At 39.7% G+C, this 115,343-nt stretch carries 87 protein-coding genes (2 of these 87 cut by a window edge); 40 read left to right on the forward strand and 47 right to left on the reverse strand.

Annotated features, from left to right (window positions below; translation table 11 throughout):
* Window positions 1-816: the 5' portion of a porin gene (locus CSC79_RS04450; RefSeq protein ID WP_099294478.1), read on the reverse strand. It extends 330 nt beyond the left edge of the window; the window shows 816 of its 1,146 coding nt (coding positions 1-816); its start codon is at window positions 814-816; its stop codon lies off the left edge, out of view.
* Window positions 817-1,115: 299 nt separating this feature from the next.
* On the opposite strand from CSC79_RS04450, the gene CSC79_RS04455 reads away from it, so the two are divergent.
* Window positions 1,116-3,338 carry a TonB-dependent receptor gene (locus tag CSC79_RS04455; RefSeq protein WP_099294480.1) on the forward strand — a complete coding sequence of 741 codons (2,223 nt, stop codon included), beginning with the start codon at window positions 1,116-1,118 and terminating at the stop codon, window positions 3,336-3,338.
* 88 nt (window positions 3,339-3,426) lie between these two features.
* Here the strand turns inward: CSC79_RS04455 and CSC79_RS04460 are convergent, their stop codons facing one another.
* Window positions 3,427-3,795 carry a hypothetical protein gene (locus tag CSC79_RS04460; RefSeq protein ID WP_099294482.1) on the reverse strand — a complete coding sequence of 123 codons (369 nt, stop codon included), beginning with the start codon at window positions 3,793-3,795 and terminating at the stop codon, window positions 3,427-3,429.
* Window positions 3,796-3,903: 108 nt separating this feature from the next.
* On the opposite strand from CSC79_RS04460, the gene CSC79_RS04465 reads away from it, so the two are divergent.
* A complete protein-coding gene (locus tag CSC79_RS04465; protein ID WP_099294484.1) occupies window positions 3,904-4,440 on the forward strand; it encodes a GNAT family N-acetyltransferase in 537 nt (178 codons plus the stop codon).
* A gap of 70 nt (window positions 4,441-4,510) precedes the next feature.
* Window positions 4,511-6,178 carry a gamma-glutamyltransferase gene (gene ggt / locus CSC79_RS04470; protein WP_099294486.1) on the forward strand — a complete coding sequence of 556 codons (1,668 nt, stop codon included), beginning with the start codon at window positions 4,511-4,513 and terminating at the stop codon, window positions 6,176-6,178.
* Window positions 6,179-6,249: 71 nt separating this feature from the next.
* On the opposite strand, the gene CSC79_RS04475 is transcribed toward ggt, so the two are convergent.
* Both CSC79_RS04475 and CSC79_RS04480 read right to left on the reverse strand, forming a co-directional pair.
* Window positions 6,250-6,846 carry a rhomboid family intramembrane serine protease gene (locus CSC79_RS04475; RefSeq protein ID WP_099294488.1) on the reverse strand — a complete coding sequence of 199 codons (597 nt, stop codon included), beginning with the start codon at window positions 6,844-6,846 and terminating at the stop codon, window positions 6,250-6,252.
* 95 nt (window positions 6,847-6,941) lie between these two features.
* Window positions 6,942-7,625: a type 1 glutamine amidotransferase domain-containing protein gene (locus tag CSC79_RS04480; protein ID WP_099294490.1), complete on the reverse strand. Its 684-nt coding sequence runs from the start codon at window positions 7,623-7,625 to the stop codon at window positions 6,942-6,944.
* Between the two features lie 178 nt (window positions 7,626-7,803).
* On the opposite strand from CSC79_RS04480, the gene CSC79_RS20165 reads away from it, so the two are divergent.
* Window positions 7,804-7,986, forward strand: coding sequence for a hypothetical protein (locus CSC79_RS20165; RefSeq protein ID WP_237113955.1), 183 nt, complete (start codon window positions 7,804-7,806; stop codon window positions 7,984-7,986).
* Window positions 7,987-8,025: 39 nt separating this feature from the next.
* A complete protein-coding gene (locus CSC79_RS04485) occupies window positions 8,026-8,949 on the forward strand; it encodes a LysR family transcriptional regulator (protein ID WP_099294492.1) in 924 nt (307 codons plus the stop codon).
* A 286-nt stretch (window positions 8,950-9,235) separates the two neighbouring features.
* Here the strand turns inward: CSC79_RS04485 and CSC79_RS04490 are convergent, their stop codons facing one another.
* The 4 genes from CSC79_RS04490 to CSC79_RS04505 form a co-directional block, all read right to left on the reverse strand.
* Entirely contained in the window at window positions 9,236-9,976 is a 741-nt protein-coding gene (locus CSC79_RS04490; RefSeq protein WP_099294494.1) for a dienelactone hydrolase family protein, read from the reverse strand.
* A 49-nt stretch (window positions 9,977-10,025) separates the two neighbouring features.
* Window positions 10,026-11,252, reverse strand: coding sequence for a glycerophosphodiester phosphodiesterase family protein (locus CSC79_RS04495; RefSeq protein WP_099294496.1), 1,227 nt, complete (start codon window positions 11,250-11,252; stop codon window positions 10,026-10,028).
* A gap of 28 nt (window positions 11,253-11,280) precedes the next feature.
* Window positions 11,281-12,141, reverse strand: coding sequence for a carboxylate/amino acid/amine transporter (locus CSC79_RS04500; RefSeq protein ID WP_099294498.1), 861 nt, complete (start codon window positions 12,139-12,141; stop codon window positions 11,281-11,283).
* 84 nt (window positions 12,142-12,225) lie between these two features.
* Window positions 12,226-14,358, reverse strand: coding sequence for a M3 family metallopeptidase (locus CSC79_RS04505; protein WP_099294500.1), 2,133 nt, complete (start codon window positions 14,356-14,358; stop codon window positions 12,226-12,228).
* A 464-nt stretch (window positions 14,359-14,822) separates the two neighbouring features.
* Between CSC79_RS04505 and CSC79_RS04510 the strand changes: the two genes are divergently transcribed.
* Together CSC79_RS04510 and CSC79_RS04515 are read left to right on the forward strand one after the other, a co-directional pair.
* On the forward strand, window positions 14,823-15,692 hold the full coding sequence (locus tag CSC79_RS04510; RefSeq protein ID WP_099294839.1) for a mechanosensitive ion channel domain-containing protein: 870 nt from the start codon (window positions 14,823-14,825) through the stop codon (window positions 15,690-15,692).
* A gap of 207 nt (window positions 15,693-15,899) precedes the next feature.
* Window positions 15,900-17,534, forward strand: coding sequence for a methyl-accepting chemotaxis protein (locus CSC79_RS04515; RefSeq protein WP_099294502.1), 1,635 nt, complete (start codon window positions 15,900-15,902; stop codon window positions 17,532-17,534).
* A 161-nt stretch (window positions 17,535-17,695) separates the two neighbouring features.
* Here CSC79_RS04515 and CSC79_RS04520 read toward each other — a convergent pair whose 3' ends face one another.
* Window positions 17,696-18,250 (reverse strand): DUF308 domain-containing protein, encoded by a 555-nt coding sequence (locus tag CSC79_RS04520; RefSeq protein WP_237113956.1) that lies wholly within the window; start codon window positions 18,248-18,250, stop codon window positions 17,696-17,698.
* A gap of 342 nt (window positions 18,251-18,592) precedes the next feature.
* Between CSC79_RS04520 and CSC79_RS04525 the strand changes: the two genes are divergently transcribed.
* From CSC79_RS04525 to yegD, 6 genes are all read left to right on the forward strand, one after another.
* Window positions 18,593-20,281 carry a mechanosensitive ion channel family protein gene (locus CSC79_RS04525; protein ID WP_099294506.1) on the forward strand — a complete coding sequence of 563 codons (1,689 nt, stop codon included), beginning with the start codon at window positions 18,593-18,595 and terminating at the stop codon, window positions 20,279-20,281.
* Between the two features lie 358 nt (window positions 20,282-20,639).
* Entirely contained in the window at window positions 20,640-22,919 is a 2,280-nt protein-coding gene (locus tag CSC79_RS04530) for a TonB-dependent receptor (RefSeq protein WP_099294508.1), read from the forward strand.
* 110 nt (window positions 22,920-23,029) lie between these two features.
* Window positions 23,030-23,329: a hypothetical protein gene (locus CSC79_RS04535; protein ID WP_099294510.1), complete on the forward strand. Its 300-nt coding sequence runs from the start codon at window positions 23,030-23,032 to the stop codon at window positions 23,327-23,329.
* Between the two features lie 143 nt (window positions 23,330-23,472).
* On the forward strand, window positions 23,473-24,129 hold the full coding sequence (locus tag CSC79_RS04540; RefSeq protein ID WP_099294512.1) for an HAD family phosphatase: 657 nt from the start codon (window positions 23,473-23,475) through the stop codon (window positions 24,127-24,129).
* A 30-nt stretch (window positions 24,130-24,159) separates the two neighbouring features.
* Window positions 24,160-25,026 (forward strand): DNA ligase, encoded by an 867-nt coding sequence (locus CSC79_RS04545; protein ID WP_099294514.1) that lies wholly within the window; start codon window positions 24,160-24,162, stop codon window positions 25,024-25,026.
* 64 nt (window positions 25,027-25,090) lie between these two features.
* Complete coding sequence (gene yegD / locus CSC79_RS04550) at window positions 25,091-26,458, forward strand: molecular chaperone (protein ID WP_099294516.1); 1,368 nt, start codon at window positions 25,091-25,093, stop codon at window positions 26,456-26,458.
* Window positions 26,459-26,469: 11 nt separating this feature from the next.
* Here the strand turns inward: yegD and CSC79_RS04555 are convergent, their stop codons facing one another.
* The 3 genes from CSC79_RS04555 to CSC79_RS04565 all read right to left on the reverse strand — a co-directional run bounded on the left by CSC79_RS04555 (window position 26,470) and on the right by CSC79_RS04565 (window position 28,862).
* The gene (locus CSC79_RS04555) at window positions 26,470-26,934 is read right to left on the reverse strand and encodes a methylglyoxal synthase (RefSeq protein ID WP_087532055.1); all 465 of its coding nucleotides are present in this window, start codon (window positions 26,932-26,934) and stop codon (window positions 26,470-26,472) included.
* A 17-nt stretch (window positions 26,935-26,951) separates the two neighbouring features.
* The gene (locus CSC79_RS04560) at window positions 26,952-27,587 is read right to left on the reverse strand and encodes a LysE family translocator (protein WP_099294518.1); all 636 of its coding nucleotides are present in this window, start codon (window positions 27,585-27,587) and stop codon (window positions 26,952-26,954) included.
* A gap of 105 nt (window positions 27,588-27,692) precedes the next feature.
* Window positions 27,693-28,862 carry a multidrug effflux MFS transporter gene (locus CSC79_RS04565; RefSeq protein ID WP_099294520.1) on the reverse strand — a complete coding sequence of 390 codons (1,170 nt, stop codon included), beginning with the start codon at window positions 28,860-28,862 and terminating at the stop codon, window positions 27,693-27,695.
* 504 nt (window positions 28,863-29,366) lie between these two features.
* Between CSC79_RS04565 and CSC79_RS04570 the strand changes: the two genes are divergently transcribed.
* Window positions 29,367-29,840, forward strand: a complete 474-nt coding sequence (locus CSC79_RS04570) for a hotdog fold domain-containing protein (RefSeq protein WP_099294840.1) — start codon at window positions 29,367-29,369, stop codon at window positions 29,838-29,840.
* On the opposite strand, the gene CSC79_RS04575 is transcribed toward CSC79_RS04570, so the two are convergent.
* From CSC79_RS04575 to bcsR, 12 genes are all read right to left on the reverse strand, one after another.
* On the reverse strand, window positions 29,841-30,332 hold the full coding sequence (locus CSC79_RS04575) for a polymer-forming cytoskeletal protein (RefSeq protein ID WP_058559868.1): 492 nt from the start codon (window positions 30,330-30,332) through the stop codon (window positions 29,841-29,843).
* Complete coding sequence (locus CSC79_RS04580) at window positions 30,322-31,470, reverse strand: M23 family metallopeptidase (protein WP_099294522.1); 1,149 nt, start codon at window positions 31,468-31,470, stop codon at window positions 30,322-30,324. Before CSC79_RS04580 ends, CSC79_RS04575 begins: the two co-directional genes overlap by 11 nt.
* Window positions 31,471-31,623: 153 nt before the next feature.
* The gene (fahA, locus tag CSC79_RS04585; protein ID WP_058559870.1) at window positions 31,624-32,937 is read right to left on the reverse strand and encodes a fumarylacetoacetase; all 1,314 of its coding nucleotides are present in this window, start codon (window positions 32,935-32,937) and stop codon (window positions 31,624-31,626) included.
* A gap of 152 nt (window positions 32,938-33,089) precedes the next feature.
* On the reverse strand, window positions 33,090-34,136 hold the full coding sequence (hppD, locus tag CSC79_RS04590; RefSeq protein ID WP_099294524.1) for a 4-hydroxyphenylpyruvate dioxygenase: 1,047 nt from the start codon (window positions 34,134-34,136) through the stop codon (window positions 33,090-33,092).
* Between the two features lie 299 nt (window positions 34,137-34,435).
* Window positions 34,436-37,168: a metallophosphoesterase gene (locus CSC79_RS04595; RefSeq protein WP_099294841.1), complete on the reverse strand. Its 2,733-nt coding sequence runs from the start codon at window positions 37,166-37,168 to the stop codon at window positions 34,436-34,438.
* Window positions 37,169-37,376: 208 nt separating this feature from the next.
* Window positions 37,377-38,870, reverse strand: coding sequence for a peptide MFS transporter (locus CSC79_RS04600; protein ID WP_099294526.1), 1,494 nt, complete (start codon window positions 38,868-38,870; stop codon window positions 37,377-37,379).
* A 257-nt stretch (window positions 38,871-39,127) separates the two neighbouring features.
* The gene (locus CSC79_RS04605; RefSeq protein WP_099294528.1) at window positions 39,128-42,964 is read right to left on the reverse strand and encodes a cellulose synthase subunit BcsC-related outer membrane protein; all 3,837 of its coding nucleotides are present in this window, start codon (window positions 42,962-42,964) and stop codon (window positions 39,128-39,130) included.
* On the reverse strand, window positions 42,955-44,088 hold the full coding sequence (bcsZ, locus tag CSC79_RS04610) for a cellulose synthase complex periplasmic endoglucanase BcsZ (RefSeq protein WP_099294530.1): 1,134 nt from the start codon (window positions 44,086-44,088) through the stop codon (window positions 42,955-42,957). The genes CSC79_RS04605 and bcsZ overlap by 10 nt, the downstream gene beginning before the upstream one ends.
* The gene (gene bcsB / locus CSC79_RS04615) at window positions 44,088-46,334 is read right to left on the reverse strand and encodes a cellulose biosynthesis cyclic di-GMP-binding regulatory protein BcsB (protein ID WP_099294532.1); all 2,247 of its coding nucleotides are present in this window, start codon (window positions 46,332-46,334) and stop codon (window positions 44,088-44,090) included. The genes bcsZ and bcsB overlap by 1 nt, the downstream gene beginning before the upstream one ends.
* Window positions 46,327-48,993 (reverse strand): UDP-forming cellulose synthase catalytic subunit, encoded by a 2,667-nt coding sequence (gene bcsA, locus CSC79_RS04620; RefSeq protein WP_099294534.1) that lies wholly within the window; start codon window positions 48,991-48,993, stop codon window positions 46,327-46,329. The genes bcsB and bcsA overlap by 8 nt, the downstream gene beginning before the upstream one ends.
* A complete protein-coding gene (gene bcsQ / locus CSC79_RS04625; protein ID WP_099294536.1) occupies window positions 48,986-49,705 on the reverse strand; it encodes a cellulose biosynthesis protein BcsQ in 720 nt (239 codons plus the stop codon). The genes bcsA and bcsQ overlap by 8 nt, the downstream gene beginning before the upstream one ends.
* 14 nt (window positions 49,706-49,719) lie before the next feature.
* Complete coding sequence (gene bcsR, locus CSC79_RS04630) at window positions 49,720-49,923, reverse strand: BcsR/BcsP family cellulose biosynthesis protein (RefSeq protein WP_099294538.1); 204 nt, start codon at window positions 49,921-49,923, stop codon at window positions 49,720-49,722.
* Window positions 49,924-50,039: 116 nt separating this feature from the next.
* On the opposite strand from bcsR, the gene bcsE reads away from it, so the two are divergent.
* Together bcsE and bcsG are read left to right on the forward strand one after the other, a co-directional pair.
* Window positions 50,040-51,659, forward strand: a complete 1,620-nt coding sequence (bcsE, locus tag CSC79_RS04635) for a cellulose biosynthesis protein BcsE (RefSeq protein ID WP_099294540.1) — start codon at window positions 50,040-50,042, stop codon at window positions 51,657-51,659.
* Window positions 51,660-51,828: 169 nt separating this feature from the next.
* Window positions 51,829-53,403, forward strand: coding sequence for a cellulose biosynthesis protein BcsG (bcsG, locus tag CSC79_RS04640; RefSeq protein ID WP_099294542.1), 1,575 nt, complete (start codon window positions 51,829-51,831; stop codon window positions 53,401-53,403).
* A 119-nt stretch (window positions 53,404-53,522) separates the two neighbouring features.
* Here the strand turns inward: bcsG and CSC79_RS04645 are convergent, their stop codons facing one another.
* The 8 genes from CSC79_RS04645 to CSC79_RS04680 all read right to left on the reverse strand — a co-directional run bounded on the left by CSC79_RS04645 (window position 53,523) and on the right by CSC79_RS04680 (window position 73,804).
* Window positions 53,523-54,737, reverse strand: a complete 1,215-nt coding sequence (locus CSC79_RS04645) for a DUF642 domain-containing protein (RefSeq protein WP_099294544.1) — start codon at window positions 54,735-54,737, stop codon at window positions 53,523-53,525.
* 319 nt (window positions 54,738-55,056) lie between these two features.
* Window positions 55,057-59,169: a poly-gamma-glutamate synthase PgsB gene (locus CSC79_RS04650; protein ID WP_237113957.1), complete on the reverse strand. Its 4,113-nt coding sequence runs from the start codon at window positions 59,167-59,169 to the stop codon at window positions 55,057-55,059.
* Between the two features lies 1 nt (window position 59,170).
* Window positions 59,171-63,472 (reverse strand): autotransporter outer membrane beta-barrel domain-containing protein, encoded by a 4,302-nt coding sequence (locus CSC79_RS04655; protein WP_099294546.1) that lies wholly within the window; start codon window positions 63,470-63,472, stop codon window positions 59,171-59,173.
* Window positions 63,457-64,221, reverse strand: a complete 765-nt coding sequence (locus CSC79_RS04660) for a hypothetical protein (protein WP_099294548.1) — start codon at window positions 64,219-64,221, stop codon at window positions 63,457-63,459. Before CSC79_RS04660 ends, CSC79_RS04655 begins: the two co-directional genes overlap by 16 nt.
* Entirely contained in the window at window positions 64,208-66,478 is a 2,271-nt protein-coding gene (locus CSC79_RS04665; protein ID WP_099294550.1) for a hypothetical protein, read from the reverse strand. The genes CSC79_RS04660 and CSC79_RS04665 overlap by 14 nt, the downstream gene beginning before the upstream one ends.
* Window positions 66,465-69,581 carry a poly-gamma-glutamate biosynthesis protein PgsC/CapC gene (locus CSC79_RS04670; RefSeq protein ID WP_099294552.1) on the reverse strand — a complete coding sequence of 1,039 codons (3,117 nt, stop codon included), beginning with the start codon at window positions 69,579-69,581 and terminating at the stop codon, window positions 66,465-66,467. The genes CSC79_RS04665 and CSC79_RS04670 overlap by 14 nt, the downstream gene beginning before the upstream one ends.
* Before the next feature lie 8 nt (window positions 69,582-69,589).
* Window positions 69,590-71,557 carry a hypothetical protein gene (locus CSC79_RS04675; protein WP_237113958.1) on the reverse strand — a complete coding sequence of 656 codons (1,968 nt, stop codon included), beginning with the start codon at window positions 71,555-71,557 and terminating at the stop codon, window positions 69,590-69,592.
* Between the two features lie 21 nt (window positions 71,558-71,578).
* The gene (locus CSC79_RS04680) at window positions 71,579-73,804 is read right to left on the reverse strand and encodes a CapA family protein (RefSeq protein ID WP_237113959.1); all 2,226 of its coding nucleotides are present in this window, start codon (window positions 73,802-73,804) and stop codon (window positions 71,579-71,581) included.
* Window positions 73,805-74,066: 262 nt separating this feature from the next.
* Here CSC79_RS04680 and tyrR point away from each other — a divergent pair, with 262 nt between their 5' ends.
* Complete coding sequence (gene tyrR, locus CSC79_RS04685) at window positions 74,067-75,623, forward strand: transcriptional regulator TyrR (protein WP_099294554.1); 1,557 nt, start codon at window positions 74,067-74,069, stop codon at window positions 75,621-75,623.
* A 14-nt stretch (window positions 75,624-75,637) separates the two neighbouring features.
* Here the strand turns inward: tyrR and CSC79_RS04690 are convergent, their stop codons facing one another.
* On the reverse strand, window positions 75,638-76,126 hold the full coding sequence (locus CSC79_RS04690; protein ID WP_099294556.1) for a hypothetical protein: 489 nt from the start codon (window positions 76,124-76,126) through the stop codon (window positions 75,638-75,640).
* 108 nt (window positions 76,127-76,234) lie between these two features.
* Here CSC79_RS04690 and CSC79_RS04695 point away from each other — a divergent pair, with 108 nt between their 5' ends.
* Window positions 76,235-76,771, forward strand: a complete 537-nt coding sequence (locus CSC79_RS04695) for a thioesterase family protein (RefSeq protein ID WP_099294558.1) — start codon at window positions 76,235-76,237, stop codon at window positions 76,769-76,771.
* Between the two features lie 46 nt (window positions 76,772-76,817).
* On the opposite strand, the gene CSC79_RS04700 is transcribed toward CSC79_RS04695, so the two are convergent.
* On the reverse strand, window positions 76,818-77,471 hold the full coding sequence (locus tag CSC79_RS04700) for an OmpW family outer membrane protein (protein WP_099294560.1): 654 nt from the start codon (window positions 77,469-77,471) through the stop codon (window positions 76,818-76,820).
* 234 nt (window positions 77,472-77,705) lie between these two features.
* On the opposite strand from CSC79_RS04700, the gene CSC79_RS04705 reads away from it, so the two are divergent.
* Complete coding sequence (locus CSC79_RS04705) at window positions 77,706-79,124, forward strand: MATE family efflux transporter (RefSeq protein WP_099294562.1); 1,419 nt, start codon at window positions 77,706-77,708, stop codon at window positions 79,122-79,124.
* Window positions 79,125-79,179: 55 nt separating this feature from the next.
* Entirely contained in the window at window positions 79,180-80,361 is a 1,182-nt protein-coding gene (gene dapE, locus CSC79_RS04710) for a succinyl-diaminopimelate desuccinylase (protein ID WP_099294564.1), read from the forward strand.
* A 598-nt stretch (window positions 80,362-80,959) separates the two neighbouring features.
* On the opposite strand, the gene CSC79_RS04720 is transcribed toward dapE, so the two are convergent.
* A complete protein-coding gene (locus CSC79_RS04720; protein ID WP_099294568.1) occupies window positions 80,960-82,678 on the reverse strand; it encodes a GNAT family N-acyltransferase in 1,719 nt (572 codons plus the stop codon).
* Window positions 82,679-82,831: 153 nt separating this feature from the next.
* Here CSC79_RS04720 and CSC79_RS04725 point away from each other — a divergent pair, with 153 nt between their 5' ends.
* Complete coding sequence (locus CSC79_RS04725; protein ID WP_099294570.1) at window positions 82,832-83,752, forward strand: glyoxylate/hydroxypyruvate reductase A; 921 nt, start codon at window positions 82,832-82,834, stop codon at window positions 83,750-83,752.
* A 98-nt stretch (window positions 83,753-83,850) separates the two neighbouring features.
* The gene (locus CSC79_RS20315) at window positions 83,851-83,982 is read left to right on the forward strand and encodes a hypothetical protein (RefSeq protein WP_256827023.1); all 132 of its coding nucleotides are present in this window, start codon (window positions 83,851-83,853) and stop codon (window positions 83,980-83,982) included.
* A gap of 19 nt (window positions 83,983-84,001) precedes the next feature.
* Here CSC79_RS20315 and smrA read toward each other — a convergent pair whose 3' ends face one another.
* From smrA to CSC79_RS04740, 3 genes are all read right to left on the reverse strand, one after another.
* Window positions 84,002-84,580, reverse strand: coding sequence for a DNA endonuclease SmrA (smrA, locus tag CSC79_RS04730; RefSeq protein ID WP_099294572.1), 579 nt, complete (start codon window positions 84,578-84,580; stop codon window positions 84,002-84,004).
* A gap of 127 nt (window positions 84,581-84,707) precedes the next feature.
* Entirely contained in the window at window positions 84,708-84,953 is a 246-nt protein-coding gene (locus CSC79_RS04735; RefSeq protein WP_058559944.1) for a hypothetical protein, read from the reverse strand.
* A gap of 99 nt (window positions 84,954-85,052) precedes the next feature.
* Window positions 85,053-85,499 carry a hypothetical protein gene (locus CSC79_RS04740; RefSeq protein WP_099294574.1) on the reverse strand — a complete coding sequence of 149 codons (447 nt, stop codon included), beginning with the start codon at window positions 85,497-85,499 and terminating at the stop codon, window positions 85,053-85,055.
* Window positions 85,500-85,607: 108 nt separating this feature from the next.
* Between CSC79_RS04740 and CSC79_RS04745 the strand changes: the two genes are divergently transcribed.
* The gene (locus CSC79_RS04745; RefSeq protein WP_099294576.1) at window positions 85,608-85,991 is read left to right on the forward strand and encodes a response regulator; all 384 of its coding nucleotides are present in this window, start codon (window positions 85,608-85,610) and stop codon (window positions 85,989-85,991) included.
* Between the two features lie 54 nt (window positions 85,992-86,045).
* On the opposite strand, the gene rpsT is transcribed toward CSC79_RS04745, so the two are convergent.
* On the reverse strand, window positions 86,046-86,306 hold the full coding sequence (gene rpsT, locus CSC79_RS04750) for a 30S ribosomal protein S20 (RefSeq protein WP_016708897.1): 261 nt from the start codon (window positions 86,304-86,306) through the stop codon (window positions 86,046-86,048).
* A 254-nt stretch (window positions 86,307-86,560) separates the two neighbouring features.
* Here rpsT and murJ point away from each other — a divergent pair, with 254 nt between their 5' ends.
* The 10 genes from murJ to CSC79_RS04805 all read left to right on the forward strand — a co-directional run bounded on the left by murJ (window position 86,561) and on the right by CSC79_RS04805 (window position 97,881).
* Entirely contained in the window at window positions 86,561-88,141 is a 1,581-nt protein-coding gene (murJ, locus tag CSC79_RS04755; protein WP_272897219.1) for a murein biosynthesis integral membrane protein MurJ, read from the forward strand.
* 73 nt (window positions 88,142-88,214) lie between these two features.
* Window positions 88,215-89,141: a bifunctional riboflavin kinase/FAD synthetase gene (gene ribF, locus CSC79_RS04760; protein ID WP_099294578.1), complete on the forward strand. Its 927-nt coding sequence runs from the start codon at window positions 88,215-88,217 to the stop codon at window positions 89,139-89,141.
* A 25-nt stretch (window positions 89,142-89,166) separates the two neighbouring features.
* The gene (ileS, locus tag CSC79_RS04765; RefSeq protein ID WP_099294580.1) at window positions 89,167-91,995 is read left to right on the forward strand and encodes an isoleucine--tRNA ligase; all 2,829 of its coding nucleotides are present in this window, start codon (window positions 89,167-89,169) and stop codon (window positions 91,993-91,995) included.
* Window positions 91,996-92,004: 9 nt separating this feature from the next.
* Window positions 92,005-92,505 carry a signal peptidase II gene (gene lspA / locus CSC79_RS04770; protein ID WP_099294582.1) on the forward strand — a complete coding sequence of 167 codons (501 nt, stop codon included), beginning with the start codon at window positions 92,005-92,007 and terminating at the stop codon, window positions 92,503-92,505.
* On the forward strand, window positions 92,502-92,960 hold the full coding sequence (fkpB, locus tag CSC79_RS04775) for an FKBP-type peptidyl-prolyl cis-trans isomerase (protein ID WP_099294584.1): 459 nt from the start codon (window positions 92,502-92,504) through the stop codon (window positions 92,958-92,960). The genes lspA and fkpB overlap by 4 nt, the downstream gene beginning before the upstream one ends.
* The gene (gene ispH, locus CSC79_RS04780; RefSeq protein WP_099294586.1) at window positions 92,960-93,889 is read left to right on the forward strand and encodes a 4-hydroxy-3-methylbut-2-enyl diphosphate reductase; all 930 of its coding nucleotides are present in this window, start codon (window positions 92,960-92,962) and stop codon (window positions 93,887-93,889) included. Before fkpB ends, ispH begins: the two co-directional genes overlap by 1 nt.
* A 29-nt stretch (window positions 93,890-93,918) precedes the next feature.
* Window positions 93,919-94,950 carry a histidine kinase gene (locus CSC79_RS04785; protein ID WP_099294588.1) on the forward strand — a complete coding sequence of 344 codons (1,032 nt, stop codon included), beginning with the start codon at window positions 93,919-93,921 and terminating at the stop codon, window positions 94,948-94,950.
* A complete protein-coding gene (locus tag CSC79_RS04790) occupies window positions 94,947-95,651 on the forward strand; it encodes a LytTR family DNA-binding domain-containing protein (RefSeq protein WP_099294590.1) in 705 nt (234 codons plus the stop codon). Before CSC79_RS04785 ends, CSC79_RS04790 begins: the two co-directional genes overlap by 4 nt.
* A 263-nt stretch (window positions 95,652-95,914) precedes the next feature.
* Window positions 95,915-96,610: a hypothetical protein gene (locus CSC79_RS04795; protein ID WP_099294592.1), complete on the forward strand. Its 696-nt coding sequence runs from the start codon at window positions 95,915-95,917 to the stop codon at window positions 96,608-96,610.
* A 194-nt stretch (window positions 96,611-96,804) separates the two neighbouring features.
* Complete coding sequence (locus tag CSC79_RS04805) at window positions 96,805-97,881, forward strand: hypothetical protein (RefSeq protein ID WP_099294596.1); 1,077 nt, start codon at window positions 96,805-96,807, stop codon at window positions 97,879-97,881.
* On the opposite strand, the gene CSC79_RS04810 is transcribed toward CSC79_RS04805, so the two are convergent.
* A complete protein-coding gene (locus CSC79_RS04810) occupies window positions 97,866-98,582 on the reverse strand; it encodes an SIMPL domain-containing protein (RefSeq protein ID WP_099294598.1) in 717 nt (238 codons plus the stop codon). The genes CSC79_RS04805 and CSC79_RS04810 overlap by 16 nt on opposite strands.
* Window positions 98,583-98,698: 116 nt before the next feature.
* On the opposite strand from CSC79_RS04810, the gene CSC79_RS04815 reads away from it, so the two are divergent.
* The 5 genes from CSC79_RS04815 to CSC79_RS04835 all read left to right on the forward strand — a co-directional run bounded on the left by CSC79_RS04815 (window position 98,699) and on the right by CSC79_RS04835 (window position 105,074).
* Window positions 98,699-101,365, forward strand: a complete 2,667-nt coding sequence (locus CSC79_RS04815) for a bifunctional acetate--CoA ligase family protein/GNAT family N-acetyltransferase (protein ID WP_099294600.1) — start codon at window positions 98,699-98,701, stop codon at window positions 101,363-101,365.
* A 10-nt stretch (window positions 101,366-101,375) separates the two neighbouring features.
* Window positions 101,376-102,308: a uroporphyrinogen decarboxylase family protein gene (locus tag CSC79_RS04820; protein WP_099294602.1), complete on the forward strand. Its 933-nt coding sequence runs from the start codon at window positions 101,376-101,378 to the stop codon at window positions 102,306-102,308.
* A 30-nt stretch (window positions 102,309-102,338) separates the two neighbouring features.
* On the forward strand, window positions 102,339-103,382 hold the full coding sequence (locus CSC79_RS04825) for a LicD family protein (protein ID WP_180270386.1): 1,044 nt from the start codon (window positions 102,339-102,341) through the stop codon (window positions 103,380-103,382).
* The gene (locus tag CSC79_RS04830; protein WP_099294606.1) at window positions 103,379-103,852 is read left to right on the forward strand and encodes an adenylyltransferase/cytidyltransferase family protein; all 474 of its coding nucleotides are present in this window, start codon (window positions 103,379-103,381) and stop codon (window positions 103,850-103,852) included. The genes CSC79_RS04825 and CSC79_RS04830 overlap by 4 nt, the downstream gene beginning before the upstream one ends.
* Window positions 103,853-104,126: 274 nt before the next feature.
* Window positions 104,127-105,074, forward strand: a complete 948-nt coding sequence (locus CSC79_RS04835; RefSeq protein WP_099294609.1) for an ion transporter — start codon at window positions 104,127-104,129, stop codon at window positions 105,072-105,074.
* Between the two features lie 115 nt (window positions 105,075-105,189).
* Here the strand turns inward: CSC79_RS04835 and CSC79_RS04840 are convergent, their stop codons facing one another.
* From CSC79_RS04840 to CSC79_RS04850, 3 genes are read right to left on the reverse strand one after another with little or no spacing between them, the layout of a single operon-like run.
* Window positions 105,190-109,644 carry an EAL domain-containing protein gene (locus CSC79_RS04840; protein ID WP_237113960.1) on the reverse strand — a complete coding sequence of 1,485 codons (4,455 nt, stop codon included), beginning with the start codon at window positions 109,642-109,644 and terminating at the stop codon, window positions 105,190-105,192.
* A gap of 57 nt (window positions 109,645-109,701) precedes the next feature.
* A complete protein-coding gene (locus tag CSC79_RS04845) occupies window positions 109,702-110,130 on the reverse strand; it encodes a GNAT family N-acetyltransferase (protein ID WP_099294613.1) in 429 nt (142 codons plus the stop codon).
* A gap of 2 nt (window positions 110,131-110,132) precedes the next feature.
* A complete protein-coding gene (locus CSC79_RS04850; RefSeq protein WP_099294615.1) occupies window positions 110,133-110,336 on the reverse strand; it encodes a DUF3283 family protein in 204 nt (67 codons plus the stop codon).
* A gap of 354 nt (window positions 110,337-110,690) precedes the next feature.
* Between CSC79_RS04850 and CSC79_RS04855 the strand changes: the two genes are divergently transcribed.
* Window positions 110,691-111,347 (forward strand): transporter substrate-binding domain-containing protein, encoded by a 657-nt coding sequence (locus CSC79_RS04855; RefSeq protein ID WP_099294846.1) that lies wholly within the window; start codon window positions 110,691-110,693, stop codon window positions 111,345-111,347.
* Here the strand turns inward: CSC79_RS04855 and CSC79_RS04860 are convergent.
* The 4 genes from CSC79_RS04860 to zntR all read right to left on the reverse strand — a co-directional run bounded on the left by CSC79_RS04860 (window position 111,344) and on the right by zntR (window position 114,529).
* On the reverse strand, window positions 111,344-111,586 hold the full coding sequence (locus CSC79_RS04860; RefSeq protein ID WP_099294617.1) for a DUF1289 domain-containing protein: 243 nt from the start codon (window positions 111,584-111,586) through the stop codon (window positions 111,344-111,346). The two genes, CSC79_RS04855 and CSC79_RS04860, sit on opposite strands and share 4 nt — an antisense overlap.
* A gap of 96 nt (window positions 111,587-111,682) precedes the next feature.
* Entirely contained in the window at window positions 111,683-112,816 is a 1,134-nt protein-coding gene (locus tag CSC79_RS04865) for a 1-acyl-sn-glycerol-3-phosphate acyltransferase (protein WP_099294619.1), read from the reverse strand.
* A gap of 161 nt (window positions 112,817-112,977) precedes the next feature.
* Window positions 112,978-114,132, reverse strand: coding sequence for an SO_0444 family Cu/Zn efflux transporter (locus CSC79_RS04870; RefSeq protein ID WP_099294621.1), 1,155 nt, complete (start codon window positions 114,130-114,132; stop codon window positions 112,978-112,980).
* Window positions 114,119-114,529 carry a Zn(2+)-responsive transcriptional regulator gene (zntR, locus tag CSC79_RS04875; RefSeq protein WP_180270389.1) on the reverse strand — a complete coding sequence of 137 codons (411 nt, stop codon included), beginning with the start codon at window positions 114,527-114,529 and terminating at the stop codon, window positions 114,119-114,121. The genes CSC79_RS04870 and zntR overlap by 14 nt, the downstream gene beginning before the upstream one ends.
* Window positions 114,530-114,890: 361 nt before the next feature.
* Between zntR and CSC79_RS04880 the strand changes: the two genes are divergently transcribed.
* Window positions 114,891-115,343: the beginning of a D-2-hydroxyacid dehydrogenase gene (locus CSC79_RS04880; protein ID WP_099294625.1), read on the forward strand. The gene runs 492 nt beyond the window's last position; only the first 453 of its 945 coding nucleotides appear in the window; it begins with the start codon at window positions 114,891-114,893; its stop codon lies off the right edge, out of view.

Here is a 115,343-nt window from a genome sequence, read left to right on the forward strand (position 1 = left end):
TTCAAACTCAGTGTATTCGGCATCAAATAAAATATCGTTATAATCAACAGAGAAACCAATCGCAAAGAATGAACCATTGTCTTCATCAATAGCAATATCATTTGCTTGCTCAGCGAAGCCAGCACCACGCAAGGTTTGCTCTAAATTATTAAGGGCAATGCCAGTATCAGTATCATTTTCAATAGCAATAGATGTATCTGCAACAAAGTATGCTGCGCGTGCACTGAACCAGTCATAACTTAGGGTCCAGTTGATACCAGCAATGTCGTTAAGTTCAGTATCACCATTAACAGATACAACTGCAATGGTGCCATCATAGCCACCATAAATAGCTTGTACGGTTGAATCCCAATCACCCAGAGTTGAGGTATGTAACAGACTTAAGCCTTCGTATGTTGAAAAAGGAATGTTATAAACAGACTGCGGTGGCCTTATCCAACGATAGGCGTAACCTACATCTAAGAAATCCGAATAACGATAAAAGGGCACGCGCATTTTACCTGCACTGAGTTGCAGCTCATCGGTAAATTCGTATGTTAAATAAGCCCATTCGAACTCAGCATCAAAGTCATTTTCGCCACGGGCGACAATTTGCGCTGTTGCGCTTAGTTTATCTTGTAAGTCAGCGGATAACTGAAGTGCAAATACGCTCTCATTTTTAAAGGAGATGTCATTATCATACCCATATAGGGTCGTATCATCATCCATTGTTTTACCACCAACAATTGAGGCAAAACCGTTGATGCGCACCTCCGCAAAAGAAGCTGCTGACGTAAGAGCACCACATAGTGCAATAGCAATAGGAAGTTTTTTCATTGTGTATCCTAAGTATTTAAAGATAGGTTGATTTCAAAGACATTTTAGTAGTAAAAGAGCAAGTTAGCGATGAAAAACCAAAAAGAAAGTTAAATGCCTCAAATAGGTAAGATATTTTGCTTATAAGAATTTTTTGATATAGGTTTTTAAATTAATTAAGCTTAGCTGCGTTAATTATACCATTTTTCACAAAAGTGAAATATAATACCCCTCCAGAGGTAAGATACTTAATTAAGTGTCTTTTTTTATGCCTGAAATTTACTAGGCACTTCCACACACGGTACCCTTTGGAGAATACATTGAAAATACGCCACCTATCTCAGTTAAGTATTGCCATGCTTACGGCTTTTGCTGCACCTAGTTACGCACAAGATGAAAAAACCACTGCAAAGCAGGATGCTTTTGAAAAAATAGAAGTCACAGCTCGTAAGCGCACAGAAAGCATTTTTGAGTCTCCAACAGCCGTTACATCAATCGGTGAAAATTTGATTGATAAAGCTAATATGAGCAACTTAGAAGATATTGGTAAATACGTACCCAATTTAAATATTACGCGCTATGGGGTAGGTAATGCTGCTCATGCATCGGTATTTATTCGCGGTATTGGTTTGCAAGATCACATCATCACTACTGATCCAGGTGTAGGTGTATACCTGGATGGCGTTTACTTAGGCCGTCAAATGGGCTCTAACTTGTCATTGCCAAATATTGAGCGTGTAGAAGTGTTACGTGGACCACAAGGGACATTGTATGGCCGTAATACACTTGGTGGGGCTGTTAACATTATAACTAAACAACCAGGTGATGAAGGCATTGCAACGACGACTGCTAAAGTAGGTTCTCGTGGACGTATAGCTGGCGATGTATACTTTAATAACTCGTTGACAGATGAGCTTAGTATGTCAGCTAGTGCATCTTACAAACAACGTGATGGCGTAGGTAAGGCGATTAACTTAGCTAATCCAGAAAAAGAAATTGGCGAAGAACAGGAAACCAGTGGTCGTGTTGCGATTAAATGGCAACCAACTACAGATTTTTCAATGGTAGTCTCATTAGATGCCGTTGATAATGAGTCAGGACAATCACCTTATACAATTGAGCTTACAACGCCGTTAGATGCTTCTAACCCTGGCAACGGTGATTTCCCACTTCTTACAGCTGATATGCTGCCAAAAGACCCTGATGATTTAGCTACGACTGTAGCAGGCATTGAATCTACTTCTTATTCTGGTTGGGGAACATCAGTCTCTGCGCAATGGGATATTAATAACGAGTACACAGCTAAATTTATTTCAAGCTACCGCACATCAGAATACGAAGGTGGGCTAGATGATGATGCTGTTGCACTTAATTTATCTGAATTCCCTGAAGAAGGTGGTGCAGATCAATATTCATTTGAAATCCAACTAAATGGCACATTTGCTGATATGGACTTCGTATCGGGTCTTTATTACTTTAATGAGGACGGGTTCACAAGCTCAGGCCCATTTGTATTTAGTCCATGGAACACACCTAATGGTTTGTTAAATGATGGTGTAACCCCTTCATTTGGTGACTATGGTTATTTTGATGTAAACCAAGAAACTAATTCATACGCAGCGTATATTAACGCCAGCTATGACCTTTCTGACGCGCTGAGCGTTGGTGGTGGTTTGCGCTACTCAAAAGATGAAAAAGAAGCCAATGCTTTATTCCCAAGTTTCCCTGAGCGTAAATTTGTCTCAGCTGACTTTGATGCCATAACATGGGATGTAAACGCATCTTACCGTTTAGATAATGGTTTGAATGTGTATGGTCAAGTTCAAAAAGGGTATCAAACGGGTGGTTTCCCACCACGCCCATTTGGTGGTCCTGATCAGTTTGTATCGTTTGATGAGACAAAAGCCATTAACTATGAGTTGGGCTTAAAAGGCCAAGTTCATGAAGATGTATCTATGATGCTAGCAGTATTTGTTACTGACTATACTGACTTGGCGTTACCGTTTTCTGACCCTACTGCCGGTGGTGGTTTTGTAACTATTGTTGAGAATGCAGGTCAATCTAAAGCACAAGGTATAGAGTTAGAGACTACTGTTGCAGTAACAGATGATTTTACAATTCGCAGTGCTGTGGGTTATTTAGACTCTGAAATCACTAAAGTAGATGAAGGTGTACAAGGTATTGGCAAAGGCGATTCGCCAGCACTTACACCGCGTTGGACTGTGATGGTTGCGCCTTCTTACTTTATTGACCTAGACAATGGCGCTACGGTTGCGTTAAACGCCAACTACTCTTATCGCAGTGATATGCAAGGCCAGTCAGTTTATAATCAAAGCGAGCAAATTGACTCGCGTGAACTGGTTGGGTTTAATATTTCATATTTGAATGCCTATGGCGATATGGAAGTAACCTTATACGGCGAAAATGTACTTAATGAAGTTTATGATGTAGGCCGTTTACAGCAATCTGGTTTCGTGGGTGTTATGCGTAGTAACGACCGCAGTGAGTTTGGTATTAAGTTTAAAAAAGATTTTGAGCTTTAATTAAGCGCCTTTAAATAAGAAGGGTAAGGTTTAAAGCCTTACCCTTCTTATTATCAAACAGTGCTTACAAAAAGTTGCTGGCTGGCAGCTAGTTGTTTTTTTCTTGCTCGCGTTTTTCACGCGCTTCTTTTAGTTCATCGGCAAGTTCTTGTGCCTTTTGTTTAGTCTTTTCAGTTAACTCGCCTGCGGCTTCTTTACTTTCTAGCCATGCATCGATGGCAATTTCTTTGCCGTCATCAAACATATCTAGGCCAAGCTTTTTACTTTCGTCGAGTAACTCATTCAATGAATCCCCTTTAAACTCATTGGTCGACTCTTTAACTTCATTCCAGGCATCATCAAGCGCTTTTTTCATTTCAGCTTTCGCTTCGGCAGCGTCTTCTTTAACTTCCTTAGCATCTTCACAACCAAACAGTAAAACTGAACTTACTAAAACTAAACTGGCTAATTTTTTCATATTTGTTCTCTATTAAATTATTTTGTTTCTATTAACTACATTGTTAAGTAAAGTCATTATAGTCAAAATAGGTAGTGTTAAAGTCAGTATTAATATACAGGGGATAATATGAATGTACCTCGAACAACAAGGCTAGATTTCAAATTAATGGATGAACATGATGCACCGCTATTATTTGAAATAGACAGCGACCCTCAAGTGATGAAGTATTTATCGCGCGGTAAAGTTACCTCCATGCAAACGATAAAGGACGTATTTATTCCCCGTATGCAAGCGTATCGTAATGTTGAGATGGGGTGGGGGTTATGGCAGGTTAATATTACACAACAAAATGAATTCATTGGCTGGGTGCTTGTAAGGCCGATGGACTTTTTTGCTGAATCGCCTAATTATAATGACATTGAAATTGGTTGGCGTTTTAAACGCTCGAGCTGGGGTAAGGGGTATGCTAGTGAAGCGGCTATTGCAATTGCTAACTTAATTGCTCTAAAACCCCAAGTGCATGCTATTAGTGCTACAGCGTTAAAAGACAATCTGGCTTCAATTAAAGTTATGGAAAAACTAGCAATGACATTTATTAAAGATTATACCCATGTTGATGAACAAGGTGAGTTACCGGCTGTGCTATATCAAAAAAGGGTTTAATTGTGGTTTGCCTAAAATTAGTGCAGCATGGATAAATAATAAAAACAGTAGTTAATAAAAGGAGTGACCTATGTTTGTGAGTGCCAAGTATCTAGTGCTTTTTAGTTTGATTGTAATACAACTTAATTTGACACTTTTCGCAGTAGAAAAAACGAACCAGGCTGCAGTTGCTATGCCTGATAGCTATAGCAGCGATGCTGCTCGAGCAATACTAGAGCAAGGTGGCAATGCCGTTGATGCTGCAATCGCCGCGCAGTTTGTGCTTGCGGTAACCTTACCCGAAGCCGGAAACATAGGTGGCGGTGGTTTTATGCTGATACATAAAGAGGGCTCAAGTGACTTTATTGATTATCGTGAAACAGCTCCAAGCGCAGCACATCGCGATATGTATCTAGATGAGCAAGGCAATGTTATTAAGAATCGTTCTGTGTATGGTATTCATGCCAGCGGTGTGCCTGGCAGTGTTGCAGGTATGTGGCTTGCTCATAAAAAACACGGCACACTTGATTGGCAAAGCTTAGTTGACCCCGCGGTTAAGTTGGCCGAGCAAGGCTTTATTGTCCATCCAAAGCTTGCCAGTAGTATTGAGCGCTACATTGCTCGTATGGCTAAAAAAGATGTCTCAATCAATTTTGCTGATTACTTTGCCAGCGCTAAAGCAAACAAAAACTTTAAACAACCAGAGCTCGCAGCTACCCTAAAGCGCATTCGCGATAAGGGTAAAGCCGGGTTTTATGAAGGTGAAACCGCTAAAATCATCGCCGATTTTATGGCACAACATGGCGGTATAATCACCCAAGCAGATTTAAAAGGCTATCAAGCAAAATCACGTACTCCTATTAAAGCCAGCTGGAATGGCTATGAAGTATTAACGTCTCCGCCGCCAAGCTCTGGTGGTATTGCAATTTTACAATGGTTAAAAATGTATGAGCTGACTAAGCCAGACATTGGTTTTGAGCATAATTCAACCGCATATATTCATTTACTGGCTGAAATAGGTAAACGTGTTTTTGCGGATAGAGCAGAGTACTTGGGTGATCCTGATTTTTTTGAAGTGCCAAAACGTGAACTAATAGCGACAAAGTACTTGAAAGCACGTGTTGGCACGATTGAGGCTAATAAAATATCAACCACTGAGAGCATTAAACCAGGCTTACATGAAAGCGAGCAAACGACTCATTTTTCAATCGTTGATAAGTTTGGCAATGCAGTGTCTAACACCACAACGATTAACTTAAGCTTTGGTAGTGGAGTAGTGGTTGCTGGTGCAGGCTTTTTACTTAACGATGAAATGGATGACTTTAGCGCCAAGCCTGGGGTGATGAATGTGTTTGGCGCGCTTGGAGGTAAAGCAAACGAAATCCAGCCACATAAACGTATGCTTAGCTCGATGACGCCAACAATCTTGCTTAAAAACAATAAAGTCAAAATGGTTACAGGCTCACCTGGCGGAACGACGATTATTAGCTCAGTGTATGAATCGATTTTAAATATGGTTGAATTTAATATGAGTGCTGATGATGTTGTAAACAGCCCTCGATTTCATCACCAGCTATGGCCTAAAAATGTGATTCGCCATCACAGTGGTTTAGCTAAAGATGTTATCAGCGCACTTGAAAAAATGGGTTACACATTAAATGAGCGCCGCTTTGGTGATATGCATGTTGTGATTGAGAAAGAGGGTAAGTTGCAGGCTGCTTCAGAGGCTTCAGGGCGTGGCAAAGCCATGGTATTTTAAATCAGCAGGGCGTGTGCAATAGTCATTTTTGGTAGCAGTATTGGCTGCTACCATTTTAGTTACTTAGAGCGTTAGCGTTTAAAGGTTAAAGACACTTTATCTTTTTTCGCTAAGTAGTAGCCGATTAACACACCTGCTATGGCACCAAAGAGGTGACTTTCGAACGAAACATGAGGACGTTGAGGCAGCACACCCCAGATAAATCCACTATACAAAAATACCACGACAACGCTAATAACAATTGCTTTGAAGGAGCGAAGCATAAGACCATAGCAAATTAAAAAGCCCCATAAGCCATACAATACGCCACTTAGCCCAACATGAATATTGCCACGTCCAAATAACCAAACCAGCAAACCACCGCCTAAGGCTGTAAAAATAAACACCAACCAAAATCGCTTAATACTGTATTGGCAAACTAACCAGCCAAGTACTGCAAAGGGAATTAAATTACTTATTAAGTGTGCCCAACCACCATGTAAGAAGGGGGCGAAAAAGATTCCAGTCAAACCACTAAGGCTGCGTGGGTATATACCTAAACCATTTAGGTTTATACCAGGCAAGCTATTAACAACTTGTAATACAGTACACAGTAAAATAATGCCGATGAGGGTAAAGCGCTTACTGCTCAGAGGGGGAATGCGAGATGAGTTGCTATTGCTTGGCATAGATAAACTTAATTAAAATAACATTTACCTGAGTATACCTAGCTTAAGGTTGTATTGAAAAGCCTTGCATTAGAGCAAGGCTTTAAAATGAATAGTTAACCTAATTTGGTTAATAGCTTCTTAGCGGCCAGCTCAGAACTTGCTGGGTTTTGACCTGTGATCACAAGGCCGTCTTCTAGTGCAAGTACACCCCAATCATCCGTTTTTTGATAATCGCCACCTTTTTTAATTAGCTCGTCTTCGACTAGAAATGGCACAATGTCAGTAAGTTGTACTGCTGCTTCTTCTGTATTACTAAAGCCTGTTACTTTTTTACCTGCAACTAATGCATTACCATCTGTATCTTTAATATTTAAAAATGCAGCGCTCGCATGGCAAACCGCGGCAACAGGTTTTTGCTGCTGAATAAAGTTCTCAATTAAGTTAATTGAGTCAGCGTTATCAACTAAATCCCATAGTGGGCCATGGCCGCCTGGGTAAAATGCTGCATCAAAATCGCTGGCGTTTACTTCGCTTAAAATTTGGGTGTTAGCCATCAATGTTTTTGCTGCACTGTCGTTGTCATAACGTTTAGTAGCATCCGTTTCAAAGTCGGCTAGTGTACTTGTCGGATCAATAGGTGGCTGACCACCTTCAGGTGATGCCAAGGTTACTTCTGCACCCGCATCGATAAAGGCATAATAAGGGGCTGCGAATTCTTCTACCCAAAACCCTGTTTTTTCACCTGTATTGCCTAAATCAGCATGTGAAGTAAGAACCATAAGTATTTTTTTAGCCATAACGATATTCCTTCTGATGAAATGAATTTTAATCTGTTAATTACTATATGCGCGAGGGTGAGCTTAAACAACGATGATAAATTTAACTTTATTGATTTAAAAATTGATACAGTATACCCAAACCACCTCAAGATGCAGAATTCAGCGTTTCACAGGGGCTTAATATCAAGGCGTTACTTTGCAAGAATGGCAGTCCCTTTTAAGAAGTAACAACGATGAGAGTAAGTCTCTGTGGAACGCCCAACGGGTTGGTTTAAAAGCGATTTATACTGCGTTATTGATTTTAACAATAGAACCACTATTACTTGCAATCAATGCCTTGCCTAAATCGCTTTTAATTCCAACGACGCTCGCATCTTGAGGTAGTTTGGGTATAAATGAGTTTGAAGTTGGAGTGACTATGAAAGTTTCGTTTGAACAATTAAAAAGTATGGTGGTTTTTGCACAAATTGTTGAGCAAGGCAGCTTAACGGCTGCGGCAAAACAGTTAGGTTTAACCCGCGCTGTGGCGAGCTATCATTTAAAAAAACTCGAAACTCAACTCGAAGTGAGTTTGCTAAATCGCTCGACACGGACCATGGCATTAACAGAAGCGGGGATTGCCTATTATGAGCGTTGCCGGGTTATTACAGAGCAAGCGAATGCTGCAAACTTACAAATAGAAAACATTAAAAATGAGCCTCAGGGGTTATTAAAAATAAGCTGCCCCGTAAATGTTGGCATGCAACTGATAGTACCGGCTATTAATGACTTTAAACGCCAATACCCAAAAATCGATATCGACTTACAGTTAAGCGATGAAGTTATTGATATTATTAAAGGTGGGTTTGATTTTGCTCTACGAGGGGTCGCTCTTGATGATTCAAACTTACAGGCAACCAAGCTGACTGTAATGAGCACGTGTATTTGTGGCTCGCCAGATTACTTTGCTCACTTTGGTAAGCCTAAAACGCCGGAGCAACTAAAAGCACATAAATGGGTGGTGTATCAGCTCGGGAGCAAAACACTGACATTACAAAAAGACGGCAAAAAATACAGTGTAATTATGCAAGGAGGGTTAAGCACCAATAATGCCGCAGCACGTACCGCGTTTGTTGAAGCTGGGCACGGCATTGGACGAATTCCTCTTTATGATGCTTGGCCTAAAGTACAAGCTGGTTTATTAGAGATAGTGTTAGATGATTATAAAAGCAAAGATATAGAGCTTTATGGCGTATTTCCGCCCGGCGGTGCAGGGTCTAAGAAGTTACGCCTCTTTATTGATTACCTTAAAAATTACTTTGTAAAAAAGCACACCGCTTTGGGTATGCTTAAAAGTAACTAACGCAGTAGCCAGCTGATTGCTTAAAATAAGTATACCCAAGCCACCTCAAGATGCAGAATTCAGCGTTTCACAGGGGCTTAATATCAAGGCGTTACTTTGCAAGAATGGCAGTCCCTTTTAAGAAGTAACAACGATGAGAGTAAGTCCCAGCGAAACGCCCTATGGGTTGGTTTAAAAGCAATTTAAACTGCGTTATAGATTTTAACAATAGAACCATTATTACTTGCAATCTATGCCTTGCCTAAATCGCTTTTAATCCCAACTGAAACTCGCATCTTGAGGTGGTTTAGGTATACAAAGTACGACTAAATAATGCCACCGCTTGCTGATACATCGCAATTGCAAGAGCAGGGTCGTAACGCGCCCCTTCGTCGCGCATAAAAGCGTGTTGTGCATTCACTTCTTGCCATTGATAGTTGATATTAGTAGCCACTGCTTGTTGGTAGATTTTATTGCGGCCTTCCTGTGGCACATGCGGGTCTTGCTTACCCCAAATAAAGTGAATTTCACCTTGAATGTCAGCCATACGTTCGAACGAATTATTGCCTGTCGCTGCTGGTAGGGTATCGCTGTGAATATCGGTAGCATATAAGCAAAAGGCTGCTTTAATTGCTGGGTTTAGTGCAGCTCTATAAGCTAAATGCCCACCAATACAGACACCCATAGCGCCCACAGAGCCAGTACAATAATCTTGTGTTTGCGCAAAATCGATTAACGCTTGGGTGTCACTGTCATGAGATTCAAGTGGCTTTGCCCATTTATCAGCGTTGCCTTTGTCTTTACCTTCATCGTCGTATGCAAGCACAGTTCCTAAAGGGTTTAACTCATGAAACACTTCTGGCACTAATACCACAAAGCCGTGACCTGCTAAAAGTGCAGCGCTGCGTGCTATCGGGGCAGTTTGTTGGAAAATCTCAGAGTAAAAAATGATTGCCGGAAACTTACCATCGGCTTGAGGGCGATAAACACTGGTACGCATAGTACCTGTTGCTGTTTCGATATCATGGCTTTGATGCTGAATAATCATAATGCGCCTTTAGAGGGAAAATTAGCTTATCATAGCAAAGCATTACGCATTACTCACTGTTTGCCATATTCATACAACTGGCATAATAACTCACCGTTGCAGGCCAATCTGAAAATATAGCTATTACGCCCACATCTTGAGCTAATACATCAACCACCTTCATCATATCGCCATCGTTATTAATTGCCTGTTTTATTGATTGATAGTAATAGCCACCACCGTTATCAAGTGGGCCAGAGCGTTCAAGGCTCCATGCTATAAGTTTAAGTCCTGCGGCTTTAGCGGAAGTAGCGTAAAGGGATGGCGCAATCTGTTTGTTGTTATCAACAGTTAATAGCATCCAAATCGGTGGAGCAAGAATACGTATGCCGTCATTATAGAGCTCAGTCATACTTGGTTGCCAAGTAGCAGGGTTGTTTGGGTCGAAATTAGTTGTTTCGTCGCGACCATCTAAGTACACGCTGTTATTTGCAAATTCAGGATTATTGTTTATCCAATACTTTACGTCATCAAGATTAAATGACTGGGGAAAAACATGTTCACTCGGCACATTTTGTTCAGTGTATTCATCCAGCACTTTTTGCGCATACTGAGCCTGTGTAAAGCCATTAAACGGCATTGGTACTTGCGGTGATTTTAGCTCTGGGGTCATTTTTACGCCCAGCTGCTTGAATAGGGCAATGCTTTGTTTATGGCTCATTAGTGTGCCATTACTTGCGTATAAATCAGTGCGCCAACTAGGCGTACCATTCAAATACTCAGCGATTGTGGTGGCTTGGTTATTGGCGCCGTCCATTTTACCTTTCAGTGTTAAAAACTCAGCGAGGGTAATATCACTGGTACAGCATTTTACTTGAGCTGGTTGGCCGCTCTTTGCAGGTTGAAATGGCACGGTGCATTTTGCGGCTAGTTCCGGCACGGCTAAAATATTGGTGGTGGTATGTAAATCACATTGGGAGTGGCGACACACCAGTTCTTTATCTTTGGTAAAAGCTACATCGCACTCTAAAACACCCGCGCCCATTCGCGCTGCTGCGACATAAGACTCTTCAGTATGCTCAGGGTATTGCATCGGCGCACCACGATGACCAATGGAAAAGTCTGTTTTGTAAAAAGGGCCTTCGCTGCATGCTTGCAGTTGTGTTTTTAACTCACTGGTTGGCATCTTGTTAATAAGATAATAGGGCCTAGAGCCCACTTGAACATTTGAGCCTTGCGGTGTTTGACTACAGGCGCTCAATAATAGTATCAAAGATGTACAAATCAGTAATTTCATAAAACCCTCACAATTAACTAATGACAGTCTAGGCTTTATTTGTGGCATTTCTATTAAGGTACTGATTTAAAAGCAGTGCTAACACAATAATGGCGCCCCCAATACTGAGCTTTATAAGGTCGGCCTCGCGATTCCAAATAATAACATTAACCAAAATCCCGGCGGGAATGAGTAAGTTATTCATGACTGCTAAGCCGCCAACGTTAACCTGAGTTGCCCCTTTGTTCCATGCAAAATAACCAAAGCCAGAGGCAATTGCGCCCAAGTAAATAAGAATTCCCCATTGGGTGCTGGTGGTGGGAAGCTTGCTGGTATCACCAAATAGAGCAAAACATACACATGCAACAATTAGTGCGCCAACAAAAAACCAACCAAACACAGTACGTTGTGGTAGCTCACTGCCAGCCATTAAGCGTTTGTAGGTGACTTGCCCGGTGGCAAAGCAAATATTTGCAGCTTGAACCAGTAATAGCCCTGTAACAAAATGCTCATCAATACCTTGATAGCGAATAGCCACCGCTCCGGCAATTGCCAACAGTGCGACAAACAAATATTGGGGGTTAAAGCGCCGTTCAAGTACATCGTTTAACAGTGCGATATATAAAGGTGTCATTACAGTAAAGAGTAATACTTCGGGCACGCTGAGGTATAAAAAAGAGTGGTAATAAAAGCCATACATGGCACCTAGTTGTACTGCGCCAATTAGCATGAGCTTTGTAATGACTACCTTGGGTATGGTTGTAAACTTTAAAAACGGTAAAAATACTAATGTTGCTAAGGCTACACGCATTAACACGCTAAACCATGCATCAACCTGGCCTGCCAAATACACGCCGATTAAACTAAACGAAAAAGCCCAAAGTAGGGTAGTTGTGAAAAGGTAGGTCATGATTTTACATCAGTAATTTTAAAGCCTTACTATAACAAAAAGCCCGCAACAGTGTGCGGGCTTTATTACTAAATTAAGTAGTTATTATTCTACTAAACCACGGCGCTTAAGTAATGCGTCTGTAGTTGGCTTTTGACCACGAAACTCAATGTAGCTTTGCATTAAGTCACGGCTGTTACCTTTTGATAAAATTTCTTTACGGAAGTTATCACCGTTTTCACGAGTAAGGCCGCCTTGCTCAGTCATATGAGCAAATGCATCGGCTGCAAATACTTCAGTCCAAAGGTAGGCGTAGTAACCCGCAGAGTAACCACCAGCAAAAGTATGGCTAAAGTAGCAAGACTTATAGCGTGGAGGTACTGGGTAATAAGCAATACCGTGCTTTTCTAGGGCCTCGTGTTCAAACTTTTGAACATCAGTGATTTCAGTGTCAGAACCAAATGAGTGCCACTCCATATCAAGTAATGCAGCTGCTAAATACTCAGTTGTACCAAAACCTTGGTTAAAGTTTTGTGACTCTAGTACTTTATCCAGAAGCTCTTTTGGGATTGGCTCCCCCGTTTTGTAGTGTTTAGCGTAGTTCGCAAGCACTGTTGGTTCAATATTCCAATCTTCGTGAGCTTGTGACGGGAACTCAACAAAGTCACGTGCTGTTGCAGTACCTGCAAGGCTTGGGTATTTAACGTCTGAGAATAAACCGTGCGCTGCATGACCAAATTCATGGAACATGGTCGTTACTTCAGAGAAGGTCATTAAGGTTGGTTGACCTTCTGCAGGCTTAGGAATATTTTGCGCGTTATAAATAACTGGTTTTGTGCCTTTTAAGCCACTTTGGCCAACGTATGCACTCATCCATGCACCGCCACGTTTACCTTCACGTGCATACGGGTCCATATAGAACAAGCCAATTGCGCTGCCATCAGCGTCAAATACTTCAAATGCCATTACGTCTTCGTGATAAAGCGGTAAATCTTTACGCTCTTTAAACGTAATACCGTACAGTTTTTCCATTGCGAAGAACATGCCGTCGTGGATAACAGATTGCATTTCAAAGTATGGCTTAACTAACGCTGGATCTAAGTCATATTTAGCTTGGCGGACTTTTTCTGAATAAAATGCCCAGTCCCAAGGTTGTAAAGCAAAAGTTTCACCTGATGCATCAATTACTTTTTGAATTTCAGCCGCTTCAGCTTTCGCTTTGTGAACAGCTTTTGGCGCTAAGTCATCAAGTATGCCGTATACATTCTCGGTCGTTTTAGCCATTCTGGTAGTCATTACATAGGATGCCCAGTCTTTATAACCTAACAACTCCGCTTTTTGTGCACGTAAGTTGGTTTCTTTGATGATGATAGGGCCATTTGTATCTTGTGCACGTGTTGCAGATGCTTTGAAAATACGCTCACGTAGTTTACGGTTTTCTAGGCTGCTTAAAATTGGCTGCTGAGTGGTGTTCACAAGCGTGATCATGTAACCTTCTTTGCCTGCTTTTTTAGCGGCAGCGGCTAAGCTCTCTATATGTCCTTCAGATAGGCCAGCAAGTTCGCTTTTATCTGTTACTAGAATCACATCTTCTTTAAATGACTTTAAAACATTTTGTGAGAAAGCCGTTGATAATTTTGCAAGTTCCGCGTTAATTTCACGCATCTTTGATTTTTGAGTTTCATCAAGTTTTGCGCCAGCATTGACAAACTTAGTGTAATAAAAATCGACAAGTCTTTGATCTTCTGCACTTAACTTAGCTTTGTTGTTGTAAATGCTTTCAACACGTTGAAACAACGCTTTATTAAGGTAAATATCGTCTGAGTGAGCAGAAAGCACAGGAGCCATCTTCGCAGCAATACGTTGGTACTCACTATCAGAGATTAAGCCAGATAAGTTGTAAAATGCTGTTGATACTCTATCGAGTAGCTCACCTGAGAGTTCAAGTTCGACTAAAGTGTTCTTAAAAGTAGCCGGCTTAGGATTATTTGCGATGGCTGCAATTTCAGCTTTTTGCTGTGCAATACCTGCATCGAATACAGGTTCATAGTCTTTAGTGCCAAACTTATCAAATTCTGGCGCCATATACTGTAATGGGCTTGGCTTCATCAAAACGTTATCAACACTAACTGTTTGTACTTGCGTTGCTTGTTCAGTTGAGTCTTCAACTTGTTGTGAACTACAAGCTGATAATAGTAAAGCGCTAGCAATAGTGCTAGCGATGAGAGATTTGCGCATAAAAGCTCCAATATAAGAATAAGCCTTAAAGTGTGATAAAGGCATTAACCAACTAACTTAGCAAATTTTAGATTATATACAATTAAGTTTATCGAATTAATGAGTCAGTTGGGCGCAAAATAGAAGTTTTAGGGATAAAAATAGCGGTCTTGTGTTAAAAGCCGCTTAAATTTGATTGTTTGCACGACGTCATTTTTTATCGTAGACCCTAGGAAGAACCCTTTGGGCAGCGCATGTTTGGCATTTATACTGCGTTATCGCCTATTTATGAGGAACAACCACACTGCTTAGGCGCTGCCTTGCCTAAATACCAAACATACTGCTGCAAAATTAATCACGAAAGGTCAACACGCCCTAGTGCTTTTACAATAAATAGCATAATGGCCTTAGCAATAACGTATTTTAGACGTACTATGGCTTTATTGAAGTTTTTCTACGCTGACTTACGCTCATTTTGGACCACTATGAACTTAGATAAAATTACTTACTATTTAAATTATGTATTGTTCACTTACGGTGAAGTCAGTATTACCGTGTCTAAAATAATTCAAGTTCCCCTTATATTGTTTGCGATGTGGTTTGTGGTCACGCGAACAGGGCGCCTAATTAAGAAGGCATTACTGGCCCAAAAATTGAGTCCTGATGCGGTACTATTATTTACGCGTATTTATTTAGTACTTTGCATTGCGATACTTGTTTTTACAACTTTAGAAGTACTGAGCATTCCTTTAACTGCATTTGCTTTTGTTTCAGGGGCTATTGCTATTGGTGTTGGTTTTGGCGCACAGAATATTATTAATAATTTTATAAGTGGTTGGATTCTGATGTGGGAACGTCCGATTAGAATTGGAGACTTCTTGGAAGTTGGAACTGCTAAAGGCGTTGTTGAAACAATAAAAACGCGATCAACACGGATCCGTCGAAACGACGGTGTTCATATGCTAGTACCAAACAGCCAGTTATTAGAAAACACAGTAACAAACTGGACTTTGATAGATCGCAATGCACGCTCTTCCGTCAGTGTTGGTGTTGCTTATGGTTCAGACGTGGTGCTGGTGGAAAAGCTAATTATGCAGGTGCTTAATGAAAACACATCAATTTTACCGGCTCCCGCAGCATCTGTGTTCTTTGATGATTTTGGTGAAAGTTCACTGGTGTTTAATGCTGTTTTTTGGGTGTGTGCTGAATCGGAGACCATGCTTAGAAAAGTCCGTAGTGATATTCGATTTAGTATTTATAAAATATTCGAAGCGCATAATGTGGTTATTTCTTTCCCACAACGCGATATTCATATTGATGGTGAAATAGCATTGACGCGCAAAAAGCATCATTGAAGCTCAAATTACGTTGTGGCGCTAACCTCGGTTACAGTTGTTTACATTTGAGGTTCGTGTAAAAGGTAATAATTATCAATACATTAAAGCATAGTCGGTTTATTTAGGTAGTTGAAAGTCTATACGGCTATTTAAATTGTTGAAGATAAAGGTACAATTCAAGTGTTAATGAGAGTTCGCTCTATGTTGTCATTACTTGGAAAAACCATGAAATTGTTAACCAACTGTTTGAATAACTTAAAAGTATCAGCAAAATTACGTCTGATAATTGCATTTGCAAGTATCATCATTTTTATCTTACAAATACACAGTGCCTATGACCTTAAAGAGCATATGCTGTTAGAGCGAAAAGCCAGCGCCAAATTATTGATTAATAATCTACAAAGTCAGATTGCCGCACTACAAAATACATATGGTAATTCGCCTAAAAAACTAGAGAGTGAAATTAAACGCATTGTAGAAAGCTCTCGCTATGGTGAAAGCGGGTATTTTTTTGTATTTGACCTCAATGGAGAGATGGTACTTCATCCTATCAAACCTCAACTTAACTCCTTATCAATGACGGAACACGAAAAGCCATTTATTGCGACTGCGTTTACTAAATTTGTTAACACTGCTAAAGCGTATAACAATGGGTTTGTCTATTATCAGTGGCCTAAGCCAGGTTCAACAGAGCTCGAACAGAAGTCTTCATTTGTACAGCGCTTAAACTATGGGCAATGGGTGGTTGGCACTGGGATATATTTAGATGACATAGAGTCAGAATTTACAGAAATGCTTATAGTTAGCGTAATAAGCACATTGGGTTATGTTTTACTATTGATCATTTTGGCTTCTTTGGTGGCGCGAAATATTACTAAACCTCTGGCAAAGCTAACATTATCCATGAATGACATAGCAGCGACAAAAGATTTAACTATTGTTTTAAAAAGCCATGGTAAAGATGAGCTATCCAGTATGGCGCGTGCTTTTAATGCGATGAATCACGACTTCAAAGGGGTATTGAATATTATCAGTAATAATACCAGTACGCTCGCATCCCAAGCTGAAGAGTTGGCTTGTGTAACAAGTCAAATACAAGTAGGAATTATCGAACAAAAGCAGCAAACAATGCAGGTTGCAAACAATATTGAAGAGCTTAGCTCACAAGCTCTCTCTGTTACTAACCAGACAGAGCAAAGCTTAAACACCACACAAAAAGTTGAAATGCTCAGTAAGCAAGGTCTAGAGCATGTTGCAGATAATCTCAATTCAATTACTCAAGTTGCTCACAATGTAGAGCAAGCGCAATCTGTAGTACTAGAATTACAGGCCGCATCAGAACATATTGGTGATATTTTAAATGTGATTAAGCAAGTTGCGGAACAAACCAATCTACTTGCGTTAAATGCGGCAATAGAAGCGGCTAGGGCAGGTGAACAAGGACGAGGTTTTGCTGTGGTTGCTGATGAAGTACGCACACTGGCTAAACGCACCCAAGACTCAACAGGCAGTATTGAAGCTATGATTGAGCAATTACAGACCCGTGTACAGGTTACTGTTGAACAAATGCTACAAGCACAAAACGCAACGCAGGAAGGTCTAAAAATAAGCCAAAAATGTACACATACTTTGCAAAGTATCGATGAGGCCGTACTTGTGTTATTTACTATTAATGAAGAAATAGCGCAAGCGACCAGCGAACAGCAAACCGCTGTAACAAACATCAGTCACAATGTGTCTGAGATCGCAGCCATTGCTGAACAAACACAGTTGGGGGCTAAGCATACGCATCAATCAAGTGAGCAACTGAGTGAAATGTCTCAGCAGTTAAATGGGTTAGTTGCTGAATTTAAGTTATAGATAATTGGCTTTGGTATATACCTTAACTATGTCAATCGTTGAGCTTACACAGGCGCTTACTCTTATTCTTATTACTTCCTATAATAGGTGTTAATACAGCTTAAGTTTAAGCCCCTGTGACAGACACAATTGAGCACCTTTAGGTGTGTGGGTATAAGGAATCAATTAACGTGTGTTGCGAGCTTTTTTAATTTGAGCGAAAAGCCCATTATCAAAGTACCAAAAACAACAGCATACGTTGCAACTAGCCAAAGCAAAGTATGAATACCGGCGCTGGGGTTAAAAACCAAGTACAAGCCAAAAACAACCGAAATGACACCAGTAATAATTAAAAACCACTCCCCAGTTATCTCAGCTCTAAGCTTAATGGCAACAAGTATTTCAACAGCGCCTATCGTAATGGCCCACGCTGCAACATAATAAAGTAACAGTATGGCTGTGATATTTGGAGCAAATAAAGTGACTGCCCCTGCAATGAAAGATAAAACCCCTCCGATTAATAACCAGCGCCAATATGGGTTATGTTGTTTTGAACTCCATGCAACCCACGTTCTTAGTAAGCCGTCAAATAAAAAGTATCCAGCAAAAAAGAACAACAGAATATTGAGCGATGCCTCTGGAGCAAACCAGGTAATAACACCCAAAACAGTCGCAATCAGGCCCCGAATAAAAAGCATTGACCAATTTTTTGAAAGTGTATTTGTTAAACTCATCATATACCTCAAAGGTAGGTGGGCGATGTATCCCTTATACTTGAAAAGCTACGTTAGCGTGTACCATCATCTTGGTCAAATAACTTGCGTAAATAACGATAGCCAATTTGATTAAAACAATGATTAACTTTTAAATAATCGTATAGCCTCTTATAGTTAACCTAAACTCTGAATAATAGACCTATCTCCAGCGGCTACGTTCAACGCTACCTGTGTTGAATTTACTTGCAATAGGCCAGTTATTGACGAGTATATTCGCTTTGTTACCGTTAAAAGCCTCAGGCTGGAGACGGGTTAATACATTTGCTATTTAAAGGCTACTTTTAAAATACCAAGGATAAATGAATGGCTGAGAACGTGAGGGGTGGTTGTTTAAATTGGGTAATGATGATTCTGCTTGCCAGTTTAAGTATTGGTGTTTTTGCAGAGCCTGAAATTACCGTAAAATCAATCATGGATAATGAGGACAAAGAGAAGACACAAACAACGTCCCCCTCACAGCCTAAAGACCTATCAGCAGCTCATAAAACAAGCAATGAACAAGCCATGGAATCAAGCTCGTTATACTATGATGAGTTTCATCGATTAACACCACGCTCTGCAATGCAAGCTTACTTTAAAGCAGCACGGGCACGAAACTTTGAATTAGCGGCTAAATATTTAGATGTACGTAATTTGCCCCTAAACGTGCAAAGTATTTCACCAGCACTTTTAGCTGAAGACTTATTATTGGTTTTAGACCGAACTGTATGGGTTGATATAGACACATTAAGCCAAAGCCCAGAAGGAAAACAAAATGAAGGTGTACCCGATTACCGAGATTTGGTCGCACAAATCCCGACTTCAATTGGCCCTATCCAAATTCTTTTACAACGTGTTCCAGGAAATAATGGGAGTCCTCGTATTTGGAAAATCTCAAATGCGACAGTAAGTAAAATCCCATTTTTGATTGAAGAGTTTGGTTACAACGCTGTGGGAGAGTGGTTATATAGACACTTGCCTCAAGCTGAATTATTAGGAGTGATGTTGTGGCAGTGGGTATATTTTACAGCAACTTTTTTAGGATTCGTGTTTTTTGCAGTGCTTATAACACGCATTATTGCTGCAATTATACACCGATTAAGCGTTCATACATCTGCGGATATACTCGCCTTTATCAAAGGACCCATTTGCTTATTAATGGCTGTTATTTTGGCACGTACATTTAATGATAAAGCTAATGTAACACTCGCAGTTGTTGCTATCTCCCAGGGGGCAACCGTTTTAATAATTGCATGGGTTTGGGTGTTTATACGTGCTGTCGACATACTAAAACATCGTTTAGCTGATCGATTTATAATGCAGGACAAGCCTCAGGCAGTTTATTTGTTGCGTCCAATGAGTAATGTTTTCAAAGTTATCATCATGATTATGGCGATTTTAATCTGGTTTGAAAATCTAGGCTTTAATGCAACCACATTGATTGCGGGTCTAGGGATTGGTGGTTTGGCTATTGCGCTGGCCGCACAAAAAACAGTTGAAAACATTATTGGTGCAATTACGCTTTATATTTCAGCCCCAGTAAAAATTGGTAGCTTGTGTAAGTTTGATAATCATATTGGCACTATTGAAGAAATTGGTTTGAGGGCAACGCGGATCCGAACACTCGAACGCTCAGTTGTTTATGTCGCAAACGCTAAATTTGTCGATATGCAACTGGAAAATATTTCTGAGCGAGAGCGTATTTCTTATCGACCCAATTTAATGCTGAGTGCCAAAACGCAGAAGGACGATCTGCATGCCTTCATAACAGCATTTAAACAGTTATTGACTGAACATGAAGCGATATGTAGTGAGCCCTGTCGAGTAAAATTTAAGGGATTTACGCCATGGGCATTACAAGTCGATGTATTGAGTTATGTAAATACTACCGATTTTAATAAGTATCTAGACGTCATAGAAGAACTAAACCTAGCCATTATTTGTTTACTTAATAAACATAATTGCGAACTTGCGAGTCCAGAGTTCGTAAACCCAAGTGATGACCTAAAATAAAAACTGAAATAATAACCATTACCAACTCTGTGCTTTTGCTACAATTTTTGCAATTATTTAATACAGGACATATGTCCGCTAAAGTGTGAAATATTTGCATAAATGAGTCTAAAAGTCGTCATGTTGTTGCTAAAAGTTGTAAAAAACTTGTTTTTTTATACGTATTAATGCAGTAAAAGTGTCATGAAGTGCTATAATATCGTCCGTTCGATCAGCCTCTTTACTTCGTTTTGCACTCTCGACTAAGAGGTCCGCGCAGATTATTCAAGGCGCGAAAAATTGATTGAGCCCGCCGAGTGAATTTGGCGCAACACCTTAACCGTTGAACAAGAGTGCATTAAAAAGGCTAAACCCCAACATGAAAGCAATGAAAAGATCTACGTTAGCAACCCTTATTAATGCAACGTTGTTCTCTGCAGTAGCAGGTACTTCATTTTCAAGCGCAGCAGAAGATGCCCCCGCTGCAGATAAAAACAACCAATTAGAAGTTATTCAAATTACCGCACGTAAACGTGTAGAGAATGCGCAGGAAGTTCCTGTTGCAGCATCTGCATTGCAAGGTGACGGGTTAGAAGCAGCAAGCTCTGCTGGTATGGATATTCGCTTTTTAAATGCGAAGATCCCAAGTTTAACCGTTGAATCTTCGTTTGGTCGTTCATTCCCACGCTTTTATGTTCGTGGTCTTGGTAACTCAGATTTCGATTTGAACTCATCACAACCAGTCTCTTTAGTGGTAGATGAAATTGTTCAAGAAAGCCCTATTTTAAAAGGTTTCCCTGTATTTGATACGGGGCGAGTTGAAGTTCTTCGTGGACCTCAAGGAACGTTGTTTGGTCGTAATACACCGGCTGGCTTAGTTAAAATTGACTCTGCACGCCCAACACAAGATTTTGAAGGCTATGCGGCTTTATCTTATGGTTCATTCAATTCAATTGATTTTGAAGGTGCTGTAAGTGGCGGGTTAACAGATAATGTATCTGCTCGTGTATCTTTATTACGTCAAGAGCGTGATGATTATATTGATAACCGTTTAGCTGGTAATGAAATTGATGACGCAACGGGTGGTTATCAAGAAACAGCTGCTCGTGTACAATTTTTATATGAAAAAGATGACTTAAGTGCATTATTTAATTATCACACACGTGATTTAAATGGTAAGCCAATTGTCTTTCATGCAAACGCGATTGAAGCAGGTACGAACAAACCACGTGCTGGCTTTGACCCAGAAGTTATTTATCAAGATTCAGTACAGTTTGCGACGCAAAATGTTGAATCACAAGGTGCAAGTTTAAAAGTTGAATATGACTTTAATGCTCATACCTTAACCTCAATCAGCGGCTGGGAAAGTGCAGAAATCTTCTCTCGCGCGGATGTTGATGGTGGTTTTGGTTGCGGTAACACATTTGTTCCTGGTTGCCCAACTCCAGAGATGGGTCCTGGTTTTATATTCTTAGCATCAGAAACGGCAGATGCTTTACCTGATCATAATCAATACACGCAAGAGTTACGTTTATCGAGTGACTTTGCTGGTGACTTTAACTATCAAGTTGGTGCTTTTTATTATAATGAAGAGCAAGTTATCGAAACTTATGGTTATGATGGTCTAGGCGCCAATTTCTTAACGGGTTACGTACGTCAAGATCAAGAAACGACTGCTTGGGCAGTATTTGCCTCAAGTGAATATCAGTTATCTGATAAGTTAGAAATCACTGCAGGTTTACGTTATTCAGATGATAAGCGTGACTTTACTGCATCACGTTATGCATCACCAGAGTCAACTACCGCTAACCTAACTAAGTCTGTGGCACCAGAAGATAGCCATGTATCATGGGATTTAGCAGCAGCTTATAAATATTCTGATGATATTAACTTATTTGTTCGTGCAGCGAATGGTTTCCGTGCACCAAGTGTTCAAGGCCGTATTCTGTTTAGCGATGATGTAACAGTTGCTGACTCTGAAACAATTAACTCTATTGAAGCAGGTATCAAGTCAGATGTACTTGATGGTAGTGGTCGTATTAATGCGACTGTTTTTTACTATCAAATGGATGACCAGCAACTAACCGCTGTTGGTGGTGATGCTGGTAACACTGCACGCTTACTTAACGCTGATAAAACAGTAGGTTATGGTTTTGAAGTTGATACTCAATGGGTATTATCTGATAACTTTGATGCAACATTCAACTTTAGTTACAACAATACTGAGTTGCAGGACGATGCATTATTTTCGCAAGGTTGTTTTGCATGTACTATAACAGACCCTTCGACTGACCAAGGTTTTAGCCTTGATGGTAACAGCTTACCTCACGCACCAGAGTGGATTGCTAACTTTACTTTACGTTACACACAAGAGCTAGGTGACGGTGAGTTTTATGCTTACACTGATTGGTCTTACCGCAGTGAAATTGACTTTTTCTTATATGAATCAGTTGAATTTACTGGTGAAGCCCTACTTGAAGGTGGCGTGCGCACTGGCTATAAATGGTTCTCGGGCGATTATGAGTATGAAGTAGCAGCCTTTGCTCGTAACATAACTGATGAGCAAGTATTCATCGGCGGTGTTGATTTTAGTAATAACTCAGCAATCGTAAACGAACCGCGCTTTATTGGCGCAGAGTTTAAAGTTAACTTCTTTTAAGGTTAACTAATTACAATAAAACCCGCTTTTAAAGCGGGTTTTTTCATTTCTATTGCTAGTTTATACTGCTAAAGTAGCTCTCATTAACTGATAAAGAAAAGAGACAAATAATGGCTGGATTTTGGAACTACCGTGTAATTTTTTGTGAAGCGACCAAAGATGAAGCAGCGCAATATCAAATTCATGAAGTTGAATATAACCTAAATGGTAAAGTAACAAACTGGTCTGAAACCGGTGCGGCACCATTTGGTAATACTGTTGAAGAATTGCAAGCCGATAGTGATCGGTTAAAAACGGCGTTTGAAAAACCGGTGCTTAAAGTGGTTCGTAAAGAGCGCGGTTATGATTTGGTCGATGTGGAAACTGGCGAAGAAGCATTTGCTGAGCCGCCTGCTGGCCTCGCAGGATAATTTATCAATTATAAAAGGTGCCGAGTGCGCCTTTTTTTAGCGCTTTAAATAACCTGAGCTCTGGATAATAAATATATTTGTGATTTAATATCAATACACTAGTACATCTCTTAATCAGAGTTCAGGTTAAATAAGGAATGACGATGGCTTTACAGGCAATACTATTTGATATGGACGGCACCTTGGTTGACTCTGAAAGTGTGCATTTTAATTGCTGGAATGACATTTTAGCCGAGTATGGTATTCGCTATGAAGAAGAGGAGTTTTGTCAGCATTTTTCAGGTAAAGCGACCGTAGAAGCGGCCAAAGAAGTCGTTGCATATTATAACTTAGCAATTACACCACAAGCACTTGCACAACGTAAGTATGATTATTTTAGTGAATTTGTCACAACTCACTTGCCACCACTTATGCCATTTGCAAAAGAAACCTTGCTCGCGATTAAAAAAAGTGGTTTAAAGATGGCGTTAGTTACAGGCAGTGCAAGGGATGAAGCCCTACCTATTCTTAAAGGGTATGGCTTTTATGAACTGTTTGACTGTGTAGTAACGAAGGATGATGTTGCAAACCCAAAGCCTGCTGGCGATCCTTATTTATTAGCACTGCAAACACTTGCAATTAAACCTGCGAATGCCGTTGCGGTTGAAGATACCCATACCGGTGTAACAGCTGCTTTTAAAGCAGAGCTCGCTGTGGTAGCGGTGCCTAATAAGCATACCTTAAATCATGATCTCAGCAAAGCGACTGCACAGCTCGTCGATTTACAAGAGTTTTTGCAATGGGTACAAAATAAACTATAGTTTGCGTATCTACTTTCTAAGGATACGACGATGAAAAAAGGATTTTATACTTTATTATATTTATGGCTAATTATACTGCCTTTAACTGGTTTAGCTCAAAGTGCTGATGAGGGAAGCGTTACGCCACGTGTTCAGCTTGCAAAAGTGTATGATAAAAGCAGCACAGTGGATGTGTCTGAATACTTAGTGAGTGAAAAGTTTGATGGCGTGAGGGCCATTTGGACTGGTGCTGAGTTTGTCACGCGAAATGGCAACCCCATCAAACCTCCTCGCTGGTTTAGCCGTGTTTTGCCTCAAGTGTGGCTCGATGGTGAGCTTTGGACAAAGCATAATGACTTTGCGGCTCTAAGTGGCATTGTGCGCACAGCCAATCCAGCCGACAGTGCTTGGCAAAGGGTGACGTTTCGTATTTTTGATATGCCCGATCAGACAAATCCTTTTAGTATTCGCTACAAAAATTACCAACAGTTAGTTAGAGCAATTAACAAGCCGCATATTATTGGGGTAGAACAGCACCAGTTTTTGTCAAACCAAGCTCTCACCGCCTTTTTTGAACGAATAACTAAACGCGGTGGTGAAGGGGTGATGCTGCATCTTGCAAGCGCTAAACATCAAAGTGGTCGCTCTTCAGCGTTGTTAAAACTTAAGCCTTATTTTGACGATGAGGCAACAGTCATTGCTCATCATCCAGGCAAAGGAAAATACCATGGGATGCTTGGTGCCTTAAAAGTAAAAAATAACGCTGGAGTTACATTTAAAATAGGAACGGGCTTTAGTGATAAACAAAGGCGCGACCCGCCAGCGATTGGTGCTCTTATTACGTACAGATACCATGGCTATACAAAAAATGGTCTACCACGTTTTGCTAGCTTTTTACGTGAGCGCCCGCAGGAATAACGTTTTAAAGCTGCGTTAAATGTGCTAAATTGCGCGGCCTTTTTGTCGTCAGTGTGGTGAAGCAATGGTAGTAGGTTTTGATTATGGTAGTTCTAATTGTGCAATGGGTGTTATAGGTGCAAACAACCTTGTTGAACTTGTACCATTGGAGCAAGGTAAGCATTACTTGCCATCGACCCTTTATACTCACCATAGCGCATTGGTCGTTGATTTTGTTGCCAAGAACCTAACAGGCACCCCATTCGAGCACGATTATAAAAGCCAGCGCCAAGCCTTACTTAATACATTGCCACGCATAAAGTCTGACCTTGATTTAGCGGATGATGAACAAAGTATATTTATTGGCCGAGAAGCGATTAGCGAGTATGTGCAATTTCCTGAAGAAGGCTATTTTGTTAAATCACCGAAATCATTTTTTGGTGCAACTGGTTTAAAACAAGGCCAAATTAACTTTTTTGAAGACATTGCTACGGCAATGATCTTAAAAATAAAACAACGAGCAGAGTTGTCACTCAAGCAGTCATTAACTCACACAGTGATTGGCCGTCCTGTTAACTTTCAAGCGGTGGGCGGTGAAGAGTCGAATCAGCAAGCAATCGGTATTTTAGAGCGTGCTGCAAAACGTGCGGGCTTCAAAGACGTTGCCTTTTTATATGAGCCTTTAGCCGCAGGAATTGATTACGAAAGTAATTTAATTCAAAACCAAAAAGTACTCGTAGTTGATATTGGTGGTGGTACGAGTGATTGTTCATTTGTGCAAATGGGCCCGGACTTTCGCGGTAACAGCGAGCGAGATCATGACTTTTTAGCTCACAGCGGTAAACGTATCGGTGGAAACGACCTAGATATTGCGCTGAGCTATCATGGCTTAATGCCTTTACTCGGTTTAGGTAGTACGTTTAAATCTGGCTTACCATTGCCCAATCAACCTTTTTGGCAGGCATGTAAAATTAACGATGTAAATTTACAAAGCCAATTTTACGCACAAGCGCATACTCGTGAGCTCATTACTGCACTTCGTGATGCAAATGAACCAGCGCTTTTCCAACGTTTAATTAATTTACAACAAAATAAGCAGGGGCACCAGCTAGTGCAACAAGGGGAAGCCGCTAAAATAGCCTTATCTTCTGAACAAAGTTACAACTGTAATTTAGACTTTCTAGCGACGGATTTAGCTAAAACATTGGATTTAAGAGATCTCGCGTTAGCCGTTGAAGACTCTATAAGTCAAATAGTGACGCTGGCTAAAGAAGCAATTAAAGAGGCTGGCGTTGTACCAGACGTTATTTATTTAACCGGGGGCAGTGCACAGTCGCCATTAATAAAAGCGGCACTCAAACAGCACTTGGGCGATATTAATATGGTGAACGGCGACCACTTTGGTAGTGTTACCGCCGGTTTAACCAAGTGGGCAAATATGCTTTATAAGTAGTCGGTGCCTACTTATAAATCTACTTGCCGAGTAGCGAGGTATTTTTCGTAATCCGGCAAGGTGCGCTCAAGCTCACTGTTCATTAATGTTGAGCTTAATAGCATATCCGCACTGACTTCATTACAGGCTACAGGAATATTCCATACCGCAGCCAATCTTAGCAATGCTTTTACATCAGGATCATGGGGCTGCGATGCAAGTGGATCCCAAAAGAAGATAAGCATATGCACTTCGTGCTCAGCAATCTTTGCTCCAAGCTGTTGGTCGCCCCCCATAGGGCCGCTTAATAGTTTTACAACGTTTAACCCGGTGGTTCGTTCGATTAAATGTCCTGTGGTGCCTGTACCATACAATGTATGTTGGCTAAGGCTAGCATGGTGTTTTTTACACCAAGCTTGAAGAGCTGCTTTTTTACCATCATGAGCAACCAAAGCGATATTTTTATGCGCTGGGAGTGACTGTAATTTTTGTTCCATATTGACTCTTATTGTTATTACATTAGTAAATTAATGGCCAGTGCGATAAATACTACACCTGTTATGCGGTCAATCCAAACCTGGCTTTGTGGATGTGCTCTAAAATAGTGTGCAATTTTATCGCCGAAGTAAATATATGTGCAGTCGATAGGAAAAGCAAAAATAGGGTAGAGTAAACCAAAAAATGCCAGTTGAAACGTGGTTGAGCTTGATAGGGAGGGATCAACAAACTGCGGTATAAAAGCAATAAAAAACAGCGCCACTTTTGGGTTAAGCACTTCTGTCATCATCGCTTGAAACATAACGTTGGATTTCTTTTTGGTCGTGATATGAGGCTTCTCGTCACTATTGCATTGTGGCTCCTTAAACGTGCTTTTAAGCATACTAGCACCCAAATAGCAAAGATAGGCAGCGCCTGCATACTGCACCGTCGCATAAGCGGTCTCAGAGGCTTTTAAGATAGCCGTTAAACCAACTACGGCAAATAAAGTGTGTACTACGCCGCCAAGGGCAAAACCAAATGCACTTTGTAAACCCGCCGCGCGGCCATTAGCAAATGTTTGCGCCATAAGAAATGCGTTAGAGGGGCCAGGAGCAACAGCAATTAAAAAACTGGCTGCGAGGAAAGATAATAAAAATTCAACGTTTATCATTGTTAAGGCATGTGATTTCAATGGGCATCATATTAACAAAATTTGTTAAAAAGAAAAGCGAGCCTTGGCTCGCTTGTTGGGTGTGCTTACTTAAATAACGCATTGTTAATACTTATTTTTGAAAAGCAAATAGCAAAACGGGGTCAGCAATAAAAAGTGAACACTAATTAATTGTGGAGTCGATAAATTAAGATATTGCGTCAAAAATACGAGCAAACTTGCACCGCTCATTTGCATAAGTCCAATTAAAGCAGACGCAGTTCCCGCTTGTTTTGGGAATATGCTGAGCGCACCTCCAGCCGCAGAGCCTAACGTTAAAGCAAAGCCAAATGCCGCAATAAACATAGGTGTCATTAATGCCAAAGGCGTTTTTAGATTACCCAACAGTATCATCAAAAAGCCAGAGCCTATGAGTATCAATAAACCACACTTTAACGCTTTAGTTGCATTTTTCTTTATAAATACAGGCATGGTGAAGCTTGCTAAAATACTCAGTACAGCATTGATTGTGAACCAAAAAGTGAAATCAGCAACACTTCCGCCAAGCTCTGTAATAAGCCAGCCTGGTGCCAGCGTTACAAATACCAAAATTGCAGACATGGCTACCATGCAAATTAAGCTATTAAAAAGAAAAATAGGGGTTGTTATAATTGGAATAAAGCGCCTTAAGTCGAGGATATGGCCATCGTAAACACTATCAGCAGGGCGGGTTTCCTTAAACATAAGTAAGGTAACAATGAGACCTAGAAACGCAAAGCCAGCTAAAAATAGAAAATTCATGCGCCAGCCAAACTGAACTGTAAGCCAAGCACCCAAAATAGGTGCTAATGCTGGGATAAAACACACAATACCATTTAAATAAGTGATCATTTGGCCGCTTCGCTCGCTGCCAAACCTATCTCTGACAATTGCAAAGGCCACTACAAAAGTTGCACATGCTCCAAACCCTTGTACGGCACGTGCTACTAACATGGCATTGAAGTTTGGGGCAAAGTAAGCGCCTAAAGAAGCTATGCCATAAAGGCTTACGCCAACGAGCGCAACTGGTTTACGGCCAAATTTATCTGCTAGTGGGCCAGCGATTAACTGCCCAAGTCCTACCGTTAGCATGAAAATAGCCACGGTTTGCTGAACTTGTTTTTCACCAACTTGAAATTGTTTTGCAATTGTTGGAAATGCGGGTAGATAAATATCAATTGCCAAAGGGCAAAAAATCACAAGAAGCGCAAGGATCAATAGCAAGTTAATAGTATGTTTGGACTGGGGTGGGTACATTCGAACTCCTTTAAAACAATATTTTAAGTGCCTTGTAGGTAAATTGAAAGCACTCTATTTATTAAAAGAAGAAAATATCTAAAGTCATCATTGTATTAGGGTCTGTTTATCATTTCGGATTATAATGTGTTCAGCTATGGGCGGTTTAATCGCGGCGCGAGGTTTGTAACCTAGTGAGCTAAGTCAAAACCGAGCGAAGCTTACGCGTTCTGATCACGCCCTTTACCACTATTCATGTAGGCAACAAAGAGTAAATTGCCCCTAGGCAGAACCCAAAGGGTTGCGCCTGTTTGGCATTGATGCTGCGTTATCGCCTATTTACGAGGAATAATCACGCCACATAGGCGCTGCCTACCAACTACTAAACAGACTGCTGCAAACTTAACCTTGAAAGGTAAACAGCCCCTAACAGTTTGCTTAACAGAATATGATGTTTTTTAGCTTTTTATAACTGGTCTGATGTGTTAGCTTTGTGATTATTAAAGCATTCACATGAGAAAAATAATGAGTGAACAATCTGCAGTTTTAAAAACATGGTTAAGATTAAAGAATATGCCGTTTGGTAATTGGTTATTTACTAAGGCTGTATGTTTTAAAGCCCCTTATTTTGGTTCAATGAAACCCTATATTTTGGATTTGAAAGAGGGCTATTGTAGTGCAGTAGTAAAAAATAGGCGCAGCGTACATAATCATATCGGTACTATTCATGCGATTGCGCAATGTAATTTAGCTGAGTTATGCGCTGGCGTTATGGTTGATGCAACCGTCCCATACAAAACCCATCGCTGGATCCCTAAAGGGATGACTGTGAGTTACTTAGCTAAAGTAGATACTGACGTGACAGCTATTGCAGAAATTCAAATGCCAAGGCAATGGTTAGATAAAGAAGATTTAGTGGTACCGGTAAGGCTTTATAACACCCGTAACGAGCTAGTTTTTAGCGCAGATATAACAATGTACATTACAAAAAAGAAATAGTTACTTTGTTTTCTCGGCAGATTGTTTATTGAAAAATGACAAGTCACTATCACCTGTATCTAACACGGAAGTAAGATCAGGTTTATCATTTTCGGTGCTCTTTAGCTCGACGGTTTCTGCTTCATGGCGTTGTTTTAAGTTTCCTTCAATCGTTGCGCCAGCTTCGATACTGAGGGTATCTTGGTATATATCGCCATGTAATTCTGCGGTTTGTTCAATAATAACTTTACCCGCATTGAGTGAACCGATGATCTTTCCTTTTACAACAACGCTATCAGCAACCACGCTACCTTCAACAACACCAGTAATACCAATCACTAACAGGCTAACACGTACATCACCATCAATTCGGCCATCGAGCTGAACTTCACCTTGGCTGGTTAAACTACCAGTGAGGCGCATATCTTCAGAAATAATAGAAGGTGTGTTGTTGGTTCTTTTTAATTGGTTACCAGTTAAACCAGTATTAGTTTGCTTTTTTTTACCGAACACGTGCGAGCGCCTTAGTAATTTTAACAGGGTTAACATGCTTGTCATTGAGTAACACTTCATAATGCAAGTGCGTACTAGTACTTCGGCCAGTGCTACCCATCAAGCCAATTACGTCATTTTTAGTGACCGTTTGGCCTTTTTTAACTTTAATTTTATTAAGGTGGCCAAACCGAGTTACAAATCCATTCTTATGTTTTAATTCAATAAAATTACCATAACCGCCATTACGGCCAGCACGTAGGACTGTACCATCAGCAGGTGCGAAAATTTCGGTTTTATGCCAACCAGCTAAATCAACGCCTTTATGAAATGCTCTGCGACCATTCATAGGATCTTTACGTAAACCGTAGCTGCTTGAAATATAATAATCTGCGGCAGGGAGAGATTGCGGTAACTCATTAAGTAAGCTTTCAAGGCTATTTAGCAGTAATAATTTATCAGCGATGGCTAAAAATTCACTCGGAATTTTTGATTCATCAAATACATTGAGTGGGCCACCCTGTGCGGTGTCATTCGAATTGATGAGTAGTCGACTTGAAATGGCATCATCAATTCCCGCCACTTTTAGTGTTGCTAAAATACGTTGTTGGCGGTTTTCTATGTGTGCTTCAAGTGCGGTAAAATTGTTTTGATAGTGCTCACTTAAAAGAGCGAATCGTTGCTCTGCTGAGTAGTTGTTTAGGTGCGCCGTATTTTTACCACTAACCGGTTCATCAACAAGAGGCTCATGAAAATCACCTTGTTTTTTCTCTTCAATTTGAACTGCATCAGTCTCGCCTACTTTGCTAATAGACTCAGGTAACGATTCAATCATGCTTTGCAGTAAAGCATGCTTTTGCTCAAGTGCAGCTAATTGCTCTAATTGTTTTTCATGTAGTGCTTGTTGAGTTTGCTGTTGTTGTTGCCATTGTTGCTGTTTTGTTATTTGGCTTTTTTCAATGTCTGAAATTTTATTCGTTTGAGAGTAAACATGAGCGGTTGTTGTTACCAGCCACACTGTGGCTGCTAAAATAGCTAAAACAATTGAAAGTTGAAGCCAAGGCGCTAAAACCACATGTTTAACCTCGCCATTTTGACGGATCAATAGCTGTCGGGTAGGAAATAATTTGTGGTAAAAAGACTTAATAAATACTGACATGGCTCATAAATACTGGCTATTAACTGGTCCACGATAGCAATTTGAGATAAAAAAGCCAGAAAAAAATTGTAATTCTTACTCATTTATATGTAAAAAGCGCCCAGTTGGGCGCTTTAATTTGTTAACTTTTTATTAAAAATATTGGTTAATTAATCACTTAGCTGGCAGGATAGTGCCTTCAACTGAGCCAAAACCAATTCGTGCAAAACCTTCTTTTTCACACCAACCACGCATGATTACATTATCGCCATCTTCTAAGAAGCTACGTTGCTCACCGTTACTCAGGGTAATTTTTTCTTTACCACCGCGCGATAACTCAAGTAATGAACCGGCTTCTTCATGTGTTGGGCCTGATTGTGTACCAGAACCAAGCATATCACCTGGCATAAAGTTACAGCCATTTACAGTGTGGTGAGTAACCATTTGCGCTACTGTCCAGTATGAATGTTTGAAGCTAGATTTAGATACTTGCTCTGGTGTGTGTTTTTCATCACGCATTTTTTGCGTTTCGATTTGTACATCCATCTGAATATCAAATGCGCCTAGTTCACGGTTTTGTGAAGACTCAAGGTAATCCATTGGTTGTGGATCATTCTCATCGCGTGTCCATGATGTTCTGTATGGAGCAAGCGCTTCAGTAGTGACGATCCAAGGCGAAACGGTAGAGGCAAAGTTTTTCGCAAGGAAAGGCCCTAGTGGTTGATATTCCCACGCTTGTAAATCACGTGCAGACCAATCATTGAAAACACAGAAACCAAATACGTGGTTTTCAGCATTTTCGATAGCAATCGCATCGCCAAGTTCATTGCCTTTACCTAGGTAGATACCTAGCTCTAATTCATAATCCAAGCGTTTACACGGACCAAATGATGGCACTTCTGCATCTGGTGCTTTAGTTTGGCCATTAGGACGATGGAAAGTTTGTCCTGATACATCGATTGATGATGAGCGACCATGGTAACCAATTGGTACCCATTTGTAGTTTGGCAGTAATGGGTTATCTGGGCGGAATAAGCTACCCACGGCTGTAGCGTGGTAAATTGACGTATAAAAGTCAGTGTAATCGCCAATACGACACGGTAATGCGAATTCGATATCTGCTTGGGCAATTAACGCTTCAGATAATAAAGCTTGCTCCGATGCACCTTCGCGAAGTGCTTTTGAAAGCGCTAAACGTAGTGCTGACCAATATTGTTGGCCCAAGCCCATAAACTCATTGAGTGTCGGTTGGCTTGCCGCTGCAACAGCAGTTTGCGCATCACCTGAAAAAATAGCTAATTCGTTTACTTTTGCAAGGTCTATAACTTGATCGCCAATAGCAACAGCACCACGGAAAGCTTCGTCAGCGTTCTTACGACGTACTTCTGCAAATGGTAAGTTTTGAATAGGGAAGTCACAGTTTGCAACATTCGCTGAGGCTACCCAGCTAGTTAAATTTATATCATGGGTTTCGTTAATTAAACTCATTACATTTCCTTTGGTTTAGTCAGTCGCGCTTTACAGTGGATATGGTGATGATTAGCGCGATTTAAACAGTGAAAATCAGATTGTGATTTATAAAATAGATTAAACGACAAAAAGCAGCGAGTTCGCTGCTTTTTAATTTTATAGTCTAAAGCTTAAAGAACGCCGCGACGCTCTTGATCACGCTCAATCGATTCAAACAGTGCTTGGAAGTTACCTTCACCAAAACCACCGTCATCCACACGTTGGATCATCTCAATAAAGATTGGACCAAATAAGTTTTTAGAGAAAATCTGTAGTAAGTAACAGTCTTCACTTTGGCTATCTACTAAAATTTGATGCTCACGGATTTTTTCTTTGTCTTCTTTAACCCACGGTACACGGTCAAAAATTGTCTCGTAGTACTCAGGGATAATATCAAGAGTTGCAATCGTTGATTTATCTAGCTTATCAAGTGAGCTTACAAGGTCATCAGTCAAAAATGCTAAATGTTGTACACCTGGGCCATTGTATTCACCTAGGTATTCATCAATTTGGTTATTATCGTTGCCTTTACCTTCATTGATTGGAATTGAGAAGGTGCCACATGGTGATTTAAGTGCATAAGATAATAGTGCTGTTTTCTGGCCTTTAATATCAAAATAACGTACTTCAGTGAAACCAAATACATCTTTATAAAAATTAGCCCATGTTTCCATAGTGCCTTTATAAACGTTATTGGTTAAATGATCGATACGTAGGAAGCCTTTATCAGCAACCACATTTTGCTCAGCTAAATCTTCAAAGTCGTTATCGTAGATAGAGCCGTCTTTACCAAATTGTTCGATGAAGTAAATTAGGCTATCACCGATACCGTAGATTGCTGGGTATGGTAAGTCTTTATGTGTTGAGTCTGTTGCTGGTTTTGCACCACGCGCTACGGCAGTTTCGAATGCATGTTGAGCATTCTCAACGCGCCAGCCCATTGAACAAATTGCAGGGCCATGGCTTTTTGCAAATTCTGCTGAAAAACCACCACGTTCATTATTTAATAAAAAGTGGATATCGTTTTGGTTGTAGTAAACGATGTCTTTACCTTTAAATGTTTTTAACTTAGAAAAACCAAAATCGGTAAATACTTTATCCATGTAGTCAGCATCTGGTGTTGCGTATTCTGTAAACTCGATACCAACTAAACCTAAAGGGTTCTTTTCATCACTCATTTTAATTCTCCCGCAATTAAGCACTGCGTTTAGTGTTGTTTAATGAGTGGGATGATTAACCATAAATGTGATTAGGGGAAGAGGTTGCATTTATTTAGCCCAGAGCCAAATTGTAAATTAAATGGGACGGAATTTTTAATACCTAATAGCTTCCTACTTGCCTAGCTCATGTTATCAGCGTGCGTTTTATGGCGACATGTTCTTTTTATATGTAAGCGTTTAATTTTTAATGCTTTATAAGTGCTGTTAGTTAGGTAAATATGGAAACGTATTCCCTTATTTACCTAACTTAACTGTAATTAATTATTTACACTGGCTCGGTTTTTGTTAAAAAATTGGCTGCGTTGTTGAAGCCACACGTTAGGTTTAATTACAGGTGCACTTTGATAATGACGTTTTACAGCTTCATTTAACTGTCGAGTTGACTGAGTAAATGAAAGCGAGTGTGTTGCTTCGCCAAGGGATGCGATTTCTTTATCAGTCATAGTACGCCCAGCGAACAGCATAGCGTTTAAAAAACCGGCTTCGGTCTCATAATCGTTCTCTGTAAATAATAATGCGGCCTGATTAATTGCCCAGCGGGCGTCAATTTCTCCTTCATCTTTGACGCCAGCAAGTTTGCCGTTAATATATATTTTTAATACGCCATTAGCAGGGGCGGCGTAAAATACAAACGCAATACGATTCCATTCATTGCTGTTTAGCTCACCAAAGTAACCGCTATCAGTGGTTGTTATGCCGATGCCATTACTTGTATTGTAGTAAAGTTCAGCATCAGTGAGGTTTGTTACATCTGTTTGCCATAACGAACGCCAACTTTTGTCGCTGCCCTCAGGCCATAGCACATCCATTACTAATGTATAATCAGAAATGAGATTTTGCTCCTTAAAGTCGCCATTAGCGGGAGTATTGGCTGTTAATGTAAAGCCTTCTGTTGGGCTATGACGTGCAAATGCCATCACACCTGAAGGGCCTTCCTTTAGATCTGAAATGTCCAATTCGGTGGTTGTTTTAAACTGTGTTTTCTCATCACCCCAATTATCAGATTCAGGGTCGTAATAACTTAGTACAGCTGGGCCGGTGTCTGCTAATAATGGCGTTTCAGGATTATCAAAGTTCCAAATGGTAATACTGTCATCGACTTTACATGCGCTGAGTACTTCATCAACGTCAATATACATGCATTGACTGGTACGAAAGCGCGCGTAATTATCAAGTATGGCCCAAGCCTCGGCCAGTAAAGTTGGATCATTTAAGGTCACATTACCAAAAAATAAGTCGCCATTAAAAGCCGGCCCCTTATGTAAAGCTACCGTATACAGTTGAGTGTCTAAGACGCTATCTGGTGCTATGTAAACCCATTCAGGCACAGCTGCTGCCATTACTTTGAGGTCTGAGCCGCTCACCGTCACTTGATATATGGCATTAAAACCGGATGTATTAGAAGGCTGTCTTTCGACTTGAAATACATTATGAAAATCTTCCTGAGTCAGCGTGCCTGGGGTCCAACGATCTTGTACTTGAGTTGGATCGAACAACACGGCGTCTATATTCGAAAATTGATGTTGTGTAGCGAGTCCTGTTATTTGACTGAGCTCTTTAACAGTTGGGAAGTTTTGTGAAAGAGCTATCTCTGTTTGGGCATCTGGGGCATATTTACCCATGATCATATCAACTTCACGCTGAGTGTTGGTATCAATTGTTGAAACTGACGTTGTAGCAACCGTGTTGTAGTCTATATTTTTTACTGTTTTTGTTTGGGCATCAAATGTTAATGTTAAGTCTGTTAACCCTTGCGCGAAAAAGTTGGGTTGTATAACAATGGTCCCGTTATCTAGTTGTTGATAACTCTCGCCACCGTGAGTATGTCCGCCTAAAACTAAATCAATGCCCGGAACATTTTGCGCAACACGTACATCTGACCCTTCGCCTAAATGGCTCACCATAACCATATAGTCTACATCTTGGCGGTATTTATTGACCAGCTCTTGTGCGACGTCCTGCCATAGCCAATTCATTTTAAAGTTTGCGATGAAATCAGGGATAGGATCAGTTTCAAGAGGTTCATCCAGCTCATTCCAAGGCACTGAAGTCATACCAAAAAAACCTACTTTTAAACACCCAACTTGGACAACAGAGAAGTCAACTGCGTCAAACGTTGTATCGGGTGCACCTTCATAGGTGGTGTTACTGGCCAGAACTATTGCGTTTTCGTCACTTGCGTAATCGAGCAGTTGTTCAGGTCCCCATGCATAGTCATGATTACCAACAACTCTGACATCAAAAGCCATCGCTTTAATTGCCTCAACAGTTGCTTGTCCCATTGATGTTTGCTCTGCAACGGTCCCTTTTTCGTAATCATCACCACCATTGGTAAATAAAGTGAAAGGTTGTTCTGCGATGGCAGCATTGTAATAGCCTTTAATGCGACTAAAATATTGTTCTTTAAAACCAAAACGAGCATGCAAATCTGCAACGTGGATGAATCGCAACATTTGCTCGTTTTGATTATCAACACATTGCGGTCCAATTGTTTTTGCAACGAGTGGCAAAGTTCGAGATTGTACGGCAAAAGTCCCAAATGCTGATATTTGTGCACTGATTTGGTTTAAATTAGTCGTTGTGCTCGCCAATGGCTGCCAAGATTCATCTACGAGCTGAACAATAGTATAAGCTTGTTGCTCGGTGGCATCAGGTACCGTAATAGTGACTGTTAGTGGATTAGTAAATATGATGTCGCTGGGTGTAAAAGTATAAAGAGGTGAGACAATATTAAGTGCCTTATTAGCCTCATCTACATCCATTTTACTATAGATAAAGCTGGTATCAGATGATACTGCATTGGCTGGTGCACTAAGCTCTATGAGATCATTATCAAAGCTTTCATAGAGGCCTGATTCAACTGAAATGATTAAGTTCGATTCAGCAACTTCAAAGTTAGTCTCTTTTTTAGAGCTATCTCCGCCGCATCCGCTTACTAACATGAGTAATATGCTTACACTAAGCAACTTACTATTAGAAAAAAAACTCATAATATCCATTTTACCACTAAGTCTAATAATCTCATGATAGCAGTAATAAATGCGTGGTTATAGGTACTTTATATAGAATATATTAACGTGGAAGTAACATAGGCTCAAAAAGGGGAGGGAATAAAATAGGCAAGATATTACTACCTTGCCTATTCGGGAACCAAAGTTGATACGAGGGTATCAATTTATAAAAACTAACGCTTTATTTTCAAACGTTGTTTTCAGTTAGCCCTTGTTTTTCCCAGATTTTAGCTTTGAAGCTCATTAGCACTAATATAATACCTACGCCTATGCTAAAGAGTGCAATTTGTAAGTACAGGTAAGGAATTTCTTCCATGTTGTTCGGATCAAAACCACCAGCTAATAAGCCTGCGATGATATTACCGATAGAATAAGTTAATACGAATACACCCATCATCTGGCCAGAGAAACGCTTCGGTGACAAACGGCTTACTGCGCTTAATGCTACTGGGCTTAAACATAGTTCACCCACAGTGTGTAAGAAGTAGGTAGTAACTAGCCAGTATGGCGCTACTTTTAAACCCTCTGCAGCGTAATGAGCAGCCATAAACATCACTAAAAAGCCAGAAGCCATGATGATTAAGCCAATCGCGCATTTGACGCTGTATGAAGGTGAGATCATTTTTTTAGATAAGTTAATCCATAGCGCCGCAAAAAACGGTGACAGAACAATAATAAAAATAGCGTTTAGTGATTGGAACCACGCGGTTGGGATTTCAAAAGAACCAATTAAACGGTCAGTGTAATCACGTGCAAATAAGTTTAGCGATGAGCCTGCTTGTTCAAAGCCAGACCAAAAACACGCTGAGGCTACACACACTAAAAACAGTGCCCACATACGGCGTTTTTCAGCTTCAGTCAGCTTGCCTTTGAAATAGATAATGCCAAAGTAAGCGAAGAAAATAAGTGTGAATGCGATTGCAACGTAGCCAGCTATAACAACAGGGTCAATGATTAGGTGGCCAGTCATTGCAGCTGCAACGATTGATGCAACAACGATTATAAAAGTAACGATACCAAACCAAGCGCGTGTAATACCTCTTGCACTTAGCGGGTTAGCTGGCTGAGCACTATTACTCGGCAGGTGTTTGGTTGTTAAATGATATTGAATAAGACCAATACCCATACCCACAGCAGCAGCACCAAAAGCCCAGTGCCAGCCTACATTTTCCATGAAGTAACCACACACATAATAACCGATGATTGAGCCTAAGTTGATGCCCATGTAGTAAATTGCATAACCACTGTCACGGCGCTCGTCTTCACTGCTGTATAGCAATCCGACCATAGCACTTATATTTGGCTTTAATAGACCCGTACCTGTGGCAACAAAAACCAGGCCGATGAAAAATGAATATTCATGTGGGATAGCCAATATAATATGGCCGATCATGATTATGATACCGCCATACCATACCGCTTTTTGGCCACCAAACAGACGGTCAGCTAGCCAACCACCGGGTAAACCTAAAAAGTAAACTGCACCTGTGTACAAACCATAAATTGCAGCGGCGGAGGCGACAGTAAAACCTAGTCCTTCTTCTTGCAAACTAGCGGTCATGAAAAGTACTAATAAGGCACGCATGCCGTAATAGCTCATTCGTTCCCACATTTCAGTGAAGAACAGTGTTGAAAGTCCTTTTGGGTGGCCAAAAAAGCCCCCAGTTGAAGGTGAACTCATATTTACTTCCTAACTTATATTATTATTGCGGCCTTATATTTATTGCTTTATTCGTTCGTGCTTTAACGCACTTTTTGAACGGGCGGCCATGAATGTTTTCTAATGCAGCTAAGGTAATGGTTTGCTAACTAAGCGATAACTTAGTGGTAAGAGTCACACCCTTATCCTAGCTACAATTGCGGGTAAGTATACATAGACCTTATGGTCAGGGGAAGTGATTGCGATAGTTAGTACTGGTTGTACCTCACCACCCTGCGTTAATAGCTAGCATAAGGTACAACAGGAGTGCCTGGGAAAACCATTTCAGTGTATACCGGTTTAAAGTAATACCTGAAATAAAGCTGGCCAAAATTGGGTTCATAAAAATCAGCACGATCTAGGTTAAAAAAGCCACCAAAGAACCAATGGGGCGTAAATCGATATTCAAAACTTCCCCCTAAGCTATATGAAATACCGGCACTTTTATCTCCTTCAAAGAAAGGATTAACGCCCGTGATTGATTCTTTTTGCATTGCCTGAGACTGTAAGAGTGGGTCATTGGGAAAGAACTCACTGTCATCATTTGTTGTGGTCGACCAAGAAACACCAGCACGCAATCTATATATAAAATCATTATTTAAGCGATGATCAAAAGTAATTGGAACAGAAGCGCCTAGATAACTTTGTGGGCTATAATACCCGCCATGGCCAAAGGTCTCTTCACTTAAATTGTACTTATATGACCAATGTAAAAGGCTTGCACCTAAGGTTAATTCCATATCTTTTTCTTGAATGTAACGGTTGTATGCACCGCCCATGATGCTGTACTGCTGGTTATCTTTTACATTTTTGCCTTGTAGTAACTGAAAATCAGTAGAGCCCCAAAATCCCCACTCAAGACCTAGGTCGTGCGATACATTTAAGCGTAAACTCGTTGCTCGAACCCCCCCCCAAACTTGGTTAGTGAACACATCTTCTAGTCCGCCATAGGATAAGACTGAGCTTGTAACTGGGCGCTTATTTAATGTCACACTGTAACCAAAGTCGCCAAAACTGTCGCTATAATCGACACCCCAAACAATATCTTCAACTAAAAAACCAATGGGGGTAGTACCAACGTCAAATCGCCATGTGTCATCTTGCCAAGCTAAACCAATATCAATACCTTCTTGCTTGGGCTCAATACTATTTAATGGGCAGCCCAAAATACATAAGGCACCTTGTCCATAACGGCTGCCTGCAAATGTCTCGTCAAAGCGCGTTTCTTGGCTTGAAATTGTCACAGGGTCAAGCTTGATTATTGCTAAACCATCCCATAATGGGAATCCCGCTTCTATAGGAATAGTACCAGCCCCAAGGCTTGATTGATTTTGTGTGCTTGTTTGACTACTAAAATTAATACCTGCGGTAATGTAAGCCTGATTTTGTTCTACCATAGAGGCTAACTCACGTTTAGCATTATTAATATACCACGGGGCCTCGTCGTCTAATCGGTATAGCTTATAATTAAGCGCAGGGTCGTTGCTTGCCTTTATGCTGCTGTGTGGCTCAATGGCCTCTTTGTACCAAGTTTCAGCATAAAAAGGCTGCTTTTTACTTTGTGCAACTTGGGCTGCTTGATAATACATTTCTTGATTATAATCAGATTTAACTAATAAGCTTTTTGCTAAATCAATTGCACTGGCATCATCATTTAAATCTACCAGCGCAGTCATTAAAAGCTGCTGTTGATACAACTGATCTGGTTGAACATTTTCGATTAGTGAGGCAATGATATTATCAGATAATGCGTAGTTACCTTGCTCTCGGCTAATTTGCGCTACCGCCAGTTGAGTGTCAGACGATAAAGTGCTTCCTGTTTGTTGCTGTTGTAAATATAAATCTATGGCTCCTTTCGAACGATTTAGCTCAATGTTTGCTGCAATCATAGCCTCAATAACGACTGGATTATTAGATGAGCTTTTGGCAAGGCTGTTTAACTTATTCAATCGTTGCTGCGGTTCGTTAAACTTATTTATATGAGCAACTTGCAATGATAACCAGCGCACCTGATCATCGGCGGTTGCCTGTTGAGGTAATTGATAATTGGTAAACCAGTGTTTTATTTGCTGCTCGTTACCACTATCTAAAAGCCACTGCCCATAGGTCATATGCCAATATGGACTTAAGGTATTATCGCGCTCTAAGGCAATTTTTAGTTGCCGAGTGGCATATTGTAACTCGTTAATTTGTTGCCACTGAACGGCAAGTTCAGCTTGCATTAGTGGAGTTAAAGGCTGAGCACCTAGCTCTGTGAGGTTGTAAATTATTGTGGCTCTATCCACAGAGTTATTATTTTCAAGTTTATCGAGTTTTGCATTCACAGACAGTTGTTGGGAAAATTGCTCAATATCACTTGTTCGAGCGTTGTTGGGAATATATTGAAGCGTATCTAACGCGCCTTGATAATCATTAAGTGAACTAAGAAATATAGCATGGCTGTATCGTAATTCGGCATCAAGCGGAAATTGCCACAATGTTCTATTATAAAGCGCTTTTGCGTGAGTATTTAAACCTTGTTGTTGGTATACATTCGCTAAATCATAGTACAGCCAGCTTTCCCGAGGGGTTTGTTTAATCGCTACCAAAAGTAACTCAACCGCGTCGTCTAGTTGGCCTTGTTCGACTAACATAGTCGCTCTTTGACGCAACTGCTGGCTTTGTAATACGGTATAATCTTCAATTATAGCTTGTTGTTGAGCCCGTGAAAGTTGGTAATAAAACTGATTAATTCTATCAAAGTTATTATCAACACTTAATATTTCTAACATACCACGCAATGCAGAGTTATTTATTGGGTCATTAGCTAACACTTTATTATAAAACTGCATGGCTTGCTGATAGTTGCCTTGTGCTTTAAATACTTCAGCTCTGTAATAATTAACGGTATCAGAGCTCTCAGCTAAGGTATCTGCTAAATTTAGTTTTAGCTGGGCACGTTTAAATTGCTGTGCAGCTATAGCAAGTTGAGTTTGTTCTATGTATTGCCAAAACTTGGCCGTTTTAGCTAAGTTTCGGTATACAGATACTAAATCAACCTCAAGCGTACTTCGTTGTGCTTCTTTGAAATATTTATACGCTTTTTCATTTCTACCTTGGCGGAGGTTTAGTAAGCCTAAGCTATTTAATACTTCATGATCATCGGGCCTACCTTGGTATGCACGAAGCAATAAGTTTTCAGCTTTCACGTATTGCTTCTTTTCAAGTGCATTTGCACCTCTCACCCAAAGCTTATAAGCCGGATCTGCCTGTTTAATTAATTCGTTTTTTAAATCAGTTTTAAAGTCTGAAAACTGTAATTTACCTTTGCTGCTGTTAGGGTAGTGACTAATGTATTCACGGTAGGCGAGGCTAGTCTCTTTAGTAATTGGCAAATTTCTTAGTGCATCGAGCCAAGCAAACTCTGCTGCAACACTGTATTGATTACTGTGTGCATAGTGAGTATATATCTCAAACGCCTTTTTACTTTGTGGATCACGCTTTAATAGGTGTCTTGCAAAAGCAATATCATACCGGCCTATATTAGGATAGCGCTTACGAAGTGACTGATACCCTTTGAGTGCCTCTTGCCAATTATTTGTATCTACTGCAATCCAGCTAATATGTTCAAATTCATATTCAGAATTAGGATAAACGGGGGAAAACAATACATCATATATTTTTACAGCTTGTTGGTATTGCCCCGCTTTAGCTAATAAACGGGCTTTTTGAACTTGTTGCTTCTCTTTAGTGCTTACTTTAGCAAATACTTTCAACTGTTTAACGCAATGCTGTGAGTTATCCAGCTTACTAAACTGATCTATAACTATTTGCGCTCTAGTTGGGTTGTTTAACGCTAAATATACGCGCGCCTGAGCGCATCTTGCCAGCACGTTATTGGGTGCAATACTCATTAACTTATCTAAGCTGTCAGTCATGAGTAAGGTGTTTTTTTGAATTTCACCTAACTCAATTTGGCTCACAAGCCAATTAATTGATTGCGTATCTAAATCTTTCGCTGATTGGGCAAGCAACGAGCCTGATGTAAAATAAAAGGTACTTAACAGTGAAACACCTATCAATCCTTTTAGCGACATTCAGTGCTCCAATAAGGTGTCAATTTCCCCATTTCATCGATAGCGAATTGCTTGTTTACGGTACTCGTACCAAATAAGTATAAAACACTGTCGTAGTAACGGCTTTTTGTAAACGAAGTATCGATCATCAATTTTTGCTGTAACGCAGTCATTGCCTCGTCTTCATTAAATACAGCGAGCAGGGGCAGTAGTGCTGCATCAAATCCTCGCGGGCCATATTTTTGTACTTTCCCTGTTTTTGCATAAGTATTTAGAGGGGAGCCAGATAATCTAACAACATGGTCTGACATTGGTTTAAATTGTTTTACTAACATTTCTCTGTAAGGAGCATCTTCTGCCATCATACTGGCCCATAAATAAACACGTATAGCGTTATAGCTCCCTAGGTCAGGGGTTGTTTTATCGTAATAAAACCCTTTACTTGGTTGATACATTACCCAATCAGGGCTAACACCTTCTTTACTCGTTTCGAGTATCATTTGAGCGGAGTTATCATGCAGTTTTTGCCAAGGAGAGTGAGGATACAATTGACTTAATTGACGAAGAATAAAAAGAGGGGCATAGCTTGGATTGAGTTTGTATCGATCATTTTTATATTCAAAGCCACTTGGCGCAGGTAACAAAGACAGCCCCAAGTTAGGGATGTATGCGGTTTCTTCACGCATGATCCGTTTGGCCATTACCGCAGCGAGTACACTGTAACGTCTATCTTGCCAAAGTATTCCCGCTTGAGAGAGCGCGTATGCAATCCATAAATCAGAATCCGATGCTGGGTTTGAGTCCAATATCGACTCTTGTCCATCATCATTAATGCCCCATTGCCACGCTGGAAGACGCGTGCTCAAATCACCTTCAGCGAGATTAACCTCTGTCCAATCTAGCACTTTATCAAACGTTACGCGGTCATTTGCTATTAATGCAAAAAATAACGCGTAGGATTGCCCTTCAGATGTGGTGATCGATTGTTTGCTGCCTAGGTCGATTACGCGACCATCCGAGGTGATAAAGTGATTTTTGAAGGTTTCCCATTGTGTCCAAGGTTCACACATTTTTTGCGCGAAGCTTGTTGTTGTGAACAGTAGAAAAGCCAATAATGAATAAATCTTAATGTACGTATTTTTCATTATTCGTCCCCTTCAGATAAACGTTTTTGAGTTAATATACCGAGTAATCGCCAAAGTAAAAATGAGATAAGCAGTAGTATTAAAATAGATAAAAAGGCCAAAACAAATGGATGATCAGAGAAATGAAACCAAATCAAAGTATGGATAGGGATCTGACCAACATAATACAGGTCGTCAGTGTTTATTGTTTTAACTCCTTTGTTACTTATGACCGTTGCACTGCCTTTAATTTGTGCCGTGATGGTGTCGTTAATTAACGAATCACTTAACAGTGTATATGCACTATCTGAAGTCGCGATCATTGATACGACAGAACGATCTGAATTGAACGGCGATTGATACCCCGCAATTATCCCAAGCTTGCCTCTACTATTAATGCTTACATTAATTTTTTCAGGTTCATTATCATGATAGGCACCGTTATATATGGCCTGATTGACGATACGCTGATTGTTTTTTAATAGCACGCTGATAGCTGTGTCTTTTGGTAGTTCAGAATTTAGTGCATCGGGTTTACCGATAATAACAATATCGTTCTGTGATAAATCTAGATCACTAGTCGGAAATGCGATGCTTAAGCGGTGTGTTGGGTAGCCTGTAATTTGGCCTAAGTGGCCAGTAAAATTAAGGAGTAATTCAACAGCTTGCGCTGAACTATTTGGTTCAATAATGAGGGTTGTTTGGTGTAAATCAGCGTACTTTGTAAATGGAAAACCACTGTTTGCAAACACGTTTAGATTGGGTAAGGCAATGTAATGGTGAAAGTCACTCACGTCTATAGTTGAGCTTCCATCGATAACGCCGTACTCACCACCGGCAGGCACGGCGCTACATTTCCCTGCTTTTACAACACCAAATTTAAAGTCGTATGTTAGCTGGTTTTTCTTACTAAGATCTAATCCCGTTAGCTCAAAATCACGTTGCGTATGGGCCATATTGTTATTGTTCAGCAGCGGCATAAAGCTGTTTGATTCGACAATTTGCGAGCTGTCGGTTGCCAATACAAAACCGTTAATGAACTTTCCGTTGATAAGCATATTTAATCGTGAAAGTAATGCTTCATCGGCAGGTGCATTACGGTAATGTAAGTCAATAGGAATACCTTCTTTACGCCAGGTAAATAAATCTGGTGCAAAACGAACATCTAAATTTACAGGCCGTCCTTGAACGCCTTGAGATTGCAACTGATTGGGGTATTCGACAAACTCCTCAAAGGCAACCGGTCTATCTGAGCGAACCCAACTAGGTGCGTCGTAAGCTTTTCTCAAAGGTAATTGATTGATCGCATTAACGCTTGCAGTCCGGCCGGTCATAACTTTATGGCCGAATGCTAAACCAAGCGCGGCTTCTTTTAACTGATTAGTATCCTTGCCTAGAATAAGTAACACTTTTGCGTATCGATTAATTGGGCTTGAAATAATCTCAATGGTTGGTTTAGTGACATCTGGGTAATCAAGTAAGAAATCTGGTTTATTGTCATTTGTAGCAAATACAACGCTATGCTGAGTCGGTGTTTTATTAAATGAGACCGGAAAACTTGCTTTGCGCCAATCAGCTTTCGCTCCAAACCAGCTTGATAAAGTTGCCGCAGCTTCAAGCGTGTTTTTATCTGTTTTAGATGTAAAAATAAACGGCAGCGTGAGTTGAGTGTAATCTCGTTCATCAAAAAATGGCGCTGGTAGGTATTCCAGTAAGCTTTCAAGTGCAAGCGCTTGTTGGTCAAGCATGATAGCGCTATTTTGACTAAGTTCAGTCCAAATTGTTTTACTAAAATCGTCTTGGCAAATTAAATCGTAGTAGCCAACCAGCTCAAAGCGTACTTGGTTAAAGTCTTTGATGAACTTTGGGTTTAACTCAAGGCTGTGCGTTGCCAGTGACTCTATTTTTTTGTTGTGGTCATTAATGGGCATAACCGTGATTAGGTTGTCATTAAAGTATATTTTTAGATGCGATACTCTGCTAATTAATGCAGGGGAATGGCTATAAGAAAAGTTAAGCGTTAGCTTTTTACCAATTTTGTCTAATCGGTTAGTAAAATCAACAGTTGTTGCGTTGTTTATACCATCGAGTTTGTATTTGTTAACCCCTAAACGCTTAAAGCTCAGCGTCAAACTTTGCGTTGGTGCTTGTTCTGGGTACCCGGCATCAAAAATACTTTTATCTGCAAGTGGCTCTGATGCGGCTGCAAATAAAGAGCTGCACAACACTAAAATTACAAAGGCAGGTTTAAATATATATTTAGTCATATTGGTTATAATACTTTATTGGTTTTTTCGGTAATAACGACACTACAAAGTTAATTATGTTTGCCATCAAAATTATAAATGGCTTAAATTGACTTGGCGCATGATAAATCAAATTGGTAAATCCTCTCAAGCTGGTAATAAAAACATGTTTAAAGCTGTAAGAAGGTCTATCGTGTTTAAAGTTTTCTTGCCAATCTATCCAAGCATCCGCTCTTGAGAAGGTACATTGGATAAATGCTTTTTGTTTAGCTAAATCAAGATCGCGTAATGTTAAGCCAATTTGTGTTTTACGGGTGTTGCAAATATAAGTCGGAAATGAAAATTGCTTTTTGCCCCGGCTCATTAACAACTCAACTTTATCATTTTCACGACAAGGGTGGTCACTAATGGTTTCGATACCAACACCACTGTCAGAGTAATCTGTAATTTTAACCTTAATCGTACGGCCGTTTTCTAACCGAATAGCAGCTGGGAAGTTTGCTTTAATTCGATGCGAGCTACGCACTTGTTTTGCTTCTGCTGCAACGGCAACCGCGGCGCCTAAAATAATGATGTTGTAGCTAACCCACAGCATACTGATCAGTAAAACACCTATTTGTGAGACATCACCAAAAATCAATCGAAAAATGGCGTAACACATACCCAGTACGTTTATTAATAATAACACGATATAGGGCTTTGATATTAGCCAGTCGTAACGAGCGGTGTCGTTCAAGCCACCTTTCTCTGTAACATTAAATTTTCCTTTGTTGGGGTTAATAAGCGCTACAGTGGTCGGTTTTAATATGTACCATGCTAATACAGATTCATAAACTTCTCCCCAAAACGAATATCGGAATTTACCCTGGACTCTGGAGTTGGTTATTTTGACCTGCATTAAGGTGGGCACTATATATAAAAAAATAGCTATAAAAGGTGCGTATATAATGTAGGCATTGAAGTAAATTAATGCCAGCGGGGCTGTTAAAAAGACAATACGAGGAATGCCCGATAAAAAGTGCAACATTGCATTTATATAACATAGTCGTTGTACTAAGCTGAGCCCTTTGCCAAGTAATGGGTTATCAAGCCTAAAAATTTGCGCCATACCGCGGGCCCATCTTATTCGTTGGCCTACATGCGCTGACAAACTGTCAGTTGCAAGTCCTGCAGCTTGTGGAATATTAATATAGGCCGTTTTGTAACCTTCACGCTGCATGCGCAATGCTGTATGGGCATCTTCGGTGACCGTCTCCACGGCAAAACCACCAATATCGTCAAGCGCTTTACGCTTTAAAACGGCACACGAGCCACAAAAGAAGGTCGCATCCCACATGTCATTGCCGTCTTGAATTAATCCATAGAACAACATATTTTCGTTCGGAATCTTGCGGTGGTTATCAAGGTTTCTTTCAAATGGGTCTGCTGAGAAAAAGTGATGAGGTGTTTGTACTAAACACACTTTTTCATCATTCATAAACTGTCCCATGGTCATTTGTAAAAATGAACGAGCTGGAATATGGTCGCAATCAAAGATGGCAATATACTCGCCATCAGTGTATTTCATTGCGTGGTTCATGTTACCCGCTTTTGCGTGACTATTATCAGGCCTGTCTAAATAGCCAACGCCTATCTCTTTAGCTAACTGTGCAAATTCAGCGCGTTTACCATCATCTAAAATATAGATATTTAACTTATCTGCTGGCCAATCAATGCTTTGTGCTGCAATAGCGGTGGGTTTAACCACGCTTAATGGTTCGTTGTATGTCGGGATATAGATATCAACAGTTGGCCACTTAGACGTGTCACTATCCATCGGGATTGGCTTACGCTGCAATGGATTGATTGTCTGAAAGAAACCTAAAATTAGCACGAGCCAAGCGTACGTTTCAGCGAGTAGCAGGCCCAAACCTAAAGCCAGTGCAACAGGGTCCCCCCAATTGAGTGTATCAGTATAGCGCCACCATAAATAACGTGTTGAGGTTGTGACAGCAAGCGTGATCATTGTAATTGTGGCAATTTGCCCTTTAACACGTCTTAAGGAGTAGGCAACAATTAATATTAGGCTAATGTAGATTGCTTGTGCTTCAAGGCTAAATGGTACAGTAACAAATACAAAGACTGTAAAAGCAATGACAAAATACAAGGTAATTTTAAGTAATTTACTATTCCAAATAGTTGCTTTTTTTACACGTTGATACGATTCGCTTTGAGTTCCTACTCTAAGCTGTAGCCATATTTTTTTGAATCGCCGAGTAAGCTTTCTGTCAGTAAAGCGTACTAACCTAACTGCTTTGCTAATGAGTTTGGTGCTGGTTTTTATCACAGCTTCACTAGGTTGGCGTTTAGTCGATACTTTAAATGTTGCTAAATAAACGCTTTGTAATAACACTCTAACTATATTTGCCGGTGTCGAAACTGGCTCGGATACGTGAGGGTATAAGTATTTTAACTTTGTTTTTATGCGTTTTTTCTTATTGTTATCCAACTTAATGAATAATGAAATAAACAATAAAGCAAAAGGCATTAATACAGCACCAATCACACTTACTTTGTGGTGATTAAAATAGCTATGAAATTTAAATAAAATAAACCGAACTAATTTTTTTGTAAAAAATAGGCTTAGAGTTAATGAGAATAATCGTTCAGCCACATTTGTTTTGTTACTGTGATTAATCATTATCTGTTGCTCGAGTAACTAGCCAACTAGCAAGCGTTTCAAAATCATCGTAGGCAACACTATAAGGGGCGCAATTGACAGCTACATTTCTAAATGCAGTAGACTCTTTAATAACCTCATCTTTATTAATATGTACAGGTGCTAGCAAGGGGGTTTCAGATTGCCATATTTGAAGCAAGTCAGATTCGAGCTCACTGGCGGAGTTGTAGTTATTTACTAAAAAATAATGTTGCCACTTTTTTGCTGATTGGTTTAATTGGAGCAAGCGTCTGTAAATAAGGCTATGGGACACTGCATCACAATTAATTACTTCTAAAACAATGTCATGAGATGACAAGTCATAATCTTGTATATCTTGGTGTGCAGGGCAGTCAAACAAAAGCCAAGCGTTGTCATTTACTTGCAGTTGTTGTGCTGATTCAATCGTTTTTTGGGTACGTTGTGTGTTGGCAGATAATGTACCAAAAGGTAAAAAAATCACACCGTCATCATCAATGTGAAACTCATCCAGTGCACTTTCAAACGACAGGTAATTACTCCAGCCAGAAGCATGCTCCCACGGTAAACCAAAATGCAGGCCCAAGTCACTTTTAGGGTCGAGGTCAATAGCGATGACATCTTCGTCTGATTTTCTTAGCGCGCAGGCAAGATTAGCCACAATCGAGGTTGCACCTGTACCGCCTTTAATTCCTTTGAGAAACACTTTTTTCATAATTTGATAAACGGTTATTTTGTATTTATTGCAATATCAAACATGTCGCAAGAACGTGATACATCGCTTAATAAAGGATATTTTTCAATTATTTGGTTATTCTTTTGCACATCAACAATTTCAATATAGGATGAAGTCTTACCACCAAATCGGTTTAATAAATTATCAATATCGTACTGGGTGAGGATATTTGATTTTTTTACTGCAAACTCATTCATTAAGACTATCTCTTGTAAATAAAACGCTATTAATTATGTTTCAATGTGGACTTAGTTAACATTATATATAGAATGTTGGACAAAACTAGCTAAAAGTATTAATTATAGGATATGACGTGCCTAATTTCGATATAGAGGGGTTGCCGAGCTCATTTACTGAGCTCAAAGCCAATGCAACATATATATTTATATCTCCTCTAGATAATCAAGTTATAGAGTTTGCCTTGCAGGCTATCTCGAGCACTTCGTCAGCACACCTGTTTATCTTATCATCTCAAATCGAACTGTTTTACGAATCGGCCCACGGCGCTAATTTAAACGCTCTTCATGAAAGAGGCAAAGTACATTCTTTTTCATTTGATTACGCTGTAGCACAAAAAAAGCAGCTTAGTTTTACTAACAACCTACTGAATGAACTGAAAGTGTATGATGAGCTTGCGGGCTCCACGGTTGTGCTTCATATTCATACCGACTTATTTACGCGACACTCTCAAGCGCAGTTAACTGAACGACTGAAGCAATACGATAAGTTTGCGAAAAAAAACCAACTGACATTCATCTTTATTGTTACAGGAATTGAAGTTGCGCAAGTACGCAGAGATGTGCAAGTGCTCAACAAATATTTTGATGGCATTGTTTATATTTCAAATGAATCTGCTGTACGCAATATTGAGTATGACTATTGGAGTTACAGTGAAGGTGTTAAGGCGGGTGAGTCTGTTCAGCTAGAGGTCTTTGGCGATCGATTAAAAGCGGTCACAAAAAGTGAATTGAGTGAGCAAAATCCGCATCAAAGTTTTGACGAAGATGATGTGTGGTTAGTTAAGACAGCAGTACCAGAAGGCACCAAATTACCTGTGTTTTATAAAACAGTCGCCGATAACGAAGCGCTGTTTAAGCATGGTAAAAAAGTTAAAGCGGCCACATTGGTATTTGCTGTGACGCGCTACACAGATTTAGCAACCTTAGCAAGCCAGTGCTTTTCGTTAAGGAACCACTGTGGTAAGAAGTTAAAATTAGTGGTGCAGAACGTAGATGGTATTATCCGCCACCAAGACGAATGTTTGTTTTTGACTTTGGGTGTTAACCTTATTTTATACAGTTTCTCAGAACCATCTCGTTTGCTTTCTCAGATTCAGTCAATACAGGGGTTTCAGTTTTCAAGGCCTTTGCCTAGCAACATTGAAGAGGTTTTGAAATATTCAGAAAGCTCGCTCTCAAAAGGGTTTTTACCGCTAAAAGAGTTTGCAAAACAGGTATTGAATTACAGTGATTCTGCTGCGAATATGGGCGTAAGTGGCGTGTTAGTAGTATTACGGTTATTGCCCCGTATAGAGGCGATACACCCTTTACAGCTGTTCCATGTTAAGCGCGAGGGGGATGTGTTTAGCACTGTCGATGACCAAGTATACTTATACCTGCATGCATGTCGTGAACATGATGTTGAAAATGCAATTAAACATCTATTTAGGTTAAAAGTGGCTGATTTCTTCGATTCAAAAATTGTAATCGCCGACCACTTCTTTATTCAGCAAGAATGTAGGCGTTTAAAAAATAAGTACGATGCTGTCGAAGTGCCTGATTATACAATGCAATTACAAGATAATACCCGTCATATATTTGATAAACGACCTGCCGATAATACAAAAGCCAAGGTAGATTCACCTGAATTTAGAAAAGTAACTAGGCCTTTTGCAACGCGTTGCTTAATGAGTTTGAAGGAATCGATGAAATGAACCTAAATCAGTTTTTTATTACTTTTGTTGTTGCGTTAATCTTTGGGGTCGTTTTGAGTAATATCGCAAAAACACTTTTTGTTCATTTTATGAGGTTTTATCGAAAGCTGACATTCAGGCATGTATTACTTAAGCCGTATGAGCCGAGTATTAAAAAGAAGGATAAAATGTGAAAATAACAGGTTTAGGTATTTGGAATGTCTATTTTTTAATTAAAATTGCTTTATATGCGCGTGGCGAAATTTCATTTCATTTTATAGAGAATTTAGCTTTCTTTGCTTTTTTGGCATTGTCATTTAATCACCCTTTATTGCAACGTGGTAAGCACGTTTTGGCAGGGGGATTTGCGATTATTTTATTTTATTATGATTCATGGTTACCGCCTATATCGCGTTTACTGAAGCAGGTTGGCAATGTACAAGATTTTAGCCTAGATTATTTTATTGAAATAAGCGCGCGCGTGGTTAGCTTAGAATTGTTTTTAAGCCTCTTCATAGTATGTGTGTTTTACCGATACACTCATCAATGGCTTCGCTATACTACGCTTTCATTGGTTGGGTTTGGCTATGCTTATTGGCTGGCTTCAGCGAGCGTTGATGTTGAGGTCGTCCCAGCTCAAGTATCACAAAAACAATCCCGGGTTGCTGCAAAGCAATTAGTTGATGTGGGAGCATCACTTTCTCCACAACAACAGCTTACACGTTTTTATCAAGAGCAAAGCCAATTAACCAGTGTGTTTCCTGAACAATTGCCAGAAAACCCTTTTGATGTATTAATTCTCAATGTGTGCTCTTTATCAACAGCAGACCTAAATGCAATTGATGTAGATCCACGTGAGCTATTTAGTAATTTTGATGTCTTGTTTAGTGATTTTAATTCAGCCACATCCTACAGTGGCCCAGCAGCTATTAGGTTATTGCGAGCAAGCTGTGGGCAAACCAGTCAGCCACAACTCTTTGAGTCGGTGCCTAAGCAGTGTTACTTGTTTGAAAATTTAGCTGAACTGGGGTTTGATACCTCAGTTGCTATGAACCACGATGGGCACTTTGATGATTTTAAAGGGTTAATAAACTCATATGGTGGCATAAATATTCCTAAATTAAATTTTGCGAATTATTCACCCTTTCAATTCGGGTTTGATGGAAAACCTATTTACTCAGATCAAGAAGTACTAACCAACTGGCTTTCATCCCAGCAAAAGAGCAATAAACCACGTGCGCTTTATTACAATACGATTAGCTTACATGATGGTAATCAAATTGCAGGTTATGACCGCATGAGCAGCCCACAAAGTTACCCAATTAGACAAAAACAGCTTTTTAGTGACATTAATCAGTTTATTGATAAGCTTGAGAGTGCAAAGCGTAATACGTTATTAGTGCTCGTGCCTGAACATGGTGCAGCCTTAGAGGGTGATAAGGTTCAATTTTCAGGATTACGAGAAATACCAAGTCCTAAGATAGTTTCAGTTCCTAGTGCGATTAAGTTTATTGGGCCTAATATAACTCACTCGGGGTTAATAGAGATCAGTGAGTCAACGAGCTATTTTGCCCTATCTGAAATCATCAGCCGTGCACTACGTACTAATGTGTTCTCAGGAAATACATCAATTGGTTCACTACTTGACGATTTGCCACGGGCACCTAAAGTAGCTGAGAATGAAGACACTATAATGATGTATATCAATGAGCGACCGTATATTCAGCTTGATGGTGGGGAGTGGACTGAATATCCTCAAGGTTAATATGAAATAAGGCTCAGGCACTTTGTTTTGTGTGGGCTATTAGGGGAAATTAGCGGGGATTACGCTTTTACATAAAAAATCGGGCAACTTACATTGCCCGATACTTTGTCTAGTCGGTATTAATTACAATAATTACCATCAACAAATGTCAAATCATTTAGGTGTGAAGGTCCTTCCATTACAAAAGTAGCCTCAGCGGTATTCTGATTTAATTGATAAATTTTAGCGTTCTCGCCACTTTCGCGTCCAGATACATAAATAGCCCCATCATCTGCTATAGCGATACCTGATGCCCAATTTACGTTATGCTCACCAATCAGAGAAAGCTCTAGCGAACCTTGATCAACAGTATAAAGTGCTTTACCTGTTAACACATAAAGCACATTGTTATCTGCAGAGTAAGCAATATCACCGTGAGAGAAAGAGTCACCCGGGTAAGTTAATTTGCCTAACACTGTTTTATCACCCGTCGCTAAATCAAAGTCATACATGTATGTTTTGCTGGTTGCACGAAGTGTCGTGCCATCAGCGCTCATTGCAGAGCGATAGATTGGGTATGATTTAGTCGGTGATACTAACGATTGTTGGTTGTTAGCAAGATCAAGCGAAAGAATTTGTGATACTTTTGTTGAACGGTCTAATTGCTCCATGAAATAAAGCACACCATTATGTGAGGCGATATTTGATGCTGTATTATTCAAGCCAGCTACTGTTGAGTAAGTATTTGTATTTGTGTTGAAAAAGTAAACGTAACCTTCTTCGTTAGAACCAAAGTTATTAATACCATATAGACCAGAGGCGCAAGCCGTCGATACTTTTACATCATCAATAAATGCACCATAAGAATCAGATTTTCCAGCACCAACAAACTTAAGTTCTGAGCTATTTGAGTTAGCTTTAACAGTGTAAGTAAACTTCTGCCAGCCTCGGCTTGTTGCGTTTAATGTATCAAGAAGTTCACCATCCCAGTAAACTTTAGCTTTATTTGTTGTTTCATCACCATCTCTACGGGCTGAATAATAAAAGCTAATCTCATAGTTTTGCTGTGGTTGTGTTTCAAGTGTTTGAAACACACTGTAGTTGGCCGTTGAATCTAGTTCGATATACTGAGTACCATCTTGTGAAGGGACGATATTGAGTGCTGTTGTTTGAATTTCAAACTTCGCATTATCAGAACGTTGCCAGCCAGGTACTTTGTTGAATAAGCTCCAAGTTCCTGAAACTTGTGCTGTGTCTTCAAATGAACCATTTACAACTAAGTTGCTGCTGGCCATTGTAAAGCTAGATGCTAAAAGTAGAGGTAGAGCAGCAAGCTTAAAGGTTGAGTTTTTCATAAAGTATCTCCTACAAGATGACTAGTAATGACTTTGTTAACATTTTGTTTAACTTTAATTGGTACTATTTTGCTATTTTTTGGTGGTTTGGTCAAATGTAGAACACTCGGAATTTTCGTATTATTATGTTGGATTTTTCTCTACAAAATATTATTTATTATTTTTTAGTGACTTATAATTTTTTGATGGGTGTGAACAATTTAAATCGCTTATCTGGTAGTAATTGAACGTTGGCTTGAATTAGTGCATAAGTCTAAATAATTATCAAAAGTCTAATGAAAAAGACTTTAGCAACTTTTATACTCAAGTCTTATCCATGTCATTTATTTTTTTCGTTTGAAAAAGAAAGCCAACCAGGTTTCTGGTTTCGGTTTAGCTTAGCGAGGATTTCAATCGCTTTTTCCAACGTTATGCGATTGTTTGCAATATCTTTATAAACACGGATAGCGATTTTTTTACGTTTTACCGCAGCGCCGGCTTCTAAGAAAGACTCTACGACTTGAGTGGCGAAGCGCTTAATTGTACTTTTTTGCTTTTTAACTGATTGGCCGCTCTTTATATGTGCGCGTTTACTTAGGCGCTCAGTAACATGTTGAAGTTCAGCTTGGCTATACTCATTTTGTGCGTGATGGGCTTTTCTGATTTGAATAATCGCATTCGTTAAATAGGTGGCCTCAAGTTCTGAGAACTGATTAATGAGTGATAGACGTGCTAACGCTTGCCTAAAGTGATCGGCAGAGCAACTTTCATCAAGTAATGTTGTAATATTGTCGTAAATACGTTGCCACTGCTGCCAGCTGTAAACGTAACCAAGGCCTGTCCCTTTGATGTTCTGCATTCCTACAATAACTTGATGACAGTTAGGCCTAGCATAAGTCGATAATTCAACAGTCAATTCGTCGGCAGAAATTTGAGAGTCATCTATGAGCACACACTTACTGTGTGCAAGGCTAAGTAAAGTTTGTTTTAATTGTTGTTGGTTTTTTTCAATGTTATCAAATAAAGGCTGAATTTTTTTATAACTTATATAATGCTCAAATACATCTTTTAAACTTGTTTTGCGTTGTTCAGGTAAGTCAAAATCTTGATTTTTAAACCAAGAATCTAAGCGTGCTTGGTTGGTTATTCCCTCAAGCTCATGCGTTGGCAAAGTAGACTCTAGCGCACTATTAAATAGCGTAATAAGTGAGTCAAAATCCTTAATACAATGTAATTGCGAGCATAATAATTCTAACTCTTGGCGATCATTGTTCTTGATTATTCGCTCTAAACGAGCTGTAAATGCTTGAATATAGTAACTATAAAACCCATCTACATTTGTCCCTATCACGACCATTTTATCGAATGGTAAATCGTTAGCGAGAATTTCAGCAAACACCTTAGAACGGGCAACGCGGTCATTACGATTATTTATAAGTGCTATGGTCTGTTTTGTTGGATCGTTTGATAATTCAAATAGGTTTAAACGCTTCCAATTTTCAAGAGTTGCTAAACGTTCGTTGGCAGACATGCTATTAACAAATGACATGTTAAAGCCATTAAATGGTGCTGCTGTGAAGTGTTGTAAAACACCAATATCTGGAACGATACGTTGTGATGTTTCTTTAAATACAAAGTCTTTATCTAGGCCAATATGCGCCGCCATCTTGCACACTAAAGCGATATTGTCTGGGTGCTCCTGGTAAGGGTAAAGTGCTCTTATATCAGGGGGGATTTGATAACCATCCCCCCAATGAACTTGCACAAGGGTGCTTTTCTTTAGCGTGGCATCCTTTTCTAGAATGGGCATCATCGTTTGTTCGCTGGTAAATACTAAGTTATTTGGTGCGATAAAATTAGCCATTTCTTTAGCAACATCAATACCTGTAGGCCCTAAAATGTCTTCATGATCAGGGTATGCATTGGTAATAGTAGAAAAGTTATCTTGCATCCATTGGCGTAAAATCCTCACGTATCGAGGAGTTAGCCCCATGCACTCCCATAAAAAAACATCGGCTTTTACATTTTTTGCAAAATGTAAAATATCACTTTGTTCCCAAATACTCGCTTTATCAAAAGGGCGAAATATAGGTACTTCAAATTGATCACCGTTTGAACGTGCAAATATCATCGTGGCTTCACAGCCAGTTGTTTTGGTTATAACTTTAAGTGCTAGGCCACTAAAAAGAGCTGCTTTGAGCCTTTCTGTGCCTGACTTACCTCGTGTTCCCCAGCCTCCAATACTAACGGGAATTGCTTTTCTATCTCTTTTTATACGTTGACTGACATGGACATGGCGGCCCCAAAAATACAGCATAAAACCTAGTACAAAAAATATTAACTGGCCAATACTGTTTTGATAAATAGAGTATAAATACTCTTTAAAGCTAAGCCACACATTCACAAAGAGCGGAGAAACACTTAATTTTTTATAAAGGTTACTAATTCCTTCTTCAACCTCAAAGTGACAACCAAGTTGTTCACCATAAGCCTTAAACTCAAGTTTAAAGCCGTTTTTTTCGAGTTTTGATAAATAGTTTTTTTGTTCAATATCGTTACCTTTTCGCAAGTTATCTAGTTGCTCAAGGTTAAGTGACAACCAAATGTATGTCTTTAAGCGTTGAAAAAGTGTTGCAGGTGGAGTGACACATAAAATACCGTCAGGTGTGTATGTTTTTGCTGCTTGCTTTATATCGTCTTGACTTAACACTGATAATAAAAAATCAGGTAAGGGAAGGTGAGGGCGTGTTGAGTGCTCTTTGTCGTCAAACAGTGGCTCTCCTGGAACGCTTGTTGTACTTATCTCAGCAACCGTGCAGCTAGGAACATGCATAAATGCAGAAGGCTTTCTCGCTACGCTGTGGTTAAAGCTTTGACGTTTATCAGTACTTGGATTTCGCCATTCATGAATAAAGCGCCAAATGCGAAACGCGCTGTGATATCCATTACGAATGTGCCAATGATGTTTTTTATTGGTTACATTGTAGCCTTCATTTTGCTGTGCTTTACGGCTAAGTAAGCGCCCTAATAGCTCTTCATCTAATGACTTTTGGTCTATCAGAGTTTTATCAGATTGTGGGAGTGAATGCTCCAAAGATGTCACTTTAGTTTGGTGTGCAAATGAAACCAGTTGTTCGCGCGTTCTCGTGATGTATCGACGAACGGCGCGTTTAGGTTCTTGATTAAGTTGGTCATTTAAACACGCTATAAACTGCTTGAAGATTGCGTCTGGATCATCTGTTTCAAGTTGTAAGTTGAGCATTATTCTAGCGCTGAGCTCTAAGGTTAAACGTTTGATTTGTATACTGTGTTTGGACTTTAATAGCTCCTTCCATAAGCTAAAGGCTATCCCGTCTGTGCTCATGCGTGCATTGCTTAATTGTTTTACTAATGTAAAACGTACTGAATCTTCTGTTTCGTGCTTGAGTCGCTCGGTGATCAGCCTTTGTAAAAAAGGAAGATCAAAATACAACGACTGCTCAACAACACTTTGTCTTACTCTTGGGTAAGTGTGGCAAGCAAGACGTTGCAGTAAATCTTCGCAGTGCTTGGTTAAATGCAATTGACTGACTAAAATTTTTGGTAAAGCGGCTAATAGAAATAAACGCTGATCATCTTTGAGTTGAAATTGATCTTGATTTTTGATGATTTGTGCCATAAATGCACGAATGTATGTAGGGCGTTGATGAATCAAGATTTCTAAAATATCTAATCGGGCTAAATGTGGTGTATGAGGCTGCTCTAATGCTAACACTAATGTTTCCACTAAATTTGCGCTGAGCTCATGTTCATCCACTGTGTTATGTATAAGTTGTACTTGATTGGCTAGCGCGCGATATAGCGCATTTTTTACATGTTCGCTTTTTGTTTGCGACAAGACATTTAGGAAAAAGTTTTCTAAATCGAGAGATTGCCATGCACTTGAAATATTTTTGGCATAATTTAGTAGATAGCGGTTACTCAAATCGCCTAGTTTACCAATTAAAAATTTTAATGTTTGTTCAATATCGGCAATGCTGTCTTGGTAGCGGTTAATGACAGCGCCTTCATCAAACCAACGAGAAAATGCTTGTTTGTCTTGTTTTAATTGTTCATCTGTTGCGCCGAGCTGTTTTGCATAATCAAGAATATGAAACTCTCTCTCAGCACTTATTTCAGCATGACTAATGCGTTCAATAAATAATAGGTAGCCGGCATCTAGCTGCTGTAGATTCTGTTGCTTTTGCTCTACTTGATGACGCAAAAATCCAATAGACTGGCGCAGTAGCCAATCGTTCTCGTCTTCTTGTTCTGGGATCGTTTGTAACAGCTCCCATTTTGCTAAATCATCAACGAGCTGGCGATATTTTTGACGGTACAAGTCGAGCCAAAAATTGGCAATGTCAGCAAAAAGCACATGCTCTAAACGTTGCTTTAATTCTTGCTGTGTCATTTGTTTATTTGCAGATGCCATACTAATCTTGCTCTAAAAAGTGATTGAGTTGCAGTGATTCAAAGATGATTTCATCATGGGAGAAAACACTTAAACCAGTGTCTGATATATTGCCAGTAGAGAACTCTAAGCTCACATTGTGATCATTTCGAAACCAATCCTGATCCCAACGTAATTTTATCCAGCCTTGAGAAAAGTTACCTAAATGCACTTGTTTGCGCCAACCTAGGCTGGTGATATATTGCCACGTGCTATTCGGTCTATCATCATCGGCAAATTTATAATAACTGGTTAAGCCTGCTTGAAAGATGTGGCCTCGGTAAAATTGATTCCATGAGCTTCCAAAGCGTAATAAATCTAAGCTCGTCCAATCAGCGTTACTGGCGCTGCCCGCCATAAAGTTAACATAACCATCAACCCAAAGTTGATAGCGATATTGGTATTCTCCTCGCCATCCATAAGGGTGATCCTCACGGTAAAAATTATAGATGTCGGAGTTTAAATTCGAATCAAATAAAAAGTCATCAAGGGAGGCACTGCTATAACTATAAAAAGGGCTCACTTGCCATTGGTGCCGGTGGCTTTGGTCTATTCGCCAAATTTGACCAATTTGAATATAGGCATTTATACCGTATTGACTTGAAAGTTTACCTTTACTAGGTTGCCAAGAGGTTTGTAATGCACTGTCTATATACCACGGGCTATCATGGTCTTGCCAAGCGTGGTAGCCGTCGATAGAAAGTATGTCAGCGTCTTGCTCGCTGAATGAATATGTTAAGTCTAAACGATACCAGTTTTCATCGTCGGCTAGGCGAAGTCGCGCTCCGAGATCTAAACTATGGCGAGTTGGAATGTCTTCACTGGTTTCAAATATACCACGGCGGTTATACTTAACAAACGCTTGCCAGTTTATTTCTTCAGGCTTAAAGGTGGCGATTTCGTTGTGCAAAGTGTGTGTTTGCTCAGGTAATATATAGGTCAATATGTCACCTTCAAGCTGGGGTTGGGGTTGATAACTTGAAATTTTATGGTGTGAGTCTCTCAATTGCCATGTGTAGAGTCTGACGTATTTTAATTTATCTGTAGTGACTTCGACTTTTCCAGCTGGATGAAAAAAAGTTCGCTCAATACGTTGCTTATACCCATTACTCTCATTGCCCTTAAGCATTTGCTCAAGCTTTACCAATCTATCCGCAGGTAGTTTTGCAATTAATGGTTGGTTTGGTAGTACCGTGTAAAAGAGTAGCTTTTTTGGTAGAGGAAGATCATACCAATGCCCATGACGATACTCCTGTGCATTCAAGGTTATAATCTGCGATAAGTAAGGATTGAGCCAATGCAATGAAATGACATTGTTTACAAGTTCCGATTTATTGAACCCATATGCAGTCACCTTGTCTGGCTCAACAGACCATGTTTTTGTAGTATCACCTAGATTGATTGCAATATTAGCTATATTTCCTTGTGATAGCTCTGCATTAGAAAAGTGAAAATTCAAACGTATTTGATCTGAACGGGTTTGCGATAAGTCTAAATTTAGACTGTGTAATGGGCGTAGCAATAACCCGCTCTTAAAGTCATGCTTACTACTGCTGCGTGATAACTGATCGCTAAAACTTGCTTCACTGAGCGAATCAACCGTAAGCAACTGGGTGCCAGCAAAGTCCGCGTATTCCTCAAGGGGTGTCCATTGACCATAACTTTGCACCCGAGATAGTAGTGGTTCAAGGCTTTCAGGCAAGGTGACAGTTCTTAATTTAGCGAGCGCTTGTGTATACTCATTTATACCAAGGGTATTACCAGATAGTTTGAATAAAGTGTTGTTTAATAGTGTTTTTTCATTTTTAGAGGGATCGTAAAGCAAATCAAGAAATGACTGCTGCCAATAATGAGCCGTAGCCATGTCTTGAAAAACAAAGTCTTCTAATAAAGACGCCGATAAAACCTTTAAACTTATATATGCAGGGTTATCACTGTGTAGTCGAACAGACTCGCCTGGCTGTAAAGTAACTAAGCTTTCACTGGCAATAGATAGCAATTGCCCAGTATCTTCTCGTGCTGTCGTTGAGCTTATATCTGAATAAATGGGCAATATGCTTTGTTGTTGACCTTTGGTGGCGAACATCCAGCTCATTTTATATTGACCATTTTGGACGCTCTGACTGCGGGCTCTTATGGCGAATGTCACCGGTTTATCTGATGCACTTACAGTAACTCCTTGTTGGGTGTTTAAAACATAAGTCTGAAATAAACCATTTGGGCTAATTAAGGTGTTGCTGCCTATATGTGCTAAAGAATAAGCTGTTTGATTACTATCTGCTTTAGCGTACTTACGCCAATTTAAACGCGCGTAACTATTTTTTAATTTTGGATCAGTTATTAGATTGTGGCTAAGCCACAGTGCTAGCAGGTGGCGCTGCTGTTTAATGGCAAGCTTTACCATAGTATGTTGACAAGTATTTATTGTATTGGCTGCATCAGCACACAAGCCTAGCAGTTTATAGTCTTGCTTTAAGTTGGTGTATTTTTCTAGTAGCGCTTGTGCAGCATATTTTTTAAGTGTTGGAGTTGCGGTGCTTTTATATAATCCCTCAAGATAGCTTTTAGCCAGTACACCTCTGCCTTGTTGTGATAATAATGCAATACGCAGTTGCCATGCTTTTATTGCAATGCTTGGGTTTGTTGCATTTACTAATGATTTTAGTAATTGTAGTGATTTTAACGGGTCACTTTTACTTAACTCATGTGCTTTTGCAAGCTGGTTATGCCAGTGCACTCGTTGCTGTTGCGTTTCTTTTACACTTACAATTTGCGGGTTGTAGGGGACTAAAGTGTTAATGTATTCGTCGCCCATTAAAGCCAGCTTATCTTTAAGAAGCTGGCTGATAATAGGGCTTTTTTCTATTAACTTACCAGGTTGCAAATAAAGTAGCTCATTGTTTGGTAAGTCTAACAATTGTGAACTTTGCATTACATATTCTATGGGCTTACGTTGTGGTTGCAGGTTTTGGATTTTTATTGCGCTGGTGGCTAAGGGGATAGCTAATTCAAATGTTGCAAACTTGTCGCTTTTTAATAGGTTTAAATGCCATTGTTGATTACCACTGCTAACTAAAATATGGGTGTCAATGTGACTGCGGGCATGCAATGTGATTGTAGGCTTGACGCGTTGTTTTGTTTTAAGATCAAAATGATGAGGTTGTGCTTTCAGAGAATGTACTTGAGCATACTCTTTTGTTAGTACAGGGTAGCCAGTATCATCAACAATACGCATGCCACTTAAGCTATCAAAGTGTTCGAATCGGCTATTAAAAATAATGTTATTATGGGCGTTGGGTATTAAGTAATGACTGGTTGAAATTGTTTTTAAAAGGTCTAGATAACGACGCTGGGCAAGCGCGTTATTTTTTTGATAAACACTCGAATTAACAGCCGATAAATCGTGATTTACATATATTTTTTTCAGTGTTTTATCTAAATTATTGATCCAAAACGGTTGGAAGTACTTTTCCTCTAATTTATCCAATGCTTGATCGTCATATAGAGCGTGATGACTTTGTTCGACCTTTATATAAGCAGCCGTTTCGCTTCGAAGTGTTAAATATTCACCTTTTTCAATGGCGATATAATCAGCATTGGCTAATCCAATGTGCTGTGACGGGTATTCATTCGCTTTACTGGCTAATACACTAATAATTGCAGCGGGCCTCTCATTAATAGAAGCATATACTTTGCCGTTAATATCATGACTGAGTAAATCTTTACGCACTGATATTTTTAGTTTTTTAGCATGTTGAAAGTATAACTTAACCTGCTCACCAGCTTTAAAGTGATAATAATACTCAATATTTTGACCATAAGTAAGACGTGTAATATGCCTAGGGAGTTTTATTGCGTGGAGAAAGCTATCGCTGTGCCGCAAATTTTTACCCACCATGACATTAAACGTTTTACCAACATCTAAATGGTTCGTTATTTTAATAATTCGGTTGTATGGTTGGCTAGGCAGCTGGCAGCGTGATTTTTTACAGGTAAAATCACGCTGTTGGTTCAACCTTTGTTGCGCAAGGTGACTGGTACCGGCGCTAAGAATAAATATATTAAAGTGACTACTTTCAAGTTCAAGCCATTGTCCTTTAGGTAACCACAAATGCTGGCTCTGCTTCGCTTCAAAAAAGTTTGAATGTTGTTTTTCTTTTAGTGTGAGTTCTGACCCAACATTTACCCAAGTCGGAGAGTTTAAGACGTTGTCGTTACTAGCAAATGCATAAGTGCTCACTAAAGAGAAAAGGCTAAAAATAAAGACAATCACAGTGAAATACATTTTTTCAGTCCACTCATTAATTTAGGCTGTTGAATAAGTTTTTTACGTAATGAATAACTAAGTTCAATATGGAAAAATTCATTTTTTGGCAATGTAATACTGTTTAAAATATTTTTAGTACCACCTAGCTCGGCTACTTCTAATGGGTAGACGGCGCTTTTGAGTTTTAAGCGGTCATTGAAGCAACGGCTTATTTTTTTCACTTTTGCCGAAGGCGGCCGTGCCCCCTGACTGATAATGACATCAAGAGCTTGAGCTTGCTCTGTGCGACGTTTCTTTTCATCAAAACCATGAATTTGATAAATACGAGTCGCTGGCACAGTACTGGCGTACGATTCGATGAATGCATTTGCAACACTGTATCGGGACTTACCTAAATCGGCTTTAACTCCCAGCTTGTTTAGGGTATTTCGGTGTTTTGTATTGGCTATGAGTACTTGGCATTGTGCGGATAATGCTTCTGCAATGTCAAAAGTGTATTTGTCAAAATAACGGTGTGGTGCATAGATAATACAGGGTTCTTCGTGCATGCTATATCGTATGAGAGCGCCGGAAATTAATTCATGTTTATCATCCAAGATTATTTCTGCGTTTAGATGATAATTTAACTGCATCACTCTTTGATTTGTCAGCCACTGACTAAGTTGTTGTTTTAAAGTGGCATAATTATCGGCAACGCTAGGTCCTGTTGCGCTTAATGCAAAGCTCAAAAATAAGCTTAAAAGTAGGGTTGGTTTAAAGAGTTTCATCGTTCCACCACCTTATTCTTTGTTCTTCATTTTCATACTCTTCAAGTATGGCAATCCAAATCGTTTTATCACTGCTCAACGTAAGATCATTAATAGCCCTTATATCACTGGTGATTTGATTTGTGATAGCAGGGTAAGCATATAGTGTGCTGTCTTTAGGGTGTATCAGGAATGCATCACTCAGATCGCTTGGTAATAAACGTAACCGTTTGCTTTTTAAGCTATATTCATCTGTTAAACCTCGTTGATAACGAGCACTTTGTGCAATATTTAGTATGACGGGCTGATTTATTTTTGAGCTATAGGCTTTCACTACAACACTTTTTGGTCGAAGTGACGGGTAGTTCAAGGTGAGCGTTTTATTCGCTGCTAATTTATATAAACGTTGTTTAATCCATGGTCTTGGACCTTGCCAGTTTTGATAAATAGCTTTAGCTGTTGTTTTAATGTGGGTTAAGTTATTAAAATCAGTGTCTTTTAAATCAATCTCTTTAGCGCTATTTTTATTTTCTTGATACACAATATTGGCGGCAATAGTATCCGGGGCTTGTGCTGATGTTTGTATCAACTGTTGTGATTGCACTTTTTCGTAGTTAAAAGGGGTAGGTTCAGTTAACGGTGCAAAGTATTTTTTGGGGTTATTTACTAAGGCCACGTTGGATATTGGTAGAACTGAAAAAAGCTCTCTTGATTGGTAAAAGGTGTCTTCGATAATGACTTCTGGTGGTTCTTCAAAAACGCGGATGTTTATGTAAGCGTCGTTATCAGTGAAGCTATAATGATTATCTGCTTGTTGCTCATACCAAGCAGCAATATCGTAAAAGTCTGGTGTTTCTTCACAAACGGTGTGACACACAGTTCGTTGGTAATTAAAATCACTATTACGAGACTTGACTCTTATCAGAGCAGGTTGATTTGAAATAACTTCTAGGCTGGCCGCTTTTTCCCCAACACGTAAATATAATGCTTTGGCTTTTTTAGTTATTTGGCGCTGTGTTGTATCAAGAATAATTCGGTCAAATTGTGAAGTTTCGCCGTCATAAAATACGTTAAACCTTTCTATTTCCTTTTTATTTATATCATATACCACGACTATCGCTTGGCTGTTTCGGGGGGCCCGTAGCTCAATATTAATGTCACTATTTGCTTCAAGGGTGTAGCGAGCGTTAATTGTCTCGCTGATTTTATAAAAACCATCTTGCGATGTGAGTAGCGGCTGCATTGATTTAAATGACCAGTTAGTCAATGTGCTTTGAGTACTGCAAATAGTCACTAAGCCTGGCAGTAGAGGTTCGGTAATGAACAGAGTTGTTTGCTCATATTGTCCAAAGCTAACTGTTTTTGGTGCAACAAATTGATGCAAATCGTACCAAACCAGGTCGATTTTTGCCGTGTTGTTTTGCGTGAAAATTAAACTATCTGGTTGTTCTATTTTGATACTTGCACAAAGGTGCTGATCGGTATAGTAATCGTCTAGATTTAGTTGTTGTTGGCTGAAATCATACGTTACGACATTGTAAGGTAAGGTCTCGTATAAAATATCTGATTTAAAATCGATGCTTGGTATTCCTTGTGGCGCAAGCTTTAACCACTTGAACGCAACTGCACTACTCATTTCTGACTCTGATAAAGCATTAACACCAAGACTTAAATAATTTGTAGCTCGCTCACGTCTTTCTATTGGTAGTTTTAACCAAGCGCTATCTTGATCTTGGGCATTATTGATGGTCTTTGCATGCACTCTGACGACAACACCTTTGACGTTAGGGTTCTCTGGGATTAATTTTAAGGAAATTGAAAAAACACCCTCAAGTTGTTGTGAGCTAATATAAAACGATTGCCCAGATGAAACGTGTAAAGCCTCACGCTGTTCAATAATTTGCTTTATTTGGTGCTCGTCATCGGCTGGCGTTAATTTAGTTGCATGATGGTAAATACGGGTTTTAATAGGTTTGTTTTGCTCGTCATTTAATGAGTACTCAATTGCATAATTAATAGGTGTATCGAGATTGAGCTGTTGCTGAAAAATGGCATTTGAGAGCACTCGAATAGAGCGGGTACGTGATGGTGAGTATGCAAAAATTAAGGGCTTTTCAGTGGATAGCCACTGGACATTAGAGCGAGTTTCATCGTCTGAGCGAGCGGTTATAGGCTCGGCAGATTTTAACCAAAGATAAAAGCTAAACAATGAAAAGCCAGCGGTAATTAACAATGTTAATAATACTATAAGCTTAAAAAAGCGCTTAATAAATTGCATAAGTGCCTTCCATCATCATGGTGTTAAAACGTGATTGATCGGTTAATCGGTTTGTCACTGGATTAAAAATAGCGAGCAACTTTGAATTTAAGAGTATAGCGAGGGCATATTCTTGTTGGCCTTCAAACTCTATAGTTTGTAAGGTGCAGTTATTAATGGGCTTACATAGTTGTGCCAGTACTGTTAAGCGTCGTGAACTACCATACTGTTGCAGTACGTCATTAAAATGCTGTTCTTGATTAAAGCTTAAATCGGCCCAGTCATTTGGTGACAGTGTGCTGATATTTATTGTTTTTACATAGGGTTGGGCAGATATTGCCAGCAAGCGTTGTAATAAACTTTGCTGATTAACTGAAAATTGTTTTTTAAAGTCAGATGCTAGCCACAATGTTGCAAGTTCACTTTGTGACGTAAATACTTGATAGCCAGATTGTGGTGAAGTGCCTAATTCAAGCCCTCTTGTTGCAGTTTGACCTAATACTGTTTGATAGTTTACCGACAAAGTGTTTAGGCCACTATCAAGGGCATCAATAAGTGCCTTATAGCTACTGCCTGCTTGAGTATACTGAAATGCCAGTGCTGTGGGTCTAATCCACGATGGGGCACTATGACTACGAATTTGTAAATTAAGTACATGCTGGTTTTGTGCATACCTAAGGTAGCTTTGATGAACAACATTAAAAAGTGCGTCAATATTGTTTGGCGCTAATACATTTGCTTGCGGATGCGCATATGGATGAGCGCCCGCAATCATAAGCTGTTCAGCTTTACTGGCAATAAATAACTCAGTCGCAAACTTAAGTGTATTACTTTCAAATAATGGCCGAGGGACTTGGATATTTAATCGCTCACTATTGTTGAGATTTAAAAAATATACTCCTTGGCCATACCCAAGTGCAGGGCCTTCTAAACTAGGCGCAATTAGGAGGAAGCGGCCTTGGCCATTACGAACCAAGCTTAACTGGTAGCCCATTAACCTAACCGTCGAATTAACCTGCTTGAGTAGATTTACTACATCACTATCGACCATTTTTTCACTTAGGCTGGCTTTTAAATTGTACAGTGGGCGTAAAATTTCAAACTCCCATAAAGCCGCTTGATTAGGTGATAATGGTTTATACTGGCCACTTCCTTTTGCGGTAATATAATCTGAATAAAAATCCACCAATTCGTTTAGCGATTTATTGACGTAGGCGATTTCATTTTTTGCTTCTCCTTGATTATCGCGAGCAATATTAGCTAATAACGTAGTGTAGTTTTCACGACTTAAGAAAGCTTCAAATAATTGACCTTTAAAATTTTGATCGGGCAAGGAGCTTGTTGTTGCTAGGCCGAAGAATGTCCCTTGGTAACCAAGCAGCTGCTGAACTAATCGTTGGCTCAATTCGCTGGGGAGCTGGTTATATATCCAATATTGGCTCGACGCACCTAACGTGGTTTTTGCTAGTAAGCGGCTGCTGCGGTTATTTACCTCGCGCACTTGAAATATTTGCTCAAGATCCATCGCCTCAATGAATGCATAATAATAATCACTCTGTTGATTATTTTGAGAGAGTTTTGCACTGGGTGTTAAGCTTGTACCAAATACCATAGCTTGAGCTGAGAAATGCTCAAAAATATGACCTGCGGAATCACTCGCAAGGCTTTCCGACGTTGGATAAGGCACTGTGACTATAAAGTTTGCTGAAGGGTTGCGCGCAATAACAAAAAATCCTCGTTGAGAGGTTTTTCTCGTATCACGGATATAAATAAACCGTTCATCAAATTGAAGTTGAAAACCGAGTTTAGCGAAACGTGGTAAGTTATTTTGTATGTTCTGTAAATTATCGGGGGCTTTGTTTATTTCATTAATTGCGTACTTAAAATTGTTTTTGTCTTGGTTTACTTGGTAAAGGCTCAATTCTACAGTGTCTTTGCTATCGGTGTACAAATAGCTTTTATACTCACTAATTTGTTGGCTCAAGGTACTCGTTTGTTGGGTTGGGCTAAAGCTATTAACGCCGGTATCTATAAATAAAGAAGGGATAAACATAATAAGAAAACCAATGGCAATTGCTAACGAACCACCAACAATTGACGTTTGAAACGTCGCTCTTATGACGAGACCTAACGCACTTTTTTGGTATATTTTTAAAGCTAATAAAGTAGATAACATATAACCAAAGGCAAAGGTGTCAGTTACTTTTATCTCAGGGTAATAATGGACAACAAAATAGTTTAAAAAGAGCTTATAAATAAAACCAATGTTAAAGAAAAACAATAATAGTCGAGCGCCTTCAATATTGGTATTCCTTAATCTTGTATAGTTAAGTAATGATGCGCCAATAATTAATATAATGGCCGTTTCGGCAAAAGAGGTGAGTAACTTGGTTGGTTGCATCAATTGTAAAGCAAGTAAAGCAGGCAACATGATGCCATTAAATTCCCAGCCATATTTTATATTCGCTCTGGATGCAAAAAAGGCCGTTATTACTAGAATGATGTACGCTTTAGGCGCAGCAATAATTGAAGCAGCAACCGCTTCATACATTATAGCAAGGTTAGCAATGCTAAAATTGGTCATTGGCATGAGTGCATAGCGTACCAGTAAATAGGTAAAAACAAGCTGAATAATGGTCACTTTCATGCCGTATTTAAAACCGCCGTTCCACATTACGTTTGCGGTTAACGCGATAATAACTAAGCCAAGTGAATAAAGCTGTGAAGAGTAGTCAAAAGTAATATCCCAACCACTTAGGATATTGGCAATTAATGGCCAAAAAAGGGTGTCCATAACTACACGGACTAAAATACTGATTAAGATAATAGCGAAAAACCGATCTCGGCCGAACATTTCCCCGTAGCCAAATTTTTCCATAATGTATTTAGCGCTAAAGCGCATCAAGCCATACACCACGACAGACTCAATAATAATAACGCCAGCAGAGGTAGGGCTTACAATAAGAAGTGGTACAAGGTAACCCGGAACAACTAACCCGGTTAAAGGGAAGCCAAAGCGTAAGTTGAGTAAACATACAACGGTGATACCAATCCATACAGTGGTAATCACCGACTGACCAAGTCCACCTCCAGATGGAAACAAGTGTAAAATTAAATCACCCACAGGTTAAATTACTCCATTAAACTTGTTGTTAATGGTTGCTGCCTATTTAGGGCATCAATTAACTGTTTGCTGTTAGGCATTTGAGATATTAAAGAGGCAATGTCGACAAATTCAAACAATATCCCTGAGACTTGAAATGGCTCCCCTGATGCGCTCTGCACGCTGGCAGAGTCCACAGCTCTAACATTAAGAATGTAAACTTGATTATCGAGTTGAGCCTCTAGGTAAATTTCGCCCTTTTGAAGTGTGATGTAACGTAACTTTCCTTTTGCAGTTTCAATATCTAAATTAGTTACTTGACAAAGCAAATCTAATGCTGTCATTTCAAATATTGAAAATTGATGACGTGAAGCTAGCTCTTCTAGTGCTTTATTTATTTGTACGACTTGGCCAAATAAATTAAAGAGTATAGTGGCAGATCGAATATGATTAAAAACATGCTCTAGGGTTGTTAACTTTTGCTCCATTTCAGTAATCGACGTTTTTACTTTTTGGCTTAAAGGCTCTTGAAGAGTTAGAGTAAGTAATCGCGATAGGGTGCTATTATTGATACTCGTTTGTGATTCATATATCCGATAATGGAACAGTAATTCACCTACTTGACCTGCAAATGCATTAACATTTTTTTCAAAGGCTTGTTGATTAAAATCCTCACTAGGGGTTACGGTCATTGCCCAAAAACCGCGAACGTCACCTGCATAAGTTAATGGCACTATGTATTGAACTTCACCTTCACCTAATTCTTCAAAGAATGGTCTTTCTATGGCGATGACGGTCAATGCTTTTAAAGCGTCAGAGTATGGAGGGCGTTTGTAGTCACGTCGCATCTCTTGTATATCAGTAAGGTGGCAGTTGATAGCTCTGATCTCTGACAGGCGATGTTCACCCTCTTTACGGGCTAAAAAAATTGATTTGTTTAATGCTAATTGTTGACTGATTAAGCGCGTGATTGAGTCCCACGGTGAACTTTGTGAGATAAACGATTGAGGTAAATATCGGCCAATCATTTTTTGCTGTATGTTTCCAATTAAATTAACAAGCTCATATTCTTCATTTAGTTTTCTTATAACGACAACCCAAAGCAAGGTATAAAATGTCAAAACAATCATTTGACCTACAGGCAGAAAAACGTACTGAAAAAATAAAACAAAATAACTAAGTCCAAACCACGCAACACTCAACACAGAGGCTAAAACTAGGCTGTAAACAATTGATAGCTTTTGAAAAGCAAATAACAGCGTGATAGAAATACATAAAAATAACAATGTACTTTGCCACGGTTGAACAATTAGCACTGCGCTTTCTTTTTGCAGTGTGTCTGCAATATAGGCCACAAGTAAAAGGTAATTTGTGCTCTGCGAAAGCTTAGGTGCATTAAGTGAAACCCCTAACCCTGCATTTTTTTGCCCTAAAATTATGATTTTATTTTGTAGTTGACTGGCCATAATGTCCATTGCCATAAGGCGTTCAGCTGAAAACTTAGGTAATGCAGCCGGGGCTAGTTCAAAATTGACTAATGCAGTCGTATTTTGGGTTTTAAATAGAAGGGGCCAAATAGAATGACAGCGAGTCTTATCCGATGATGTAATTTCAATGTTATACCCAGCCCAATCATTTAAAGTGGGCAGGCAGTAGTCATTATCTGGGTGCGGATAATAAACAGTCTTTTGATCAGATTTGCTCACATCGTTATTTAATTGTAGCTGCTCATTTGACACAACAATGATATGGCTTGGTTCATAGGTTTTTAATTGTTTAACTATTTCAGTGTGTTCACGGCTCAGGTGCTCGCTTTCAATAAGCACGACTTCACTTTGCTGACTCTGTGTTAAATGTGCAAGTTGGCTATATAACAACGCATTCACAGAATGAAAAAGTGAGAGTGAATTGGCAATTATAATGGTGCTAAATAACATCATTATTAGCCAGAAATTTTTCTGGCGTTGCAATAGTGATAGTTGGTGCTTTAAAGCCACAGAAGCTCCAATGAAAGTACGTTAGTTAAAAGTGCTAAATGTAAGCTTGTATGTGACAGGTGTGCTGGAATCGGCGTATAAAAAATCAAACCCATGCATTTTTTTTGTTTGCCAAACGCCCTCATCAATTACGAGCTTATCTTGCCACGACACCATCGCAATATCGTCTAATGCTAAGCTGGCTTCATCGTTGCTGGGAGGAAAATGTCTAAAGGTTACTTTCACCCCGCGTGCTGGCAGATTTTCTGGACCCAATGTAGTTGTGTCTGCTGGTAACGTAAAATTGTAATTAAATGCTTGCCATGAGTATGTTCCTGCTTGTGCGATATCGCTATACTCTGTAGAGAACTCTAGCGCATCTTCTGCAGTAGTCGTGACTAACTTTAGCTCTAATCTACCTGCGTTTTCGCCTTTCATATAGCCAATTAAGCTGAAGTCTTTAAATGCTTGTGTTTGACCATTGTTATCATAAAATTCCATTGTACGTATTGTTTGTCTGAACGGAATTATTGAAGGCGTATTATCAAACTGTGTTCGTGATGAACACAAGGCTTGAAGACCACTTCGAACATTACTTATACAGGGCGTGACGCTATCGCCACTGTGATCCCATCTTGCAACCTCAAGTTGTTCATCATCATTATCCCAATCTTCAAAGTCGCCAAATATCATCATGTCACGGCCGAACTTAAGGGATGTGGGGGCATCGCCTTCTATTATTTCTATTTTAGATAAAAAAGCGGCTGTTGAGGGGGCATAATCGCGTAAATCAATCATACTCTGCTCTGCGCTTAGTGAAACTGTTTCAGTGTGTTGAGTTACTTGCATCTGGTTTTTACTAAAGTATAAATCAGCATAACCATCTCTAGGGATTAAAGTGATGTTATCGTCCGAAAGGCCTGCGAGTCGGCGGATTAAATAGTTACTTAAAAATCCATGTGTGAATTTAGGTTGATACCCTTCTACATAAACAGGATAAACTATCCCACGTTTTGTCGGGGAACTACTGTCTGTGTCAACCTTAACCATCACGGCAACACCCAATAAGGTTTCCAATCGGTCTTGATCAAACATAAAGTTACCAAGGCCTAAAATAGCAGGTACACCATCATACATTGCAAAGCCTTGAGCAACGTGCGGGTGGTGAGCGATCAAAAGATTAACGCCGTATTTAGCAATCGTTTCAAATCGACTTTCAATATAAGGGGTAGGAGAGTAAGAATACTCATCGCCGCCATGCATTTGTACAATTGAGTAATCGCTGTTGGTTATCGTATCTTCAACCGCATTAATCACTAATGGTGTATTGGTTAAATCAGCAGCCCCTCCTTTCGTTTCGCTGGACACATAGTTTATTTCGTGCTCGTTCCCAGGAATTGATGTAGCTGAAAATAAACCTAATTTAATCGTGCCAACATCCAGTAACTTTGGCGCATAAGACTCTTGATTATTCTTACCAGCACCACTGTGAGCAAACCCAGCGTTATTGACTTCAATAATTGTGTCATCAAGTCCGTCTTCTAAAAAGTCGTAAACGTGATTATTACCAAGAGCTACGTAGTCGATCCCTATGTCTGTTAATCCTTGCAATGTTTCAGGTAACGAGAAAAAAGCAAACTCTTTAGTTGGATGTACTGTTTGTGGAGTCCCAGTAACAGGACTTTCTAAATTAACAGAGGCAAAGTCAGCAGCTAAAAATAAAGGGGCCACGTACTGTGATAGCTTTTTAGCATCTTCACTTGCACTAGAAGGTCTAATTAACGCTTCATCTATATTTGGAATATCAGCTGACATTGTTGAAAGTGAGGGGTCGAGGTAGCGACGACCAAACATTGTGTCACCAGCAAAGAGTAGCTCTACTTCATTTGTTTTTTTGCTAAGGAGTGTGATTGTTTTTGAATTGGAAGTGTTACTTATACTCAGTGTTTCAATATGGGGCAAATAATTAGATGCATTTATATCTAACCGGTAATTTCCATAAGGCATGTTTTTAAGCGATATTTTGCCTGCATTGTCACTTATATACACAACACCATTTAATTTTACGGAAACATTACTCGCAGCTTCATTATTTTCATTCAAAATAGTGACGGTAACAGAGTCTGTATTTTGAAAGTATTGCTCGCGCAGTTGAATTTCAGTTTGTTGACTCTGAGTTTCCTCAGTCTCGTAAGGGTCTTCTACCTTACATGCACTGATAAAAATAATAATAAGACAAGGCAGAGTTATAGTTCGTATATTGTGCAAATTAGTCTCGTTAACATTAATATATTGTTGTTGTATGTTTTTTAAGTGTAAATTATTTTTCTTATTCTTAAAATGGCAACAAATCACAAAGTGTGAAAATGTACCTTTAAGGTTAGTACTAAAACTACATGAAGCCTATAGGAAATGGCTTAATTTAAAATATAAAGTGTAATCGTCCAAAAATCTTTACGATATACTATCCTCATTCGCTTTGTTCGCGTATTATTCGCGGAATATTGGTTTTCTCTTTTTTGAGGGTGAAATGCGTTTAGATATACACTGTGCAGACCGGATTGGTATTGCTCAAGAAATACTTAATATTTTAGTGAACTACCAAGTTGACTTAAAAGGTATTGAGGTTGATTCAGTTAACTGCCGTATGTATGTAAGTTTCCCGCCTATTGAATTTGAACAATTTCAAAAAATCATGCCTTCAATTCGTTTGATTGACGGCGTTATGGATGTTCGAACAACTGCATTCTTACCTTCTGAGCGTGAACATAACGAACTAAATACGCTTTTAAGAGCCTTGCCTGACGGAGTCATTTCAATTGATGCCAAAGGCTGGGTTAGACTTTGCAATGACGCTGCATGTAAAGATTTACAATTAACAGAGAAAGAAGTTATTGGCTCAAATATTAATAACTTACTTAAAGGGTTTAATTTTACCCGTTGGCTAGAAAGTAAAGAAGTGCTTGGCCAAACAACGCGCGTTGAAGTTGCTGGTGAAGACTTTATTGCCGATATCTTACCAATTTCAGTGCCGCAAGGTGCTGAAGGCGATGTGCTTGCCGGTGCAGTAATAAACATAAAATCTCAAAGTCGTCTAGGCCAGCAAGTCAGTGCGTTTAGACGTTATGGTCAAGAGAGCTTTGCAACTATTCATAACTTTAGCACTGCAATGCGCAGAGTTGTGCGAGAAGCCCGTAAAATGGCGCAACTTGAAGCCCCCATATTGATCACAGGTGAAACGGGCACTGGTAAAGAGTTGTTAGCTCGTGCGTGTCATTATGCTTCCAACCGTTCAGTTAAACCGTTTATTGCGTTGTCGTGTGCGTCTTTGCCTGATGATGTTGCAGAGTCGGAGCTCTTTGGTTATGCAGGCTATGAAGAAAATGCTGCACCTAAGCGTGGTGTATTAGAGCAGGCTGACGGCGGTACGGTGTTTTTAGATGAAGTTGGAGAAATGTCGACTCAGTTGCAAACTAAATTGCTCCGATTTTTACAAGACGGTACGTTTAGAAAAGTAGGCGATGAGAACGAAGTAAAAGTAAATGTTCGCATCATTGCTGCAACGCAAAAAGATTTGCCCGCGATGGTTCAAGAAGGTGCGTTTAGAGAAGACTTATATTATCGGATAAACGTATTAACCCTTGAGATAGCTCCGCTGCGTGATAGAAAGGCCGATGTTGGCCCGCTTGCTGAACACTTTATACAAAAGTATGCACAGCAAAATGGCCATGCAATACCTGAATTATCGGCAGAGTGTTTAACGTTTTTACAAGATTACCCGTGGCCAGGTAATGTACGCCAACTCGAAAATGCGATTTACAGAGCTGTATCACTTTTAGATGATAATGAACTCAGAGTTGAGCATTTGCAATTACCTACGTTTACTCACGATTTAGGGTATTTGGAATCGGATTTCGAGGGGTCGCTTGATCAAGCTGTTAAACGATTTGAGGCGACGTTGCTTCGTAAACTTTATCCGGCTTACCCAAGCTCACGTCAACTCGCAAAACGCTTAGGTTTGAGCCATACCGCTGTTGCAAACAAACTGCGCGACTATGGAATTAACCGTAAAACAGTAAAAGTTTAACCCTTTAATGGGCGCTATTGTTTAGTGCCCATGTCTTTTGTTACACCATCAATAGCAATTCTATCAATGCCATCATTGTTAAACTTAACAGTTATACTGATATTATTACGTGCAAAAAAGTAATCTTTATTATCAAGGCTAATTACATAATCACCTTTTACAGGATCCTTGAATTTACTCTTTTTAAGTTGTAGTGAATGCTCACCAATTTGCCAATTAAATGTTTCGATGAAGCCATTGTTAAATTCTTGAACCCAAATTTGCTCTTCGTCTTTAGATAGGGTTATAGCGATAGAGTACGACTCAGGTAACTGCATCGCATAGCTTTTACTACCAATCTTAAATTTACCCTCGGCTTCATTCCAACCAAAGCCAAATGAAAATGGCTTTTCTACACCCGTTGGGTAGCGAACTTGACCTTCACCAAGGTAATCAAAGTCAGCCCAAACAGAACTGCTAAACATTACACAAGCTATCGCGGTCGTGAAAGTTAATTTAGTCATTTTTATGTATACTCTTTCTCATCATATAGTTGAGATTAGAGTAGATTATTCTCCAATGCAACTTACTGTGTTACACTCGAGCTATTCTTGACTGGTAAGACCTTTATCGTGAACCTTTATTTTCGCCTTTTATTGCTGTTTTTTAAGATTAAACGTAACCGACACTACCAATCGTTATTGGATACTGTTGATATCAAGTATAAAGCGCTCCCTACCGACTGTGATATAAACTTACACCTCACTAATTCTCGCTACTTAGCTATGATGGACTTAGCGCGTACGTGGATGACAGAGCGAGTCGGTTTATTAGGGCCTATATTGAAAAAGCGCTGGTTTCCAATAGTTAATGCAACTGCCATTACATATATACGTGATATTAAGCCGATGCAGCGTTATACCATTAGCACGCGCTTAGTTGGTTGGGACCACAAATACTTTTATATTGAACAGAAGTTTCATTCTAAAAGTGGGTTACATGCAATTGCTTATGTCCGTGGTGTGTTTAAGCGTAAAAAAGGAGTTGTGAGTGTTGAGGAAATGCTCGAAGTGGCTGGGTTTAATGATGTTGCTCCAATTTTACCTGCTGAGGTAATGCATTGGAAAGAAATGCTAGAGCAAAAGAAGGTAACAAACTTGCCTTCTTAATTGCATAAAAAAAGGCCTTGCGGCCTTTTTTTGTTAGTGCGTAATCTTAGAAGCTGTACTTTACACCTAGCATAGCTACCACAGGGTCAATCTTAACTGTTGAGGTAAGTGCCTTTGCGCCATTTGCATACACTGTAGCATCAGTTTCAATATCCATTACAGACACCATCGCGTGTAGGCCCCAGTTCTTATCAAACATGTAATTAAAGCCAGCTTGTGCTGCTAAACCAAATGAGTTATCAAGTTTTACTTCAACATCATCTGTGGCAAGTACTGATTTGAGTGCTGCTGATGGCTCTTCATCAAAAAACACTGTGTAGTTAACACCAACGCCTACAAATGGACGAAATGCTGATTGACTGTCTAAAAAATGATATTGAGCAAACAATGAAGGTGGTAGATGCTTGATTGTTGCAATTTTATTGCCTGCTAAACCGCCTGCGCCATTTACGTCATGAGAGAAAGGGGTTGCAGCCACTAACTCTAGCACCCAGTTATCATTTAATGCGTAATCAACAGTAATACCTAACTGGGTATCTGAGTCTGCTTTTAAGCCTAATGCTGTATTTTCATTAATCGCTGAGTTGGTATTGTCAGGGTTTACATTAATAGCACCGACATTAACACTCAGGTTTGCACTTGCAAAAGGAGACGCGATTAATAGTGATGTAAATAACGCTGCGCTAAGTTGTTTTTTCATGCTGTTCTCCGAGAACGACTATTTTTGAATTGCGACCATTATCAATCAACTTAAAAATAAAAAACTGTTCTAGATCAAGGTTTATTAAGCACAATTGCGACGCCATAAGTTTGTTTGATTTAGATTAAGTTTTTGTCCACTTGTTATAGAAATATATTGACGTCGATGGATTTCGAACTGTTCATCTTTAGGTCATGGTTTTGCGTTATAATAAGCGCCTAAATAAGGCATGCTATGAATCAAACCACTTCACTTTTTCTCAATGGGTCTATCGCCAAAGCGCTTACAAAGCTCGCGATACCGATTATTCTTATTAATATCTTGCAGTCAGCTTATCAATTGACAGATGCGTTTTGGGTTGGCCGATTAGGCGCCGCTCAAGTGGCTGCTGTATCAGTGAGTATGCCAGTTACATTTTTAGTTATTGCGATAGGTTCTGGACTGGCAATGGCTGGTGCTATTTTATCTGCTCAATATATGGGAGCGGGGCAACAAGAAAAAGTAAATCATGTTGCTGCTCAAACTATGCTAATGGTGACAATCACCGCCAGTGTATTGGGTCTGATTGGGTACACTTTATCGCCATATTTTTTAACGTTGTTAGGAGTTGACGAAGTTGTTTACAACGATGCGTTGAAGTTTATGCATGTATCCTTTATTGGTGTAGTTTTTGTTTTTATTTATGCCATGTTCCAAGCGTTAATGCGGGGAATTGGCCAAACGAAGGTGCCTTTAATCATTGTTAGTTGTACAGTTTTACTAAACTTTGTGCTTGACCCTTTATTTATTTTTGGTTTTGGTGATTTTAAGGGATATGGCGTAATGGGCGCAGCGTTAGCAACGCTCGTTACGCAAAGCCTTGCTGCATTGGCTGGTGTTATTATATTTATGCGTGGTCGCCATGGTATTCAATTAAGCTTATCAAGCTTTATTCCTGATTTAGCCTATATAAAGCAGGCTTTTATTTTAGGTGCGCCAGGCTCTGTTGAGTTATCTACCCGTGCATTTGGTTTAATTATTATGTCATTTTTGGTAGCGAGCTTTGGTACTCAAACCATCGCGGCGTATGGCGTGGGTTCGAATGTGCTACAAATGATAATGATCCCAGCCATGGGATTGTCGATGGCTGTATCGACCTTGGTTGGGCAAAACATGGGGGCTGGCAATGTGAAACGTGCAGCGCAAATTACCAAACTTGCCGTCTTATGGGGGTTAATTGGATTATCAATCATTGGTGGGCTTGCTTACTTTTTTGCTTCAGCGCTGGTGGCATTTTTTATTCCTGATGATCCAGATTTTATAAACCAAGGTGCACATTTCATAAGGGTAATGAGCTTAACATGGGGTGGGATTGGGGTGCAGCTTTGTGTTGTCGCAGCATTTAGAGCGTCGGGCAATATGTTAAACGCGATGTTACTGGCCTTATTCTCTCAGTGTGTGGTTCAGTTTCCTGTTGCATATATTTTATCAAAGCACACACTATTAGGTGATCACGGTATTTGGTACTCGTTTGCTGTGACCAATATTGCTGTAGCTTTATTATCTTACCTGTGGTTTTGCAATGGGCGCTGGCAACGAACACGCCTAACCAAAGAAGATAAAAATATTGCTAAAGTTACGCAAGAAGCCTTTATAGAAGAGGGGAGTCATTAAGCGGTCATAAAATCACGGTGTAATAAACACTTCTATGTTAATAGGTGTGATTCTGATGACGTTATCTATTCTACCTACATTATCTGCTAAAGAGAATGAAGCCCAAGCAGTTGTTGATTACTTACAGACGCTGATTAAATTTAATTCTGTGACTCCGTACCAAGCGGGTGCTATTGATTGGATAGAAAGCCAACTAGATAGACTTGGTTTTGAGTGTGAGCAATTTACGTTTAATAATGTGACTAATTTAATCGCTAAAATACATTTAGGTGACGGGCCTATTTATGCTTTTTCGGGGCATATTGATGTTGTACCAGCAACAGCTGAACATTGGTGTGTGGCACCTTTCTCTGGCGCTATTTTAAACGATGCTGTTTATGGACGCGGTGCTGCTGACATGAAAGGAGGTGTGGCTGCTATGCTGCGTGCAACTGAGCAGTTAGTTGTTAATAAAGAAGCTAAAAAAGGCACCTTTTATTGGCTAATTACCTCAGATGAAGAGGGGGAGGCCGAATATGGCTCTTTATTAATTGCGGAGCGTCTAGCTCAACAAGGAGTTAAGCTAGATGGTTGTATTGTGGGTGAACCAACGAGCAATTTACATGTTGGTGACACAATAAAGAATGGACGACGTGGTGCGCTGTCAGCGCGTTTAAATATAAAAGGAAAGGCAGGTCATGTTGCCTATCCCGAAAATACGATTAATGCAGCTCACTTAAGTGCAGACGTAGTTAAACGCCTAACTAACATTGATTGGTCTTTCGATGAGCCAGGTTCCAATACTAGCCTGCAAGTTACCGGGATCAACATCGACAATGTGGTTGATAATATGGTGCCAGCTCAGTGTGAGGTAACGTTTAATGTGCGATACAGCCACGGCTATAAAAGCGCTGATATAAAAAATGAAATTCAATTTGCGCTTGGCGATTTAGCGCAAAACCTCAATATAGAATGGGAGCGTCCGTGTGAATCATTTTATACCAGCCACCAGTCTCAAAATTGTTTATTAGCGCACGTAGAGCAAGCAGTATTGAGTGTGACAGGAAGCTATCCTCTATTAAGCACCAGTGGTGGCACATCTGATGGGCGCTTTTTTGCTAATAATCATACCCAAGTGATTGAATGCGGGGTCCGAAATAATACAATTCATCAAGTCAATGAACATGTGCCAATTGACGACTTAGTTAAAATTGAATCCATTTATACTACTTTGTTAACTACTCTTTTTCGATGTTAGCCAGTTTGACAGTTGCTTACATCTTTGTTACTTTTTTGGGTAAGCTTTCTGTAAGTAATCAGATATTTTCTAGTTACAGAATCAGAAATACCTGTTCTCACTCATTACTATTTTGGCTTTATAGTCAATTTTGTAAAACTCAGCAAAAGTATAATGTTTATCACAAAATTGAGAACCGAGTATGTGAGAGTCGGAGTTAGTTTAAAGAAAAGTTAAATTCTATTATTGGTGAGTATGTAGTCTCTAAACAGATTGACTCCATAGTTTATCTGGTACGACTAATTTTTCTGTAAGTAGACTTAAGCTTAACTTTACATACATATGAAGAGTATCGATCAAAAGATGCGCTTTATTTTAGTTCATTATACAAATAAAGGTTATCGTATGGGCATATCAGGTTTAGGTATTTTAGGTACGTTGCTCGTTTTAGTTTCAATATTTTTGGTTGCACTGATACCATTTTATATTGTCTATATCATAGTAAAAAAAGCTGTGAAGAGTGGAATAGAAGAATCCTTGAATAAACACAAAGATGCATAAAAGATATTTGAACATTGTTTCTGAGTTACCCCACAACATTAGGTTGTGGGGTTTTAAATTATAAGGTCGCTTTGCCCAAATAGCGTTTTGCTTTACTTGCTTTGACTTTTTTAAGATCCACTAATACCAGCCCATCAATACAGTTATTGAACTCTGGGTCTACGCTAAAACTTAAAAACTGCACGCCACCAGGCTCACACAATTCTGTGTATTGCTTAAACAAGGTAGGAACTTGTGCCCCCATGTTGGCAAGAATATGTTTAAGCTCAACAAAGTCCTCTTTGATATCATCACCGCAAAAAATGCTTTGGCATTGTTTAAGCTGCTGCTCTGTCGGTTTAAATTCATTGTTTGGCGTGGCAATTATGTCTTTTGTACCATAGTAATGCTGGTAGTAATGAACCAACATGGCTTTAGCCTGATCAGGTAGTGCATTAGATACACTGACAGCACCATAGAGATAACGATACTGGGGGTAGTTTTGTATAAATGCCCCGATACCGTACCATAAATAATCTAAGCTTTTGCGTCCCCAATATTTAGGTTGCACGAAACTACGACCAAGCTCAATGCCTGCTGCAAAATAAGGGGTCATCTCATCACTATAAGAAAATAAGCTATCCGTGTATAACCCTTTTCGTCCCTGTTTATTAATAACTTCCTGTGCACATGCTAGACGGTATGCTCCTACTAACTCGAGTTGGTTTGGATCCCATAAGACGAGATGCTGATAGTCCATATCATATTTATCGATATCACGGCGCTTTCCACTGCCTTCACCCACTGTGCGAAACGATATTTCGCGCAAACGACCCAACTCTCTAAAAATGGCGGAGCTTCCTTGGTATTGGTACAAATATATTTTCATACCGTCGCTCGTTGTTCCGAGTAACTGACAAGCCTCAATGGCCTTTTTAAGTTCTTTTTTACACTCAGATGATGCAATTGGGGTTTGTGTTTTTAGAGGAAGTGTTTTTTTACTTACCAATCGGTATAGCTGCTTTCTAATGAGGTTAACGACTTCTTTATCTTTCAAGTTTTCAATTAAATACGATTCAGGAGGAATTGATGCGCCTATTTCAAACTCAAGAGATTTTTGTCGTTGTTTAAACATTTCCTTCACTAACAATAAGCTAGCCAATGGCTTGTAAATCATGGATGTGCCATAAAATAATGGACTATTTTTTGCCTTGATAAAAATGGGTAAAATGGCGCAGTTCGCTTTTTTGGCTATGCGAAGAAAGCCGCTATTCCACTTGCAATCTTTGATGCCCGTTGGGCTTAGACGAGAGACTTCCCCTGCAGGAAAAATTAAAATAGCGCCCTCATCTTTAAGATGCTTATGAATATTGCTTAGTTCTTTCTTTTTACTGGTGCCAGAGAGGTTATCGACAGGTAACAGTAAGGAGTGCATAGGCGTTACTGACATCAACATTCGATTAGCGACTACTTTTAAATCTTTTCGGGCACTGAATAAAACTTTGATCAACGCTAAAGCATCTAATGATCCGATAGGGTGGTTAGCAACAATTACTAGCTTGCCCTCACTGGGGATATTCTCGATTTGCTTAGGCTTATAGCGGGTATCAAAGTCAAGCTCATCTAATACTTGCTCTACAAACTCGATACCTTCTAAATGTGGGTAAGCATCGCCAAATGCAACAAACTCTTGCTCATGGAGTAAGTAACCCAACCCTTTTTTAACTAACCCTTTTACCTTCGGAGAGTTTTCTAATTGTGGAAGGTTAGCCGCAATAACTTTATCAACACTGATCATAATTACCTCATTGTCTTTGGTGATCAATATACGAACAGATTAAAAGTTTGCTATGACAGTTAGGTTGCAGTTGTATGACTTTTTAAAGAGGGTATTTAACATTGGTGTTTATTGAAGTGTTTAATATAATGAAAAAAAACGGTAGAGAAAAATATGCACTTACTCATCGCGATTAGTAACCGAGACTGCACAAAGTTAGTTAACACACTGCAAACATACTTACCCGATGTGGAAATCTCACTGTGGCCACATTGTCGTAATTTACATACTGTAGAATTTGTCGTTGCATGGCTTGCGCCTGAGCAAATGTGGCAACAATTACCCAATCTTAAAGCTGTCTCATCATTCGGCGCTGGGGTTGATAGTATAAACTTAGACTTGTTAGCTGATGATGTTGTGGTTACACGAATCGTTGATGACGCATTAGCCGATGATATGGCTGAATACGTGTTAACTCACATTCTAGCGCAAAAACTGAAATTAAAAGAGTATTTTAGTAAGCAGCAAGCTCAGCTTTGGCAACCCAAACGAGCACATAAATTTAACCATGTAGTATTTTTGGGCTTTGGCCAATTAGGCCAGCACTGCGCTAAACGCTTACTTGCCAATAAATTAGTTGTAAGTGCTTTTTCACAAAGCCCGAAACAATTTACTGATGTAACCTGCGTTCATAGCCAAGAAGGACTGACAAATATTTTATCTAAAGCAGATTACCTCGTATGCTTATTACCTTTAACGGCCCACACTGAAAATATTATTGATAAAGCGCTATTAACTCAGCTTCCTGAGCATGGCGTTGTGATCAATGTGGCTCGTGGTCAGCATGTTGTTGAAGAGGACTTAATTTGGGCACTTGACAATAACGTTATACGCGCAGCGACCTTAGATGTTTTTAGGCAAGAACCATTGCCGAAAGAGCATCCATTTTGGTCTCATGATGCAATTACAGTCACTCCACACTGCGCTGCTTTGTCGAATATTGCCAATGTAGCAAAGCAAATAGCAGACAATGTCCAACTCCTCGATAAAGGGTTAGAACTAAATCATCAGGTTGATAGAACAAAAGGTTATTAAAATTTGAACAATTCATGGTGTATACATGTTGTTAACATGTGTGATTTTAGTTATTGTAGATGTGTTGCGAAAAAATAATAATAAAAACAAGGTTAACTATGAAACACCAACAAGGCGGCGTTAAATTTAGTCTCATTGTTCTATCAGTCATCCTTATGGGTGTATCAGCATGGTTTAATCAGGCTAATGCCGATGAGCCAAATCAAGCTGAAATCACCCAACAGGATTAATCATACCCGTTGCGAGAGCTCAGCGCTTAGCATGGCGCTCTCGATTCTCATGTTTTTTCTCATCACTCTTTTTCAGTAAAACATAGGTAGCACCTATACCGCCGTGCTGCTTTAATGCTGTGTGAAATGCTAAAACGTAATCTAGCTCTTGTAACCATTTGTTGGTGTAACTTTTTAATATACCTGGTGTTTTCTTATTTTTAATACCAATACCGTGGCGTATTAAAACTACGCGGATATTTCTTGCTTGGCAGTCAGTGATAAAATCGAATAATGATTCTCTAGCGGACTTTAACGGCTGCCCGTGTAGATCTAGCGTGGCGTCAACTTGGTACTTCGCTAAGCGTAGATTTTTAAATACACCATCCTGCACACCCGCATTTTTATAACTTAAAAGTGAATCTGGGGGTAAAAGCTCTACACGCTCACTGCGAAGGTAATTCTCATCAACCGATAAATCTGCTTCAGCTGCTTTTCTCTTTTCTTGTTGTGATAAAGAAGGGGCCGTCTTTGAGTGTTGTAATTTGACCGTGTCATGATTTAACGGCTTTACATCTTCCATGGATGATAAAAATAAATCAAAATCAGATACTGACATAGGTCACCTTAAATTAGCCTTATACGTAGCGGATTTTAGCCTAGTTCACCTTTTTAGTCATTGAGCAGATAAAAAAATACCTCGGTGAGTCATCTCAGCGAGGTATAAAATTATCTTGGGAGAGATATTAATTCGTCGTTACATTTAGTTGCCCAAAAGTATAAACTTTGAACAGGTAGAATGTATTGATCAACACTAAGCTCATATTTGAAATAACACTCGAAGACATTAAGTCTAAACTAAACGATAAAAACAGTAATACGCAGGCGCTAACAGCTGCAATACGTAGTAAAGTTAGTTGATTGATAAATAGCGCCCCTAATCCAAGGGCTAACAGAATAAAATTTAAAAGCCAATCTAGCTCGTTTAACATGGTCGTTTCAGTGTACTTGTGGTGAAAAAGGAGCGCCATTATGGTGATCTTTTACACAGCTTTCAACCAAGTAATTTTGTAATTTTCAGATTAGTTTTATTAATCCAAAATAAGTTTTTTCATTGCGGCAAAAAAGCCACTTTTTTCTGTTACTCGGTACTTTTGGCATGTAGCTGGTTGCTTAAGGTCTTGGCAAAGGTAAATTGTATTGCGCTCCAGATCGGCTCTAGGCTGCAAGCTAGAGTCAAATAGATTGGCACCATAGCCGAATAGGCCTGGCCAATAGACACTCTGGGTAACTAAACCTAGCTTCTGATAAGTAATCAATTGTGGTTTTGGCGTAATTAAAAAGCCTAATACGATAACAATTAAAGTTATTATTAATTTTCGGCTTTTTGGCTTGTTTTCATCCGCACTCACATTATTCGCTGTATTGGCAGTACTTTGAGCTGTGGCTGCGGTTGTTTTCTTCGCTGAAGACTTTTGCGTTTTATTTCGCTGTGGCGTTTTCCCCAACAGAGATTGTTTTTTTATTTTATTTGACATAAAGCAAATCTGGCCTTTTAAGCAGGTGTCTCTATAATGAGATCAGTGTATTAAAAAATTCTTAAGTATAATAACTTAAACCTAGCGGATAGCCTATGGGGATCAAGTATGAATGCGCAGCTTTCAATTTTAATAGTCGATGATGTAGGTACGGTTCGTAGCTTTTTGCATCAAACACTTATGCATTTAGGGATAGAGAAGGTAAGAGAAGCGTCTACAGCAGCCCAATGCATTAGCGCTTGCCAAGAGGCCGATTACAATATTATTTTTTTAGACATTGAGTTGCCAGATGGCGATGGCAAAGAAATAATTGCGAAGATAAATGAAATCAATCCCGCTTCGAATGTTGTGATGGTTTCAGCACACTCAACAGTTGAGAATGTTAAAGACGCCATTGATAAGGGAGCAAAGGGGTTTGTAGTTAAACCTTTTACACCAAAGAAAATAGCAGCCATGCTGAAAAAGTTTTATCCAGACCTCGAAATAGCCTGATTCAGATACAAAAAAACCGGCCAAGGCCGGTTTTTTATATTCTACAAAAACAAATTATAGTGCTTTGATCTTAGCAGCTAAACGGCTCTTATGACGAGCAGCTTTGTTTTTGTGAATTAGACCTTTAGTTGCGTAACGGTCTAAAATTGGTGTAGCAACTGCGAAAGCTTGCTGTGCAGCTTCCTTGTCGCCCGCTTCAATAGCAACAACTACTTTTTTGAAGTATGTACGCATCATTGAACGACGGCTTGCGTTATGCTGACGGTTTTTTTCGCTAGTGATAGCGCGTTTTTTTGCAGACTTGATGTTAGCCAAGGTTTGCTCCTAACAATCTTAAAATAAGCTTAATTTAAAGGCCGTGGAATATGCCTTTTTTAATCATGATTGTCAATAAAAAATTGACAAAACAAGAAAAACTGCTCCTTTGTAACGAACATCAATTTGCCGCTCTAGCAGTTAATATCCCTATTGTAACAAAGCCCATGCACTGAGCCTAGTGCTTTAGAGCGATTTATAAAAAAGACTGTGGCATAATTAACTTTCTCATTGGTTTTTAAGCAGGTTTTAGTGTGGCAAAAGGATTATTTCGTTCAGGTATGATTGTAAGTGCAATGACCATGATTTCGCGTGTTTTAGGTCTTGTGCGTGATGCCGTTGTAGCAAATTTACTGGGTGCTAATGCTGCCGCAGATGTATTTTTATTTGCTAATCGAATACCTAACTTTTTACGTCGCTTGTTTGCAGAAGGTGCCTTTGCCCAAGCATTTGTGCCTGTATTGTCTGATATTAAAGAGCAACAGGGCGATGATAAAGTCAGGCTTTTTGTTGCTCAGGCCGCAGGCACACTAGGAACCATTTTATTAATCGTCACAGTGTTAGGTGTTATCGCTTCACCCGTTATTGCAGGGTTATTTGGAGCCGGTTGGTTTATCGATTGGTATCAAGGCAACCCCGACGGTGAAAAGTTCATTCTTGCCAGTGAATTGTTAAAGTGGACATTCCCTTACTTATTTTTTGTAAGTTTAGTGGCATTAAGTGGTGCAGTTATGAATGTCTACAATCGTTTTGCTGTTGCTGCATTTACACCTGTGTTACTTAATATTTCAATCATTAGTTGTGCTATGTTATTGCACGATAAATTTAACGTTGGAGCGTATTCACTTGCCATTGGCGTGTTTGTTGGTGGGGTCGTGCAATTATTGTTTCAACTGCCGTTTTTGTATCGCGCAAAAATGCTTAGTAAGCCCCGCTGGGCTTGGCAAGATAGCAATGTAAAGAAAGTACGTAAACTGATGATTCCAGCATTGTTTGGTGTTTCTATTAGCCAAATCAATTTACTACTCGATACCCTGATTGCCTCGCTATTGATGACCGGTTCTATCGCATGGCTGTATTACTCAGATCGATTGATTGAGTTCCCGCTAGGGCTGTTTGGCATTGGTATAGCCACAGTCATCTTACCTGCGTTATCTAAGTTACATAGCACTAAAAGTAGTGGTGATTTTCAGCATACACTGGATTGGGGGGTGCGATTTGTAATTTTTTTAGGTCTGCCCGCAATGGTTGGCTTAATACTTATCAGCCCGTTAATTATTTCAGTGTTGTTCGATCATGGTGCTTTTAAAAATGGTGAGGTTGACCATGTGCACGCGGTAAGCTTGGGCGTTACAGCTTATTCGGTTGGCCTGGTGAGCTTTATGTTGATTAAAGTTCTAGCGCCGGGTTTTTATGCTCGCCAAGATACCAAAACCCCCGTTCGAATTGGTATTATTACGCTCGTACTTAATATGGTTTTCAATATAATGCTTGCCCCATTTATTGGTTATTTGGGGCTTGCTTTGGCCACTTCAATGTCCGCTAGTTGCAATGCTTACTTGCTATATAGACAATTGAAGAAAGAAAAAGTATACAGATTTTCAAGTTTTAGTAGTTGGTTTACCGTTAAGTGTCTTATTTCTAGTGCGGTCATGGGATTGAGTGTTTGGTATATTTCAAACCAGTTTTTATGGCGTGAGTGGCACTTTAGTCAACAAGTTGTTTTACTATGCAGCCTATTAGCGCTAGCAGGGATTGCCTATTTCTTGTCGATGTTTTTGCTAGGTGTAAGACTAAATACGATAAAAAACGTAGCAACTACTGAATCAAATTAAAAAAAAGATTATAATCGGCCATTCTACGGCTGAAATAAATTTTCGGGCGGGTTAGCAAAGGCAATTAGGTGGTATGGAGTTAATTAGAGGTATTCACAACATTCGTACGCAGCATAACGGCTGTGTATTAACCATTGGTAATTTTGATGGTGTTCATTTAGGTCATGCCGAAGTTTTAAAAGGCTTGCTGAAAGACGCTAAAAAGCATAATTTGCCAAGCACAGTGATGTTATTCGAACCCCAGCCGCAAGAATTTTTTGCAAAAAATAACGCACCTGCTCGACTTACACGTTTACGTGATAAACTTAAGCTGTTAGATAATCTTGGTATTGAACGCGTTATTTGTATTAGTTTTAATCAACAATTTGCGAATATGCAAGCAGAGCAGTTTGTTAGTGAAATTTTGATTAATAAGTTAGGCGTAAAAGCATTAACTGTGGGTGATGACTTTAGATTTGGTAAACAGCGTAGAGGTAACTTTAAGTTACTTACCCAAATGGGTGAAGCTGCGCAAATGGACGTGAAAAGCACTGCGAGTTTTCGTCAATTAAATGCTAGAGTAAGCAGCACATTAATACGTGAAGCATTGGCTAACGGTGAGCTTGGGCAAGCAAAATTAATGCTTGGTCATAACTACGCTATTTCAGGGCGAGTTATTCATGGTTGGAAACGTGGTCGAGAGCTTGGCTTTAGAACTGCTAACATAGCTTTAAAGCGCCAAGTATGCCCTGTAAACGGGGTGTTTGCAGTGCAAATAACACTGGGTGATAAAACACTGCATGGGGTTGCAAACATTGGTAACAAGCCCACATTTAATGGAACACGCGCATTATTAGAGGTACATTTATTTAGTTTTGCGCAAGATATTTACGGACAGTTTATGCATGTGGAGTTAATAAAAAAACTTCGCGATGAGCAAAAATTCGAGACATTAACACAATTGACGGCACAAATAGCAACTGATGTTGCTGCCGCTAAACAGTGTTTTGGTTTAAATTAGGTAGCCGATACGGAAAGTAGGATTAATGAGCGACTACAAACATACTTTGAATTTACCGGAAACAATGTTTCCAATGCGCGGCAATTTGGCACAACGTGAACCAAAAATGCTTAAAACATGGTATGAAGACGACCTATACGGTCAAATTCGCAACGCTAAAAAAGGTAAGAAAACTTTTATTTTGCATGACGGTCCTCCGTATGCAAACGGCGATATCCATTTAGGCCATTCAGTTAATAAAATATTAAAAGACATTATTGTTAAGGCAAAAACGTTGTCTGACTTCGATGCCCCTTATGTACCAGGTTGGGACTGTCATGGTCTTCCAATTGAACTAATGGTTGAGAAGAAAGTTGGTAAGCCTGGCGTTAAAGTAACTGCGAGCGAATTTCGTGAAAAATGCCGTGCTTACGCTAAAAAGCAAGTTGAAGGCCAAAAGGTTGATTTTAAACGCTTAGGTGTTTTTGCCGATTGGGATAAACCTTACTTAACAATGAATTTTGATTTTGAAGCCAACGCTATTCGCGTGCTTGGTCGCATTATCGAAAAAGGCCATTTACACAAAGGTGCAAAGCCGGTTCATTGGTGCACAGATTGTGGTTCTGCATTAGCTGAAGCAGAAGTAGAATACCAAGATAAACAATCACCCGCTATTGACGTACGCTTTGAGTTTACTGATCAAGCCGCGGTCGTAAACGCATTTGATTTAAAAGCAGGCCATGAAGGTACTGGTACGGTAAGTACAGCTATCTGGACAACAACACCATGGACGCTACCAGCTAACCGAGCTGTTGCTGTTCATGCTGACCTAGAGTATGCCCTTGTTCAAGTTGACGATGAAGGCGCGCAGCAGCGTTTGATCTTAGGCTCAGAGCTTGTCAAAGATGCCATGGACCGTTATGGCTTTAATCATTACCACGTTTTGGGTTATGTAAAAGGTGCTGCAATTGAGAACTTACACGTTGCGCATCCATTTTATGACTTTAACGTGCCTGTTATTGTTGCTGAACACGTAACCACAGATTCTGGTACAGGTATTGTTCATACAGCACCAGGACATGGGCAGGAAGATTTCGTGGCAGGTTTACAGTACGGCCTAGAAGTTGCCAATCCGGTGGGTGCTAATGGCGTATATCTACCTGATACAGAGTTATTTGCAGGTCAGCATGTATTTAAAGCTAATGCGAGCGTTATAGATGTGCTTACTGAGCGAAATGCGCTAATGCATCACCATGCACTAACACATAGCTACCCGCATTGCTGGCGTCATAAAACGCCAATTATTTTCCGTGCTACGCCACAATGGTTTGTCAGCATGGATCAGGCTAATTTGCGTCAAGACTCGTTATCTGAAATTAAAAATACCCAGTGGTTACCTGAGTGGGGCGAAAGCCGCATTGCAAACATGGTAGAAGGGCGTCCTGACTGGTGTATATCACGCCAACGGACTTGGGGTGTGCCAATCGCGTTATTCGTAGATAAAGACACCGGTGCATTGCACCCGAATACGCAATCACTGATTGAAGAAGCGGCAAAGCTTGTAGAAAAATCAGGTATTCAAGCTTGGTATGACTTAGACCCTGCAACACTATTAGGTGAAGTTGATGCTCAGCAATACATGAAAGTGCAAGATACACTTGATGTATGGTTTGACTCAGGCGTGACACATGCTTGTGTTGTTGATGCGCGTGAAGAGTTAACTGGCCCAGCTGATTTATACCTAGAGGGATCGGATCAGCATCGAGGTTGGTTTATGTCATCAATGATGACGTCAGTTGCAATTAATGGTCATGCACCTTATCGCCAAGTACTTACGCACGGTTTCACCGTGGATGAGAATGGTCGTAAGATGTCAAAATCATTAGGCAATGTTATTTCTCCGCAAAATGTGATGAACAAACTAGGCGCTGATATTTTACGCTTGTGGGTTGCTTCAACGGATTACACTGCTGAAATGACCGTCTCTGATGAAATTTTTAAGCGTTCAGCAGATCGTTACCGTCGCATTCGTAACACCAGCCGCTACTTATTGGCTAACTTAAGTGGCTTTGATCCAAAAACAGATCAAGTTGCTATTGAAGACATGGTTGAGCTTGACCGTTGGATTGTGAGTCGTGCGGCACAGCTACAAGATGAAATTGTCACGGCTTATGATAGCTACCAAATGCTACAAGTGACGCAAAAGCTGATGAACTTCTGTACAGGTGAGCTTGGTTCGTTCTACTTGGATGTAATCAAAGACCGTCAATACACAGCTAAAAGTGACAGCCACGCTCGTCGCTCTTGTCAAACTGCGCTTTATCATATTGCAGAGGCAATGACGCGCTGGATGGCACCAATAATGAGCTTTACAGCTCAAGAAATTTGGGAAGCTTTACCTGGTGAACGTGGGCAATACGTGTTTACGTCGGTTTGGTATGATGGCTTAGAGGCAGTAAGTGAAGGTCAGTTTGGCAATGATGATTGGCTCACTATCTTAACTGTTCGTGATGAAGTGAATCGCGTTCTAGAAGGTGCACGTAAAGAAGAAACTATAGGTGCAACATTACAAGCAGATGTAAGCATTTATACGACAGCTGAACTCGCTCAAAAACTAGCCGCTTTAGGTGATGAGTTACGCTTTGTATTATTAACATCAAAGGTAACGGTTACAGTAGTCGATGCACAGCCTGATGAGACTCATGCAACTGAAATCGAAGGGTTATACATTAGCGTTGCGGCAACGGATGCACAAAAATGTGAACGTTGTTGGCATTACTGTGATGATGTAGGAAGTAATCCTGCTCATCCTGAAATCTGTGGTCGTTGTGTAAGCAACGTAGATGGCGAAGGCGAAACTCGTCAATTCGCATAGGAGTAGTAAGTGAGCAAGCTAGCCCAAAAAAGTGGTTTAGTGTGGCTTTGGTTGAGTCTGCTATTTTTAGTAGCAGACTTCGCTAGTAAAACACTGGTAGTGAATACTATGAATCTTAGAGATTCAATTGATATCTTACCGTTTTTTAATCTAACTTATGTACATAACTACGGTGCGGCATTTAGTTTTTTGAGTGACGAAAGCGGTTGGCAGCGTTGGTTTTTAAGTGCAATCGCAATCACGATTAGCGCACTATTAATTTGGTGGTTAAAGCGCTTGCCTGCATCAAATAAAGTCTTGTGTGGTGCTTATTCTTTAGTATTAGCTGGTGCGATAGGTAATCTTTACGATCGTATGTATTACGGCTACGTTATCGACTTTTTACATTTCTATTATGAAAACTGGCACTTCCCTGCGTTCAATATTGCTGATAGCGCAATTTGTGTCGGTGCTGCGTTGTTATTATTTGATGCCTTTACTGGCGAAAGTCCAAAGGAGCATAAAGCATGAGCCAAACAGTTATTACTGAAAACTCAGAAGTCATTTTTCATTTCTCGATCAAGCTATCTGATGGCTCTGCGGCTGACTCGACCAAGGTCCATAACAAGCCAGCAAAGCTTGTGATGGGGGATGGTAGCTTAACTGCTAATTTTGAAAAGTGTTTATTTGGTTTAGCACCAGGCGATAGTAAATCATTTGAACTAGAGCCTGAAGACGCGTTTGGTCAGCCAAACCCAGATAACATTTATTATGTTGACCGTAGCAAATTTGGTTCTGAGACTCCTGCGACTGTTGGTTCTATTATTGCGTTTACTCAACCTGATGGTACCGAGTTACCAGGACTTGTTCGTGAAGTGCAAGGCGAGTCAGTTACTATCGACTTTAATCACCCTCTTGCAGGTCAAAAACTGACTTTTGAAGTGGAAATTTTAGAAGTTGATAATACGGTTAAGGTAAGTGATTAATGGATATTTTATTAGCTAACCCGCGTGGTTTTTGTGCCGGTGTTGACCGTGCTATTAGCATTGTAGAGCGCGCGCTGGATATTTTTGAAAAACCAATTTATGTGCGTCATGAAGTTGTTCATAACCGTTATGTAGTGGATGGTTTAAAGCGGCGCGGCGCAGTGTTTGTTGAAGAACTCGATCAAGTGCCTGACGACAGTATTGTTATCTTTAGTGCTCACGGTGTATCGCAAGCTGTTCGCAGCGAGGCTAAACGTCGAGAATTAAAAGTATTTGATGCAACCTGCCCACTTGTTACTAAAGTGCATATGGAAGTAACTCGTGCAAGTAGAAAGGGTACTGAATGTGTGCTTATTGGTCACCATGGGCACCCCGAAGTTGAAGGCACAATGGGGCAATATGACAACAGTGAAGGCGGTATCTACCTTGTCGAAACTGTTGAGGATGTCGCTAACCTAACAGTTAAAAACCCCGATAATTTATTTTACTGTAGCCAAACAACGCTCTCGGTTGATGACACTGCAGATGTTATTGACGCACTGCGTGTTAAGTACCCTGTCATTGATGGTCCAAGAAAAGATGACATATGTTATGCCACACAAAATCGTCAAGATGCTGTGCGTGATTTAGCAGATAAAGTAGATGTGCTTTTAGTTGTGGGTGCCAAAAACAGCTCAAACTCTAATCGCTTACGTGAACTTGCTGATAAAATGGGCACAGTGGCTTATTTGATTGACGATGCAAGCAGTGTTGAAGATGCATGGTTTGACGGTACAAATAGCGTTGGTGTTACAGCAGGCGCATCAGCGCCTGAGGTGCTTGTACAACAAGTTATTAGTCGTTTAAAAGAACTCGGTGGCAAACAGGTAATAGAAAATCCAGGCGAAGAGGAAAATATCGTATTCGCTGTACCTGTGGAGTTACGTTAATTACGTAAATATGCAAAGGAGAAGGTCCAATGAGCAAGTCAATGCAACCCAATGCGTTGCTTTTTGGACCTCTTTTTACTGAAAGAGGTGTACTTGCTACGTTAGTGGTTGGTCAAGTTATTGCAACGATACTTGCCTTTGCCCCCACAGCATCACATGGTACTTGGGTTCGTCTTGGAATTATCAGCCTTTTTATTCAACTTACCTTTCTACTTAGCCTGAGTGCGCTTTATCTAACACGTAACCTACTGAGTAGGCATTCTCAACTTGTACAAAGCATAAGCTTATTTTTGTCATTAATTATGACTACCATACTAATGAGTATATTAGCTATTACCATGATTGACGGTATCGTCGATATTGCAAAGCCATGGATATTTGTATCTCATAATTTGTTGATTGTATTTTTAGTTGCCTGTTTATTTGTTCAATTTCTGACAATATATTTTGAAAAACACAAGCAAACACAATCACTTGCAAGAGCCGAGCTAGATGCATTACAAGCCCGTATTCGTCCACATTTTTTATATAATAGCCTCAATACCGCTGCAGAGCTAACACAGTGCGATCCAGACGCAGCAGAGAATGCTATTTTAGCGTTAGCTGCATTATCACAAGCAGCTCTCAAAGCAGGTAAAGGAGTAACACTACAAGATGAAATAGCTCTGACGAAGCAATATATTAGCCTTGAAAGTTGGCGTTTTGGTGAACGATTAAAAGTGAATTGGGAATTGCCAGGTTCACTTCCTGATATCAGTATTCCTTGTTTAACGTTGCAGCCGATAATCGAAAATGCAATTTGTTACGGGGTAGAGCCATTTTCAAAAGGTTCGCAAATAAATGTTCTATCAAATGTGAGTAAGCAGTCCATCACGTTTATAGTTGAAAACCAGATACCAACAACAGAGCATGAGCGTACAGGAAATGGCATGGCACTTGATAATATTCGTCAGCGTTTAAACTTGTACTATAAAGGTAGAGCTACATTGAATATAAGTGCTCGCAATTCGACCTTTAGAGTTAAGCTGGTACTTCCGTTGTTCAGTGAGAGGAAAGTATGAAGGCACTGATAGTAGATGACGAACCGTTAGCGAGAAAAAGAGTTCAGCGCTTGCTAAGTAATATGAGTGAATATTCAGCTTTTGAACAAGCCTGTAATGGTCAAGAAGCGCTGGAGTTGGCCAACTCTTTTAGTCCTGACATTGTGTTTTTAGATATTGATATGCCCCAAATGAGTGGTTTAGAAGTGGCTGAAAAACTGAATGAGTTTAATCTTCCGCCAGCAGTTGTATTTATTACTGCACACCCTGAGCATGCACTAGATGCTCTGCAATTATCAGCAGTTGGGTATTTAGTTAAGCCTGTTACTAAAGATTCAGTTGAAAAGCTAACTGCGCAGTTAGGCCGGTTAAATCGGGCGCATCTTCAAGCCCAAAGATCTAAATCAATCAGCTATCAAAGTGGCGGCACTATTAAAACAGTCCAAATTCAAGATGTATATTTTCTGTCTGCTGAGGATAAATATACCCGTATAGTATTTAGTGGAGGAGAGGCATTAATCGATCAAAGTTTAAAGCAAATAGAACAAGACTATCCATCCTCCTTCTTGAGGACTCATCGTAAAGTACTGGCGAATAAAGAACGAATTTCGGCATTAAAAACACATAGCGATGGAACACATACAGTACAAATTAATGGTTGTGCACACGAATTGGTAGTGAGTAGGCGTGAATTTAAAGTTGTTAAATCTTTTCTATCTTAAGTAACCTGAACTCTGGATAATAAATTTATCTCCAGCGGCTACTTTCAACGCTAACTGCGTTGAATTTACTTGCAATAGACCAGCTATTGACGCGTAAATTCGCCTTGTTATCGCTAAAAGTCTCCGGCTGGAGACTAATGAATATATTTGTGATTTAATATCAATACATTAGTATATCTTTTAACCAGAGTTCAGGTTAGTTAACAGCTTGACCTGTAAATGGTTTCAGCTAGGATAGAATAAACGATAATGAGGGAATACCAATGGATACATGTATAAAACAACTAACACACCAGTTACAGCACCACCAGCTACAAGCTGTTGTGGATGACTTTCCTACATTATCGTCACAGCAACAGAGCATGCAACTGGTACATTTATACCAAAGTGCACAACGGATGGATGTTAAGTACAGCTATTTGCAAAATGTAGCGACCCGAATACTTACAGAGCATCCATTTCCTAAAGATTTAATAAGTGAATTTAAAAGCACTGATTTATTAAGTTTCTTCACCCCAGGGCTTAAATTTAACAATGGCTTTGCACTGCAAAATGAGCAAAAAAACAATGTGATTCACACATTATTTAGCCACTGCGCAGCTAATAAACTTCCCTTTAATTATGTTCGTTCATTAATGTTATTTGAAAGCAATGAAAGCCTCTTACTTGCACTTACACAAGCAAATAATGCAAGGTTAACGCCTGTTGCATGTTACATCACGTGCAATGTTGAACAAGCCAGTTTACCTAAGCACGAATTTTCCGCACTGCTCGCGCTGATGGAAGCGCAGTTTAAACAGCATGAAGACATCAATACGGCTGCATTTTTAAAGGCGCTGATCATGCTAAAAAACACTCTAAAAAGTCAAAGCCTTAATGAGTACACAGTGCTATTGGCAAGCGCTTACCTGCGTTGTAAAACAGAAAAAATTGAAAGCTACTTACAACAACACGCTTGATGGCTAACAGTGTAATGTATAAGCATTTCTTCTCGTTGAGTGCCTTTACTGCTCTGAATCATTTTAGCCGCATTATACTGACTTTATTTTTAGCGCGATTAATATCAACAGAACAATTTGGTACTTTTGCGGCATTGCTGGCCTTATGTGAAATTTTACTACTACCAGCAAGCATGGGGTTTTCATAATCTTTAATGCGTTTGAGCCACCCTCTTTTTAAAAATCAGCAACATGATTTACTTCAAGGCTTAAAACATACTTACCTAGCTGCATCATGCTTATTCGGCGTATTATTTGTTGCCTGCGTAGTGACTGTTTTTACGCATATATCCCCCCATCAAAGTGCCAAAGAGCGTGTATTCTATTTGTTATTAATTGTTCCAATTGGTGCTGTAATGCAAAGCCAAGCAGCATTTTTAATTGCCTTAAATAAAACTAAACTTGGGTTGTTAACTCAGCAATGCCTGTTTGAATTGCTCACTACGGCTTTTTGTTTACTTGTTGTATTATTTTTTAAAGAACTGTCACTTGAAGTGATATGCCAACTACTTGTTGCCGCTTTACTCTGTGTTGTTGTTTATCAATACTGGTTAATAAAACCGCTTCTTTTAGCTACACCTGCAAGCTATAAAACTAAAAGCTGGTGTAAATACTCGCTAATTATGCTTGCAAGTGGGGCCGGCACTGTAATAGTAGCAAAATTAGACGTGCTTTTAGTGCATCATTGGTTTGGTGCCACTGGAGTGAGCGTATTTTTTCCTGCAATTGTGATCGTAGGCTTATTAACCATTCTTGCCAATGCTGCAAGCCAATACTTAAAACCTATTTTACTTAGTGAACAAGCTAACGATCAGCAGATAGTTGAACTTATGAGGTTATTATGGCGAGTAAATACTACTGCAATAATTTTCTTATTACTGCTGGCTCACCCTCTACTTTATTTGTACGGTGAAAAGCAGCTTGAAGAAGGCCATCATTTATTAATTATTTTACTCATTGGTCAATTGCTATTACCCGCCAGAGTATTGGCAAGTAATATTATAAAGCTCAGGGGTAACCCTCTACATAACCTATATATTTTATTAGCAGCAACCAGTATCACACTGCTCTTGGCGAGCTGGCTTAAAAACGATTACGGTATTACCGGTGTTGCTGTTGCATTTAGTATCGGTTTTGCATTAGGCGCACTAAGTAGAATCAGCTTAGTGCTGTTTAAAATGAATACGCCTGTTGCCCTTTTACTCGGTAACAATATTCAATCTGACAAGTAGTATTCTACACTCGTCACGACACGCACTTTTTTAAGTTGTGGCGTATTTGAATCTCTGTTCGAAATACTAAACTGCCCCTGACGTGCTGTTTTTATTTTACCCAGCTGAGATTGTGAATCTTTAGCAAACTTGATTGCCACCTCACGCGCTTTTTCTGTTGCTTCTTGCACCATCGCAGGTTTTACATCATTAAGCCCCGTAAACAAATACTCAATACGGGTTTCGTAACTATCTTGAACTATGGCAATGCCCTGCTTGGCTAATTGGCTTACTTTTGCTAAAGCATTTTGTACTTTTGAGGGCTGCGATGAATAAACTGTAATATTGGCACGGGCTATGTATCTAAACTGTTGGTTTTCACCGCCATATTCCCGCGCTTGTTTATCTACAATAGATTGAGCCCCACGACTTATTTCGTTGTCATCAAAACCATGTAATTTTAAAAATGCGATAACGGCATCATTTTTTTGTTCAATTCGCTCAACTAGCTTTTCAAGGTCGTTATCCGCATCACTAAATTGTAATGGCCATATCACTGTATCAGCTTCAACTTCCATCTCTGCAAGGCCTTTAACCGTGACTGTGCGCTCCATGCTTTTTACATCAATAGCCGCACTTTTTAAAATAACCCCTAACCCTAGAAGACCGATTACAAATGCAACGGCTGCAATGGCAACATGAGTGCTTTGTGTTTTACTCATTTATAACTCCTTGATATAGATCGCGAAAAATAGCACTAAAACGTGTTTCATTAAAATTTAAATGCTAGAGTTTATGTGATTAACCTTAACCGCCACTTTACAGCAAAGGAAAAGCCATGAGTGTTAAGCGCATTAGCCAATTTTTTAACCCTACCTCAGTCGCCGTGATTGGGGCATCAAATAATGCATCCCGTGCAGGCTTTATAGTGATGCGTAATTTGCTCCAGGGTGGGTTTAAAGGCCCCATAATGCCTGTCAGCCCGACACACAAAGCCGTGCATGGTGTATTGGCCTACTCCTCTATCACTAAATTACCCATGGTGCCTGATCTGGCAGTTATTTGTACCAACAAACACACAGTAACAGACATTATAGTTGAGCTGGGTGAGTTCGGTTGCAAAAACGCCGTAGTCATTGCAGCAGGAATGAGTATAGAACAAAAAGAGTCGCTGAAAACTGCGGCTAAAGCAGCCAATGTATCACTGCTTGGACCCAATTGTTTAGGATTGCTTATTCCACACATAGGCCTTAATGCGAGCTTTTCCCACACGGTCACTTCACCGGGTAAAATTGCCTTCATTTCTCAATCTGCAGCTGTATGTTCAACAATTTTAGATTGGGCAAAAAATAAAGAGATTGGTTTTTCGTACTTTGTATCTGTGGGAGACTGTTTAGATATCGACTTTGCTGAGTTATTGGACTTTCTGGGTCGAGACGCAAAAACCAAAGCGATATTACTTTACATAGATAACATAGAGAATATCAGAAGCTTTATTTCAGCTGCGCGTGCAGCTGCATTTAGTAAACCAGTCATTGCAATTAAAACAGGTAAAACGGCCGCTGGCGCACTCGCTGCTGAAATTCATACTGGTGGAAAACAAAGCTCAGACGCCGTTTATGATGCGTTATTTCAACGGGCTGGTATGTTAAGGGTAAGCGATTTAACAGAGCTTTTTGCAGCAACTCAAACGCTTGCAATGCACCCTAAACTACTACAAATAGAACAACTCACCATTTTAACAAATGGCGGCGGGCCTGGAGTAATGGCGGTTGATAGCTTATTACAAAGCTCAGGGAAGCTTACTCAGCTAAGCGAAGAAACTCGCGCAGCACTTAATAAAGTCATTCCGCAATCAGATATGACCTCTAACCCTGTTGATATTTTTGGCGACTCTTCTCCCGCCCGCTATAAGCAAGCACTTGAAATTTTATTGCACGCAAAAGAAGTTAAAAACCTTTTAATTATTCATACTCCTTCGGCGATTGCCCCAAGCGAAGAATACGCACAAATTATCGCACAAACCTTAAATACATTACCTAAAATGGCACGGCCCTATGTTATCACCAACTTTATGGGCGAAGATGCTGCTTACCCAGCTAGAAAACTGTGTAGCACTCACGCAATTCCCACATACCGAACCCCTGAAGGCGCGGTAAGGGCATATATGCACCTTGTTATTTACCGACGAAATCAAAAGCACCTAACGCAAACCCCGGAGTCAAATACCGACAATGCGAAAATAAATAAAAGCGCTGCGAAAGAGTTAGTGCATCAATTTTTAGCCGACCAACAAAGTTACTTATCTACCCATCAATCAAGCCAAATCCTTGCTCACTATGGTATTGAGTGCATTCAAACTGAAGTCGCTTACACGCCAACAGAAGCAAAAGAACAGGCTATCGATTTAGGCTTTCCGGTTGCCTTAAAGCTGATCAGTCCAAGCATTCCTTCTAAATCAGAAGTCGGGGGAGTAGTACTAAACCTTAATGATGCACAAGAAGTTGAACAGACCGCTTTTGCTATGTTATTGCGAATTAAAAACACTTACCCTGATGCTATTATTGAAGGCTATTCATTGCAAAAAATGGCACCACGTGCGGGTGCTAATGAAATACGTATTGCGGTAAAAACTGAGCCTAATTTTGGCCCTGTTATACTCCTTGGAGAAGCCGGCACAGGACTTGAGTTTGCTCAGGCTGCTGTTGCGCTGCCACCATTGAACATGAATTTAGCAAAATACTTAATTGCTGCCGCACATGATAAAGGCGTACTGAAAGATCGTATTTTGCCTGAAAAAGTTGATAAGTACCGCCTGTGTGCTTTACTTACGCGAATATCACAACTGGTCATTGACCAGCCCGATATTACTTCGGTTGAGTTAAACCCTATTTTAGCGAGTAATGGACAGTTTTTGGTACTTGATGCCACCATTACACTGAGCCACTACCAAGTACAATCGAATCGTAAGCGCTTATCTATCCGCCCTTATCCAATTGAGCTGGTTAAAAATGTCACGTTAAAAAACGATACAAAGGCAGTGCTACGCCCTATAAAACCAGAAGATGAGCAAGCACATCAGGCATTTGATCAATCTCTAAGCAAAGAAGATCGTTACAAACGCTTTTTTGGTGAATTGCCACAGTTTAACCATGATCAACTAGCAAAAATGACACAAATTGATTATGACCGTGAAATGGCTTTTATCATCACACAAGAACAAGCAGGCCAAAACCTGACTTTAGGTGTATCGCGAGTATTAATGGATCCTGATAAAATTAGAGCCGAATTTGCGATTGTCGTGCGTTCAAATTGCCAAGGGTTAGGGCTAGGCGGTATGTTAATGCAGGCCGCAATTGAGCACTGCAAGAGCCAAGGAGTGCAAGTTATTGAAGGAATCACGCTGCCTGAAAACACCGGCATGATCGAGCTTGCTCGTAAACTTGGTTTTAAGATCACTCGTGATTTTGAAGAAGGCAGTATAAACATGGTACTGACACTATAAGGTGCTTTAGTTGAAAGTAACGACTTGGAGGCACTGGCCAAATATCGACTTAGATGCTGACTTACTCGCTGAGTCAGTTATTGCCTATCAAGATATTCATGATCATTGTTTTATTAAACTAAGCTGTAATAGTAATAGTGTATGCAGTGCATTTGGCATTAAGCGACACTTTCAACACAACCCTTTGGGGTCAGTTGAAAAAAACAGCTATGTTTATAATTTATCAGCTTTATTAAATGATGAAAAAAGCCCTAAAAAATTAAACGATTGCCCGCAGTTACTCATAAATATTGAAGCACACAAACGTGTTAGCGAACACCCTAGCAGTATCAATAAAGCATGTTTTGCAACGGTTTACTCTCCGCTTTATCACTTAAATTCAATGTTGGGGGGAACATTAACAGCAGCCCAATTAGAACACACACCTTATAAAAAAATGTTATCTTTATTAACTGATATTACAGCGCAATATATTGACGCTTTACTGTTAATCAAAAATGTTAGAATTTACTACTGCAGCTTTCATGCGAGCGCTGCATTTTGCAATTATGAGCAATTTAAAACTCTCGTAGCCCCATATGATGAACAATGTATAACGCAATTAACCCACGAACACCACCTTATTCATTATCATTGCAGTGCACCTATTTATTTTGATTTCCTTGATAGTAAGAAGTTCTCATTACTATCAATTGATGATTGTGATGATGTTATAGCTATAAAGGCTTTACTGACTCGCTTTCCTGATATTACATTTGTTGGGCTATTGGATAAATTATTATTACCACGCCAACTTAAAGCAAAAGAAATTGAACGAATTTTTTCATCTTGCAGCCGCCATTTGGATTTTAATAGAGTCATTATCGCCCCAAGCTGCACTCTACCTTTAAGCATTAAAAACAATACATTATTAAAAACATGTTCTATTGTAAAAGGACTGTGAATTAAGTTTATGCCTACGGAAGATAAACAATTGAGTACTATAATACATGCCGAGTTAATAAAGGCCGTTGAGTTATACCAACAAAACCAATATCAATTAGCGCGGGGGCAGTTTGAGTATGTACTGAGCCAAGATAACTCATGTTTGATTGCACATCGTTATTTGGCCGAAATCGCACTGATAGAAGGCACAGCAAAAAATCACATAAAATCATTGATAGCTTCCTTAGCGGCACACCCAACCTCAAGCGAGACTAGCCATACGCTAGGAATGTGTTATCAACAAGCACGCGAGCTGCCCCAAGCAGTTGAGCAATATCGCCATGCACTAGAGGTGCTGTTAAACACGCCACCTAATCATAGTTATAATTCAAAACCAAACGTTGAATTCGATACCGAAATACATGAAAGCTTACTATGGCAAACCCTTGCTCTTTTTCGTCAAGCAAATATTAAATCCTTTGCCACCGCCGGTAGCCTACTAGGCATAATACGCGAAGGCGCAATCCTGCCTTTTGATAAAGACATTGATATTGGGGTTGATTGGGGACAAATGGAGCAAGCCATTACACTTTTAAAAAGCCAAGGTTGGCATGAGCATATGCGATCCTATGATTTAATTAACCCTCGCAGCTTTGCCCACCCCGATGGAGTGACCATGGATCTTTGTGGCTTTGGCGTTGATACCGTCAGTCAGCGGACTATTTGCGGGCTTTGGATGAGTGATATTCCCTTTGAGTGGAACAGAATTACAGAGTATCCAACTATAAATTTAGTCGAAAAAATAACTCCCCATGGCAATGTATGGCATCTAGCCCAACCTGAACTAACGCTAAATGCACTTTATGGAGATTGGCAAACACCCGACCCACTTTTTGATACAATTTTATGTGCAAAAAACATTCGTTCATTTTCGTTATTAACCCAGTGCTTTGTGTATTCAAAACTTTATAAATTATGCCTAATGAGCGAATGGGGAAAATTAGAGCACACATTAAACCAACTTTCTTTTTTTGATAAACACGACATATTAATAAATAAACTCACCGATAAAGCCAAAAGTATGCAGACATGACTCTAAACTCAGAAAATAAAAGTAACCATAATACACGCTGCTTAGCCCTCGGTGTGTTTGACTTATTTCATATTGGTCATTTAAATTACTTAAAGTTTGCTAAAGCCCAAGGCAGTGAACTATTTGTTGCTGTTGCGCCAGATGACTTGTGCTTTGAAAATAAAAAAACATTTCCCATCATCAGCCAGCATGAAAGAATGACCATAGTAAGCGCATTGGCGATCGTGGATCATGTGGCCTTAGTACCAAGTCCAATTATAAAGACCCAGAGCGCTTGTAGGTGGATAAAAGCATGGGGAATTAATAAAGTAGTTGTTGGCGGGCAATGGCAAAACAGTGAGCGCTGGAATGAAGCTGCGAATGCATTACAAGCGCATAATATTAACGTTATGTTTGCACCACAAACCCCTGATATTTCGAGTACTGATATTAAGCAAAAAATAATCACATACTGCTCAGAGATTTTATAATGTGTATGCCCAAACCACCTCAAAATGCGAGGCTCTTTTGGAATTAAAAGGGGCTGCCATTATTAAAACGTATCATTGTTGCAAAGTAACGTCTTGACATTAAGCCACTGCGAAACGCTGAATTCTGTACATTGAGATCGTTTGGGTATATTTATATTCTAAATTAAAGATTTTTACGCTTAGCCACACAATATATTACAACGTAAAGTCGTATATTTTTTGCATATAATAACTAAAACTGAAACAACAATATTTTTGAACACACGGGTTTAATTTGAATAATTTACGTAAACGCACAGCTCTATTTTTCGAAGGCAACGGTGAATACCGTAAAGTGGGTCATTACATTGATGTATTTCTAGTATCATTGATCATGATAAATGTGGTTGCGATTGTGCTTGAGTCTGTAATCAGTCTAGCGCAGCAATATAAACATGAGTTTTTATTACTAGAGCTGATCTCTGTGAGTATTTTTAGCATTGAGTATTTATTAAGAGTGTGGTCATGTGTTGAGCGTATCGAATACACGAATATGAAATGCAGTAATTTAAAGCGCCGTATTAAATATGTCTTTTCACCATTGGCATTAATTGACCTTATAGCGATTCTACCCACCTTATTAATGTTTTTTATTACTTTCGATTTACGTTTCTTGCGGGTATTTAGACTATTACGTGTTTTTAAGCTCACCCGTTATTCGCGTGCTATGCAGCTACTCTTGCAATCATTTCGTGATGAAAGCAGCTCGCTTTTAGCTGCATTTTTTATCATGTCGGTGGTGCTTATTTTAGCATCATGTGGAATATACCTGATAGAGCACGACATTCAGCCTGATAAATTTGGTTCAATACCAGCAGCGATGTGGTGGGCAATGGCCACGTTAACAACGGTAGGCTACGGTGATGTTGTTCCAGTCACTCCTATGGGCCGCTTTTTCGGTGGCATGATCACTTTAGTAAGCATGGGCATGGTCGCTATTCCCACCGGGTTACTTGCCTCTAGCTTTTCTGAGCAATTACGAAAGCGCCGTTTAGATTTTAGTGATGCTGTACACGAGAACCTTCATGACGGTAAGCTCGACGATGAGCAACTTGAATACTTAGAAACCCTACGCATTAAACTGGGGTTGAGTAAACAAGAGGCTAATAAAGTCATAAAAGAACAACTCAATGTGCGAAACCAACATTTATATTGTCGTCAATGCGGCGCAAGACAAGATTGACCCTAATGAACGCATAATATGTACACAAAAGTCAGCAAGTGAATAAAAGTGCAGCCGGTTTCTATCGCCTGCACTTTTAACTTAAAAAGCTGTGAGTGTTTTTCAAATAGTAGATTTAGCTTTTATCTAATATACCGCCCCAGTCTTTATTCAGTAATGCTGCAACATCATCACCTGGAATAGGTTTACTAAACAGGTAGCCTTGGAACATATTACAGCCAAGTGCACGTAAAAAGTCTAACTGCTGTTTTGTCTCTACCCCTTCAGCAACACATTGCTTACCTAAGCTTTTTGCCAATGCCATGGTAGATTCAATAATCGCCTCATCGCCGTTATCTATTCCAATGTCTGTCACGAAACTACGGTCGATTTTTAGCACATCAATGGGAAAGCGTTTTAGATAAGTGAGTGACGCATACCCAGTGCCAAAATCATCCATATATAAACGACACCCGATGTCTTTTAATTTAAGCATGCTCTTTAACGCATCTTCTGAGTCATCCATTAATACCGACTCTGTTATTTCAAACACTACGGTATCGGGCTTAATATTTGCGCTTTTTAGGGCTGCGTTAATCTCATCCACAAGTCCTTTATATTCAAAGTCGAGTGCGGATAAATTAATCGATACGTATAAATCTGGGTTAATCAACTGCCATTGTTTTAATTCAATAAGTGCCCGAGATAATGTTTGTAACATAATCTTCGTTATCAAGCCTATGCTTTCAGCCACCAGCGCAAATTCTTGCGTTTCATACACCTCATTATCAGGCCAACGCAATAGTACCTCTAACCCTTCAACCTGCTGCTTGTTAGCATTTACGATAGGCTGATAATGATTGCAAAACTCGTGCTCTTTATAGGCTTTATTTAATTGTGATTCTAAATGTAATGCTCTTTGAACATGTACATTCATCTCCTGCTTATAAAATTGGTAGCTTCCTTCCGCGCTTTTTTTCGCATGATAAAGTGCAACATCACTAGCTTTAAGTAAACTTTTACTACAGTTAGCATCATCTGGGTAGATAGCAACACCAATACTTAAGCTCACATTTACGACTTGCTCGTTAATTAATATACCATCGTTGACGCTATTCATAATCTTAGCGCATAACAAAACCACTTCTTCAACATGCTCTATATCTTCGACTAAGAGCATAAATTCATCACCATTGAAGCGGGCTATACTGTCATTATTGCGCAATCTCGACTTAATGCGTTGCGCCACTAATTTAATTATAGTGTCTGCTGCCTCATGGCCTAAAGAGTCATTAAAATGTTTAAATCGCTTAATATTAACATTAAGAACGGCAACTTTTCTTTGGTGTGATTGAGCTTGCTCAAGAGCATGCTCTACGCGGTCATTAAAAAGTGTTTTATTAGGTAATCCAGTAAGGCCGTCATAGTTTGCTAACAAGAACAATTCATTTTCGGCCAGCTTTTGAGCATGTATGTCGGTTAAAATCACAACATAACTCCCAATACGATTATCATTACCCGCCACTGCGCTTATTTTAATTAATACATGACGTAACTCGCCACTTGCTAACCTAACCGTATCCTCAGCACTGTAATGCTCACCGATGTGTTGATCTTTCATTATCCGTATGTAGTTCATTCGCTCTGAACGGCTCATACCTAAATGTAAACTTCGGCTAGAGTTAAAATCAGTAGGAAAATCGAAAGCACTTTGTAATGCTTGATTCGTTGCTAAAATGCGCAGGTTCTTATCTAAAATAAATACCCAATCGCGGGTTTGCTCAAACGCAGCACCAAATAAGCGCGCATGCTCTTCAAAAACAAGTTCTCTTGTCATATTGGTATAAGTACCAGCCACCTTCTCAGGAGTACCACTTTGCCACGCCACTACTTTGCCAAAATCTTTATACCAGCGCCAGTTTCCAGCCTTGTGACGAAGCCGATACGTGCAGTTGAAGTAGCCTTTTTCAGTTGATAAGAACTCTAGCCACTCTAACCTAAACTTTTGTTTATCTTGCGGGTGAATTTTAGCTAAATACTCATCTAAATTAACTGTGTCAAACTCATAGCCTAGTTCGTTTTTCAATCTAGGTTGATAGATAGTGGGGTTCGATGATTGCCAATCCCATACGCCTGAGTGGCTTCCCTCTAGTGCTAATTTTAACCTAGCCTCACTTTCTTGGCTTTCCCTATGAGCGGCCATCAATATATGCTGAATACGATTTCTACGCATCACCCAGCCCGCAATAATCGCGAAAAAAGAAATAGCATAGAGAGCCATAAACAGTGGCGACCGCCATAATGGGTATTTAACTTCAATATCTAATGTGGCGGGGCGAGTAAAATCACCTGTTAATGGGTCTTTAGCCCAAATTTTTAGTTGGTAATTACCGGGGTTTAATTTTGGAAACAATACGCGGTTGTTGTTACGGGTATAAGACTTTTGCCCATCTGAGAGTTGGTATTCATACACAATTCGTTCTTGATAATTAAACGCCATAGCAGAAAACGCAATTTCTAATCCTATGTCATCGTGCTCTAACGTAACCTTTTTAATGGGCTGCTTTAAATCGACAGATAATTCACGTGACATAATGTCAATACTAGTCACATTAACACGATCAATTAAGCCATGTTTTGGACTATTGTCGTCAGGAAAAAAATATGTGATGCCTTTTAAAGTGCCATATACAATTTGCCCCGTTTTTAATCGGGTAAATGCGCCACTATTAAATTCGGTAGAAACGACCCCTTCAGACGCTGTAAACTGTTGAAAGTGCTTATTCTCAGGGTTCAAACGCCATATACCTTTATGGCTACTCATCCAAATCATACCTGATTCATCAAGCACCATATCGTACAACAAAGTACCCAATTGGTTTTTATCTAAATCAATTGTGTATAAAAGCTTGTAAGTACTAGCATCAAGGGCTATCAAACCAAAGTTTGAAAGCGAAATCCACAGTACATTATTTTTATCAACAATATAGGACATCACATTAACAGCTACATTTTCATGCTGCTCGGGAACCGTATATATTTTTGAAAGCGCGTACGTTTGAGGGTCTACATGGTACAAAACGCCTGCATTATAAAATAAAGGAGAGTCTGGCTTGGTAGATAGTGGTGGTAAAAAGCCATACGCTAAAAATGGTTCAAAATTCTCAAACTCACCTTTTAAAGGTGTAATAAGCTGACTCTCCACATTGTACATAAATACCCCGTGTTCAGGGTGTACATAAAACAACTCACCATTGGGCATAAGTACTGTCCCATGCACCCAACCTTGGATCAAGTGTTGTTGGCTGGGATCGTTTGTTTTGGCAGGTAAAATTTCATAACTATTGGGGTCAAAACTGAAGACTCCGCGGTTAGTGTGTAACCAGAGCTTATCTTTGTGCGCTTTTATTTTGTAAACGCTAAATTCAGTTGTAAATAAATCGACTTGATAATCTTTTAAAAACACCTCACTTTGCATCGTCGTTAAATCTACAGCAGTCAAACCGTTATGGGTAGCCAACCAAACACGCTCGCCATACTCAGCAATGCCCCAAATGGATGGGTGCGACAATCCATCACCTTTGATTTTGCTGGCGTCTAAGTTTTCAAAGGTATAGCTATCAAATGGCAAGTAAAAGGCACCATCACTTTTGGTTGCTACCCACATGGAGCCGTTTTCATTTTTTACAATATCAATGATACTGGTGTCGGATAAGGCGTAATTACTTTGTTGAATACGGTTATTCTTTTCAAGTTCACCGGTCTTTGCATTATATTTAAATAGCCCTTTATCTGTGCCTAGATCATACATACCTTGGTGGCTAATGATTTTCCAAATATTCAGGTTTGGCAATAATGTTCTATTTTTAAACGGGGTGTCTGGGCGTTCAAACATGCCTGGTAAGTCACTAATATCTACTTCATATAAACCGCGAACAGCTCCTACTAACAGTTTATTATTCTCAGCTAAAGCAAATGACTTAACGTAATTTTGATAAATATGATCGGGCTCGGCACTTAGGTGCTCCAAAGAACGGTATTGACCTGTACTGATTTTGTAAACGTAGGCACCATCACTTGTTGCGATGAAAATATAATCTTGGTAATGAAATAAATCACGAATGACGGTACTGCGAGTTCGTTCAGGCAGTTCAAATATCGTTTCAATCTTGCTTGTTGCTAAGTCTAATCGGGCAAAGTCCCAACCACGCCCTATCCATAACGATTTATCATCGGTGGCGAGCATACTGAAAACGGATTGGCTTAAAAATTGTTCCTCACTGACAGGCTTTGATAAAAACTGCTGATAACTATCGGTGACTGGATCATACCGAAATAATCCAGCTAATAAGGAGGCAATCCAAATATAGCCGTCAGGGTCTTGGTAAATACGATCAATAATGACTTCGTCCAGCTCACCATTAGGACCCGCAATATGAATAACTTGGTAGCCATCATATCGATTCAATCCCCCTTCTGTCGCCAGCCAAAGGTATCCATTATTGTCTATCAGCATTTTGCTAACGTAGCTTTGTGATAACCCTTCACTCGGCGATAAACGTTTTACTTTAGCGCCCACATCAAAGGCCATTCCAACGCCAATAGCGAACACTGTAAAGAGACATACTTTTAACCAGTTACCCATTCACTAACTCACATATTCTAAATTTTCATCTATTGAGCACTGCAAAGGGACAATATTGCGTTGCTCATACGCCTTGAAAAGAACCTTTAATGACGAAGGTAATGTTAACACAAAGTTAAAGCCAATTGACTGATAGAAATGAATTAAATTTTCATAAGCAAATGTATACACAACACCTTGTTGTGCAAAGGTTGCCTGCTTTATTAACGCAGATGCGACACCTTGTTTACGCCAGTGGGGTGCAACCAATACAGTGGATAAAAATAAATAGCCGCCGCGATTTTGCATACGACATGCTGCTATAATGTCAAAACCATCATAAGCAACCCAAACCGCATCCTGCCTGTTTGCTCGCCCTCTTGCGTTATGTTGAGCATAAAACTTATTTACAAGAGGGGTTTTTATCGAAGTTAATCGCTCAAATCTTGGCATTGTTAGTTATGCATTAATGCTAAATATTGTTCGAACTTTTGTTTTAAAAATGCCTGCTCGGCATTAGGTCGACTGTTTATAGTTGAATAAACATTCTCACGAGTCTTCTTACCTCTTTTAATTTGGTACGCCCAAAAGGAGGCCTCATAATCGAGTTGAATTTGATACTTTTGCTCACGAGGTAAAGAACACAAATTATATGCCATGATTGTCCACTACATTGAAACCTATATTGGCCTTAAGTATATACCCAAGCCACCCCAAGATACGAGCGTCGTTGGAATTAAAAGCGATTTAGACAAGGCATTGATTTTAACAATAGTGGTTCTATTATTAAAATCAATAACGCAGTATAAATCACTTTTAAACCAAGCCCCTGTGGAACGCTGAATTCTGCATCTTGAGGTGGTTTGGGTGTATCAAACTATAATAAATAAGTAGAAAGAGTCACTATCAACCTTGCACTTACGTTAATTTAAACGTAAATTAATGGCGATTTTTCGCCCCATATTGGAAACATATTGTTAAAATTTTATATTACTGCAATAATTGCGTGCTGCATGCTTTTCACTGCAGTAAGTTCAGCAGCTGTTCGCGCATTACAATTTAATCGCCCAGCGGACACCCCTCAAGCACGCTATGTTATTGAATTAATGTCTATCGCTTATGGCAATCTCGGTTATGAACTTCAGATAATCGACTTTAACCATCAGAGCGCTTTAGCTGCTGCAAATAACGGAATTCTGGATGGGCAGCTAGGGCGAATCAGCTCAATTTCTCAGCAATATAAAAACTTAAATTTAGTTAATTTCCCGTTATTTGAATTCAATTTGATCCTGTTAAAAAATTGCGATGAATGCAGCTTTGAGCAACTAAAAAACATTGCAATACAAGTGGGTTATCCTGCAGCAAAAAGCTATTTAGATAACAACCCATATATTGGCGAAGTTATCAGAGTAAAAAGTGTCACTGCACAGCTTAATTTATTAGCTCAAAAGAAGGTTGAAGGTGTGCTGCTGTTGGATTTTCTTTTAAACAGTAAACACCCTAGATTTGACTTATCAAGGTTTTCAACCGAAGCATTAATGCCTATTTATAGTTTTCACTTTTTGCATAAGCAACACAAAAATCTAATCCCTTTACTAGAACAGCAACTAATATTGCTTGAACAAGATGGTACGGTCAGCCAGTTAAGAAAAAAGCACCTAAGCCACTAAAAATCAAATCCCTTTTGTTCAGATTTTGTCGTTTCAGTGCTAGCCCGTTGCTTTTGTAAATAACGTTTATAACGTTGCTGGCATAACTCTATCACTTTCTTTTTTTGTGTATTGGAGAATGAGTTCCAAGAAAAGCGCTCATCTCGGCTGCGATAACATCCCTTACAATATCCCCTGTTATTGACCTCACATATTCCTTTGCAAGGGCTGGGAATTTCAAATATTTCAATTTGTTGCATTCGCAATACACTATTAATTCAATACTAAGTTTAGTATAGCCCGTTTTTCAACCAAAAAAAAAGCCGCTTAAATGCGGCCTTTCTTAAGTAATTTATTTATTTGCAGAGCTCATCATTATTAATTTCAGTTTTTCGATGAAAAGGTTTTGCGTACATAGCTGATACAAGCGATCTTAGTTCTTCAGGAACACGCGCCAGACGTTGTTCAAACGCTTGCACATCTTGTTTATCTATCACGGCTTGCTTGCATCCACCAGCAATGTAATTGCCTGGGTGTAAAAAGAATGAATCGACAATTTGTTTATCAATAGTTTTAGCTAATTGCTCTGGCGAATCACACTCTTGTGTTACAGGTTTTCCAAAGGCTAAATGTACATGTCCTTTTGCAGTACTAAACCCTTCTACAATACTTGCGATATCTTCACCAGCGGATTTTACATACTTACCATGATGCTGTTTATGGTAAAGCTCTTTCGCTTTGGCGATTGCACAGGGCTCATATTGGTACGAAATAGATACAGGAACTATTTTTAACTCGCGTATATATTCTGCAAACTCTTTCTTTTGCTTTCGCCCTTGCAGCTGTAGCATTTTCAATAAAGCAGGATCTGTTTGATCAAACCCATCTTTTGCACGCCCTTCTTTTTGAGCAATCCAAATAGAGTGGCCTTCATTCAACGAGTCATAAATATAGGCTGAAAGCTGAGAGAGTGCCTTAAGCATTTCTTTGGGGGCTTTTGCAGAGCGTTTAACTATAAAGCTTTTATTGAGTCGCATTAGCTCTGTGATATAGGGTATTTGTAATAAATTATCACCGATAGCAATGCGAACCGTTTTCATGTTGTGACTAAAAAGCCCCCAATTCACTAACGCAGGATCGAGCACTATGTCCCGATGGTTCGATATAAACAGATAGGATTGATTAGGATCAAGTTGATCTAAACCTGAAAAAGTTACTTCAGACGTTGTGCGCTTTACCAACATTTCTAAGTAATAAGCAACTTCTTGCTGAACTTGCTCTACAGACCTTACATCTCCCCACTTTTTTTGTAATTGACGTTTTACTAAAAAGCGAGCAACTAATGGAATCGTAGATAAAAATCGCGGTAGGTTGTATTTAGCTAACACATCTAAAAATGCATTATCATTAATTAAGCGCTCTACTGAAGCAGCTACTTCATCGTCATTATAAGGTCTAATATCGGCGTACTTGTCCACTAATTCACTCATTACTGCATCATATAAAATTAAAAAAACTGCGCGTAAAAATACGCACAGTTTAAATCAGATCTGGATTATAACTCAGGCTAACGAAAATGCGAACCAACTCAATATGCCACACGAGAAGTTGCTCGATAAGTTATCCATAAAAGTATATTTAGAACAAATAATTAAGCAATCCTCTTACCAGTTGCTGTGAATCTGGATATCGTTGCTTTTACCATCAAACGTAACATTAACACCATTAAGATCAGGCCACAAACCAAGCTAAACCAATAAGGCAAAATTTCATGCTCATGTCCTAACATAGGGCTTACCACAAAACCATACTGTGCCACTAGGTAGTCGGTTAAGAAACCAAAAGCGATTGCAACACCGATTACCCCAATTAGATACGCAGCCACAGCTCGTTTACCAAGCTCACTTGCTACCACTCCCAAGGTCGCCACATTGGTTGCAGGTCCTGCTAACATAAAAACCAATACTGCACCTGGTGCAACCCCACTAAGCAATAAACCTGCTGCTATCGGCGTAGAAGCTGTTGCACAGATATACATAGGAATACTAATTAAGATCACGATGAGCATGGCTAAAAGCCCACTTCCCCATTGAGTTAAAAACGACTCGGGAACAAACGTTTGTACTAAAGCGGCAAAAAACAACCCAATCATTAACCATGTCATTGTGTCTGACAGTAGTTTATTACAACTAAACTTTATAGCTTGCTGAATTTTCTGCCATTGTGTTGTCTTGGTAACTTGTTTACTTGAACAACAACTAGACTGCTTAGGTTTCGCTGAAGGCGGTGGTGCTGATGAACAACAAGATGTACTTTCTGGTTTAGGTTTAGGCTTATTCTTGCTTGCACAGCAACTTGCTTGTGAATTTGGCTCTACACTGACGTTACCAACTGTATTATTACTTCTTGTAGCATCACGCCCAACTAAAACCCCCGCAACAATAGCACTCGTGATAGCCGCTATAGGCCGTATAATTGCCATAAATGGACCCAATAGCACATACGATACGGATACTGAGTCAACGCCAGTTTCAGGCGTAGACACTAAAAATGCAGTGGTCGCACTTTTTGACCCACCAGCTCGACGCAACCCAATAGCGGCAGGTATCACTCCACACGAACATAAAGGCATAGGCGCACCTATTAAGGCAGCTTTTACTGTGGTCCAAAAGCCTTCTTTACCAAGGTGTTTATTTAAAAAATTAGCCGGTAAGTAAACATTTAATACGCCAGCGATAAATAACCCCAACATGAGCCAAGGCGCTGACAAAAGAAATAGTTGCCAAAAATTATTAATTAAGTCCATCTAAATCCTCCAAAGTCGATAAGATTGAGCAATTATCTGCAGGCTCTTCTCCCCCGCAACACGTCTCAGCCAATATTGTCAACGATTGATGAAAACGATTAAGTTCCTCAATCCGTGCAGCAACTAAATCACGTTTTTGCACCGTTAACTCTTTCACTTCGCTACACGAATGTTGCTGCTTGTGAAACTTTATTTGCAATAACTCTTTTATTTCAGCCAAACTAAAGCCAACATTTTTAGCCCTTAATATAAATCTCATTTGCCTCAGCTGCGAATGAGAATAGACTCGATAGCCTGTACTGGTTCGCCTAGCAGGCATTAACAACTTATGTTTTTCATAGTACCTTAACGTATCTGTACTTATACCAAGCTGACTTGCAAATTCGCCTATTTTCATCATTGTCTCCACAAATAAGTAGTGGGCTGGCTAGATATATACCCAAACCACCTCAAGATGCGAGTTTCAGTTGGAATTAAAAGCGATTTAGGCAAGGCATTGATTGCAAGTAATAGTGGTTCTACTGGTAAAATCAATAACGCAGTATAAATCGCTTTTAAACCAACCCGCTGGGCGTTTCACAGGCGCTTACTCTCATCGTTATTACTTTTTAAAAGGGGTTGCCATTGTTGCAAAGTAACGCCTTGATATTAAGCCCCTGTGAAACGCTGAATTCTGCATCTTGAGGTGGATTGGGTATACTATAAACCTTAGAGTACACACTAAGGTCAAGCATTTAAATTGATTAAAAGGAAAATATATGAATATAACATTACTTGACTCAGCCACACTGGCACAAACTCCTCTAACGCCTTTTGAATCACTTGGGAATTTCACTCATCATCCTTTAACAACACCCGAGCAAGTTTTACAACACAGCGCTGGCGCAAATGTATTAATCACCAATAAAGTAAAATTGAATCGTGAATCAATGCGTATGTTGCCTGATCTAAAATTAATTTGCGTAGCAGCAACTGGCACTAATAATATAGATCTCATCGCAGCAAAAGAGCTAGGGATCGCTGTGACAAACGTGGCTGGTTATTCTACCCCCTCAGTCATACAACATACATTCACGCTCATCACCAACTTACTAGGACAAACACATCGCTATTCCGCTGACTGTAAACAAGGACTGTGGCAAAAAAGCCAAATGTTTTGCAGGCTTGATTACAACATCAATGAAATTGCAGGTAAAACGCTGGCAATCATT

It is taken from the genome of Pseudoalteromonas sp. 3D05 (genome assembly GCF_002723455.1).
Lineage (GTDB): Bacteria > Pseudomonadota > Gammaproteobacteria > Enterobacterales > Alteromonadaceae > Pseudoalteromonas.

Excerpts from the sequence above, each read along its gene's own strand:
- CSC79_RS04460 (WP_099294482.1), bottom strand. The coding sequence starts at position 3,795 with ATGAAAAAATTAGCCAGTTTAGTTTTAGTAAGTTCAGTTTTACTGTTT.
- CSC79_RS04465 (WP_099294484.1), top strand. The coding sequence starts at position 3,904 with ATGAATGTACCTCGAACAACAAGGCTAGATTTCAAATTAATGGATGAA.
- ggt (WP_099294486.1), top strand. The coding sequence starts at position 4,511 with ATGTTTGTGAGTGCCAAGTATCTAGTGCTTTTTAGTTTGATTGTAATA.
- CSC79_RS04475 (WP_099294488.1), bottom strand. The coding sequence starts at position 6,846 with ATGCCAAGCAATAGCAACTCATCTCGCATTCCCCCTCTGAGCAGTAAG.
- CSC79_RS04480 (WP_099294490.1), bottom strand. The coding sequence starts at position 7,625 with ATGGCTAAAAAAATACTTATGGTTCTTACTTCACATGCTGATTTAGGC.
- CSC79_RS04485 (WP_099294492.1), top strand. The coding sequence starts at position 8,026 with ATGAAAGTTTCGTTTGAACAATTAAAAAGTATGGTGGTTTTTGCACAA.
- CSC79_RS04490 (WP_099294494.1), bottom strand. The coding sequence starts at position 9,976 with ATGATTATTCAGCATCAAAGCCATGATATCGAAACAGCAACAGGTACT.
- CSC79_RS04495 (WP_099294496.1), bottom strand. The coding sequence starts at position 11,252 with ATGAAATTACTGATTTGTACATCTTTGATACTATTATTGAGCGCCTGT.
- CSC79_RS04500 (WP_099294498.1), bottom strand. The coding sequence starts at position 12,141 with ATGACCTACCTTTTCACAACTACCCTACTTTGGGCTTTTTCGTTTAGT.
- CSC79_RS04505 (WP_099294500.1), bottom strand. The coding sequence starts at position 14,358 with ATGCGCAAATCTCTCATCGCTAGCACTATTGCTAGCGCTTTACTATTA.
- CSC79_RS04510 (WP_099294839.1), top strand. The coding sequence starts at position 14,823 with ATGAACTTAGATAAAATTACTTACTATTTAAATTATGTATTGTTCACT.
- CSC79_RS04515 (WP_099294502.1), top strand. The coding sequence starts at position 15,900 with ATGAAATTGTTAACCAACTGTTTGAATAACTTAAAAGTATCAGCAAAA.
- CSC79_RS04520 (WP_237113956.1), bottom strand. The coding sequence starts at position 18,250 with ATGATGAGTTTAACAAATACACTTTCAAAAAATTGGTCAATGCTTTTT.
- CSC79_RS04525 (WP_099294506.1), top strand. The coding sequence starts at position 18,593 with ATGGCTGAGAACGTGAGGGGTGGTTGTTTAAATTGGGTAATGATGATT.
- CSC79_RS04530 (WP_099294508.1), top strand. The coding sequence starts at position 20,640 with ATGAAAGCAATGAAAAGATCTACGTTAGCAACCCTTATTAATGCAACG.
- CSC79_RS04535 (WP_099294510.1), top strand. The coding sequence starts at position 23,030 with ATGGCTGGATTTTGGAACTACCGTGTAATTTTTTGTGAAGCGACCAAA.
- CSC79_RS04540 (WP_099294512.1), top strand. The coding sequence starts at position 23,473 with ATGGCTTTACAGGCAATACTATTTGATATGGACGGCACCTTGGTTGAC.
- CSC79_RS04545 (WP_099294514.1), top strand. The coding sequence starts at position 24,160 with ATGAAAAAAGGATTTTATACTTTATTATATTTATGGCTAATTATACTG.
- yegD (WP_099294516.1), top strand. The coding sequence starts at position 25,091 with ATGGTAGTAGGTTTTGATTATGGTAGTTCTAATTGTGCAATGGGTGTT.
- CSC79_RS04555 (WP_087532055.1), bottom strand. The coding sequence starts at position 26,934 with ATGGAACAAAAATTACAGTCACTCCCAGCGCATAAAAATATCGCTTTG.
- CSC79_RS04560 (WP_099294518.1), bottom strand. The coding sequence starts at position 27,587 with ATGATAAACGTTGAATTTTTATTATCTTTCCTCGCAGCCAGTTTTTTA.
- CSC79_RS04565 (WP_099294520.1), bottom strand. The coding sequence starts at position 28,862 with ATGTACCCACCCCAGTCCAAACATACTATTAACTTGCTATTGATCCTT.
- CSC79_RS04570 (WP_099294840.1), top strand. The coding sequence starts at position 29,367 with ATGAGTGAACAATCTGCAGTTTTAAAAACATGGTTAAGATTAAAGAAT.
- CSC79_RS04580 (WP_099294522.1), bottom strand. The coding sequence starts at position 31,470 with ATGTCAGTATTTATTAAGTCTTTTTACCACAAATTATTTCCTACCCGA.
- fahA (WP_058559870.1), bottom strand. The coding sequence starts at position 32,937 with ATGAGTTTAATTAACGAAACCCATGATATAAATTTAACTAGCTGGGTA.
- hppD (WP_099294524.1), bottom strand. The coding sequence starts at position 34,136 with ATGAGTGATGAAAAGAACCCTTTAGGTTTAGTTGGTATCGAGTTTACA.
- CSC79_RS04595 (WP_099294841.1), bottom strand. The coding sequence starts at position 37,168 with ATGAGTTTTTTTTCTAATAGTAAGTTGCTTAGTGTAAGCATATTACTC.
- CSC79_RS04600 (WP_099294526.1), bottom strand. The coding sequence starts at position 38,870 with ATGAGTTCACCTTCAACTGGGGGCTTTTTTGGCCACCCAAAAGGACTT.
- CSC79_RS04605 (WP_099294528.1), bottom strand. The coding sequence starts at position 42,964 with ATGTCGCTAAAAGGATTGATAGGTGTTTCACTGTTAAGTACCTTTTAT.
- bcsZ (WP_099294530.1), bottom strand. The coding sequence starts at position 44,088 with ATGAAAAATACGTACATTAAGATTTATTCATTATTGGCTTTTCTACTG.
- bcsB (WP_099294532.1), bottom strand. The coding sequence starts at position 46,334 with ATGACTAAATATATATTTAAACCTGCCTTTGTAATTTTAGTGTTGTGC.
- bcsA (WP_099294534.1), bottom strand. The coding sequence starts at position 48,993 with ATGATTAATCACAGTAACAAAACAAATGTGGCTGAACGATTATTCTCA.
- bcsQ (WP_099294536.1), bottom strand. The coding sequence starts at position 49,705 with ATGAAAAAAGTGTTTCTCAAAGGAATTAAAGGCGGTACAGGTGCAACC.
- bcsR (WP_099294538.1), bottom strand. The coding sequence starts at position 49,923 with ATGAATGAGTTTGCAGTAAAAAAATCAAATATCCTCACCCAGTACGAT.
- CSC79_RS04645 (WP_099294544.1), bottom strand. The coding sequence starts at position 54,737 with ATGAAAAACTCAACCTTTAAGCTTGCTGCTCTACCTCTACTTTTAGCA.
- CSC79_RS04650 (WP_237113957.1), bottom strand. The coding sequence starts at position 59,169 with ATGGCATCTGCAAATAAACAAATGACACAGCAAGAATTAAAGCAACGT.
- CSC79_RS04655 (WP_099294546.1), bottom strand. The coding sequence starts at position 63,472 with ATGTATTTCACTGTGATTGTCTTTATTTTTAGCCTTTTCTCTTTAGTG.
- CSC79_RS04660 (WP_099294548.1), bottom strand. The coding sequence starts at position 64,221 with ATGAAACTCTTTAAACCAACCCTACTTTTAAGCTTATTTTTGAGCTTT.
- CSC79_RS04665 (WP_099294550.1), bottom strand. The coding sequence starts at position 66,478 with ATGCAATTTATTAAGCGCTTTTTTAAGCTTATAGTATTATTAACATTG.
- tyrR (WP_099294554.1), top strand. The coding sequence starts at position 74,067 with ATGCGTTTAGATATACACTGTGCAGACCGGATTGGTATTGCTCAAGAA.
- CSC79_RS04690 (WP_099294556.1), bottom strand. The coding sequence starts at position 76,126 with ATGACTAAATTAACTTTCACGACCGCGATAGCTTGTGTAATGTTTAGC.
- CSC79_RS04700 (WP_099294560.1), bottom strand. The coding sequence starts at position 77,471 with ATGAAAAAACAACTTAGCGCAGCGTTATTTACATCACTATTAATCGCG.
- CSC79_RS04705 (WP_099294562.1), top strand. The coding sequence starts at position 77,706 with ATGAATCAAACCACTTCACTTTTTCTCAATGGGTCTATCGCCAAAGCG.
- dapE (WP_099294564.1), top strand. The coding sequence starts at position 79,180 with ATGACGTTATCTATTCTACCTACATTATCTGCTAAAGAGAATGAAGCC.
- CSC79_RS04720 (WP_099294568.1), bottom strand. The coding sequence starts at position 82,678 with ATGATCAGTGTTGATAAAGTTATTGCGGCTAACCTTCCACAATTAGAA.
- CSC79_RS04725 (WP_099294570.1), top strand. The coding sequence starts at position 82,832 with ATGCACTTACTCATCGCGATTAGTAACCGAGACTGCACAAAGTTAGTT.
- CSC79_RS20315 (WP_256827023.1), top strand. The coding sequence starts at position 83,851 with ATGAAACACCAACAAGGCGGCGTTAAATTTAGTCTCATTGTTCTATCA.
- smrA (WP_099294572.1), bottom strand. The coding sequence starts at position 84,580 with ATGTCAGTATCTGATTTTGATTTATTTTTATCATCCATGGAAGATGTA.
- CSC79_RS04735 (WP_058559944.1), bottom strand. The coding sequence starts at position 84,953 with ATGTTAAACGAGCTAGATTGGCTTTTAAATTTTATTCTGTTAGCCCTT.
- CSC79_RS04740 (WP_099294574.1), bottom strand. The coding sequence starts at position 85,499 with ATGTCAAATAAAATAAAAAAACAATCTCTGTTGGGGAAAACGCCACAG.
- CSC79_RS04745 (WP_099294576.1), top strand. The coding sequence starts at position 85,608 with ATGAATGCGCAGCTTTCAATTTTAATAGTCGATGATGTAGGTACGGTT.
- ribF (WP_099294578.1), top strand. The coding sequence starts at position 88,215 with ATGGAGTTAATTAGAGGTATTCACAACATTCGTACGCAGCATAACGGC.
- ileS (WP_099294580.1), top strand. The coding sequence starts at position 89,167 with ATGAGCGACTACAAACATACTTTGAATTTACCGGAAACAATGTTTCCA.
- fkpB (WP_099294584.1), top strand. The coding sequence starts at position 92,502 with ATGAGCCAAACAGTTATTACTGAAAACTCAGAAGTCATTTTTCATTTC.
- ispH (WP_099294586.1), top strand. The coding sequence starts at position 92,960 with ATGGATATTTTATTAGCTAACCCGCGTGGTTTTTGTGCCGGTGTTGAC.
- CSC79_RS04785 (WP_099294588.1), top strand. The coding sequence starts at position 93,919 with ATGAGCAAGTCAATGCAACCCAATGCGTTGCTTTTTGGACCTCTTTTT.
- CSC79_RS04790 (WP_099294590.1), top strand. The coding sequence starts at position 94,947 with ATGAAGGCACTGATAGTAGATGACGAACCGTTAGCGAGAAAAAGAGTT.
- CSC79_RS04795 (WP_099294592.1), top strand. The coding sequence starts at position 95,915 with ATGGATACATGTATAAAACAACTAACACACCAGTTACAGCACCACCAG.
- CSC79_RS04805 (WP_099294596.1), top strand. The coding sequence starts at position 96,805 with ATGCGTTTGAGCCACCCTCTTTTTAAAAATCAGCAACATGATTTACTT.
- CSC79_RS04810 (WP_099294598.1), bottom strand. The coding sequence starts at position 98,582 with ATGAGTAAAACACAAAGCACTCATGTTGCCATTGCAGCCGTTGCATTT.
- CSC79_RS04815 (WP_099294600.1), top strand. The coding sequence starts at position 98,699 with ATGAGTGTTAAGCGCATTAGCCAATTTTTTAACCCTACCTCAGTCGCC.
- CSC79_RS04830 (WP_099294606.1), top strand. The coding sequence starts at position 103,379 with ATGACTCTAAACTCAGAAAATAAAAGTAACCATAATACACGCTGCTTA.
- CSC79_RS04840 (WP_237113960.1), bottom strand. The coding sequence starts at position 109,644 with ATGGCCTTTGATGTGGGCGCTAAAGTAAAACGTTTATCGCCGAGTGAA.
- CSC79_RS04845 (WP_099294613.1), bottom strand. The coding sequence starts at position 110,130 with ATGCCAAGATTTGAGCGATTAACTTCGATAAAAACCCCTCTTGTAAAT.
- CSC79_RS04850 (WP_099294615.1), bottom strand. The coding sequence starts at position 110,336 with ATGGCATATAATTTGTGTTCTTTACCTCGTGAGCAAAAGTATCAAATT.
- CSC79_RS04855 (WP_099294846.1), top strand. The coding sequence starts at position 110,691 with ATGCTTTTCACTGCAGTAAGTTCAGCAGCTGTTCGCGCATTACAATTT.
- CSC79_RS04860 (WP_099294617.1), bottom strand. The coding sequence starts at position 111,586 with ATGCAACAAATTGAAATATTTGAAATTCCCAGCCCTTGCAAAGGAATA.
- CSC79_RS04865 (WP_099294619.1), bottom strand. The coding sequence starts at position 112,816 with ATGAGTGAATTAGTGGACAAGTACGCCGATATTAGACCTTATAATGAC.
- CSC79_RS04870 (WP_099294621.1), bottom strand. The coding sequence starts at position 114,132 with ATGGACTTAATTAATAATTTTTGGCAACTATTTCTTTTGTCAGCGCCT.
- zntR (WP_180270389.1), bottom strand. The coding sequence starts at position 114,529 with ATGAAAATAGGCGAATTTGCAAGTCAGCTTGGTATAAGTACAGATACG.